We start from the raw sequence: 113053 nt of genomic DNA, 5'->3' as shown, positions 1-113053 counted from the left end.
CAGATGCTCGCTATCGCCCGCGCGATGATGGCGGAACCGAAGATGATCCTGCTCGACGAGCCGTCCGAGGGCATCATGCCGATCCTGGTCGAAGAAATGTACGAGCAGTTCGGCAACATGAAGAAAGCCGGCATGACGATCCTGCTGGTCGAGCAGAACGTCGAGTTGGCGCTCGCGTTCTCCGACCGCGCCTATGTCATGGATCAGGGCGTGATCGTGCATCAGGACACGGCGGCGGCGTTGCAGGCGAACCCGGAAATTCAGGAACGCTACTGCGCGGTGTGAAACTGCCCGATTCAGGGCAGATCGTCGTCGCCGAGCATCCGCGTCGCCGCGCCTTCGAGATCCTCATATTGCCCGGAGCGGATCGACCAGAAAAACGCGCCAAGACCCATCAGGCCGAGGCCGAGCGCGATCGGCAGAAGGAAGACGATGACATTCATGCCGCGACCTCCGCTGGCGCGCCGGATGCTTCCATTGCGTTTTCGCCTTCGCGCTTTCCGCTACGTTTTGCACGCAGCGAGTTCAGCGTAACGAGAACGGACGAGCCGGACATAGCCGCCGCGGCAATCAGCGGCGTGACGAAACCCGCTACCGCGAGCGGAACGGCGACTACATTATATATCACTGCCAGCCAGAGATTCTGGTGCATGATCCGCCGTGCGCGCCGTGCGATTTCGACCGCGTCCAGTACTGGCCGAAGCCGCTCGCCGAGGAACATTCCGTCCGCATGGGCCTGCGTGATCTGCGCGGCCGTGATCGGCGATAATGAAACATGCGCGGCGGCAAGCGCAGGCGCATCGTTCACGCCGTCGCCAACCATCAGCACCTTGCGCCCTGCCTGCTTCATTTCCTCAAGCAGACGGTATTTCTCCTGCGGCTTGCATGCAAAGCGGAATGTCTCGATACCGAGTTGCGTCGCGATTTCGGCAACCGCCTCCTCGCGGTCACCGGATGCAATCGTGACTTCCAGTCCGCGTTCGCGCAATGCGCGCACAATCTCAACAGCATCCTTGCGAAGCTGTTGGCCGACCCAGAATGCAGCGGTACGATCGCTATAACGGAAGTAGATCGCGGACTTCCCATGGTTACGTTCGTCCGTTTCCTGCGGCTCCATATTACAAAAAATAGCACTGCCGAGCCGCGCTTCACGGCCATTCACCATCGCCGCGACGCCCTCGCCTGCTTTCTCCTTCGCATCGGGATAGGAAAGCTGCGCGGTACTATGCTTTGCGAGCGCACGCGCAAGCGGATGGCTGCTAGCCAGTGCAAGCCGTGCTGCGATGTCTGCCAGTTCCGGATCGGCGTGCGAAAAATCGCCTACAGCCGCATCCGGAAGCGTGAGCGTACCGGTCTTGTCGAACACGACCGCATCGGCTTCCGAGAGACGCTCCAGCAATTCGGGACTGTTCACGATGATGTTCGAGCGGAACAACTCGCCCATCGCCACGACCTGAACGGTCGGGACCGCAAGCGCCAGCGCGCAGGGGCAAGTGATGATCAGCACCGCAATGGCAATTACGATCGACTGGTGAATGCCTGCACCCGCGACCAGCCAGCCCGCCAGCGTCAGCGCCGCTGTGACATGAACCACCGGCGCATAGAGCCGCGCTGCACTGTCGGCGAGGCGCACATACTTCGTCTTGTTCTCACCTGCGGCGGCAATCAGCCGTTCAATGTCCGCAAGTAACGATTTGTCAGAGGCCGCTGTCACCTCGACATACAGCACGCTGTCGAGGTTGAGACTGCCGCCGTATACAATGTCGCCCTTCGCTACCGAACGGCCTGCCGTTTCGCCGGTGACGAGGCTTTCGTCGATCAGGCCCGCGCCGCTCGTTACCAAGCCGTCGGCCGGAACCCGCTCGCCTACGCGCACCATTACGAGATCGCCGGTTTTCAGCCGTTCCACGGGAACGACCGCTGCCTTTCCGTTCTCGATGCGACACGCAACATCGCCGCGCAGTGCGGAAATGTTTCCCGCCGCCGTGCGCATCTTCATTTGCGCCGCCTGCTCCAGATAGCGGCCGGTGAGCAGGAAGAACATCAGCATGATCGCGGAATCGAAGTAAGCGTGATGCCCGTGCGTCGCGGTTTCATAGAGCGAAAGACCGATCGCCAGCAGCACGCCCAGCGAAATCGGGACGTCCATGTTTACGCCGCCACCGCGCAACGCACGAAAAGCGCTGTCGAAGAAAGGCCGCCCGCAATAAGCAATCGCCGGAAGCACGATCAGCGCCGAAAGCCAGTGGAAGAAATCCCGCGTCTCCGGGGTGATGTCGGTCACGTTGCCAGACCATACCGACACCGAAAGCAGCATAACGTTCATCGCCGCGAAGCCCGCAACCGCGAGACAACGCAGCAGCCAGCTTGCATATTGCGCTTCCGCGCCATCGGCCTGCAGCCGGAACGGATAGGCGCGATAACCGATCTTCGTGAGGCGCGAGAGCAATTCGTTTGGATTCAACTTTCCGCCGTGCCAGCGCACCACGACGCGCCGATTGGTGTAGTTGACGCGCGCGCCGATCACCCCCGGCACCTGACGCAACTCGTTCTCAATTTTACCAATGCAGACGGCGCAGTGAATTCCTTCGACCGCAAGCGTCACGGTCTTCTCGTCGTTTTCCTCTTCGACGACGAAGGCGGAAAGATCCGCTGGAAGTGCGGCCTGTCCGTTCACGGGGCTCCCCCTACTTCACGACAACGAGATTGCGCGAGCGGAACACACGCTCGCCACCGCGGTGAATGTCGGTCAGCAAATTCCATTTGCCAGGACCCACCGGCGCTATACCGCGATACATACCGACACCTGCGTGTTCCAGCTTCACGGAAGCATCGTAGCGGCGGAACGTGGGATGCTGGAAAACGACAGTCACTTCGGCCGCGGGAACAATATTCCCGTCACGGTCGCGAATGGTGACCTCGATCGGAAGACCCCGCGCCACCAACGGTGAAACAGTCACGTCCACCTTCCAACCAAGCGCGTTCTGCACCTCGGCTGCGCGCAGTTCGCGGGCAAACGTAATTCCTTCACGATACGCGTTCTCCGCATCCACGCCGCCGAAAGTGCGGATCGCGAGAGTCGCCATCAGCGCATTGACCGCGGCAATCACAACGAAGAACAGCACAGTAATAGCCAACACAAGCCGGCCGGTAATTCTGAATCCGCCCGTCGGATTTGCAGACGTCATAATTCGTTTCTCCTCATGGCCCGCGGAAATGCGCGGAGGCCGTCGCACTCTTGGAATTGGCAAGATCGGAAATGCGGATGCGCAGCGGCACGGAAGCATCCGGCGGCAGCACCGCCTTGGTCGTGACCAGCATGCGAAATTCCTGAGTCTGATCCGGCTCGACCTGCACGATCCAGCGGCCATACAGATCCCGCAAAGTAACGCCGACAATCTCGAAATCCGCACCGGCAAGCCCGTCAACGGAAATCAGGAAGGAGCGTTTCTCATGCTCCTTATTGATCAGCCGGATAGTGTAGGCGTTGCGGATGGCCCCGCTGGAAAGCTTGACATAGACCGGGTTGCGGTCGTGGATCACGGCGACACCGAGATCGGTGCGCAACGCGAGCGATGCGATCATCACCACACTGACAGCGATAATCAGTGCTGCGTAGAGCACCGTACGCGCGCGGAAGAAGCGGAAAACGTTGGGCAGCCCCTGTTCGCGGCGGCGGACGTTGATGTCGTTGTCATACGCGATCAACCCGGTCGGCCGGTCGATCTTGCGCATGATGGTGTCGCAGGCATCGATGCAAAGTCCGCACTGGATGCAATCCAGTTGCGAACCGAGGCGGATATCCACGCCGGTGGGACACGCCCACACACACTGGTTACAGTCGATGCAGTCGCCCGCTGGCTGGCCTTCCGCACGCAACCGTTCGGCTGCCTTTAGCGTGTTTCTCGGTTCGCCGCGATCGTAGCGATATGTGACGTTCAGCGCGTGCTCGTCGGTAAGCGCCGCCTGAATTCGCGGCCACGGACACATATAAATGCAGACCTGTTCGCGCATCAGGCCGGCGAGCGTGTAGGTCGTGAAGGTTAGGATTCCGATCGTGATCCATGCGATTGCGGGCGCCTGGAAGGTCGCGAGTTGTTTCACGATGGTCGGGGCGTCGGCGAAGTAGAGAATCCATGCGCCGCCCGTCCACCAAGCGATCGCGAGCCAGATAAAGTGTTTCGCGGTCTTTCGTGCGACCTTGTCGAAGGTCCAGGGACCATTATCCCGCCGTATCCGTTCGACGCGGTCGCCCTCGATCTTGCGTTCGACAAACAGGAACAGGTCCGTCCACACCGTTTGCGGACAGAGATAACCGCACCAGATGCGGCCCGCGAGCGCGTTCATCAGGAACAGCGCCAGTGACGCAAGGATCAGAAGACCCGTGAGGTAGTAAACTTCCTGCGGCCAGATTTCGATGAAGAAGAAGTAGAAGCGGCTGGAAGAAAAGTCGATCAAGACCGCCTGATCAGGAGCGTTGATGCCCCGCTCCCACCGCACGAACGGCAAACCGTAATAAATGCCGAGCGTGATGACGAGTAGCGCAGTCTTGATCGTGCGGAATCGTCCCGCTACCGCTTTCGGATAAATCTTCCGGTGCGAGACGTAGAGCGGCTCATCGTCCTCGGACGCGACCAGCGGTTCACTTGCGCCGACCTTCACCATGGGTTGACCCACCCTGCCGTCTTCGCAGGACTACTTGCCGCCGCCCAGCGAATGGATGTAAGCGGCGAGCGACTTGATCGTCACTTCATCGAGGCGTCCGTACCAGGCCGGCATCACGCCAGCACGGCCGTAATAAATTCCCTCGACGATGGTCTTGCGGTCGGAGCCGTAGAGCCAGATTGCGTCCGTGAGATCGGGCGTACCGAACTCGCGCTTGCCTTTGCCTTTGTCGCCGTGACAGACCGCGCACTTCTCCGCGAATACCTTTGCGCCAAGTGCGAGATCCGTACCCTCCGGCGTCTTCAGGTTCGCAAGTGTTCTGACAAATTCAGCGACCGCATCGATTTCAGGATTCTTCAGCAACCCGTCGCGGCCGAAAGCAGGCATCGTTCCGCTAGGCGCCTTCGGGTGGTTCGAGCGCACACCGAAGAGAATCGTGTTCATAATCTCTTCTGGCTTGCCGCCCCACAGCCAGTCGTCGTCGTTCAGGTTCGGATAACCGCGTGCGCCGGTTGCGCCGATGCCGTGACAGCCCGCACAGTTATCCTGAAACGCAACGCGGCCGTTGGCGCGCGCCAGTGTCAGCAATTCCGGCGTCACCAGAATCTTTTCCAGCGGTGCTTCACGCAACTTCGCGATCAGCGGCTCGCGCAGCCGCTCCAGCGATTGCAGTTCCTCTTTCACAGCAGCGCGCGACTGCCAGCTCCATACGCCGGAAGTATAAGAGCTGATCAGCGGCCATGACGGATAGACGACCCAATAGCCAATGGACCACACGATGGTCGCGTAGAACATCCACACCCACCATTTGGGCAGCGGATTGTTCAACTCCTCGATACCGTCCCATTCGTGGCCGGTCGTCGAGCGCTTGACGTTGTCGTCTTTCGGTTTGTTATCGGCCACGATTAGTCCTCGCGAAGCGGTGTTTTTGCGGCTTCCTCGTATTTCGCCTTGCGCGACGGACTCATCACGAAAACGACCACGGCGAGGAAAACGGCGACGAAGTAGATCAGGCCCCAAGTCTGCGCGAAGCGGGCCAGCATGAGATAAGTTTCAGTCATTGACGCCTCACCGCAGGTTTGCCTTGTCCTGATAGGCCTTGAAGTCCACCTGCGTACCGAGCATTTGCAGGTACGCGACGATGGCGTCGGCCTCGGAGACGAAGGCTTTATTGTTGTCGAACTTGCGGACGATTACGTTCTGGTAGCGCTTGCGAAGATCTTCGGCTTCAGGCGCATCGTTCGAAGCCTGCGCGCGAAGATCGGACAACGCGTTCGCAATCATTTCTTTCGAATACGGCACGCCCAGCGCGGCCTGCGCCTTCATGTGATCCTGAATGTCGTCGGTCTTCAACGGCGTCGTCGAAAGAAACGGGTAGCCCGGCATGATCGAGGTCGGCACTACCGAACGCGGATCGTTCAGGTGATCTACATGCCAGAGATCGGAATACTTGCCGCCAACGCGCGCGAGGTCGGGGCCGGTACGCTTCGATCCCCACTGGAACGGCCGGTCGTAGATCGACTCCGCCGCCAGCGAATAATGGCCGTAACGCTCCACCTCGTCGCGCAGCGCGCGCACCATTTGCGAATGGCAGACATAACAGCCTTCCCGCACATAGATGTTGCGGCCCGCAAGTTCGAGCGGCGTGTACGGACGAATGCCATCAACCTTCTCGATCGTGCTCTTCAGGTAGAACAGCGGTGCGATTTCAACGAGGCCGCCAATCGCAATCACGATCAGGATGCCGAAGATCAGCAGAATCGAATTGCGTTCGAGGATTTGGTGTTTTGCCCAGATCGACATTTTCGGTTCCGTTTTTTAGTTGGCCGGGCTGAGCTGCATCGGCATTTGCTCCCGCGCAGGTTCGGCACTCGCGATGGTCTTCCAGACGTTCCAGACCATGAGCAACGCTCCGGTCAGGAACAGCACGCCGCCGAGCATGCGGATCACATAGAAGGGATGCATCGCCTCGACCGACTCGATGAACGAGTATTCGAGGAAGCCGAGCGGCGTGTAGGCGCGCCACATCAGGCCCTGCAGGATTCCGGAGACCCACATCGCGGTGATGTAGAGCACGATGCCAAGCGTGGAGATCCAGAAGTGCCAGTTCACAAGGCGGTTCGACCACAGGCCTTCGCGGTTCCACAGCCAGGGGACCAGGCAATAGATCGCGCCGAAGGAAATGTAGGCGACCCAACCGAGCGCTCCGGAGTGAACGTGACCGATGGTCCAGTCCGTGTAGTGGCTGAGCGAGTTCACGGCCTTGATCGACATGACCGGCCCTTCGAACGTCGACATGCCGTAGAACGCGACCGCGACCACCATCATGCGCAGCACCGGATCGGTGCGCAGCTTGTCCCACGCGCCGGACAGCGTCATGAGGCCGTTGATCATGCCGCCCCATGACGGCATCCACAGCATGATGGAGAACGTCATGCCGAGCGTCTGCGCCCAGTCGGGCAACGCGGTGTAATGCAGATGGTGCGGACCCGCCCAGATATAGAGGAAGATCAGCGCCCAGAAATGGATGATCGACAGCCGATACGAATAGACCGGCTTCTCCGCGCGTTTCGGCACGAAGTAATACATGATCGCGAGGAACCCCGCGGTGAGGAAGAAGCCGACCGCGTTATGGCCGTACCACCACTGCACCATCGCATCCTGCACACCGGCCCAGACGATGTACGATTTCGCGGAGAAGATCGAAACCGGAATCGAAGCGTTGTTGCCGATGTGCAGCACCGCAATCGTCACGATGAACGCGAGGTAGAACCAGTTCGCGACGAAGATATGCGGCTCTTTCCGCTTCAGGATGGTGCCAACGAATACAAGGAAGTAGACGACCCATACGATGGTCAACAGCAAGTCGGCGTACCATTCCGGCTCGGCATATTCCTTCGACTGGGTGATGCCGAGCAGATAACCGGTACCGGCAATGACAATGAACAGGTTGTAACCGAGCACCACGAACCACGGCGAAAGATCGCCCGCGAGGCGCGCGCGGCAAGTGCGTTGCACGACATAGAAAGATGTGCCGATCAGCACGTTGCCGCCGAAGGCAAAGATCACCGCCGACGTGTGGAGCGGCCGCAAACGGCCGAAACTGGTCCATGGCAAATCTAGATTGAGCAGCGGAAACGCCAGCTGCGCCGCGATGATAACACCGATCAGAAATCCGGCGATGCCCCAGAACAGCGAAGCGATGGTCGTGAACTTGACCGGACCCATGTTGTAATTGGGCTTGCCGCCGATCTCCTGCGGAATCTCCGCGGGGCGGTCCATGTAGCGGTTGCCGATTGCGAAGACCGCGGCGATCGAGGCAGCCGCCATGACCAGCGCATGGAAGGAATATTCGGTGGTTGTCGCCAGCGCGGCGATACAGATCAGCCCGAACGCGGTGAGCGACGCCAAGATGATCCCGGCAAACTCTCCCATCGACATGGATTTGCCGGACTGGCTGATTTCAAGCTGCACGATTCATCCCCGCTTTCGCTCTTTGGAAGCAACCCAAGCTGCAACCTAAAGACGGACGCGAAAACGAGGTTGATCTGAATCAATCGCCGGGCAGTCCCCCGGCACTTTCAACTACGGCCTGATGCCGCAGAGAATTGCGATTTCGCGCGTGGAAAACGCGATACCCGCGATACCCACCGCTATCACCGCGAGTCCGAATACGAGCCGCATTGCAGGCGCGGCAGCCCTGTTCCCTAGAAACGGAATGCCGAGGCTGACCGCCATGAGCGGCAACGCCGTGCCGAGACCGAACCCGAGCATGGTCAGTCCGCCACGCAACGGCGCTCCGGTAAGCATCGCGTAGAACAGTGCGCTATACACCATGCCGCACGGCATGAAGCCCCAGACGATTCCCGCCGCAACAAACCCGCCACGGCGAAGAAACGAGGCCGAACCGATTCGGGAAGAGAACCATGCAGCCGCAGCGCGCGCCTTTTCCGGCGCAAGTATGGACGGTGCAAATCCCGCGATTACAGCGCCGGTCCACCCGAGGAACGCGGCGGCAATCCAGCGCAGGACTGCATTCGCAACGGCGGGATTGTTTCCAGCAAACGCCGCGAACGAACCTGCGCCAGCGACCGCCACGCCGGCCGCCGTATAGGTCATGATTCGCCCCGCGTGCACGGATAGCGTGCGCGCAACCAGCGGCTGGCGAACGGCGACAGCGCCCTGCCCTGCGAGGCTGAAACTCGCGGCCACGCCGGAGCACATCGCGAGGCAATGCACGCTCGAGGACAGACCAAGCAAAAGCCCGGCGAGAAAAACGGATTGCTCGAAATACGGCATGGATAGCCGCGCATTTCACATGGAAATGCCGCGCACCATATTGACGTGGATCAATCGCGCAGCGGACGTATGCCTACGTGTGGAGCAGGCTTGTCGCCTGCAATGCCGCATCGAGGGTTTCCTCCGGAAGGCCGGAACTGTCGACTCGAATCCATTCTTTCGCCTCTGCGCCACGCGCTTCCTGCGCCAGCACGACCGAACGATCCGCATCAGAGGCGTCAGCGGTGCGGCGCTCGACGCGTTCAATCCTCTTATCGAGATCGGCGTGAAGGAAGATGCCCTGAAAGGGAACGCCCGCTTTCTCCGCAACCCTTGCGGCGGCTTCGCGTTCTTCCGGTGCGCCGAACACGGCGTCGAGGACCACAGAATGACCTGCGCCGATCGCTTTCGCCGCGTCGGCCAGAACAGCCTCGTAAACCTTTGCGCTCATCTCCGGGCTGTAGGCGCTGGCATCGAGACGGGCCATTTCCGCGACACTGAGAAGCTGCTTTCGCTTGACGTCGGAACGCAGAACGACGGCGCCCGGCGCGGGCAATACGAACGGCGCCAACGAGCGCGCAAGCACTGATTTTCCGCTTCCCGAAAGCCCGCCGACCGCAAGCAGGCGTGGCGCGGAAGGCGCGATCAGGTTGCAAGCGCAGTGAAAATAATGCTGCGCGGTTGCCACATCTTCCGGTTTCCTTTTCTGCTCGAAACGCGCAACCGCGACCACGGCGCGGATGGCGCTGCGCGTGGAGAGGAAAAGCGGAAGCAGCCGCAACCCCTCCAGATTTTCGCTTCTTGCCGAAACGGCGAGATAACGGTTCAGGGCTGCATTCGCGGCCAAGCGGTGCCTGCCTACGAACAGATCCATTAAAAAGAACGCGAGATCGTAGAGAATGTCGCCGCCCGCAATCAGCGGATCGAATTCCACTGCATCGAAAATGACGGACGCGCCCTTGATCAGCGCAATATTGCCGAGGTGAAGGTCGCCGTGGCCGCGCACGAGTAGCCCGGCGTCGGCACGGCGACGGATCAATTCTCCCGTGCTCGCGAGCGTTTCAGTCACGCCTTGCAGCAGGATGTCCGCTTGCCGCTGGTCGAACAGATCGGGGTGCTTCCGGAACGTCTCGCGATGCTGGCGGAAGAACCCTGCGAGCGCAGCAATCCACGCGCCTGCATCCTGCCTTTCGGCATCGCGATGGACTTCCGCGAGCCGCGCAGCGACCGCCTCCGCCATCGTGGCCGGGACTTCGTTGTTTTCAGCAAAGCGGTCGAGCGTCAGCCCATCGTCGAAACGGCGCATCTCGACAGCCCATTCCACCGCCTCTCCCTGCCCGCCAATCCGCAACGAGCCGTCGCTTTCGCGCGTCACCCTCGCCAGCCCGATATAAAGTTCGGGAGCAAAGCGCCGGTTGATCTCGATCTCCGCGAGGCATGCGGCCTTGCGCAGCGTGAGCGTCGAATAATCGAGATAAGGGAACCTGACCGCGCGCTTCACCTTCAGCGCACGGGTTCCCGACAGGAAAATACTGGCCGCGTGGGTGTCGATCCGCTTTACCGGAAGACCGCCGCTCGAAGCCGGAGATTCCAGATAGTCGAGAATTTCTTTCTGCGTGTGATTTGAATTCATCTGCTTAACCGGCGCCGGAAACAAATATTCGGTAACACCGTGGAAGACAAATTCACGAACCCGCTGCGTTGCGCGTTTGATGCACGTCAAATGTATGTGCGCGGGAATACTCTACTATTGCACCTATTCGGCAGGACAAAACGTCATGGGTTTCATTCCGGAAACGGCCGTCGAACCTTCTGCGGTATTCGGCAGCCTGCGTGTAATGATGGAAAATAATCTCCAGAAAGGCGAGCGGCTGACCGACGTCCTGCTCGACACGATGAGCGACCTCACCCATCAGTCGGCGGTTTTCGCAGATGCCGGTCTGGTTTCCGCCGCGAGACTGCAACAATCCCTCGCTGCATCCCGCAACTATCAGGACGCATGGTCCGCGCTGGCGGACTACGGTGCACGGCTTCGCGACTCGTATTTCACATTCATGAATGAATGCCTCGCCTGCCGCAGCCGTGCTTTTGAACGCCTCAATCTCGGCAACCGGATTCCCAATGCCTGAGCAGGATAGAACATCCATTCGTGCGGTTGCGGTTGCGCTGGCTCCGCATCGCAATTCGCAGGCGACGAACGAATATGCACTGTCGTTCGCGGAAATATTCGATGCCTCGATCAAAGGTTTTTCGCTGCTTTCCGATCCGGCGTTACCGCTGGCCGGTCCGCTGGATGCAATTCCTCCCAGCGTGATCGAAGACCTGCTGGCACGCAGCGAAACAGAAGCGCGCGACACCGCTGCGGCCTTCGAACGGCAGGCGCAGACATTCAAACCGAACGCCTCGGCGGAGATATGTCGCATCGGGCGCATCGATCCGGCCGAGCAATTCGCCACATATGCGCGGCTGTTCGATATCGCCATCGTTCCGCAAGCGGCTGCGGATGAATCGGAATTGCCGGATTTCGTGCAAGGCACGTTACTCGGCTCAGGTCATCCGGTTCTTGTCGTGCCCTACATCCATAAGGCTCGCGCTTCGTTCGAGCGCATCCTCGTGTGCTGGGACGGCAGCCGCCCGGCGGCAAGAGCGCTCTCGGACGCATTGCCGATGCTTCGCCGCGCCAAGGTGGTCGATGTCATCACCGCGGGGAGCGACGAAGAGGTCGCCGCTATCCAACACGGCCTCGAAGGATATCTGGCGCAACACGGGGTACAGGCCCGGCTGCAATCGCTCAACGCAAAGGGCATCGACATCGGAAATGCGATCCTGTCCTATGCGGCGGACGCAGGAACGACCTTGCTGGTCATGGGCGGATACGGTCATTCGCGTGCGCGGGAATGGATACTCGGCGGCGTCACCCGCACCATTCTCGCTACGATGACGGTACCCGTCCTGCTCTCGCATTGATCCGGCGCTGGTAGTCGCGCAGCGGCGTTTTTAATTCAGCTTCAGGCGCACGACCCGCATATCGGGTTCGTCTTCGCTGACGGAAACGTCGAAGCCGAGCTTCGTGCACATCGCGAGCATGGTCGTGTTCTCCGCGAGAACTTGCCCCTCGATGAATTTTATTCCCTCTGCCTTCGCATAGCGGATGATCAGTTCCATCAGCTTCCAGCCCAGCCCCCTACCCTTAAGATCGGAGCGCAGCAGGATCGCGTATTCGCCGGTTTCCAGATTCGCGTCGGCATGCAGCCTGACGACACCCAGCAATTCCTCACTGTCGAACGCGCCGAACGCCATCGCCCGCGCATAATCGAGCTGCGTAAGGCGCGCGAGAAAAGCGTGGCCGGGATTGCGCACCACGTTGAAGAAGCGCAGCCGCAGGTCGCGGTCCGTCACATGCTTGAAGAACTCCACCAGAAAAGGCTCGTCCTCCGGACGCAACGGACGGACCGTCGCAGTCTCGGAGCTGCCGTATTCGACGGTCTGCTCCCATTCGTTCGGATAAGGACGAATGGCGAGATGCATCGCGCCTTTCTGCCGCGGCGTCTGTTGCACCATGACACGCGAGTCCAGCGCGACCACGCGCTCGGCACCCGCAAGCACCGGGTTGAGATCGAGCTGTACGATTTCCGGCAGATCGGAAACGAGCTGACTCACCTTCACGAGCATCGTTTCCAGTTCGTTCCGGTTGGCCGCGGGCACATTGCGATAAGCCTTCAGCAATTTTGCCACGCGAGTCTGGTCGATGAGCGATTTCGCAAGATTGATATCTAGCGGCGGCAGGCCAATCGCTTTGTCTCCGACGACCTCGACCGAAACACCGCCCTGTCCGAACGCCACCACGCGACCGAATGCAGGATCGTCCGCGACGCCGATGATCAGTTCGCGTGCATTCGGCAGTTCGATCATTTCCTGCACGAGAATGCCGGTGAGCACCGCATCGGGCCGCAGCTTGCCGGCACGCGCGAGAATATCCGCTGCTGCCTTTTCCGCATCGGCAGGCGTTCTGATATTCAACCGCACACCGCCAATGTCCGACTTGTGAACAATATCGGGCGACTGGATTTTTAAAGCGACTGCTTCGCAGGTTTGCAGCATGCGTTCCGCGAGTTTGCGCACGCCCGCCGGATCCGGCGCGATGTGCGAAACCACGACCGGAATCCGGTACGCCTCCAGCAGCACCGTCATCTGTTCCGGCGTCAGCCATTGCTGCCCCACGGCGATGGCCCCGGAAATCACGCGCGCCGCCGCCTCGCGATCCGGCGAAAAATCTCCCACGAACTTCGGCGGGGTCGCGCGCAACGCTTCCTGCGCCTCGCCGTAACGGACAAGCTGCGAGAACGCCTGCACGGCGGCATTTTCGGTGAGGAACAGCGGAATCTTTGCCTGCGCAAATATCTCGCGCTCCGGCGGATTCTCCGCGACCCAAACCGCAAGCACCGGCTTTCCGGGATAAGACTGCTTGCGATGATTCTGCACAACTTCCGCGACGCGGGTCGCGATCCCACTTGGGGACGCCAGCGAGGTCGCGACATTCATGACGATGATGCCGTCGTTCTCCGGATCAGCAAGCAATTGTTCGAGCGCGAGCGCATAGCGCGTGGCGTCTGCGTCGCCGATTACGTCGACGGGGTTCGCCTTCGACCAGTTTGCGGGAAGACCTGCGTTCAGCGCCTGCATGGTTGCATGCGAAAGGGTCGCCATCTTGCCGCCGAGTTCGGTATATTTATCGACCGCAAGCACGCCAAGGCCGCCGCCATTGGTGAGAATGGCAAGACGCCCGCCTTTGAATGGATGGATCGCGCTCAGGATTTCCGCGGCGTCGAAGAGTTGCGCCAGGTCGAAAACGCGCAGCAAGCCCGCGCGCCGGAACGCAGCGTCATAGACCGCATCGGAACCGGCAATCGCGCCGGTATGTGTCGCGGCCGCCTTCGCGCCCTGTTCGAAGCGCCCTGCCTTCAACACCACGACCGGCTTTGCCCTCGCCGCGACTCGCGCAGCCGACATGAACTTCCGGGCATCCTTGATCGACTCGACATACAAAAGAATGGCGCGGGTTTTGTGATCGTTGGCGAAGTAATCGAGCAGGTCGCCGAAATCGACGTCCATCTGGTCGCCGACCGAAACGATGGACGAGAACCCGATGCCGCGCGCGGCAGCCCATTCGATGATGCCCGACACGATCGCGCCGGACTGCGAGATGAGCGCCAGATCGCCGGACTTAGGCATGTGCGCGGCGAAGCTGGCGTTCAACCCGGAGACCGGCGACAATACGCCGATGCAATTCGGGCCGACGACACGCATGCCGTATTTTCTCGCGGCGAGACGCGCATTCTCGAAAGGTGACCCCTCGCCCCGCCCAAGCCCGGAACTGATCACGACCGCCGCCTTGCAGCCGCGCGCACCCAGCTCGTCCACCAGCGCTGGAATGCTCTCCGCCGGCGTGGTGATCACCGCCAGTTCCGGGACCGCGGCAAGCTCCGCGACGCTGCGTTGCGCGGTGATACCCAGCAACTCGCGATATTTCGCATTGACGAGATGAACCGGACCCTTGAAACCACTCTGCGTGAGATTCTTCAGCACGGCGCGGCCAACCGAACTTTCACGCTCGCTTCCACCGATCACTGCGACGGATTGCGGGTTGAGAAGCTCGGCAATTCGGTACGTTGACATCCGGCGTTCTTGCTCTCTGATTGTTCTGAATTGTAACAGAAATCGAGTGACCTTTGGTTGACGAGCAGCAACTTTCTCCCTTGCCGCAAGCGAAACGCGGTCTCGCCCTACGGTACTTCCTGCCGCTGCGCGAAGCCATCGTCCGGCCAATCGCCGCGTTGCGGCTGCGTTACGCGCCACTGCTGCTGGTCTATTTCAGCTACGGTGCGCTCGGCCTGATCGATGTCAGCCGCGATCTCTGGGTGAAAGAACGCCTCAGTCTCTCGCCCGCCGAACTCGCGGGCATCGGCGTCTGGCTCGCGTTGCCTTGGACCATCAAGATGGTGTTCGGCCAGATGGTCGACAGCATTCCACTCTTCGGATCTCAGCGCCGCGTCTACCTTGTTGCCGGTGCGCTGTTCACCGCAGCGGGTTTACTAACGCTGGCGGGCGCGGCTGGCGGCTGGCTCACGTTCATGCCGACTGCCAGCCTTTATGTGCTCGGCTCGATTCTGGTCGTGCTCGGCACTGTGATTCAGGACGTGGTAGCCGATGCGATCTCCACCGAGGTCGTAAACCGCACCGATGCGCAGGGCGCGCCGCGTGACGAAACGGAAGTCCGCGCCGAACTCGGCATGGTGCAGGTTCTCGGCCGTCTCGCGCTATCCGCCGGAATCGTCGCGGTTGCGGGATTGTCGGGATGGATTGCGTCGGTGCTTTCGCGCGAGCATGTCTTCCTTGTTGCGCTGGTAGTGCCTGCACTCTCGCTGATTGCCGCATTCACGGCTTCGGAACGCGAAGCCGAACGCCGCCCGCTCGATTTGAGAATCCTGATCGGCGGGATCGCTTTCGGCAGCGCCGTGGTCGCGATCGGCTTGTTAGGCGTTCCGTTCGGCCAGGAGATCATCTTTATTGTCTCCATGGTCGTGGTCTGCGTCATGCTCGCCATCGTGACGCAGGATGTGCCGTCCGCGACGAGGCGCGCGATCTTCTTCACCGCCATTATCATATTCGCCTTCCGGGCGACGCCCGCGGTCGGCGATGGTTATTTCTGGTGGACCATCGACGTTCTGAAGTTCGACGAATCCTTCTACGGCGTTCTGCGGCAGACGGCCGCCGTGATTTCGGTGATGGTGCTCTGGCTATTCTCGAAACAGCTGACCGAATATTCCGTAACCGCCGTACTGTTCTGGCTGACCGTTTTGGGCGCCGTACTGTCGCTGCCCAACGTCGGCCTCTATTACGGGATGCATCACTGGACGGAAGCGCATCTCGGCTTCGGCGCGCGCTCCATCGCATTGGTCGATGCCGCGACCAGTTCGCCTTTCGCGCAACTCAGCATGGTGCCGCTGCTCGCACTGATCGCGTTTTATGCACCGGAAGGCAGGCGCGCGACGTGGTTCGCGCTGATGGCTTCCCTCATGAACCTCGCGCTGGTCGCAGGACAGCTTTTCACGAAATACCTCAACCACTATTTCGTGGTCGGCCGCGGGGAATATTCAGAACTCGGCGCACTGCTGATTTGCGTCGTGGCGGCGGGGTTCGTCATCCCGATTGCTGCGATTGCGCTGCTGGGGCGCAAGATCGTCCGCTAACTCCGCGGCGTCGATTCCGCCAGCGCCTTCATCACGTCTTCGCGCGAGATGACTCCGACCAGCCTGCCCTCGCTCACGACCGGCAGGCTGCGGGTCCTGCGTTCCACCATTTTCTGCAGCACACGGGTCAACGGCATGTTGGGGTCTGTCGTGAACATCTCCTCGCGCATGAAATCGCGGACGGCTCCTGCCATGATGGTCCTGTAATCCGGAAGCGGATGCTCTTCGGTGAAGGCAAACGCGCGCATGAAGTCGAATTTGGAGAAGACCCCGATCAGCTTTCCATTCTCCATGACCGGAAACGAATTGAAATCATGGCGCGCAAACAACGCCTCCGCTTCGCGCAGCGTCGTGCGCGCGTCGCAATAGACGATCTGTCTAGTCATATACTCGGAAACCTTGCGCTCGTAGAAATAGCGCATCGGCTGCCCGGCATTCCGGTTCGTCATGGTTCGCACCGTGCAGGTTTCGGCGTACCGCCGTAGTCTTTCCCTGCAAACGCGATACGTGCCTTGATGCAGGTCAACCTACTTTTCGTGCTGCCTGATGAAGCGCTCAACAATCGGATTGAAGGCATCCGGCGCCTCGACATAGGCGGCATGGCCGACGCCTGGAATGCTGGCGCTCGCAGCACTCTGCAGATATTCTTTCATCGCTTCGGAGCGTTGCGGCGTCACCACGGTATCGCTGTCGCCGGTGACGATCAGCACGGGCAGTTTCAGCGAGGACAACAACGGACGATTATCCGCCTTCTCGACCATCTGCCCGGCGTTCAACAGCCCTGCCCGCTTCGCTTCGGCCGCGATGCCCGCGACACGATCGAAGACTTCGCGCGAAGACGAAGGCGGCAGCATTTTCTGCGCGCGCGCTTCTCCATACTCGCGCGGCGAGAGGCTTTCGAGTTCTTCCAGCCTGCGCGTGTATTTCGCTGCAAGCGGTGCATCCGGCGGCGCAGCGTTGCCCCAGTGCGTACCGGACAGCACAAGGCATTTCGCCCGTTCTGGGTAACGCGCGCAGAAGCGTTCCGCGACTACGCCGCCCATCGAGTGCCCAACGACGTGCGCGCGCTCGACCTTGAGATAATCGAGGAGCGCCGCGACCTGCGCTGCATAAGCATCCGCGTCGGGCGCCACCGTATCGGAGCGGCCATAACCCGGCGCATCCCATGCGATGGTGCGGAAAGAGCGGGCGAACGGTTCGAACTGGTAGCACCAGCTTTTCGAACTGCCGTTCATGCCGTGCAACAGGATAAGCGCCGGGCCACTCCCCGCTTCGCGGAAGCTGACGGCACCCTGCGGCGTCTGGGCAATGTGCAGATCGGGGATCGTCGGACCGGCCGATACCATCGTCATCTGACTCATACTTCTTCGAAATCCTCTAGCGGGCCGCGGCCGGAGCCGCAGTGTTGTTCGGCGCCGTCCGTTCGGCGGCGGTGAATTTCATGGTCTGCACGGAGCGCAGCAAGTTTTGTGTATAGGAATCCCGCGGCGATGACAGGACCGTATCTTTGTCGCCGATCTCGACAATCCGCCCACGATACATCACCGCAACCCGCATCGCGATGGATTTCACCACGGCAAGATCGTGGGTGATGAGCAGATAAGACAGCCCCAGTTCGTCGCGAAGGTCTAGCAGCAGGTTCAGGATTTGCGCCTGCACCGACACGTCGAGCGCCGAAGTCGGCTCGTCGCAAACCAGAATCTTCGGCTTGAGGATGATCGCGCGCGCGATCGCCACGCGCTGCCGCTGACCGCCCGAAAGCTGTGGCGGATAGTTCTGCAACAAGCGCTTCGGCAGGCCGACCAGTTCGATGATGCGTTCTGCTTCCTTCTGGCGCTCCTGTGCATTGCCGACGCCGTGCAGCTCCAGCGGGCGCATGATGATCTGGCCGATGGTCTTGCGCGGGTTCAACGACGAATACGGGTCCTGAAATACCGGCTGCACCAGCTTGGCGCGTTCGAATGGCGTGATCGCGTGTAGCGGCTGCCCGGCGATGAACACTTCGCCTTCATCGCATTCCTGCAAGCCAAGGAGGATGCGCGCGAGCGTACTCTTGCCGCTGCCGGATTCTCCGACCAGCGCCACGATCTCGCCCTGCGCAACATCGAGCGATACATCATCGACTGCCTTGAGCGCCTTGCCCTTACCAAACAGGCCTGAGCGCACGATGAAGGTGCGGCTTACGCCCTCTGCGGAGAGCAGGCTTTTTGCAACACGGTCCTTTCGCAGCGGCAGGACTTGCGCCGGCACGCTCACGCTGCTGCCTGCATGGCCGGGCGGCAGCACGCAACGATAGAGATGACCGCTGCCCGCCTCCCGCATCGGTGGCGGCGCCGAACGGCATATATCTTCGGCAAACGCGCAACGCCCGGCGAAGGTGCAGCCCGGCGGCAAGGCGAACAGCGGCGGCACGGAACCCGGAATACTTTGCAGCCGCTCGCCCTCGCGGCGCGCGGCGGGAATCGAAGCGAGCAAGCCGCGCGTATAGGGATGCTGTGGCGTGCGCAGCACATTCTCTACCGTGCCGGTTTCGATCAGTTCGCCGGCATACATCACCGCGATCTTGTCCACGCTCTGCGAAACGACGCCGAGGTCGTGGCTGACGAGAATGAGCGCCATGCCGAGTTCCTTGCGAAGCTCGGCGAGCAGATGAAGGATGCTGGCCTGCACGGTCACGTCGAGCGCCGTGGTCGGCTCGTCCGCGATCAGGAGATCGGGCGCGTTCATCAGCATCATCGCAATCATTACGCGCTGGCGGAGGCCGCCCGAAAGTTCGTGCGGATATTGTGCAAGCCGGTTGGCCGCATCCGGCACGCCGATCCGGTCGAGCAGATAGACCGCGCGTTCGCGAGCTTCTTTCGGCCCGGCAGTGCCGTGCATCGTCATGGTTTCGATCAGTTGCCGCCCGATGGTGTAGACCGGGTTCAGCGAAGTCATCGGCTCCTGAAAGATCATCGCCATGCGGCGCGCGGCGACGGATTTCGCGAACTCGATCCGGTCCATCGCGAGCAGATCATGCTCGCCGAGGCGCAGCACCGAAGCCTTGCGGACTGCATTCTTCGGCAGGAGGTTCATCAGCGCCAGCGAAGTCATCGACTTGCCGCTGCCGGATTCGCCGACGATGCCGAGCGCCTCGCCCCGCTCCAGCGAGAAGCTCACGCCGCGCACGGCGTGCAAATTACTCTCGCGCACCGGCAAGGTGACGGCGAGATCGCGGACATCGAGAAGCGGAGATTGCGTTGCGCTCATCGCATCATCTTCCGCTTTTTGCGCTGAGCATGTCGCGCAAGCCGTCGCCGATCAGGTTGGCCGCGAGCACGAGCAGGAAAATGAACATGCCGGGCAGAATGACGAGCCACGGCCTGAGAAATACCGAGGTCTTGCCTTCCGCGATCATCAGCCCCCACGAGGGGATCGGCGGCTGGATGCCGACGCCGAGGAAAGACAACGCGGCTTCCGCGAGCACCGCGACGCCCACCTCCAGCGAAAAGATCACAATGATTTCACTGAGCAGGTTCGGAAGAATCTCGACGGTCATGATCTGCCAGCGGTTTGAGCCGATGGCGTGCGCGGCGGTGACATATTCGAGATCGCGGATTTTCTGCGTCGCGGCGCGCGTCACGACCAGATAGTAACTCCAGTGCAACAAGCCGATGACGCAGATCACCACGATCACGGAAGGCCCGATCAGGAATACGAGCGCCATCGCCAGCAACAATCCCGGCAGCGCAAGCTGGCAGGTGAGGAAAAAACTGATGACGCGGTCCGTCAGGCCGCCGAAATAGCCCGCGCAGACGCCGAGCGTGACACCGAGCAGGCAGCCGATGGTCGCCGCACCGAATCCGATCAAAAGCGAAATCCGCGCGCCGTACAGCAAGCGGCTGAGGTAATCGCGGCCGAGATGATCCGTGCCGAGCAGATGCTGCATGTTGCCGCCTTCCACCCAGAATGGCGGCAGCAGGCGACGCGGCAAATGCTGATCGAACGGATCGTATGGAGAGACCAGCGGTGCAAGCAACGCGAGCAGCACCAGCGTAACCAGAATTACGAGGCCCACCATGAAACCAGGGTGATGCAACGCGGTTCGCCATGCGCTGGATTTGCGCGCAGGTTCGGCGGGGCGCTGGTCCCCGCCCGCTTCCGTCGCCGCTTTCAAGGTGAGATCGGTGTTGCTCATGGCCGCCTCACGTCAGCCGCAGGCGCGGATCGAGCCATGCGTTGAGCAGGTCCGCGAGCAGGGTCAGGCCGATGAAGGTCATTGCGAAAAGCACCACGAGCATCTGCACGGTCGGTATGTCGCCGCCGATGATCGAATGGAGCGCGAAACGCCCCAGCCCGTTCATGGCGAACACGGTTTCGGTGATGACCGAGCCGCCGAGCTTGTGGCCGAGTTGCACCGCCAGCACGCTGACGACCGGCAGCAGCGCATTGCGCATCACCTGCCGCGACAGCAAGCGATAGCCGTAGAAGCCCTTGGCGCGCGCGGTCCGGATGTAATCGGAGGCCATGACGTCGAGCACGCCGACCCGGGTCAGCCGCATCAGCGCCGGAACCGAGTGCGCGCCCAGCACGATCGCGGGCAGCACGAAGCTCAGCGCCGTCGTATCGCCGGAGATCGGGAATATCGGCAGCATCACGCCGAACACAATGATGAGGATCAGCGCGAGCCAGAAGGTCGGCGTTGCCTGCGCCGACACCGCTACCGCAAGCGCAACCCGGTCGATCAGCGAGTTCGGATAGAGCGCCGCTATAGTGCCGAGCGGAATGGCGACGATCAGCGTCACGAAAGTCGCCGAGAGCGCGAGCGCCAGCGTGACCGGCAGATGTTCGAGGATCAGCGCCCCGACCGGCTGCCGCCAGTAGTAACTGGTGCCGAGATCGCCGTGAAAAATCGCCGAGAGCCAGCTCCAGTATTGCACCAGTAGCGGACGGTTCAGCCCAAGTTGTTCGCGGATGTGGTCGATCACTTCCGGTTCGGCACCCTCGCCCGCAATCGCCGCCGCCGGGTCGGTGGCGATGCTCAGGAGAAAGAACGCCGCAAAGGAAACCGCCAGCGCGACGATCACCGCGAGGATTATGCGCTTGCCGGCGTAACGGAGCATCGTCCTCTCTCCTTTCCTACCGCGAGGCTTTGGTGTCTGCGCGCCAGCGCGCACGGAACAGCCGCGGCAGCCCGTCCTTCGCAACCGGATAGGCGAGCTTGTTGGAAACGAGATAGTTCTGCGAATAGGTGTAGAGCGGAATCCAGTAGGCCTGTTCCGCGATCCGTTTCAGCGCGGCGCTATAGAGGCGCTTGCGTTCTTCCGGGTCGATGGTCCTGGCGGCGGCTTCCATCTGTTTCGCAACGATTTCGTCCTTCGACATGTTGCGATCCGACTTGAGCGACCAGTGCGCTTCCGCAATCGTTGCAGTGTCGGCCGTGCTCCCGGATTCCCAACTGGCGAAGAAAGCCGGTACGCGCCGGTTCTTCCGCGCCTGATTCAGCGTGGTCAGCGTCACGAAGCGCAGGCGTACGCGAACGCCGACCTTTGCGAGATCGGCGGCGATTGCCTCGGCTGCCTGCCGTTCGCGATAGACCCAAAGCTCGACCTCGAAACCTTGCGGATAACCGGCCGCGGCCAGCAGACGGCGCGCTTCGGCAGGATCGTATGGATATTTATGGACATCCTGCTCGCATCCGAATTGCAGCGGATGACAGGCGGCGTCGATGACTTCCGCGTCGCCCTGCACCAGATACTTCACTATGTCCTGCCGGTTGATCGCGTGAATCAACGCGCGCCGCACGTCGAGTTTGGTCAGCGGATTTCCCGCGCCGGTATATCCAGCGGCATCGAGCGGAATGAAGTTCACGCGCAGCGTGGGACCGCTCAAATGCGTGGCGTATTTTGTCGCGCCGATGTTGCTCGCGACATCCGCCGGCACATTATACATCCAGTCGACGTTGCCGCTGATGAGTTCGGCTTGCTGCGTGCTGAGGTCGGGAATGGTGCGGAACAGAACGTTCCGGATCGCAGGCCGCCCCTTCGGGCTTTCGGCGTAATAGCCATCGAAGCGTTCCAGCACGACACGCTTGCCGGGATGAAACTCCACCACCCGGTATGGTCCGATGCCGTTCAGCTTCAACGCCTGCGCGTTCGGGTCGGCGCTGCCGCTTGCATGGTAAGCGCCCGCCTTCCGTAGCTGCACGCTGAACGCCATGTCGCGGATCGCGAGCGGATACGGATGCTTCAGGTGAAAGCGCACGGTCATCGGACCGGTGCGTTCGACCCGGTCCAGCCACGCCGCGATCACGCGGCCGCGGTTGGTCTTGGAGTCCGGGTGCAGCACCCAACTATAAGTGTAGACCACATCGTCGGCGGTCAGCGGCGAACCGTCGTGAAAGCGGACGCCCGGCCGGATCGTCACGTCGATGGTGGTGTCGTTGACTTGCACATAAGATTGCGCGGCAGCCGGTACATAACCCAGCGTGTCGGGATCGGCATAGAACAGGCCATCGTCGGTCAGTTCGGCAAGCACGATGGTGTCGCGCGCCGTCGTGTAGAGATGATCGAGCGTCGGAATCTCACCTTCGATGGCAACAACCAGCGTGTCGTTCGCCGGTCCCGCGTAAGCGGGACGCCAGCAGAACACGACAAGGCAAACGGCGGCGAGCGCCGTCAACGCATTCTTCCGGGCCGTACCTCCCAGCATTTTCTTGTTCGCTCTTGTTGTCGGCTTGGCTGCATGTTAGCGACCCCGAACGGAAACAAAATGTGAAATAACGAATGAATGCTTCCGTTAATGTGATGGCTCTATAAATCTTCTATATTTTACAACCGCTTGCCATTCGGGGGCAGGATGAATGTAAAGGCGCTCAAGGCATTCCGGCTGGTGGTCGTGAACGGTTCGCTCGCGGCCGCTGCGAAGTCTCTGCACCTTAGCCAGCCGGCGGTGAGCCGCCTCATTTCCCTGCTCGAACACGAGACCAAGTTGCAGTTGTTTTACCGCACGCGGCGGCGGCTGACGCTGACGCCCGAAGGCGAAGCGTTCTACCGGCAGGCCGAACACCTGCTCGCTGGCTTCGACGAAATCCCGCGCATCATCAGCGACATCAAGGCGAAGACCGGCGGCCACTTCCGTCTCGTTACCGCGCCGCGTATCGGCCAGGGCCTTGTTTCACCCGCGCTGGCGTTGATGCAGCGGGAGTCGCCGGGCGTGCATTGCATCGTGGACGTTCAATCGCGCTTCGACCTGGAAAACCGCATCGGCACGCGGCGATACGATCTCGGCATCGTCTCCCTGCCGGTGTCGCATTCGCTGATCGAGATCGACAACAAGCCGCTGGTGCGCGTTCGCGCCGAGGCGTTGCTGCCGGACGATCACCCGCTGGCTAAGAAGAAGCAGCTTACCGCCGCCGACCTCGCGCCATATCCAATGCTCGGACTATGGCCGAGCCAGATCTGGCGGCAGCAGATCGACGATTTCTTCCGCTCCGGCGGCGCGGTGCCGTCCTATTCCGTCGAAACGCGCTCCTCGCTCATGGCGTGCCAGATGGTGCGCGACGGCGCGGGCATCGCGATTCTCGATCGCGTCTGCGCACAGGCAATAGACCTTAATGGCCTCACCTTGCGTCCCATCGATCCGGAGCGGTGGATTTCGTTCGGCTATATCCAGCACCGCGGCAGTACGCTTTCCGCGCATGCCGAGCACTTCCTCGATTGCCTGAAGCGCGTCATCGAAAACCTGAGGATGCGCGACGCGCACTACAAGAGCGCCATCGTCCCCCTAACCTGATACGGCCAGCGGGCCTCGACACGCATTTGGTAAGGTAGTGTTAACCTTCGGCAATACGCTGAAATATAATCGCTTTTCTGCGACCCTTCTGGTTTTCGCAGTAAATGTTGCCCTATTTCAATTTTTCTTCTGAAAACCCGTCGCGGACAATAGCGCCCAATAAGAGAGCAAAGCTCCGAAAAGAAAAAATGTCGCTTCGCCGGCATGACGTGGGGGGAATACAGGGTGCGCCAGGTTCATCAATCCATTGGCCTTGACCGGCGGCGTTTGCGTGCCGTTACGGCGGGCGGCCTGTTCGCGCTGTTCGGCACGATCGCGTCCGCGTTTCCCGCAAGCGCACAGGATCGAGACAATCGTTCCGCAGGTCTGTTCGAGCTTCCGCCTTTACTGGATTTGCTCACGCTCAGCCCGCGTCCCGTGCGCCGCGCGGATGTAGACGACGCGCCGTTCGCGACCAACCTGACCCTCGAGTGGCTGAACCTCTATCGCAAGAGTCCTAACGCGATCCCGCTGACGGGACCGTTCGGCGCAACGCCGTATGTGCCCCTCACCTCGACGGACTTGCTGAACGACAAGACGCTGGCTCCCGCCCTGAGAGCCAGACTCGAAACCGAAATTCTCCAGCAGCCTGTCGAGTTCTCCGCGTTCTTCGGCTTCCCGCAGGTAACGCAGAGCCTGTTCACCGGTCTCAGCACCGGCACCGCCGGCGGGGCATCGTTGCGGACGAACGCCATCTACGGGAACGATCCGGGCGGTGACATCTCGAACTACATCAACTCGAACGCGATCTCGCAGCTTTACGTCAGCCACAGCAGCCACCTGTTCGGCGGCGAAGCCAGCGTGAAGGAAGCCTTCGGCATTCCCGGCGTGACGTTCGGCATTCGCGGACTTTATTACGGGGAAGATCTCTCGACCGTCACGCAACGTTTCGGTTCGACTACGGCCATCGACGCCGTCACGGTCCAGACCCGCAACTACATGCTGGGGCCGCAGATCGGTTTCGACCGCATGTTCGATATCGGCAGCGGCATCCGCATCGGCGGCAACGCCAAGATCGGCTTCCTCGGGAATTTCGTCGAGCGCGAACGCTCGTTCCTTTCGCGCAACCAGACCCAGGCACGCGCGCAGCAGAACTTCACCGACGGCTTCAAGTTCTCGCAGGTGGTCGAGGTCAATCCTCGTGTCGAGATTCCGCTGGGGCGCGGCGTTACCTTCAATGTCGGCGGCACGTTCATGTGGCTGAACAACGTCAGCACCGCCTTCCCGCATTTCGGCACCGTCACCGACCTGCAGGATCTCGATCTTCGCGCAAATAACCGCGTTTTCTATTACGGCATTCAGGCTGGCGTTACGATTCAACTCGACACCGCAGCCGCGTTCTCGCCGCCACCGATGGCAAAGCGTTTCCTCGAAGGCCGCATCCAGGAATTCAACGGACCTACTCCGATCCCGGTCACCCTGTATGGTGAAGTCAACCGGATGATGCTGTCGTGGAACGATGGCGTGCAACGCGCGACCCGCCTCGTCGACAACACCTCGGCCCCATCGATCTTCGGCGTCAAGCTGGCAGCCGAACTGGATCGCGGCTGGACCATCGGCGCGAATATCGAAGGCGGTGTGAACCAGTACCGCTCCATTGCTGTAAACCAGTTCCTCCCCGGAGGTGAAAGCAACTTCAGCCCCGAGCTTCGCTATCTCGACATGTGGATTCGGAGCAACCGCTACGGCAAGATTACCTTCGGCCAGACCTCGACCGCGACGGATGGCGTCGTACTGACCGACCTGAGCGGCACCAACGGCGCGGCCTCCGCCAACATCGCTCTGATCGGCGGCGACCTGATGCTGCGAGCCACCGACGATCTGGACTTAGGAAACGGGAGCATCATCGATCGCACTACGATCGGCGACTTCCTCGGCAGCGCCACCATCGACACGTTGCGCCGCCGTGTCATCCGTTACGAAACGCCAACGATTAGCGGCTTCGAGCTTTCCTTCTCCGGCCGCGATCAATTCTGGGACACTGCGCTGCGCTATCGCGCCGACCTTGTGAACTGGCAATTCCGCGCGAGCATCGGCTACCTGCACGACACCGATGCAGGCGAGCGCGCTGCCCTCGGCAACACGCGCGACCGCACCGAATGGAAAGGCGGCGCGAGCTTGCTGCATACGCCGACCGGGCTATTCGTCACGACCGCTTTCGTGAAGCGTCAGTTCCGCGGCAACGACACCTCCAACCAGGCGGTGTTCGGCGAAAATCAGGTGAACCTCGCCGGCGTAGCAATTCCGGGCACGCATCGTCCGGACCTCGTCTACACCTACCTGAAGACCGGCCTGCGCAGGCAGTTCGTTTCCTTCGGTGAAACCAAGCTCTTTGCCGAGGTCGCGAACGCCAGCGACGGCATCACCGGGCTGCGCGAAGCCGGCCCGATCGTTGTCACGTCGAGCAGGCTCAATATGCTCGGCGCCGGTTTCATGCAGGACCTCGACGCCTACAACGCGCAGCTTTATTTCGGCTTCCGCTGTTACTCGTTCAATGTGGAAGGCCTGCGCGACGTCACCGGACCACCCGCGGGCAGCATCGCCTCGCCTGCGCCCATCAACGACATCAACCTCGTTTATTCCGGCGTGCGGATAAAATTCTAACGGGATACGCTCTGACAGGGCGAAGTTCGGAACAGGCCAATGAAGAGATTCAACAGAGTGCTCACCGCCACCTGCGTCATGCTGCTGGCGGCCTTGTGCCTGCAAACCTTCGTGCCAAACGTGCTCACAACGGGCGCGGCAGCGCAGCAGCAACAGGCCATTCCGCCCGGCGAAGGCAAGTTCACGATTTACGTTGCGCGCGGGCCGATGAACGTCTTCACCTATCGCCCGAAATCATTCACGGCGAATAGTCCGGTCTGGGTCGTCATCCACGGCGCGCGCCGCGATGTGGCGGAGCATAGTGCATTCGATTACTACGATGTCTGGCTCAAACTCGCGGAGGATGCGGGCGCGCTCTTGCTCGTTCCGGAATTCGTCGAGCATCAGTGGCCGACTTCGTGGCAGTTCCAGTTCGGAAACGTCAGGACAAGAACACTGGAGCCGATCCGCTGGCAGGATTCCGGCTTCGGCGCCGTCGAACAGGGCTTCCGTCAGGCCGTCGCGATGGCCGGCAGCAACCGCCGCCAGTTTTCGATTTACGGTCACGGTGCTGGCGCGCAATTCGTGCAGCGCTATGTGCTGCATAGTGGCGGTCGCTACATCGAGCGCGCAGTCGCGGCAAATCCGGGCTGGTATCTCCTGCCCGACGACGAGTTCGCCTATCCCTATGGCCTGAAGAATGCCCCGATCCCGCAGGACACGCTGCGCGGCGCCTTCGGTACAAGGTTCACGCTCCTGCTCGGACAGGACGACCGGCGCACCACCGGCATCATCCGCGACAACAGACAGACGCGCGCACAGGGCGCGAACCGCTACGAGCGCGGCCATTTCTATTTCAAGCGCGCTGCTTCCGTTGCCCGGCGCATCGGCGCTCCATTTGCCTGGCAGCTCAGGGAAGTACCCGGCGCGGGCCATGAGAACGAAGACATGGCGCCTGCAGCAGCGGAAATCCTCAAGGGACGCTGATCGCGTTATTCAGGATAGGTTGGAAGCCAGTTTGTAAATTGAAAGATTGGCGACCCCGGCAGGAATCGAACCTGCGACCAACAGCTTAGAAGGCTGCTGCTCTAATCCGCTGAGCTACGGGGCCGTAACCAGGATTTTAGGGACAGCGACGCGAAAAAAGTAGCTCAGTGCGTCCACTGGCCCATGCGTCTGAACGAAAAATTGTCGGCGTAGGCGATCTTCTTCTCGGCCTTCGTATGCGGCTCGGAAACCTGATAGGCGATATTGTTCTTCTCGCAATACGCGACCGCGTCTTCCTTGCTGGCGAAACGCAACCGCACCTGCTGGCGCATGTCTGTGGAAGAGGTCCAGCCCATCAGCGGCTCGACGCGGCGCGGCGCTTCCGGCTCGTAATCGAGCACCCAGTTTTTCGTGCGGGCCTCGCCGGACTGCATCGCCGTCTTGGCCGGTTTGTAGATGCGCGCAATCATCGTCGTCTCTCGTCTTCCCGTGTTGGTCGGGGCGGTGTGATTCGAACACACGACCCTCTGCTCCCAAAGCAGATGCGCTACCAGGCTGCGCTACGCCCCGTTTCGCCGAGGGCTTACAGGAGCAGCCCGGCCCCGGCAAGGCAGCCATTCTACCCGCTATTTCTTATCGAAAATCCGGTGCGAGACCTTGTCCCCCGGCGCGATACCGAGGCGGAGCGCAGTCCCCGCTACCACCTCCAGCACGCCCTTCACCGGCCCGTCGGAAAGGATGGTCGCCTCGGACAACGGTGTCGTGAACTGGGCGATATTCGCGATGGTGCCGTCAGCGCGGATGAAGATCATATCGAGCGACACGTAGGTATTCTGCATCCACATCGCGACGCCGCGCTCGCGGTCGAAGTCGAACAGCATGCCCTGCCCCTGCGGCAGCTCTTTGCGGAACATCAGGCCGACGCGGCGCTTGTAGTCCGTATCCGCGAACTCGATGTCGAAAACATGCACGCCGGACTTGGTTGCGATTTCCAGCTTCTCAAAGGTTTCCGGCTTCGGCTGCGCTTGTTGCGCGCGACCGCTTTGCGTCGGCAGGAAGACAAAGACTGCAAAAAGCAAAAGGGCGGCAACGCGGGCCGCCCCTGACGAACGCAGAATACGCATCGGATGTCCCGTCAGTGGGAGTTGAGGCCGCTTCCCATATCGGGCCGGACTTCGGCGGCCATAAGGCCCTTTGGTCCGTCGCCAAAGCGCACCAGCACGACCTGGCCGGGACGCAACTCGGTCATGCCGAAGCGGCGCAGCGTTTCCATGTGGACAAAGATGTCTGGCGTGTCGTCGCCGCGCGTCAGGAAGCCAAAGCCCCGCAGACGGTTGAACCACTTCACCCAAGCGCGTTCCAGTCCGCTGGTCGGCGTGACCGAAACATGCGTGCGCGGTGGCGGCATCTGCGAAGGGTGCAGCGCTGTGGAGTCATCCATCGAGACGACTCGGAAGCACTGGTAGCCCTTCGGCCGCTCCAGCACTTCGCACACCACCCGCGCGCCTTCATGCGCGGTCTGGAAACCGTCGCGGCGCAGGCAGGTAACGTGCAGCAGCACGTCTGGCATACCGTTGTCTGGAATGATGAAGCCAAAACCCTTCGCGACATCGAACCACTTGATATGGCCCGTTATCTCGATCAGTCCCACCGGAGCTTCTTCGGTGAGATCCTCGATCCGCGTCCCCTGCTCGCCTTCGGCGAACTTAGACCCCAGCCGGTCCGACCCCATGACGCTTCAACTCAGCCGCTTGTTCTGACAACCGGCAAAACGCCGATTCGTCGCAATACAACGATAACATCGCTTCACGTATTGGAAATATCAAAAAGCGTATTTGTTTCGTTTGCAACGCGACTTTCGAGAAATGCACTGGATCATGCACAGCATGATTGCATCAGGCGTCGAGGAACACTTCCAGTACATCGCCGATGTCGTCCCGAATCACCAGATCGGCGATGTCATCGAGGTCCGTCTCCTCACGGTTGAGGATTACCAGTGCCGCGCCGTTACGCTTGGCCATGACCGGAAAGCCCGCTGCAGGCCAAACCACCAGCGATGAGCCGACCGCGAGGAACAAATCGGCGGCTTTTGTTTCAATTTCCGCCAAACGCATCGGTTCTTCCGGCATGCTCTGGCCGAAAGAGATGGTCGCGGACTTCACCGGCCCTCCGCAATCGGCGCAATCGGGCGCGGATTCGTTGCCTGCGACAAAGCGTTCCTTCACCCAGTCGAGTTCGTAGCGGATTCCACAGTCCAGACAGGTGGCATAACTGCCGTTGCCGTGCAGTTCGATCACCTTGTCCGCCGGAACGCCGGACTGCTGATGCAGGTTGTCGATATTCTGCGTGATGATCGACGAGAACTTTCCGCTCCCTACCAGTTTTGCGAGCGCGCGATGCCCGCGTCCGGGTTTTGCGGCGCGGAAGGAATCCTCCATTGCAAATTTGCGGCGCCATGCCTCGTCGCGCATGTCTTTGCTTGCGAGAAACTGGTCGAACGGAATCGGCTGGTTCTTGGTCCAGAGGCCGCCTGGCGAGCGGAAATCCGGAATACCGCTCTCGGTTGAAATCCCGGCCCCGGTGAAGGCGACGCCGCGGCGCGCGTTGCGTACAAGTTCCGACAGGCGGGCTTTTGCAGTTTTGCGGTCGGGCGCGATCATTCTACTTTCCGGTCCGGCATCCAATCCGCGTTTCAGGAGTTAGGCAACCCATGCGCTACCTTCACACCATGCTTCGCGTCCGCGACCTCGACCGCGCGCTCGATTTCTACGTCAACAAGCTCGGCCTGAAGGAGTCGTTCCGTATCGAGAACGAGGCGGGCAAGTTCACGCTGGTTTTCCTTGCCGCCCCGGAGGACGAGACGCTGGTCGCAGACAGCCGGAGCGCCGGCCGCCCCGCACCGCTGGTCGAACTTACATATAACTGGGAGGGCGACGAGGACATGAGCGAGGCGCGCTATTTTGGCCACCTCGCCTACGAGGTCGACGACATCTACGCCGCCTGCGACAGGTTGATGAAGGCAGGCGTCACCATCAACCGCCCGCCCCGCGACGGCCAGATGGCCTTCATCCGCTCCCCGGACCGGCACTCGATCGAGTTGCTCCAGAAGGGAAAAGCCCTGCCCAAACAGGAACCCTGGGCCTCCATGCCCAATACAGGCCATTGGTAAAGCGGCATTTTTGCGCGCTTGTGCCGGCCGGGATGCTTTCCTATAAGGACCGCGGTTCGGCCTTAGGCCAGCCCAGCGCTCCCTTCGTCTATCGGTTAGGACGCCAGATTTTCATTCTGGAAAGAAGGGTTCGACTCCCTTAGGGAGCGCCAGTTTCTCTTTATCTCATTATTTTACGCCGCATCCGGAACGCGTTGTCCTAAATCAAGGAACGCGGACGGAAAGCGCATTTAAAAAAATGCGCTGCGCCCGGCAGCGTCATTTCCTCTGCCTGCCCGCAAAAGTTTCCATGCACATTCTCGTCACCGATTTCGACGGCCGCGAACATAAACTCGAGGCGCTCGAAGGCTGGCGGGTAATGGAGATTATCCGAGACTGGAGCCTGCCTATCAAGGCGGAGTGCGGCGGGGCCGCCGCCTGCGCGACCTGTCATGTCTATGTCGACCCTGTATGGCTTGCGCGTCTTGCGCCGCCGACGCCCGAAGAGACCGGCCGGCTGGACGATGCGATGGCCGTACGCCCCAACTCCCGCCTCTCCTGCCAGATCTTGATGAGAGCGGAACTCGACGGGTTGCGCGTTCAACTTGCGCCGGGGTCGGAGGCCAATTCGAAAGTTTTGCAAAACGCCGGGTAGACGAGCAAGAACCACCCGCGGTCTTTTGCATAAGATTTATTTTATACGATCGTGCATCAATGAAGAAACGCCGGAGACTTCCGTCTCCGGCTTTTTCTTTTTTTCAAATGCAGCCGAAGCTCAGCTCGCCGCCTTGCGGTTTACACCGCGCGACTCAGCGACGGTCGTAAGCTTTTTGTCTGCGGATTTCTCCTCGTTCAGGTTCGTCGTAAGGAGACGCACGACATTGTCCCGTCCGAGCTCATTGGCCCATGCGATCAACGTGCCGTAGCGCGTTATTTCGTAGTGTTCGACCGCCTGCGCCGCCGCGATAATCGCCGCGTCGAGCACCTGCTTGTCCGCCACTTCTCCGGTAAGCTCCTTGGCCTCCTTCAGGATACCGTCAATCGCGGGGCAGTTGACGCCCTTCGGTTCCTTGCCGAGCGCCTTGAATACTTCTTCGAGCCGGCCGATCTGTTTTTCCGTCTCGTCCTTGTGTGCGCGCAACCCGGCCGACAGGTCGCGGTTCGTCGCAAGCTCGATCATATCGGGCAGTGATTTGAGAATTTGCTGCTCCGCATAATAAACGTCCTGCACGACATGCAGGAACAGATCGTCCATCGTTTTGATATCTTTCGAGAAAAGACCCATATCATTCTCCCACGGGTTCGGAACCGGCGCAGTGCGCGCCCTGCTTTCCGAAACTTGCATCGCCCCGGACAGTTCCGACGCGAGAGAGCCACCCAAATAAAAATCGTCCGCGAAAGTCGGATCAGCGACTCTGTCTGGATGATTTCCCTTCGATCCTGCGAAGGATTTCGCGGAGAAGAACCGGAACATAAAAAACAACGCCGGAGACTTTCGTCTCCGGCGTCTTCAATTCAAAACCTGAAAGCGATCAGTTCGCGCTGTGCTTGCATTTGTTGCGGAACGAACGGCGCTTCTTGCCTTTCAGTCCTTGCTGGTCGGCGAGCAGCGAACATTCCTTCGACTTCGCGGCCTTCTGTTCCTTCGTGTAGGTCTTCCACGGCGAAGTCTTGGTGGTCTGCGCATCGGCGGCGGGCGCGACGGCGACAACGGCAAACGCAAGCAATGCGGCGTACAGGTATTTCATGGAGCATCTCCCAGGCGCGAATGGCGCCGATGCGCGCGTCATAGGCGCGTCATCCTGAGCGGCAGATGAACGGATTGTGGCTAAATGACGAGATTGAATACGGCGCCGTAATGGGAACCGGCGGCCGCTACTACAAACCCGTGCCAGATCGCGTTCTGGTACGGCAGGCGCTCCCAATGATGGAAGCCGACGCCGATGGTATACAGCGCGCCGCCGACGCCGAGCAGGATCAGCGCGACGAAAGCATCGCTCGCGAGCAATGGCTCCAGCGCGACAATGCCTATCCAGCCGAGACCTACATAAAGCAGCGTCGAAACGCGCTCGAGCTTCAGCGGCCAGAACAGCTTGATGACGATGCCCGCCACGGCCAGCGTCCATACGATCGCGAGCAGCGTGATGCCCAACGCGCCGGGCAGCATGATGAGCGTAAACGGCGTGTAAGTTCCTGCGATCATCACGAAGATGCCGGCATGATCGAGCCGCCGGAACAAGTCGCGCCGCCGATGCTTGCGCGCCATGTTGTAAAGGAAAGAACAGGAAAACATCAGCAATAGCCCGGCGCTGTAGATCGCCACCGCCACGATGACGACCGCCGAGCCATTCATCGCGGCCAGTACGATCAGAGCGCCGCCGCCGATCAGGCCCGCGAGGATGGCGAGCGCATGGATGATGCCGTCGGCCGCAATCTCGCCCCGGCTCGGCAGCCGGGCCGCGATATGCTCGAAAGTCCTGCCGATTGAATCGCCGGTCACGCTACGCAAACCCTCCGCGGAATGGCGGATACACGCCGGTTGTTACGCCGGCGTGAAATCCTGACTCCGCTTCCTGAACAAATCCTGACCTTCAGGCGCGGCGATAGCGTGCAGCGGCATGGACAATCGCCACCGCCATGGCGGTTTTTGCAGCAGTCGCCATCCAGAACGGGGTCAACCCGGCTGCAATCGCGTTCTGCGTTCCGATCAGGCTCGCGAGCCAGGCGACGCCCGCAATAAAGATGAGAACGTGGCCAAGCGTCATGGCCGCGACGGTTTTCCAGAAAGAAGCGGTCCAGCCGCGTTCCGCCAGCCAGCCCACCACGAGGGCCGCGATCAGAAACCCGTAGAGATAACCCGCGGTCGGTCCCTGCATGTAGGCGAGGCCAACGCCGCGCTCCGGGCTGCCCGCGAACACCGGCGCGCCGAGGCCGCCTTCGAACAGGTAGAGCGCAACGGCAGCCGCCGCCCCTTTCGCGCCGAGGAACGCACCGAGCAACAACACGACCATAGTCTGCATGGTCATCGGCACGGGCCAGAACGGGATCTGGATTTTGGCGGAGAGGATCAGCAGCAGATTGCCGATCACGATGGTCAGCGCCCGCTGGGCCGGGGTCATTTCGAACAGCAGGTTTTCGCGCGCGGAAACGGTATTCATGGATTCGAGTCCTGTTGATTGCCCCTACTACAGGCGCGCGGGACAGCGAATGCAACCCGCAATTCGACGCGGGGTTTTGCCTTCGAATGTGGCTAATTAGCGGGCAGCGAGCGGATCCGATGGCGCGGCATCGAGCATGCGCATCTCCACCGTCTCGCGACCCTGCCAGCGGTTGATGGAGAGCGTGCCCGCGACGTGCATCACACGATTGCGGCTGGCGAGCAGCGCCTGTCCGAGCGGGCGATCCGCCGCGCGAAACGCAATCGCGGAAATCGTGCCGCCATCGTTCGAGCGCAGCCGGGCGCGGACATGCCCCTGCCCAACCGGATCGGCGAACGCGACGGTATGCGCGGGCAACGCAAACACTGGTTCCGGATTGCCGGAACCGTACGGCCCGGCGCGCTCGATCATCGAATAGAGTTCACCGTTCGCGCCGCGTGCGGTGATCGCCGCGTCGATCTCCAGGCAGTCTTCATGGCGCGCCTTCTCGACAGGACCGCGCAGTTGCGCGTCGAGATAGGCGCGCAGGTCGCCGAGCTTGTCGCGCGTAACCGTGAGGCCGGCCGCCATCGCGTGACCACCGCCCTTCACGAGCAAGCCTTCCTCAACCGCGCCACGTACGACGCGGCCGATGTCCACGCCGGGAATGGAGCGGCCCGAACCCGTGCCTTGCTGGCCAAGCATCGCAATCGCGAACGCGGGCCGCGAAAACTTTTCCTTCAGCCGCGCGGCGACGAGGCCGACCACGCCCGGATGCCAGCCCTCGCCGCTCGCAATCACGATTGCGCCCTGCTCGTCGTGGCCGAGCGCTGCGAGCGCTTCGGCTTCCGCAGCGTCGAGCGTTTCCTTCTCGATCGATTGCCGCTCGCGATTGAGCGCGTCGAGTTTCAGCGCGATTGCGTTCGCTTCCGCAGGATCGTTGGTGGTGAGGAGTTTCGTCCCGAGCGTCGCGTCGCCGATGCGTCCGCCCGCGTTGATGCGGGGACCGAGCAGAAAGCCGAGATGCCACGCTTCCGGCGGGCCTTCGAGCTTCGCCGCATCCATCAACGCGCGCAGCCCGTGGTTCTCGCGGTTGCGGAGCGAGATCAGGCCCTTGGTCACGAAGGCGCGGTTCAACCCTTTCAACGGCACCACATCCGCGACGGTGCCGAGTGCTACGAGATCGAGGAGTTGCAGCAGGTCGGGTTCGACGCGCGTGCCGGTCCAGTGTCCGCGCTTGCGCAGTTCGCGCACCAGCGCGACGCAGGTCATGAACGTCACCCCAGCCGCACAGAGAAACCCAAGGCCGGAGAGATCGTCCTCGCGGTTCGGATTCACCAGCGCACTGGCGAGAGGCAACGTCTCGCCCGCCTGATGATGATCGATCACCACGACATCGAGACCGAGCTTGCCCGCCTCGCCGAGCGCTTCCGCACTGGTCGTGCCGCAATCGAGCGTGACGAGCAGGCTCGCGCCGCGCGCGTCGATGTTGCGGATCGCCTCCACGTTCGGGCCGTAGCCTTCGAAGATGCGGTCGGGAATGTGGAAGAACGGATCGCTGCCCGCCGCGCGCAGCGTGCGCACCAGCAAAGCCGTCGAGGTGGCGCCATCCACGTCATAGTCGCCGATAATCGCGATCTGTTCCGAGTGCTGTACGGCATCGGCGAGACGCGACGCCGCGCGCTCCATGTCGGTCAGCACGTTCGGATCGGGCATCAGGCGGCGAATGGTGGGATCGAGGAAGTTCTCGACCTCGTCCGGCGTAACACCGCGCCCCGCGACCACGCGCGCCAGCAATTCCGGAATGCCGTGGCGCTGGCTGATCGCGGTTGCGGCTTGCGTACCCCGCAGGTCCAGCCGGTCGCGCCATACGCGGCCTTGCACGGAACGCTCGACACCGAGGAAGACGCGGGATTCGGTCATGGAAACATAATACTGAATTTAGCGCGCCTCATCCTGAGGAGGCTGCGAAGCAGTCGCCTTGAAGGATGAGGTGCCTCATGGTTCGGGACGCGCCTTAGGCGCTACTCGCCATGAGGCTGTTGTTGCACGGCTAGAAAATCTTCCGGTACTGGATAAAGCCGGAACGACTGGCGATGTTGTCGTAGAGCTGCCGCGCTGTCGCGTTTCCTTCCTGCGTCAGCCAGTGGACGCGGCTCGCGCCCTGCTCTTTCGCCTTCGCATACACCGCCTCGATCAGCGCGCGGCCAAGGCCAAGCCCGCGCGTATCCTTCGCGACGAACAGGTCCTGCAAATAGCAGTAGTCGCCAGTGGTCCAGAACGAGCGGTGAAACAGATACTGCACGATGCCGAGCAGCTTGCCGTCCACATACGCGCCGAGCGCGAACATCGGCTCGCGCGCGTCATGGATGCGCCGCCACGTCTCGTCCATCGCGTCTTGCGATTGCGAGGCTTCGTAGAACTCCAGATAGCCGCGCCAGAGCGGCTCCCACGCCGCGCGTTCGTCCGCGCCGACCTCGCGAATGACGACGGCGGGCTTTGCCATCAGTCGAGGTGAAACTTCTCGAACTGCCGATGCTCGGCTTCGATCCAGCGGGTAGTGCCGGTAGCGGAGCGCATGACGACCGTGTGCGTGAGGATACGATGGCCGCGGAATTCAACGCCGCGCAGCATCGAGCCGGTGGTAACGCCGGTCGCCGCGATCAGGCAGTCACCGCGCACCATGTCCTTCATGTCGTATTTCTTGTTCGGGTCTTTCACGCCCATCTTCGCGGCGCGCGCGCGCTTCTCATCCGTATCGAGGATGAGGCGGCCCTGCATCTGGCCGCCGATGCAGCGCAGCGCAGCGGCAGCCAGCACGCCTTCCGGCGCGCCGCCGATGCCGAGATAGATGTCGATGCCGGTTTCTTCCGGATCGGTGGTGTGGATCACGCCGGCGACGTCGCCGTCGGTGATCAGCGCAACCGACGCGCCGGTCGCGCGCACCGCCGCGATCAGCTCGGAGTGGCGCGGGCGATCCATGATCAGCGCAGTGATTTCATGCGGCTTCACGCCCTTGGCTTTCGCGATGGCGTTGATGTTATCCGCGGGCTTCGCATCGAGATCAACCACGGCGGCGGGATAGCCGGGGCCGACCGCGATCTTGTCCATGTAGACGTCGGGCGCGTTCAGCAGCGTGCCGCCTTCCGCCATCGCCATCACGGCGATGGAGCCGGGCATGTTCTTCGCGCAAAGCGTGGTGCCTTCCAGCGGATCGACCGCGATGTCGACCTTCGGACCTTTCTTGGTGCCGACTTCCTCGCCGATGAACAGCATCGGCGCTTCGTCGCGCTCGCCCTCGCCGATCCGCACCGTGCCGTGAATGGGGAGCTTGTTCAGCTCGCGGCGCATGGCATCGACCGCGGCCTGATCGGCGGCCTTCTCCTCCCCGCGCCCGCGCAACCGCGCGGCGGAAACGGCGGCGCGTTCGGTAACGCGCGCGATCTCCATGGAGAGAATACGTTCGATGAAAAGTTCCGGCCGAACTTCGACCGAGCTGCCAGCGTTCTTGCTCATTTCCCCTCAGCTCTTTTCTATGCGGATGACCTGCGGCGTTTCCGCCAGCACGCCATCCTTCTTGATCGCATCAAGCGCCCGGCGCATCGCATCTTCGCTGGTCGCGTATGTAATGAGAATGACCGGCGCCGGACTTTCCGGCGACTTCGTCTTGTCGCGGCGGTGCTGCACGATGGATTCGAGCGAGATGCCCTGCTCCGCCATGCGGCCCGCGATCGTCGCCGCCGTGCCGGGCTTATCGACCGCGGCGAGACGAATGTAGTAGCCGCCCTCGTGGCGCTGCATCGGCGCACGCACGGCCTTGGTGAGTTGCGACGAGCCACGCCCGAAGGGCGCAACGCGCCTTCCGCTCGCGAGATCGACCAGGTCGGCAACGACCGCGGATGCAGTCGCCGCGCCGCCCGCGCCCGGACCGACCAGTGTCAGGTCGAGCGCGTCGGAGTTGATCGCGACGGCGTTGGTTACGCCGTCGATCTCGCCGATCACGCTGCCCTTCGGCACCATGGTCGGATGCACGCGCTGCTCGATGCCGGTTTCGGTTTTCACCGCAACGCCGAGCAGCTTCACGCGGTAGCCGAGATCGTCGGCGGCGCGCAGGTCGTCGAGCGTGATCGTCTGGATGCCTTCGACATAAACCGCATCGGCATCGACTTCCGCGCCGAAGGCGAGGCTCGCAAGAATTGCGATCTTGTGCGCGGTGTCGAAGCCGCCGATGTCGAAGGTCGGGTCCGCTTCGGCGTAGCCGAGTTTCTGCGCTTCCTTCAGGCAATCCTCGAAGGAGCGGCCTTCCTTCTGCATCTGCGTGAGAATGTAGTTGCAGGTGCCGTTCAGGATTCCGAATACGCGGGAGATTTCCGCGCCGCCCAGACCCTCGCGCAACGTCTTGATGACGGGGATGCCGCCGCCCACCGCCGCCTCGAAGTTGAAGGCGGCGTTGTGCTTTTCCGCGAGCTTGATCAGCGACGTGCCGTGCTTCGCGATCAGCGCCTTGTTGGCGGTGACGACCGGACGGCCGCTGCCGAGCGCAGCTTCGACCGCCGACTTCGCCGGATCGCCGGAGCCGCCCATCAGTTCGACGAAGACGTCGATGCCGCCGTCCTTCGCGAGCGCGACCGGATCGTTTACCCCCCGCAGCTTCGAGAGATCGAGGCTCTGGTCGCGCGGCGGGTCCTTCGACGCGATGGCGACCAGATCAATCGGGCGTCCCGCGCGCACGGCGAGCTTGTCGCGCGTGCGCAACAACATCCCGGCCACGGCCGAACCGACCGTGCCGAGACCGGCGAGACCTACGCGAAGCGGAGCTTGCATAGGAGTCAGCCCCGCGCCGCGAGCGGCACGACGTTATGCAAAATCGTGTCGGCGGACTCGAGGAACTTGCGGACGTTGCGCGCGGCCTGACGGATGCGCTGTTCGTTCTCGACCAGCGCAAGGCGAACGTAGTCGTCGCCGTGCTCGCCGAAACCGATGCCGGGCGCAACCGCGACACTCGCCTTCTCGACGAGCAATTCCGCGAACTTCACGCTGCCGAGCGGACGGAAACGCTCCGGGATCGGCGCCCATGCGAACATCGAAGCCTTGGGCGACGGGATTTCCCATCCAGCGCGCGTGAAGGATTCCACCATGGCATCGCGCCGCGTCTTGTAGGTTGCGCGCATTTCCGTGATGCAGTCTTCCGGGCCGTTCAGCGCGGCGGTGGCCGCGACCTGCACCGGCGTGAACGCGCCGTAATCGAGATACGACTTCACGCGCGAGAGCGCGGCGATCACGCGCTCGTTGCCAACTGCGAAGCCCATGCGCCACCCGGCCATCGAGAACGTCTTCGACATCGAGGTGAACTCGACCGTGACATCCATCGCGCCCGGCACCTGCAATACCGACGGCGGCGGGTTGTCGTCGAAATAGACTTCGGCATAGGCGAGATCGGACAGCACGAGAATTTCGTGCTTCTTCGCGAAGGCGACCACGTCGCGATAGAAATCGAGATCGGCGACCATCGCGGTCGGGTTCGACGGATAGCAGATCACGACCGCGATCGGCTTCGGGATCGAGTGCACCACCGCGCGTTCCAGCGCGTGGAAGAAGTCCGCTCCCGGCTCGCTCGGCACCGAGCGGATCGAGCCGCCCGCCATCAGGAAACCGAAGGCGTGGATCGGATAGCTTGGGTTCGGCACCAGCACGACATCGCCCGGCGCTGTGATCGCCTGCGCGACGTTGGCGAAGCCTTCTTTCGAGCCGAGGGTCGCGACGATTTGCGTATCCGGATTGAGCTTCACGCCGAAACGGCGCTCGTAATAGGCAGCCTGCGCCCGGCGGAGTCCGGGGATGCCTTTCGAGGCCGAGTAGCGGTCGGTGCGCGGCTTGCCGAGGGTCTCTTTCATCTTCTCGATGACGTGGGCGGGCGCCGGAAGGTCCGGGTTGCCCATGCCGAGGTCGATGATGTCGGCGCCGGCGTTGCGCGCGGCGGCCTTTACCCGGTTCACGCTCTCGAAAACATAGGGAGGCAGGCGCTTGATGCGGTGGAAATCGGACATTGTGGTTCTCTGAAAACTGGCCCCTTTAGGGTTCACGCGGGCCACGATTCATGCGGGGCTAATAGCACCGAAAGGGCGGAAAATGCACGGCTTTTACGCGCGCCGGCGGCGCTAGTTAGCTCGTTCGATCCGCTGCTTGACCTTGGCCTCGCGCTCGTTGCGAAGCTGCTCGAGCTGCTGCTCCAGCTTGACCCGTTCCACGTCGTTCATGACCGGTTGGTCGTCCTCGCGCTCCACGGGCGGCACGATGGCAGGGAATGCCTGCTGGGCCGCGGCGGGCTGGTTCGAGGGGTGGCTGGCCGGGATCACCGGCGGGACCGGGATCGAGAGGTCCATGAAGGGTACGGGAACGTCGCTCGCGCAGCCGCCAGCCAGCAGCGCAACCGCCAATGCTGCGGCGCGTCCAAAATTACCGGCTGAACTGGAAGTCTGCCGCGGCAAGCGGTCCCCCAAAATTACCCAATCGACCGTGATTCTCTGGCAGCGGCTTCTGTCGCTGCCTATTATGGCGGAAGCGGGGTCGGTATTAACCGGCCCTTCCTGAAGCGGTCATAAAGTACCGCCATGAACCGCGGGTAAAGGGAGTTACCGCCAATGGACGACAAGCCCAGAATCGGCGGCAGCACGCCGCGGGCGGTCGATCCGGAAGCCTTCGCGCGCAACCTCGCCCGCCTGATGGAGCAAGGCGGCAAGGCGCTTGCCGCTTACCTCCGCCCCCGCGAAGACAGTGACCTCGGCGAGGCCAAGGCCGAGGAAATGGTGGACGTCTTCAAGACGCTCAACCAGGTCGCGGAATACTGGCTCTCCGATCCACAACGCACGCTGGAGGCGCAAAACCGCCTCGCGAAAAGCTACATGGAGCTATGGGCGGCCACCATCCGCCGCATGGCCGGAGAGGAAGTCAGTCCGGTCAAGGCCGCCGATCCGCGCGACCGGCGCTTCACCGATCCCGACTGGAGCAACAACGCCTTCTTCGACGTGCTGAAGCAGGCCTATCTCCTCACCTCGGACTGGGCGGAGAAGATGGTCGCGGATGCGCAGGGCATCGACGACCACACGCGGCGCAAGGCGGAGTTCTACGTCAAGCAGATCTCCAACGCGGTCTCGCCGTCGAACTTCGTACTGACCAACCCCGAACTGTTCCGCGAGACGCTCGGCACCAGCGGCGACAATCTCGTGCGCGGCATGCAGATGCTGACCGAGGACCTCGAAGCCGGCAAAGGCGAGCTGCGCATCCGCCAGTCGGACTCCACCATGTTCGAGGTCGGCCGCAATCTCGCGACCACGCCCGGCAAGGTCGTGTTCGAGAACGATCTCATTCAGGTGCTGCAATACACGCCCGTCACCGAGAACGTGCTCGCGGTGCCGCTGGTGATCGTGCCGCCGTGGATCAACAAGTTCTACGTGCTCGACCTCACCGGCGAGAAGTCCATGATCAAGTGGGCGGTCGAGCAAGGCATCACCGTATTCGTGATCTCGTGGGTGAATCCGGACGCGCGCCTCGCCATGAAATCCTTCGAGGACTACATGAACGAAGGCGTGTTCGCGGCGCTCGATGCCGCCGAGAAGATCACCGGCGAAAAGCAGGCGCACATTTGCGGCTATTGCGTCGGCGGCACCATGACCGCCGTGTCGCTCGCCTATCTCGCCGCGACCGGACAGGATCGCATCGCAAGCGCGACCTTCCTCGCGACGCAGGTCGATTTCACGCATGCCGGCGACCTGAAAGTATTCGTGGACGAGGAACAACTGGAAGCGCTGGAACGGCGCATGAAGCAGGTCGGCTTCCTCGACTCCACCAAGATGGCGATGGCCTTCAACCTGCTGCGCTCGAACGATCTGGTTTGGCCGTACATCGTCAACAACTACATGCGCGGCAAGGCGCCCTTCCCGTTCGATCTCCTGTTCTGGAATTCGGACTCGACGCGGCTGCCGGCCGCGAACCACTCCTTCTATCTGCGCAACTGCTACCTTGAGAACAAGCTATCGGCCGGCAAGATGACCGTCGGCAACGTGCGGCTCGATCTCGGCAAGGTGAAGGTTCCAGTCTACAATCTCGCCACGCGCGAAGACCACATCGCGCCGCCGAAATCGGTGTTTCTCGGATCGAGTTTCTTCGGCGGACCGGTGCGCTTCGTGCTCGGCGGCTCCGGCCACATCGCGGGCGTGGTCAATCCGCCGGAGAAAAAGAAATACTCGTTCTGGACCGGCGGCCCCGCCGACGGCGAACTCGACAAGTGGGTCGAGAACGCAATCGAGCACAAGGGTTCGTGGTGGACCGACTGGCTGGCGTGGCTGAAAGACATCGACCGCCGCGAAGTGCCTGCGCGCGTTCCCGGTGCCGGGGCGCTGCCCGCCATCGAAGATGCGCCGGGCCGCTATGTGAAAGTGAAGGCCTGAGCTTCAGTCGAGCGAAGCCGGTCCGTAACGGCGGATGTTGTCGTAGAATTCAAATCCAAGACGGCGGTAGACCGGCTCGCCGGATTTGCTCGCCTGCAAGGTGACGACCCTGGCGCCGCGCGAGAAGGCGGCGTTTGCCGTCAGCGTCGTCAATAGCGTGGCAAGGCCCATGCGCTCGGCGGAAGGCCGCGTACCTACCCAGTAGATGCCTGCACCATCGCCGCTCATCATCACGAGCGCACCCGCCAGCGCTTCTTCGCCGCGATACACGATGAAGCCCGTGATGTTGTCCGCGAGCATTGCTACCGGCTTCGAAAATAAAGCGCGCGTATGGCGCTCGGGTAACCGCATTTGCGTGTAGGCCTCGACGCTAAGCTCCACGAAGTCGCGCGTGTGCTTCGGCTCCGTTATCGTCACGACGCGCAACCCGTCAGGCACCTCACGCGAAGGCAGAGGCTGCGTCAGCGAGAGGCAAGGCATCTCGAAGCGCAGCTCATAGCCGTGCGTGCGCAGATAATCTTCCAGATCGCCATCCTGATTTCCGATCACGGAAAGCGAATACATGCGCCGCCTCGGCGCAAAGAAAGCATGCGCGGCTTTCACCAGCGCGCCGGGCTTCACCTGTAGCGTCGTGCGCGCGGCGGCGTTCCAGTAGCTTCCGGGAAAATCGCTGGCGCCCGCGACCAACAGGATGCCGTCGCGGTCCTTCACTTCGCACGGCTCCTGAAAGCGCGCATGGACGCGAAAGGATTCGAGATAGTTCTCGTTCGAGAGCCGTTCGATTTCGTTCATTGCGCTGTGCGGAACCGGATTTCTGGAAGGCCGCCGTAGATAGCCGAAATCGCATACCCGGAATAGCGCCGCCGCGATTGCAGCGGGCAAATTTTCGCTGCTAGACTTCTTCGATAAGACGAACGCATGCAAGCGTTCCGCAGGGAGGAACCGATTCGTACGATCTTACGAACAACGATATGCCTGCTCTGCGTTTTCGTTCTGGCAGATAAAGCGCACGCGCAATTCCGAACTGAAATCCATCCCATCGAAACGATCACGCTCACAACGCCGCAATTCCTGCGCGGCGAGAAGAATGCGCCGCGCGCAGTCATTGCCGGCGAATTGCGCATACCGACCTTCGGAACCGACAAGCTCCCCGCCGTCGTGCTGGTGCATGGGTCGGGCGGCATCAGCAGCCAGCTCACCGACTGGGCGATCGAACTGAACAAGCAAGGCTACGCCGTATTCATTCTCGACAGCTTCACGGGACGCGGCATCGTCAGTACGGTCGAGGACCAGACGCTGCTTTCCAATGCTGCGATGCTCTACGACTCGTGGCGCGCGCTGGAAATTCTTGCGAAGCATCCGCGCATCGACCCGCACCGTATCGTCATCATGGGCTTCTCGAAAGGCGCGGTCGCCGCGCTCTATTCCGCACTCACGCGCTTCCAGAAGCTATACGCGCCGGAGGGGCTGCGCTTCGCGGGTCACATTGTGTTCTATGCGCCGTGCAACACCAGTTTTGTCGAAGACCTCATCACCGATAAAACGCCGATCCGTTTCTTTCACGGTCTTGCCGACAACTACACGCTCGCCGAACATTGTCGCGAATACGCCGACAAGCTGAAACAAACCGGCGGCGACGCCGTGTTCTACGGCTACAAGGACGCGCATCATGCCTTCGATGCCGCGCGCCTGCCGTTTCCGATCCCGCTCCCGAAAGCGATCACCGCTCGCAAGTGCCGCTTCACGGAACGCCCGCTCGGCTCCGTCATCAACGAAGAGACCGGCAAACCCGTGACGGCAAAAGACCTTTGTATTGAACACGGCACGACCATCGCCCATAGTGCGCCCGCGCTGGAAGCGGCACGCAAGGAAGTGGCCGCGTTCCTCAAGACACTATTCAGAAAATAGGGAAATCGCGCATGTCCGCGAAGGAAACGTTCACTGCCGACCAGATCAAGGGTAAGGTCGGACAGAACATCGGCACGTCAAAGTGGTTCACGGTCGACCAGAAACGGATCGACGGCTTCGCGGACGTGACAGAAGACCACCAGTTCATCCACATCGACGAAGCGCGCGCGAAAGCCGAAACGCCGTTCGGCGGCACCATCGCGCACGGCTTCCTCACGCTCTCGCTGCTCGCGCCGATGGGCTACGACGCCCTGCCCGCGATTGCGAACCGCGCCATGGGCATCAACTACGGCCTCGACAAAGTGCGCTTCCTGATGCCGGTACGCGCCGGCTCGCGCGTGCGCGGCCATTACAAACTAGTGAATGTAACGGAGCGCTCGCCGAAAGAACTGCTGTTCAAATATGAAGTGACGGTCGAAATCGAGGGACAGGACAAGCCCGCGCTGATCGCGGAATCCCTCGGCATGGCCGTGCTGCAATGAGCGATCCGCTGATGGACCTGATTTCAGGAAGCGGTGCTGCCAGCCCCGACCCGCTGCTTTCCATCGCCGGCCGCGTCGAGAACAAATACGCCAACAACGAAGGCGTGAAGATTCATTACGCCGCGCTGGGCGAAGGCCCGTTGGTCGTACTGATGCATGGCTTCCCCGACTACTGGCTGACGTGGCGGCACCAAATCGACGCGCTATCCAAACAGTTCCGCGTCTGCGCAATCTCGATGCGCGGTTATAACCTGAGCGACAAGCCGAAAGGCGTTGAAAACTATTCGATGCGCAAGCTAGTGAGTGATTGCGCGGCCGTGATCGCGGCCGAAGGCGCGCCGAAGGCCACCGTCATCGGCCATGACTGGGGCGGCGCGACCGCTTGGAATGTCGCGATGCGCAGGCCCGACATCACCGAGCGCCTCGTCGTCCTCAACATGCCGCATCCATGGACGCTCGCAAAATTGCTCGCGGAAAATCCGGAGCAGCAGAAGAACTCGCAATACGCCCGCAACTTTCAGGACCCTGAGTTCTACAAGAAGATTTCGCTGGAGCGCCTCGGCGCTTGGGTCACGGACCCGGAAGCGCGCAAATCCCATCTCGCGGCGATGGAGCGCTCCGACCCGCAGGCGATGCTGCATTACTATCAGGCGAACTATCCCGCCCCACCCTATGTCGTTCCCACCGCGCCGCCGCCATCGGTGAAGATGCCGGTACTGCTCATCCACGGCATGGAAGACAAGGCGCTGCTGTCGGAAGGCCTGAACGGCGTGTGGAATTTCTGCGAGCAGGATTTCACGCTCGCAACCGTTCCCGGCGCGGGACATTTCGTGCAGCAGGATGCGGCCGAATTCGTCAGCCGCACCATCCTTGCGTGGCTGAACCGCTAGCGCGCGGTTACGGGAACAGCGCGATCTGATCGAGGCCCGTGGTTTCGGGATAGCCGAACATGACGTTCATGTTCTGCACCGCCTGCCCGGACGCGCCCTTCACCAGATTGTCGAGCGTCGAGATCACGATGGCCTTGTTCGTACCGCGGTCGGCGACCACGCCGATCCGCGTCATGTTCGAACCGCGCACATGCCGCGATTGCGGCACCGCGCCGAACTCCATCACCTGCACGAATGGCTGGCCGTTGTAGAAGTCGGCGAGGATGCGGTGCAGTTGCTCCGGCGTAGTGGAGCCGAGCGTCTTCACGTAATGCGTCGCGTAGATGCCTCGGTTCATCGGGATCAGGTGCGGCGTGAAGCTCGCGACCACCGGGCGCGATGCCGCGGCGGAAAACTCCTGGTCCAGCTCCGCCATGTGCCGGTGCTTGCCGACGCCATAGGCGTGCATGCCTTCCGAGACTTCGGAGAAGATCATTTCCTCTTTCGCGGAACGGCCCGCGCCGGTCATGCCCGACTTCGAGTCGATCACGATGTGGTCGGTGTCGATCGCGCCCGCTTCGATCAACGGCACCAGCGCGAGGATGGAGGTCGAGGTATAGCAGCCGGGGTTCGCCACCAGCCGCGCACCCTTGATGTCGTCGCGATAGATTTCGACGAGGCCGTACACCGCCTCGTTCTGCAAGTCGGTCGCCTGATGCGCGTGGCCGTACCACTTCTCATAAGCGAGCGGATCGCGAATCCGGAAATCCGCCGAGAGGTCGATGACCTTCAGCTTCGGCGCTTTCTCGAACAGGTCCTTGATCACCTTCTGCGTGGTCGCATGCGGCAATGCGCAGAACGCGAGATCGAACGTCGAGGTGTCGAGTTCGTCGACGGTGACCAGCTTCGGGAGGTCGATGCCCCAGAAATGCGGGAACACGCTCGCCATCGTATTGCCGGCCTTGCGGTCGGCGGTCAGCGCGACGATCTCCGCGTTCGGGTGGCGGAGCAGCAGGCGCACGAGTTCGGAGCCGGTGTAACCGGAGGCACCGAGGACTGCGATCCGCGTCTTGCTCATGACATCACCCTGATTTGCGAGGGGCGAGGCTTACCCGAATTAGGCGCGCCGCGAAAGAGTTTCGGACAAACGCCGCCCAGCGCTGTTAACGCACGGGACGCGGTTTGGCTCCCCGGCGCATCGCGACAAGACAAATAAAATGCATGGCGATATGCGCCGCCGCCAAAGCTGTTATGTCGGCGTGGTCGTAGGGCGGCGCGACTTCCATCACGTCGAAGCCGACGAAGTTCGCGGGCGCCAGCGCGCGCAGAACGAGCAACGCCTCGCGGCTGCTCATGCCGCCCGCGACCGGCGTGCCCGTACCCGGCGCGAAGGCCGGATCGAGCGCGTCGATGTCGAACGAGAGATACGCCTTGCGCTTGCCGATGCGCTTCAGGATGCGCTTCGCGATACCCGCCGCGCCCAACGTCTCAACCGAATTGCCGTCGATGATCTCGATGCCGTGCGTCGCCGGCGCGTGGGTACGAATGCCGACCTGAATGGAATATTTCGGGTCGATCAGTCCTTCGAGCACGGCGCGCGCAACGAAGGAGCCGTGGTCGATCCGCCCCTCCTCCGGATGCCATGTGTCCTGATGCGCATCGAACTGCACGAGCGCGAGCGGCCCGTGCTTCGCTACGTGCGCCTTCAACAACGGATAGGTGACAGAATGATCGCCGCCGAGCGTGACAAGCGTCGCGCCGGTGTCGAGGATTTCCTTCGCCTGCCGCTCGATCTCGCGCGGCGCATTGCCGACCAGCCCGTAATCCAGCGCGCAGTCGCCCACATCGACCGCGGTGAGCGATGCGAACGGATCGAAGCCGAACGAATATTGCGGATCGCCTTCCAGAATGGCGCTCGCACGCCGGATCGCCTGCGGGCCGAAACGGCTGCCGGGCCGGTTCGAGGTCGCGGCGTCGAACGGCACGCCCCAGATCGCAAGGTCCGCGCCCTTCGCGTCGCGGGCATAGAACCGCCGCATGAAGGAAAGCGCGCCGCCATAGGTCGGCTCGTTCACCCCACCCCGTATTTTCTCGCCCTTGAAGGCATTATCCGCAGGCCGTGGACGTCGCGGCAGGCTGGATTTTCGTTCTGTCATCGTCGCTTTCGTTGATCGGGGGACTGGGCCGCGCTAGTCTTAGCGCAACAACTTCGCTCCCAAAACAAGGAAACGAATCCCATGGCCGTGGACGGTAGCTGGAATATTTCGATCGATACGCCGATGGGCACGCGACAGGCTTCGCTCGACCTGAAAGCCGAAGGCGCGACGCTGACCGGCACGCAGTCCGCGGACGGCCAGAGCGGCCCGATTCAGGACGGCTCGGTCGATGGCAACAAGGTGTCGTGGAAAGTCGACATCACCAACCCGATGCCACTGACGCTGACCTTCACCGGCACCGTCGACGGCGACAAGATCAGCGGCGATGCCGACACCGGCACCTTCGGAAGCTTCCCCTTCAGCGGAAGCCGCGCGTAATCCTCTGACCGCGCCCCTCATCAAGCCCGCAGGCGCCTTCGAGCGCCTGCTCCGGCGCGTCCGTTACCGGATGATGCGCCTGCTCGGCCGCGAGAAATTCACGGTGCGCGCGCAGGGGCTGAACTTCGTCGTCGGCACGAAAGACCTGATCGACTATCACCTCGCCCTCGACGGCATATGGGAAGCGGAGCAGCTCAACCGCTTCGGCCGCGCGGCTGCGAAAACACCGTTCGAAGTATTCCTCGACATCGGCGCGAACGCGGGCGTCTATTCCGTCGTCGTCGCCGCGAACAAACTCGCGAAGGAAGTCATCGCCTTCGAGCCGGACCCCGGCAACTTCGCGCGCCTGAAAGCGAACCTCGAAGCGAACGGGCTGGAAGAAGAAGTCTGGGCGCTGCAAATGGCGCTCGGCGACAAGCCGGCGGAAGTGACCCTGACACAGGCCGCCGACTACAACCGCGGCGAGTCCTACATCACGCAGCCCGACATGCCGGAAGGTGCGATCACCCACCGCGTGAAGCAGGTGCGCTTCGACGACGAGTACCAGATCAAGGGCAAGCACATCCTCGTCAAGATGGACATCGAGGGCTACGAGTTCCATGCCCTCGCCGGGATGGAGCGCACGCTCCGCGATAACCTCTGCTACCTGCAAGTGGAGCTGTATTCGGAGCGGATCGAGGAACTGAAGGCGCTATTCCAGCGCATGAACTACCGGTTCCTTGGCACCTTCGAGATCGATCACTATTTCACCAATATCCGGGGCGTTGAGTAGCTCATCCTCATCCTGAGGAGCCTGCCGCCGCCCTTCGAGACGCAAGCCTTCGGCTTGCTCCTCAGGACGAGGCGGCAGGCGTCTCGAAGGATGAGGCCACGACTCCTCCGTGGCATATTGAACGAAACCGATTCGCGAGACGGAAAACGAGATGGCAAAGGCAGCCAAGAAGGCCAAGGCGAAGCCCGCCGCGCGCGGCAAGGCGCGCGAGGAAGCCGACCTGTTCGCGGGCGCTTCCACCAACGGCGGACGCGGCAAGGCGGGGCGCGAATCCGCCCGCGGCGGCGGCAAGAGCTACGACGCGCATTCGATCGAGGTGCTGGAAGGGCTGGAGCCGGTACGCCGCCGTCCCGGCATGTATATCGGCGGCACCGACGAGCGCGCGCTGCACCACATCTTCGCGGAAGTGATCGACAACGCGATGGACGAAGCGGTCGCGGGGCACGCGAGCTTCATCGAAGTCCAAATGACGGAAGACGGATTCATCCGCGTCACGGACAACGGCCGCGGCATCCCGGTCGGGATGCATCCGAAATTCAAGAACAAGTCGGCGCTGGAAGTGATCCTCACCACGCTGCACGCGGGCGGCAAATTCTCCGGCGAGTCCTACGAGACGTCCGGCGGCCTACACGGCGTCGGCGTGTCGGTGACGAACGCGCTGTCCGAAACGCTGGAAGCCGAAGTCGCCCTCGGCGGCGTGCTCTATCGCCAGCTTTACAAGCGCGGCGTGCCGCAAGGCCCGCTGAAAGCCGTCCAGAAAGGCATCAAGAAGCGCGGCACCTCGATCCGCTTCACGCCCGACCCGCTGATCTTCGGCAAGGATGCGAAGTTCGACGCGGCGCGCGTGTTCCGCATGACCAAGGCGAAGGCCTATCTCTTCGGCGGCGTGGAAATCCGCTGGTCCTGCGACAAGTCGCTGATCAAGGGCACCGAGACGCCGGAGAAGGAGACGTTCCACTTCGTGAACGGGCTTCGCGACTACCTTGCGAACAACCTCGAAAAGCGCACCTACATTCACAAGGACATCTTCGCGGGCAAGAGCGAGAAGAAGTCCGGTCACGGTGCAGTCGAGTGGGCGGTGGCGTGGATCGCGGACGAAGACGGCTTCGTCAATTCGTATTGCAACACCATCCCTACTCCCGACGGCGGCACCCACGAAGCGGGCATGCGCGCGGCGCTCTACAAGAGCCTCAAGGACTACGCCGAGCGCACCTCGAACAAGCGCGCATCCGCCATCACCGCGGACGACGTGATGATGGGCGCCTGCGCCATCGTCTCGGTGTTCATCCGCGACCCGGAATTCCAGGGCCAGACCAAGGACCGCCTCGCCAATCCGGAAGCGTCGAAGCTGGTCGAAAACACCATGCGCGACGCCTTCGACAACTTCCTCGCAGGCAACACGCTGGAAGCGAACAAGCTCCTGGAGTGGTCAATCGAGCGCGCGGAAGAACGCCTGCGCCGCCGCGCAGAGAAGGAAATCTCGCGCAAGACCGCGGTGCGCAAGCTGCGCCTGCCCGGCAAGCTCGCGGACTGCTCGAACGCTTCCGCCGCCGACTCCGAAATCTTCATCGTCGAAGGCGACAGCGCCGGCGGCTCCGCCAAGCAGGCGCGCGACCGCCGCACGCAGGCCGTGCTGCCGCTGCGTGGCAAGATTTTGAACGTGGTCAGTGCGGGACGCGGCAAGATGGCTGCGAACCAGCAGATTGCCGATCTGATTCAGGCGCTCGGCTGCGGCGCGGGTACAAACTATCGCGACGAAAGCCTGCGCTACGACCGCGTGATCATCATGACCGACGCCGACGTGGACGGCGCGCATATCGCTTCGCTGCTGATCACCTTCTTCTATCAGGAAATGCCGAAGCTGATCGAGAACAAGCACCTGTTCCTTGCGGTGCCGCCGCTCTATCGCCTCACCTACGGCGGGCAGACGGTCTACGCACGCGACGACAAGCATAAAGACGTGCTGATGAACACCGTGTTCAAGGGCAAGAAGAACGTCGAGGTTGGCCGCTTTAAAGGTCTCGGCGAGATGCTGCCCTCGCAGCTCAAGGACTCGATGCATCCCTCCTCGCGCTCGCTGCTACGCGTGACGATTGCCGACGCCAAGAAGGCCGCGACGAAGAAGACGATCCAGCGGCTGATGGGCAACAAGCCGGAAGAACGCTTCACGTTCATTTCCGAGAACGCGAAGTTCGCAGCGGAAGCGCTGGATATTTAGAGCTTTAAATACTGATCCAGCACCGCCTGCGGATCGTCGGCGATCTTCTTGCACCGCTCGCCGTAGGATGCCGTCAGCTTGGGCATGTTCTCGCAATTTCCTTCGAGGAGCTTGCCCTGCTGCTCCAGCGCGATCTTGAGGCGTGAGAGCATGGCATCGGCATCCATGTTGATGGTCTGGCCGGCCTGAAAGGCGTACTTGCGGAGCTTGTCCACGGTCTCGGTGCTCTGGCTTGCGAGGTTGATCTCGGAGCGCTCGATCGCGCAACCCCGGACGAACGTATAATAGGCCATGCAGACCGAAAGCTCGGCCTGCACCAGGCCTACGGCCAGCCGCTTCGAGTCGAGTTTAGGGTCGGCTTTCTGGTCTTGCGCGCCCGCCACCGACCCCATCATGAGTAACGCCAACGCTACGCGAACCAGCATCCGTCCGTTCCCTTGCTTTTCACGACTATAGCAGGGAACCGGAATGTCACAGGGCACGAAAAGTTCTGGATATTGCGGGGGGACGTGCTGGAAATTCACAGGCTACCGGATTAGTTGATCGGCAATGCCAAAGCATCCGTTCCGCATCGGCCGTTCGGTCACCGGCCTCGGCCTGTTCGCCACCGAAACCATCAAGAAGGGCCAGCGCGTCGTCGAATATACCGGACGGCGGCTGACCACGAAGCAGGCCGAGTGGATCGAGGACAATACCGAGAACCGCTACGTCTTCGAACTGAACGACAAGGTGTCGATCGACGGCTCGTCGCGTTCCAACTACGCGCGCTACGTCAATCACTCCTGCCGCCCGAACTGCGAGTCCTATCAGTACGCGATGAAGATCTTCTATCGCGCCAAATGGACCATCCATCCGGGACAGGAACTCACCGTCAGCTACGGGCAGGACTATTTCGACAGCTTCATCAAGCCGATCGGCTGCAAGTGCCCGACCTGTATCGCGCGCCGGAAGCGGGAGCGCATGGAAGCCCGCGCCAAGGCGGCCCGCAAGAAGAAGCGCGCCCTGAACGGCAAGCACAAGAACGGCAAATCCAGGAACGGCAAGGCCCGCTAGCAGCCTTAGGGGTTCCGGCCCTTTTTCCGTTCCAATTTCCGGGCCTGATACCGCGTGATAGGATGACGTCTCCGCTCGCTGCCGGACGAACCCGGCATGGAGGTTTTCATGAAACGCCTGATTTTTGCCGCCGCTGCGATCAGCGCATCGTTCGCCGCCCTGCCCGCGGACGCGCAAACCTATAATCGTTATCCGCCCTACGTCCGCTATTGCGTGGATACGTCCTTCGATGACGTCGGTCCGCTCATGATCTGCCAGTGGGAAACGCTGGCGCAATGCCAGGCCGCGCGCACCGGGCCGCACGAACGCTGCTTTCTGAACCCCGCCTTCGCAAACGAAAATCCTCGCCCCACCCATCGCCGTTAGGAGTCTGGAATGAACGGTTTCTCTTTCGGCGTCGTCCTGTTCGGATTGTTCGCCGGTACTGCACCCGGCGGAGAGGTAGCCCCTCCGGGCTACACGGCGCCGTATCAGGAGAGACCGGCGTATGCGCGCTTCTGCATGGACTCGACCTTTGGACCCTCCGGTCCGGCTACGGTGTGCATGTACGAAACGATGGCGCAGTGCCGCGCTTCACGCGCGAGCAACGGCGACCGCTGCTATCTGAACCCGGCGTTCGCGAGCGAAAGCCCGCGCCGCACTTACAGACGATAGAGGTTATCGTGAATATCCGGTGCGCAACCGTTGCCACGGTCGCATTCGCTGCGCTGGTAGTTAATGTCTCCACGGAAACGATGGCGCAAAGTTATCAGCGGTACCCGAGTTACGCGCGCTATTGCATGGATTCCTATTACGACAATACAGGTCCGGTGATGACCTGCATGTTCGAAACCATGCAGCAATGTCTTGCTTCGCGCGCGAACCGGGTCGATCGCTGTTATCTGAATCCGGCCTTTGCGACCGAGCGCCCGCGCGGCATCCGCAGTGGAGGATAAGCGTGCGTCACCGTCTCATCGCATCTTCGTTGTTGCTGCCGTTATTGCTCACGGGTGCCCCCGTGCAGGCGCAATATCCGGCCCCTTCACAGTACTGCATGGACACTTCGTTCCGGAACACCGGGACAATTCCGGTTTGCCGCTATGCCTCGCTGGCACAATGCGAGGCCGCGCGCGTCCGGCAAACGGAACGCTGTTTTCCAAATCCCTTCGCCAGCAAAGAGCCGCGCCGCGGACAACGCTAGGCGCCGTTCACACTTCGCGCAGTACCAACCGAAACGCACCGCCCTCCCGCACGATACGTCCCGCGGGGAAATGCCCGCCGATGACGACCGTTCCGGTATCCGCTATCTCGCCGAAAACATCGCGCCGGGTGCGCGCCGATTGCATCGGGTCGCTGTCGAAGGTCGAGGACCATTCGGGGTGCGCCATCTGGCAAGGATGATGCGCGACGTCGCCGAGTAGCAACGCCTCCTCTCCTTCCGAACGGATGCGGATGCTCATGTGGCCTGGACTGTGCCCCGGTGTCGGCACGGTCGAAATGCTTTCGCTCACCTGAACTGTACCGGGAATGATGTCGGCCAGTCCGGCATCGACGATTGGTCTGACCGAGTCCGCGAACACCGCGCGCTGTTCCGGGTTGTCCTCGAAGTCTTTCCAATATTCGTATTCGGTTCTGCCAAACAGATAACGCGCATTCGGAAATGTCGGCACCCAGTCGTTGCCCGCGAGCTTCGTGTTCCACCCGACATGATCGACATGCAGGTGCGTGCAGATAACTAGGTCGATGGTCTCCGGCGCAAAGCCGGCCTCGTTCAACTTGAACAAGAACGGCGTATCGAGATCGTTCCACACGGGCACGATGCGGTTCTTCTTGTTGTTACCAATGCAGGTATCGACGACGATACGCTTGCCGTCTGCCTCGACGACGAGCGCATGCACCGACATCTTCAGCTTGCCGTCCGCGGTGGCGTAATCCGGGACGAGCCAACCGATTTCCTTTACTGCTTCTGGAGAGGCCTGCGGCAGGATAAACTTAGTCCCGCCCGCGCCTTCCAGTTCGACAATCCGAGTAATTTTTGCGGCACCGATACGCCACTGCATAAAATTCTACCTGTTTGCACGGCCGGATTGTGAAGCGCGGCCTGAAGCCGTCGCAAGCGCGGTGGACATACTCGCCGCGCTATGCTCCGCTTTACCTTACCAGTTTGTATATGGAGGCCGTCATGGGCTTGCTCGATGCCGTACTCGGCGAAGTTCTCAAGAATGCGATCGGCGGAAACGCCAGCCCGCAGCAGCAAACCCAGTTGCCGGACATCTTTAGCTCGATCCTGAAGGATGGCGGCTTCGGCGGTGTCGGCGGGATTTTGAAGCAGCTTGCCGAGAACGGTCTGAAGCAGCAGGTCGACTCCTGGCTCGGTAACGGCCAGAACCTTCCGGTCAATCCCTCGCAAATCAACGACGCGCTCGGCAACGATCAGATTCGTCAGATCGCAAAACAGTTCGGGATTCCGGTCGACGCCCTGCTGCCCATGCTCGCCAAGTATTTCCCCGGCGTGGTCGACAAGATGAGTCCGGACGGCGTGCTGGTCGAGTCCATGGGCAAAGGCGGCGGCTAAACGCCGGAAATGGCACGGCATTCCCGCGCATATTCCTTTTCCCCCGGCAGGATTTGACTAGGCTCCGGTCAATAAAAAGACTGGGGGAAACATGCGTACCCAAGTAGGGATTATAGGGGCTGGTCCCGCAGGGCTGACGCTCGCGTTGCTGCTCGAGCGCGCCGGAATCTCTTCCATCATCATCGAGAACCGTTCACGCGCCTATGTCGAAGCGCGCATCCGCGCCGGCGTAATCGAGCATTGGGCAGCGGAACTATTCGACAAACTCGGTGTCGGCGCGCGCATGCGCCGCGAGGGCCTCGTCCACGAAGGCATCGAAATCGGAATCAACGGAGAGCGCAGGCGGATAGATTTCAAGTCGCTCGTGAACAAGGCGATCGTCGTTTACGGGCAACATGAAGTCGTTAAAGACTTGATTCAAGCGCGGCTAAACCGTGGTGGCGGAATCGAATTCGAGGTTTCGGACACGCAGGTCGACAAGCTCGATAGCGACAAGCCGGTAATTCGATTCAAGAAGAACGGCGAGTCCCATGAAATTACTTGCGATTTCATCGCCGGATGCGACGGCTTCCACGGCATCTGCCGTCCTAGCGTACCGGAGGGCGTACTAACCGAGTACGAGCGGGTTTATCCGTTCGGCTGGCTCGGAATCCTTGCGGAGTCCACTCCCCCTTCGCATGAACTCATCTACTCGCATACCGATCGCGGTTTTGGTCTCTATTCGATGCGCGCGCCGAACATCACGCGGCTTTACTTGCAATGCGATCCCGCCGAGGATGCAAGGGCGTGGAGCGACGAGGCGATCTGGAAAGAATTGCAATTACGTCTCAGCCCGGATGGAACGACGCAACTGAAAACCGGCAGAGTCATCGAGAAAGGCGTCACTGCGATGCGCAGTTTCGTGGTCGAGCCGATGCAGTTCGGCCGGTTGTTCCTCGCAGGCGACTCCGCGCACATCGTACCGCCAACCGGCGCGAAGGGTATGAACCTCGCGATTGCGGACGTGCTGTTCTTCTCGCGCGCAGTGGAGGCTTTCTACAAATCGAAAAGCACTACTCTGCTCGACGGCTATTCGAAGCAATGCCTATCGCGCATCTGGAAAGCGCAGCGCTTCTCTTACTTCATGACGACGATGCTGCACCTCAATCCGCAGGACGGCGCGTTCGACCGCAAACGGCAGATCGCCGAACTCGACTACGTCACCTCATCGAAGGCGGCGTCCACCGCGCTCGCCGAGAACTACGTCGGCCTGCCGATCGATTGAACGTTCAGAAAATCCAGAAGTAACGCGGCACACGCGCCTTGTATCCTGTGTAAGCCGCGCCGAAGCGTTGCTGCAGATATTGCTCTTCGGGAAGCACGACGCCGAAGTGCATCACCAGCGCGAATGGGATGAGCAGATTCAGCAGCCATCCCGACGCGAACAACAGCGACAATCCGATCAGAACCCAGATAAATGCGACGTAGATCGGGTTGCGCGTGCGCGCATAAATGCCGTCAGTGACCAGCGCGAGCGCCGGCTCCCATGTCGGGATGTTCGTGCCCTCTTCGCGAAAGCGGCTCGCCGCAGAGCCAAGCATGACAAGACCCGCCGCAAGCGCGATGCCGCCGGAGACGTAACGGAACAGCGGCGCCATCGTTGCGAAATAGTTTCTCGGCAACAGGTAGTCGAGTAACAGCGCGGCCAGTACCGTGACCAGCACGATCAGCGGCGGACGGGCGATAACATTCGGAACGGCATTGTCTTCGGGAGTCATTCTGCAATCATCTCCGTGCGCAGATCGGCAAGCAGCTTCTCGAGGTCGGCTTTCGTCTGCGGAAAGAAATAGTTTGTGACGACGGTGCCTCGCACGAAGCTCCGTGTTTTTGCGCGCCACTGCCGTTTGTTTTCGTCCAGTTCGAAGGTAAACGAAACCGTGCGATCACCCGGATCGTCGTAATCCCATGTCTTCTCGATATCGACGATCTCTGGCATCGAACGCTCCTTTCACAGCGATGTGCGGCTGAAATTCTATTCGGCAAGCCACTCGACGAGCAGCTTGGTGACGCGGTCGGGGCGCTCCAGCGTAGACATGTGCCCGCAATTCGGGATCACGTCGAGACGCGAGCCTTCGACCAGGTCGGCCATTTCCTTTGCGGCATGGGGTGGCGTGAGCTGGTCGCTGTCCCCGACCACGATCAGCGTCTCCATTTTCAGACCATGCAGCGTGGGCCGCGAATCCGGCCGGGTCATGATCGCGGTCTGCTGGTTGATATAGGCTTCCGTGCCGGTCTCACGATGCATCTCCCTCACGATGTTCCGGAGGTCTTCGTCTTTCAGACGGGACTCGTGCACCAGCAGCGGCCAGAGCGCGTCTTCGCGTTCCGCAGCCTTGCCCTCCCGTGTAAGCGCGATGTTGGCGTGACGCTTTTCCGTTTGTTCGGGACGATCCGCACCGGCCGCGGTGTCGATCAACGCGAGCCTGAGCACTCGCTCTTTCGCTTGCCGCAAGATCTCCAGCGCGATGTAGCCGCCCATCGAAAAACCAGCGAGCGCGAAACGCGGCGGCGCATTAGCCAGTATCTCCTTGGCAATGGCTGCGACCGAATTGCCGCGACGGTGGTCGGCGACCTGTACGGGACCAAACTGCCAGAGCGCCGGTACTTGCGGGGCGTAGACGCGCGCGGAGCAATTCAGTCCCGGCACCAGCACCACGGGTATCGCATCCGCCATCTTACGCCCCCTTCACCCTGTTTCTTCGGCCTACGCGATTAGCAGTATTTTTCATTGACTTCCGCCGTTTTCTACCTATGTTGCAGTGCATCGACGGGCGCCCACTGGATTCGCGTCCCATGCCCCCGCCGAACCGGCCCTCCTCACATGATGTCCGCATGGCCCATTGCCCGGACGGATGAGCGAGTAGCCCAAGACGCGACGGAACTTCGAACTGCATGTCTTTTTCTGAACTTGGCCTGAGCGAAAAGGTGCTCTCGGCCGTTACCGCGGCGGGTTACACCAACCCGACCCCGATCCAGGCGCAAGCTATCCCCCACGTTCTTCAGCGCCGCGACGTCCTCGGCATTGCACAGACCGGAACCGGCAAAACTGCCGCCTTCACGCTCCCGATGATCACCATGCTGGAGCAAGGCCGCGCGCGTGCGCGGATGCCCCGCACGCTCATCCTCGAACCCACGCGCGAACTCGCGGCGCAGGTCGAGGAGAGCTTCAACAAGTACGGCAAGAACCACAAGCTCTCGATCGCGCTCCTGATCGGCGGTGTCTCGTTCGACGATCAGGACGCCAAGCTGATGCGCGGCGTAGACGTGCTGATCGCAACGCCGGGCCGCCTGCTCGATCACTTCGAGCGCGGGCGGCTGCTTCTCACCGGCGTCGAACTGCTGGTGATCGACGAAGCCGACCGGATGCTGGATATGGGTTTCATTCCCGACATCGAGCGCATCTGCAAACTCGTTCCCTTCACGCGCCAGACCCTGTTCTTCTCCGCGACCATGCCGCCGGAAATCCAGCGGCTCACCGAAACTTTCCTCTCCAACCCGGTCCAGATCGAAGTCGCGCGGCCTTCTTCCACCGCCGCCAACGTCACGCAGACGCTCGTCGCCACCGGCTCCAAGGACTACGAGAAGCGCGACGCGCTGCGCATGCTGATCCGTGAAGCCGGAGCGATCCGGAACGGCATCATCTTCTGCAACCGCAAGCGCGACGTCGCGCAACTGCACAAATCGCTGGTGAAGCACGGCTTCAACGCAGCGGCGTTGCACGGCGACATGGACCAGCGCGCACGCATGGCGGCGCTCGATGCCTTCCGCAAGGGCGAAACCACGCTGCTGGTAGCGAGCGACGTCGCTGCCCGTGGCCTCGATATTCCGGAAGTGAGCCACGTCTTCAATTTCGACGTGCCCTACCACGCCGAGGACTACGTTCACCGCATCGGCCGCACCGGCCGCGCAGGCCGCTCCGGCGAAGCCTTCACACTGGTCTCGCCGATGGACCGCAAGTCGCTCGGAGCTATCGAAAAGCTGATCGGCCAGAGCATCACGTGGCGCGAAGGCGCCACCCCCGCTCCGGCAGCCCCGGCTACGGAAGAACCCGCGGCCGAAGTATCCGGCGAACAGCGGGGACCGAAGCGCTCCCGGCGTGGCGGACGCAACCGCCGCCGTGGCGGCGGCAAACCGGAAAACGCCGAGCGCGGCAACGAGCGTCCTGCCGAGCGCCCGGCACCGGCTGCCCCGGTTCGCATGGGGGAACCGGCCGCGCCACGGCAGCAGCGGCAGAAGCCGCAGGACGAGCCAGCCGACACCAGCCACCTGCCCGCTTTCCTGCTGCGCCCCACCAAGCGCTACGAATCCGCAGGCTAAGGCCCTCGTTTTGCCGGCCGTTTCGGCCGGCAAATTGTTCTTCTTTATAACTAGTTCCCGATTTACGGCCTGTTCAGAAACGCCCCCTATCTTCCAGCGGTAACCGAAAACGGCGCGGATTCTCCGTGCCGTCTACGCCGCTGGATGCGGCGAGGGATTTCGTATGAACCCGCAGGACGCGGACTTCGAGCGCACCATCGGCCTCGCGGAAATCGCGCTCGGCCAGATGAAGGAGCTTGGCGTCGCCGCCAATCCGCGAAATTTCGAGATCTGGTACACCTATGCGGGCGGCTCGAACGCCGCGCTGAACGTCGAGATCAACGCCACGCTTTCGCGCGCCGGCAGCATCTCCCCGGCGGAGCTTGAAGAGCTTTACCTCAAGCATTTCTCGGCGGCGCGGATCGGCGAAAAGCTCGACAAGGTCGGCGAACAGATGGCCGGCGAAATCGAGCAGGTCATGTCGATGATCAATGCCGCGATCGGCTCGGCCAATTCCTATTCGGCATCGCTGGCGGGCGCTTCGGAAACCATCGGCGGCGAACCCGACCGCGAACAGATCCGCGTCATCGTCGAAACGCTGGTGCATGCGACCCGCGAAGTCGAAAACGCGAACCACATCCTCCAGCAGCGGCTTACGGATTCGCGGCAGGAAATCCGCGAGTTGCAGGAAAACCTCGAGGTCGTGCGTACCGAGTCGCTGACCGATCCGCTGACCACGCTCGCGAACCGCAAATATTTCGACGAGTCCGCCTCGCGGCTGCTGAAAGAAGCGGAAGCGAAAGACCAGCCGCTCTCGGTGATCCTCACCGACATCGACCACTTCAAGAAGTTCAACGATACCTACGGCCACCTGACCGGCGACCAGGTGCTGCGCCTCGTCGCGGTCGCGCTCAAGCACAACGTGAAGGGTCAGGACGTGGCAGCGCGCTACGGCGGTGAGGAATTCGCCGTGATCCTGCCGAAAACCACGCTGGATTCCGCGCTGACTGCCGCCGAGCACATCCGCAAGGCGGTGCAGGCCAAGGAACTGGTGCGCCGCTCGACCGGCGAAACGCTTGGCCGCGTCACCATCTCGCTCGGCGTCGCGCTGTGGCGCAAGGGCGATACGCTGGCGTCCCTGATCGAGCGCGCTGATACGTGCCTTTACGCGGCAAAAGCCGCGGGCCGTAATTGCGTGATTCCGGAAACGGTTCTGGAAAAACTGCCGGCGAAGGTCGCCTAACTCCGCTTCGTTTTCCGCTTTGCAGTTTGTTTTTTCGCGGCCCGGACCCGGACGGGCCGTTTGCTTTTCGGCGCAGCCGGCTTGCGGGGCTTCGCTTTCTTCGCGGCAATCCGCTTCGCCGCGTTCAAGGCCGCGCGTGCGAAGGGAACGAGTTCTTCCGGCTCGTCGTAACAACGCTCCGACACCGACCAGTAATTGACCACGATCTCGCGGCCCTTGGCCGTATAGGTGAAAGGCTTCGAGCCTTCCGCCTGGAACATCGGAACGATCTCCTCGTCGGCCCGCAGATAAACCGTGCCGCCGATCGACAGCGCGAAATGCACGCCGTCCGAATAAACGCCCTTGCCGCTGAACATGCGGCGGACGGCTATGGGTCCGAATGCGGAGAAAAGTTCGCGAAGCGAGTCTTCGTCGTCGAAGGCCATGGCCCGCGCGGTCAGTTCGCGGCGGACGCCTTCGCAGGCGTGATGGAAACGGATTCGCCGCAGCCGCAGGCCGAGGTTTCGTTCGGGTTCCTGAACACGAACCGCGCGGACATCTTGTCGACCGAGAAATCCATCGTGGTGCCGAGCAGGAACAACACCGCCTTCGGATCGATCAGCACCTTCACGCCCTGCGTCTCGACGACCTCGTCGCCGCGCTCGACCGTGTCGGCCAGATCCATGGTGTAGGACATGCCGGCACAGCCGCCCTTTTCCACGCCGACGCGGACGCCCGCGACCGGCTTGCCCGCGCGTGCAATCAACTCGCGGACGCGCGCGGCGGCGGCGTCTGTCACGGTCATTACGGCGGGTCTCGGACGGGGTGCGTTCATGAGATCGACTCTAGCAGTCCCATTCTATCGAAGGATTAAGTGGGGTCACCACAGGTTCAGCGCAACCCTGGCATCCTCGGACATGCGGCTCTGGTCCCACGGCGGGTCGAACACGACCTTCACCTTGACCGGGCCGACGCCCTGCACCGAGGACACGGCATTTTCCACCATGCCGGGCAGTTCCACCGCCGCCGGGCAGTTCGGCGAGGTCAGGGTCATATCGACCGCGACCTGCCGGTCGTCCGCGATATCGACCTTGTAGATCAGGCCCAGCTCGTAAATATCGACCGGGATTTCCGGATCGTAGACCGTCTTCAGCGCGCTGACGATGTCGTCGGTCAGGCGCGAGAGTTCTTCCGCCGGGATCGCCGACGGGGTCGCGGGGGTAATGGGGGCCGCCGCGGCGGGTTTCACTTCTTCGTTCATGGTCCCGTTTCTACACCAAAAGGCGGCGGTTATGCGAACCGCCCCTCACGCGAACATTTCCTGCGCTTTTAGAAGTGCTTCAGCCAGCGCATCGACCTCTTCCTTCGTGTTGTAGAGCGCGAAGGATGCGCGGCAGGTCGCGGTGCAGCCGTAGCGCTTGAGCAGCGGCAGCGCGCAATGGGTACCGGCACGGACGGCCACGCCCTGCCGGTCGATGACCGTCGCTACATCATGCGGATGCGCGCCTTTCATCTCGAACGAGAGGATTGCGCCCTTCTCCTTCGCGCGGCCATAGAACTTCAGGCTGTTGATGCGCGCGAGTTTCTCGGTCGCGTAGTCGAGCAGCATCTTTTCGTGCGCGGCGATATTGGCGTGGCCGAGGGATTGGACGTAATCGATCGCGGCACCGAGGCCGACCGCAGGCACGATAGCGGGAGTTCCCGCCTCGAACTTGTGCGGCGGGTCCCCGTAAGTGACGTTCTCCTCCGTCACTTCGCGGATCATTTCGCCGCCGCCGAGGAATGGCGGCAGGCGCTCCAGCCACTCGCGCTTCGCGTAAAGCACGCCGATGCCCGAAGGCCCGTAGAGCTTGTGGCCTGTGAAGACATAGAAGTCGGCGTCGATGTCCTGCACGTCCGGCGTAAGATGCACCGCGCCCTGGCTGCCATCGACCAGCACGGGGATGCCGCGCGCGTGCGCGAGCTTCACGACTTCCTTCACCGGGACGATGGTGCCGAGCGCATTCGACATCTGCGTGATGGCGACGATCTTCGTGCGCCTGGTGAGCAGCTTCTCGAATTCGTCGAGCAGGAAGTTGCCGTCCTCGTCCACCGGCGCCCACTTGATGACCGCGCCCTTGCGCTCGCGGTGATAGTGCCATGGCACGATGTTGGAGTGGTGCTCCATGATCGAGAGCACGATCTCGTCGCCCTCGCCGATTTCCGCAAGGCCGAACGAGGCCGCGGCCAGATTGATCGCTTCGGTGGCGTTCTTTACGAAGATGATCTCGGACGCCGATTTCGCGTTCAGGAAGCCGCGCACCTTCTCGCGCGCGCCTTCATAGGCCTCAGTCGCGGCGTTCGCGAGATAATGCAGGCCGCGATGCACGTTGGCGTATTCGTGCTCGTAGCAATAACGCATGCGGTCGAGCACGGCCTTCGGCTTTTGCGCCGACGCGGCGTTGTCGAGATAGACCAGCTTCTTGCCGTAGACTTCCTTCGACAGGATCGGGAAGTCGGCGCGCACCTTCGCAATGTCGAAGGCGGGCTTTGCGGGCGCGTTCACGGCACGCTTCTTTCGGCAAGCCAGGCGGCCGCACGAGCCATGACGGCGCTCTGGATTTTCCCGTTCTCGATGGTCTCGATTGCCTCGCCGAAGAACGACTGGATCAGAAGGCTTTCGGCTTCCTTCTTCGGGATGCCACGCGCGCGAAGATAGAACATGAGATCGTCGTCGAGCGCGCCGGTGGTCGCGCCATGCGCGCATTGCACGTCGTCGGCGAAGATTTCGAGTTCCGGCTTGTTGTCCATTTCGGCTGCGTCGCCGAGCAGGAGCGCGGCCGACATCATGCGGCCATCGGTTTTTTGCGCATCAGGGCGAACGATAATCAATCCCTGAAACACGCCGCGACTCTCGTCGTCGAGCACGGTCTTGAACAGTTCGCGGCTCTCGCCGCCCGGCAGCGCATGATCGACTTCGAGCGTGACGTCGCTGTGCTGCTTACCGCGCAGCAGTGTCGCGCCCGCGAGCAGCGCGCGCGCGTTCCTGCCTGCATAGGCGAACGGCACGGTGTGGCGCGACACCGCCGCCCCGGTCGTCAGCGCGAACGAGCGGAAGCGGCTTTCGTTGCCGATGGCGCCGACCGTCATGGAAAGATGGATCGCCTTGTCGCCTTCCGCCTGCACGCGCACGACATCGAGTTCGGCGTCGTCGGCTACCGAAAGCTGCAAGATGGTGTTGGTCTGGTAGGCTACCGCATCGGGACCGGCATGCGACTGCACGATCGTCGCCTGCGATTTTTTACCCGCCTTGACGAACACGCGGCCGAATACGCTGACCGGCGACGTGCCGGTGACGATATGGCGGACATGGATGGGTTTCGCGATCTGCGTGCCGTTCGCAACGTCGATCACGATGCCTTCGTTCAGCGCCGCCGTATTGAGCGCGAACACCGCGTCGTACTTGCCGGGATTGAGCTTCGCGAGCAGCGCGGGCATTGCCGCGTCCTTCGCCAGCGCATCGGCCAGCGTGGAAATGCGCAGGCCCTTTTCCAGATTCTTCAGGTTGGAGAGCGAGGCGACGAAAGCACCGTTGACGAAAACGATCTCGCGCGCACCGATATTGGGAAGCACGTTCGTTTTCTTCGCTTCCGCGATGGCGGCCGCATCCGCACCCTTCGCCAGCGGCGGCATTTCGCGGATCAGCGCGCGCAGATCGGTGTATTTCCATTCCTCGACGCGGCGGTGCGGCAGGCCTTTTTCGGCAAAGAGACGCAGCGCCTTTTCGCGGAGCGCGCGAACCGGCTCCGCGCCCGGCAACGCGGCGAGCGCATCCGTGTAAGCCGTCTCGGCGGCCGTGCGCATCATTTTGACTTCAGCGTTCACGATGCTTTCCTTAAGCCGCGTTTTCGTAGGCCGCGTAGCCCTTGGCTTCGAGTTCGTGCGCAAGCTCCGGCCCGCCGGTGCGGACGATCCTGCCCTTCGCCATGACATGCACGACGTCCGGCACGATGTGATCGAGCAGCCGCTGGTAATGCGTGATGACGAGGAAGCCGCGGTTCTTCGCGCGCAGGCGGTTCACGCCGTCGGCGACGATTTTCAGCGCGTCGATGTCGAGGCCGGAGTCGGTTTCATCGAGCACGCACATCTTCGGCTCCAGCAGCGACATCTGGAGGATTTCGTTGCGCTTCTTCTCGCCGCCCGAAAAGCCGACATTCACCGGACGCTTCAGCATGTCCTGATTGATGTTCAGTTCTTTCGCTTTCTCGCGCACGAGGCGCAGGAAGTCCGGCGTGGAGAGTTCTTCCTCGCCGCGCTTCTTGCGCACCGCGTTCACCGCCGTCCGCAGGAACGTCATCGACGCGACGCCCGGAATTTCGATGGGATACTGGAAAGCGAGGAACAGGCCCTTGGCCGCGCGCTCGTCCGGCTCCAGCTCAAGCAGGTCTTCGCCGTCGAGTTTCGCCGAACCGCCGGTGACTTCGTAATCGTCCTTGCCGGCCAGCACATAGGACAGCGTGGACTTGCCGGACCCGTTCGGCCCCATGATCGCGTGGACCTCGCCCGGATTGATGGAGAGGTTCAGGCCGCGGAGGATTTCCTTTTCCTCGACCCGCGCATGGAGATTTTTTACTTCGAGCAACGCCATAACTTTTTTTCCTGAATCCTAATCGTAGCGTTCAAGCCATTCGAGTACGCGATCGGCGATGATCGCCGAAATTGTGCTTTCGTTATCTGCCGGCCTGCCGAGCGAACGCCACCGGCCGCCTAAACCCGTGTCCGTCTTGCTGCCATACGTCCAGACAAGCTGCACCTGTCCATCCGTATCGAACCGGATTGCGATGCTGCCTGTATGTGCGTCCGTCTCCGCACGCCACCCGAAATCATATTCGTTACGAAACAGCATATATTCGTAACGCTTCAGGTGTTGCGAGGTCAGGACATGGCACTCGTAGAAGCGATCAACGAAGCCAGCCGCCGCTTTTACATCTTCTACGTCCGCGCTCCGCGAAGCAGTGGCGGCAACCGTGGCATCAAAAACAGAAATCTCCATGAGCGAGGTCACCCCACGCTTCCTTCGAGAGAGATTGCAATCAGCTTCTGTGCTTCCACCGCGAATTCCATCGGCAGGTGTTGCAGCACGTCCTTGACGAAACCGTTTACGACCAGCGCCACCGCCTCCTCCGCCGACAATCCGCGCTGGCGGCAGTAGAACAGCATGTCGTCGGAAATCTTCGAGGTGGTAGCCTCGTGTTCGAACACGGCCGAAGAATTCTTCGCCTCGATATAAGGCGTCGTATGCGCGCCGCACCTGTCGCCGATGAGCAGCGAGTCGCAGTTCGTGAAGTTGCGCGCATTGCTCGCCTTGCGATGCGCCGACACCTGTCCGCGATAGGTGTTCTGCGAAACACCGGCGGCGATGCCCTTCGAGATGATGCGGCTCGACGTATTCTTGCCGAGATGGATCATCTTGGTGCCGCTATCGACCTGCTGGTGGCCGTTGGAAATCGCAATCGAATAGAATTCGCCCTGCGAGTTGTCGCCGCGCAGGATGCACGACGGATACTTCCACGTAATCGCCGAGCCGGTCTCGACCTGCGTCCATGAAATCTTCGAGCCGTTGCCGCGGCAGTCGCCACGCTTGGTCACGAAGTTATAGACGCCGCCCTTGCCCTGCGCGTCGCCCGGATACCAGTTCTGCACGGTCGAATACTTGATCTCGGCATTGTCGAGCGCGACCAGTTCGACGACAGCCGCATGCAACTGGTTCTCGTCGCGCGACGGCGCGGTGCAGCCTTCGAGGTAGCTCACATACGCGCCCTCATCCGCGATGATGAGCGTGCGCTCGAACTGGCCGGTGTTCTTCTCGTTGATGCGGAAGTACGTGGACAATTCCATCGGGCAGCGCACGCCCTTCGGCACGTAGACGAACGAGCCGTCGGAGAACACCGCCGAGTTCAGCGTCGCGAAGAAATTGTCGGTGATCGGCACGACCGAACCGAGATACTTGCGCACCAGATCGGGGTGCTCGCGGATCGCCTCCGAGATCGACATGAAGAGGACGCCGGCCTTCTTCAGTTCTTCCTTGAAGGTGGTGACGACCGAAACGGAATCGAACACAGCATCGACCGCGACCTTGCGGCCGGACTCCTGCACGCCCGCCAGAATTTCCTGCTCTCGCAGCGGAATGCCGAGCTTCTCGTAAGTGCGCAGCAATTCCGGATCAACCTCGTCGAGCGACTTCGGTCCCGGCGTCTTCTTCGGCGCGGCGTAATAATAAAGGTCCTGATAGTCGATCTTCTGGTAGTGGACGCGCGCCCACTCCGGCTCCTGCATGGTCTTCCAGCGGCGGAACGCTTCCATGCGCCATTCGAGCATCCACTCCGGCTCATTCTTTTTGGCCGAGATGAAGCGAACGGTGCTCTCATCAAGCCCCTTCGGCGCTTTCTCGACCTCGATCTTGGTTTCGAAGCCGTACTTGTATTGATCGACGTCGATGGATTTGACGCGCTCGATGGTTTCCTTGACTGCCGGCATTCTCAACTCCGCGCGGCATCAGCCGCGAAACATTCCAATTCCAAACTCACGCGGCGCGAACGCCGCCCTTTTTCAGAGACGTATAGACCTTCGACCAGACGGACAGGAACTGCGTCACGTCCGCATCACTCGTATTCCAACCCGTACTCACGCGCATGGCTCCGCGGCCGATCTCGGAAGTCACGCCCATCGCCTGCAACGTGGGTGAAGCAGCCGACTTTCCGGAGGAACAAGCCGAGCCTGCGCTCAGCGCAACGCCGTCCAGATCGAACAACATGAGCGCGGTCTGCGCGTCGATGCCGGGTGCGGAGAAGAACGTGGTGTTGGGCAGCCGTGCGGCGCGCTCGCCGAAAATCACGGCGTCGGGAGCGACCTTGCGAATTCCCTCTTCGAGCTTCGCGCGCAGCGTGGCGAGACGCGATCCTTCCGGGGTAAGCGTCTGCGCGGCTTCGGTCGCCGCCGCGGCAAAGCCCGCGATGCCCGCGACCGTTTCGGTGCCCTGCCTGCGTCCGCGCTCCTGCCCGCCGCCGCGCATGATCGCAGGCACGCGCGTATCGGGATGACGCGCAACCAGCGCGCCGACGCCCTGCGGACCGCCGAGCTTGTGCGACGTGATGGAGACGAGGTCGGCGCCGCTCTCTTTAATGTCGAACGGAATCTTGCCGAACACCTGCACCGCGTCGGAGTGAAACACGCCCTTCGCCGCGCGCACGCGATCGGCCACCGCGCGCAAGGGCTGCAGCACGCCGGTTTCGTTGTTCGCCGCCATGACGGAGACGAAAGCGCGGCGTCCCGCGTTGGAATGTTTCTCCAGCGCCTCTTCCAGCGCATGCAATTCGATTACGCCGGAACCATCCACTGGCACATATTCGATCTGGTCTTCGCGGAAGCGTCCGCCTGCACGCACCGCCGGATGTTCCACAGCGGAAAGGATCAGCACGTCGCAGCGGACCGGCTTGCCTTCGAGTTCCAGTTCCGGCGCAAGCGCGGTCGCGTTCGACTCGGTCGCGCCGCTGGTGAAGAAAATCGCCGCCGGGTCCGCACCAAGTTGCGCCGCGAGCTGCGCGCGCGCGTCCTCGACAAGCGCGCGGGCCGCCCGCCCCTCGGTATGGACCGAAGAGGCATTGGCGGGGGCCATCATTGCCGCCGCAACCGCTTCCTTGGCCGCGTTCCGCGGCAGACAGGTGGCGTTGTAGTCGAGAAAGGCACGGGCCATCGTTTCAAGCCTTTGCGGAGCCGAAAAATCTTGCTTTTCGAACCCCGTATTGTTTAAGAGAGAAAGCTCGAAGCGAAGGAGCGCGTGGCAAACGATGGCTAGCGCCGCCGAGCGGAATCTCTATTTAGAATTATTCTAAAGTAGTCCGGTGGTACTCATGAGTCAACCGGGCCGGAACCCTGCGCTTTCCAGATAAGCGCGCGAAAGACGGAAAACACCCCGATGCCTGAAGTGATTTTCACCGGCGAAGAAGGCCGCCTCGAAGGCCGGTTCCATCCCGGCCGGACCCGCACCAGCCCCATCGCGATCATCCTGCATCCCCACCCGCAGTTCGGGGGCACGATGAACAATCCGGTCGTCTATCACCTCTATTACGCCTTCGCGAACCGCGGCTTCTCGGTGCTGCGCTTCAACTTCCGCGGCGTGGGCCGCAGCCAGGGTTCGTTCGACCACGGCCAGGGTGAGCTTTCCGACGCCGCTGCCGCGCTCGACTGGGTGCAGAGCGCAAACCCGGAAGCGCGCGCATGCTGGATCGCGGGCTTCTCGTTCGGCGCGTGGATCGGCATGCAGTTGCTGATGCGCCGTCCGGAGGTCGAAGGTTTCCTTTCGATTGCCGCGCCGGCCAGCCTCTACGACTTCTCGTTCCTCGCGCCCTGCCCTTCGTCGGGCCTGTTCGTGCACGGCGACAAAGACGCGGTGGTGCCGGTCGCTTCGGTCGGCACACTGGTCGAGAAGCTGAAGACGCAAAAAGGCATCGTCATCGAGCAGCAAATCCTGAAGGGCGCGAACCACTTCTTCGACGGCAAGGTCGATGCGCTGATGGAGACTGTGAACACCTATCTCGACAAGCGCCTGCCGAACGAACGCGCGAGCACGGCGGCGTAACTACGGTTTCACTAGCACCCCGCCGGTCATTGGCGCGGGCACGCCTGTCGTCGAGGGAAACGACAACGGCAATCCTCTCATCGAGCGTACTGCGAGGAAGGCGAAAGCCTGCGCCTCGACGGCTGCCGACTGCCAGCCGATTTCCTCGGCGGTCTGCACTTTCGCGGGCGAAAGTTTTTCACGCAGCAGCTTGAGCAGCGTCGGATTACGCGCGCCGCCGCCAGCCACGATCCAACGCCGCGGCGCTTTCGGGAAATGCGCGCGCGACAACGCAATCGACGAGGCAATGATCTCGGCGGCGGTCGCGAGCGCATCGGGCAGCGAGAGGCCCGCGAAATCGAAACGCGCGAAGTCAGCGCGGTCGAGAGACTTCGGCGGAGCCTTTCCAAAAAATTCATGCGCAAGCGCCTGCGCCGCCAGCTTGCCATCCGCCTTGCCGGACGCCGCAACCAGCCCGCCGGTATCCATCGGCTTGCCGCTTCGCGTCATCATCAGTTCGTCCATTGGCGCATTGCCGGGACCGGTATCGAAGGCAACCGGATCGGCTGCGCCATCGAGCCAGGTGACGTTGGCGACACCACCGATGTTCACGACGACAATCGGCCCGTCGTCGAATGCGCGAAGAAGCGCGCGGTGAAAGATCGGCACGAACGGCGCGCCTTGCCCGCCGGCCGCGACATCGGCCGCGCGGAAATCGTACACCACCGGGATTCCAAGCCGCTTCGCGAGCAATGCACCATCGCCGATCTGCACGGTCAGCCTGCGTTCGGGCCGGTGCAGGATGGTCTGCCCGTGAAAGCCCACGACATCGATGCTCGCGTGACGAACGCCTTCCTGCTGGATCAACGCATCGATCGCCTTCAGGTGCATGCTGGTGACGAGCTTTTCGCCTTCCGCGATGGGACCGGGACGCGCGGTGCGATCCGTCATGTCCTGCGCGGCATTCACCGCGCCGCGCAAAATATGGCGCTCGGTTGGACTGTATTCGCGCGACAGGTAGGCGCCGAAGCGGGATACAACTTCTCCGTCGCTTTCGATCAGCGCGACATCCACCCCGTCCATCGAGGTGCCGCTCATCGTACCGATAGCCAGCGCCAAGAGAATCGCTCCGGTTGAATCCGCCTTGGGACCTGATACACCACCCGGCCATGGCAACCTATAAATCCGACTTCCTGCACGTCCTCGAATCCCGCGGCTTCATCCATCAGGTCTCGGAGCCGGAGGTGCTCGACCAGCTCGCCGGCAAAGAGCAGGTCACGGCCTATATTGGCTATGACTGCACGGCGGCGTCGCTCCATGTCGGCCACCTGCTGCCGACCATGATGCTGCGCTGGATGCAGAAGACCGGACACCGGCCGATTGCGCTGATGGGCGGCGGCACCACCCGCGTCGGCGATCCTTCCGGCAAGGACGAGTCGCGCCGCCTGCTGACCGAACCGCAGATCGAGGAAAACCTCAAAGGCATCCGCCAGATTTTCACGCGCTTCCTGCAATTCGGAGACGGCGGCAACAGCGCCATCATGGCGAATAACGCCGACTGGCTGAACAAGCTGAACTACATTGACTTCCTGCGCGACGTCGGCCGCCACTTCTCGATCAACCGCATGCTCACCTTCGACTCGGTGAAGCTGCGTCTCGAGCGCCAGCACGAACTGTCGTTCCTCGAATTCAACTACATGATCCTGCAGGCCTACGACTTCCTGGAGCTGAACAAGCGCTACGGCTGCCGCCTGCAAATGGGCGGCTCGGATCAGTGGGGCAACATCATCAACGGCATCGACCTCGGCCGCCGCATCGCCGGCGCGCAGCTCTTTGCCCTAACCTCGCCGCTGATCACCACCGCATCGGGCGCGAAGATGGGCAAGACCGCCGCGGGCGCAGTGTGGCTCGACCCTAACCTCGTCAGCCCCTACGAATATTGGCAGTTCTGGCGCAACACCGAAGACGGCGATGTTGCGCGCTTCCTCAAGCTGTTCACCGAAATGCCGCTGGAAGAAATCGGCAGGCTTGCGGCGTTGCAGGGCGCGGAAATCAACGAAGCGAAGAAGATTCTCGCGACCGAAGCGACCGCGATGGTGCATGGCCGCGAGGCAGCCCAAAAAGCGGAGGCGACCGCGCGCACGACCTTCGAGGAAGGCGCACTGGCCGCGAATCTCCCGAGCTTCGACGCGAAGAAGAGCGAGCTGGAAGCCGGCATCGGAATCCTGAACGCAGCCGTGCAGGCCGGTTTCGTTTCCTCGACGAGTGAAGCTCGCCGCCAGATCAAGGCGGGCGGCATCAAGGTCAACGACGCCACCGTTACCGACGAAAAGATGATGCTGACTGCGCGCGATCTCACCAGCGACGGCGTGATCAAACTCTCGCTCGGCAAGAAGAAGCACGTTCTCCTGCGCGCGGTTTAGCCGCGCGGCGCGCGTCCACCGCTACTGCAGCGGCGTGGTCGGCGGCGCGTCCTGCATGCCGCGGAATTCAAATATCTTGCGGAAGAATCCGGGCGCGGCCATCGACATCGGATTGACGCGCAGGATCGGGCGGCTCGCAGGCCCTGCGATCTCGAAGGTCAGCGCGAGCAGCCCTTCTTTCGGGCCACCGAGGAACAGACCGACCACCGGCAATTGCCCGAAGAAATTGTTGAGGCCGTAAGCAGGAACATACGTGCCGCGCAACTGCACGGCGTTATTCGCGTAATCGAGCACGCCGTCCACCGTCGCGCCGATGGCGGGACCGAAGATCAATCCTTCGCGGATCGCAAAACGGCCGGGCGTGCGCGTAAAGTCGACGCGCATACGAATGAACTGCACCGCGCCGCCCGTGGGCTGGTTGCGCTGCCCTTGCGGACCGCGGTCGCCGAGGTCTTGCGGCGTGGATGAAATCAGACGGTCGAGGTTCGGTTCGCCGACAATCTGGAAATTGCGCACGCTGACGATGCCATCCTGCGGCGCGCCGTCCTGCGTGGGCGTATCGAGCACGATCCAGATTTCGCCACCGCGGATTTTTCCGTAGTAGTCGCCGAAGCGGAACAGCGCACCGGCATCACCTGCCGTAATATAAATTACGGGGCGCCCGCCCTCGCGCGCGCGCAATTCACCGACGATGGAAGAGTCCCGGCCGATCTTGCCGAGCAGCGCGAAGCTGCGGATTTCGCCGTTCCGGCGCACAACGCTCAACACCAGATTGCGAATGGTTTCGCCGTTATTGCCCGATGCTGAGGCCAGCCGCAGATCGATGTCGAGGTCGCGCGGCTTCCGGTTCTTTTTATTATCGTGCTGACCGCCGGTCGCCTCCGAAAGCGACTTCAGCAATCCACGCGCGTCGAGCGAAGTGCCACGCACGACCACTTTCAGCGCGCCATCCGCGGTACGTTCGGCGCGCATCGTCGCGCGGTCGCTACCGGAAAGCTGGAACGTGGTGAAGTTCGCGCCCGACATATTGCCGTCGGCGTCGAGATCGAGCGTGCCGCGCAGGTTAACGCCGGCCTGCGAGGTGATGACGATGTCCTCGAATTTCAGCGCGCCGTCGCGCTCGGTGAGGCGGTATTGCGCGCGCGCGGGTTGGCCCGCTGGCTTGTTCCAGCCGGGCACCAGTTCGACGACCTGCGCCGCCGTCATGTCGGCATCGACTGTCATTTTGGTTTCGCGCTCGCCGGAAATGCCGTGTACGCGCAGCGTAACGGGGCCGAACAGCCATTGTCCCAGCTCGATACCGAAGCGGGTGCGCGCGGCATCGTCCAGCGTGGCTGCGACCTTGAACTCCGGGTCCTTGCCGTCTTTCGGCTTGACGTATTCGAAGCTCGAGGGCGCGCCGGCGATCCTGCCCTCGCCCTTGATGACAATTTGCGCGGCGTTGATCGTCACTCGTGCGTTCGCGGCTTCCATCTTCTGGCCGCGAATGAGATTTTCAGCCGCGAAATTAGTGACGTTCGCTTCCGCCGCATAGGCGATCTCGCGCATGGTCACGTCGCGCTTGAACGGAAGCTGGAAGCGCAGGTTCGCCGACACAGTGCCGCGCGTCGTATCCGGGTCGAGCGCAACTCCGGCCTCGCCTTTCAGAATATCCTTCGCCAGCAGTTCGGCGATCGCATCCGCACCGCCGTCAAGGCGCATGGTAATCGTGCCGACCGGATTCTTCGGCGTGTGATCCTTGAATTCGAGCAAGCCGTCCGGAATCGTGAGCTTGCGCTTCTTGCTCAATTCCACCGTGCCCTGATTGACACGGATGCGCGCGGTGCGTCCGGTCAGCAGCACCGATCCTTTCGCGTCAACAATCGGCGGCAATCCCTGCACCGGCGTGAACTTCGCGCCGGTGACATCAATCTCCAGATTGACCGCATCGTCGTTCAGCGGGACATCATGCTGGCCGAGGGTTTCAAGCGGGATGTTCAGCGCGAGCGCGAGCCGCTCGATGGTCCCGCTCTCGATATTGTCGAGCACCCAGTTGCGTGTACCGGGCGCGACCGGCGCGGGCCACAGCCGCTTCAGCGCCGAAAGCGGCATGCGATTGCCCACGATACCGAGTTTCAGGATCGGATCGTCGGGAGCGAAGTCGATGCCGCCGGTAAGCGCGACCGTCGCGGTCGTACTCTGCAACAGCCCCTCGTTGATGCTCAGCACCTTGGTTTCGGTATCGAAGCCGCCGCGCAACATGATGCGGTCGAGGGTCAGCGGCGCTTCGCGGACGCGGCCGGTGGTGAGTTGCACCAGTCCCTGCGGCACCGTCACGGTCCAGTTCGTGCCGCCGTCTGCCGGAGCATTCACCAGAATACCGAGCAGGATGCGGTTCTGGCCCCCGACGATCTGGATCGGATCGACGACGAACGCGCCGCGGTCAGGCGCAAAGCGGACCTGGAAGCGCACTTCGTCGAGATCGAAACGGCCCCGCTCGTCGGCGGCGGTGCCGATCTGACCCTTGGATGCAACAACCACCATCGAACCGGAAACCAGCCGGCCGTCGGTCGCAATGCGCGCGCGGAATAATCCGGTGACAGGCGTGCTCGCAAAAATATCGCTGTCGCCGTAACCGGCAGCGTAGAGAAGATCGTTCGGCACCACGCGGTCGGCGTTCACGTCCACAACGCGCTCGCCATTCACTGCAGCGCCGATCGTTGCCGTCAATTCCCACGGCTGCGCGCCATCGCCGGAGGAAAGCGTGAACGTCAGGCCGCCGTCGCCGGGGCGGCGAAGCGCGGTACGGATATTGTTGAACTGCCAGCTTCGGCCCGGCGTTTCGCTCACCACAACCAGCGTGCCGCGCTCCAGCGCGACTTCGGAGAGCGCGATCCCGTCAAGACCTGTCTTCTCGAAACTGTCGAGCCATGCAGCTAACCGTTGAAAGCGGAAGGGTTCGTTCTTTTGCGCCGGAACTGCCTGTTGCCGCTGTTGCGAACGCGGCGTTACCGGCGCCGCCAGTTGCGCGGTCTGCGGCGCGATCATCCGGATGTTGCCGTTTTCATCGAGACGCACGGTCAGCTTCGCGCCGATCAGCGTAATGCGCCGCGCGCGATAGTTGCCGCGGATGAGGCTGCCCGGTTCAAGACCGACTTCCGCCATCGGCGCGCGGACAACTTCCTCGCCCTTTTCGTTCTTGATGACGATGGCTTCGACCGCCAGCACCGGTGCGCCGGTGGAGTCGTAGTCGAGCTTGGTCTTGCCGATCTCGACGCGATAACCGGGCGGCAGTTTTTCCTCGAGCGCGCTCGCGATCCATGGCGTCGCGATATCGGCAGAAACCAGACCACTCAGCAGCGCGATGTAGAGACCGACGACGCAGAGCACTACCGCAGCAACGCCGACCGCCAGCCAGCGCACCACGCGGCCGAGCCGGCCGCGGAACATCCGGTTCGCGGGAGCAATCGCGCGCGCGAGGAAATTCCTTTCCTCCGGCCACGAATGATCGTGCCAGCCGCGCTCGCGCCGTCTCATGCGCGCGCCTCGTTCATGCGTACGTCTGCCTCAACAAGCGTCCCCTCCGCCTGCCCGCCGGATCGAAGGCGGGGACGGTTTCCCGATTTTCGTTTTTTGCCACCCCGCCCCACGGGATCGCTGTAGAATCCAGTAAAATCAAGCCTCTAAACCCGCCGAAAGGAAGGCGCATGACGGTCCCTCCCACAGAAGGAATGCCCGCCCCGGACTTCACCCTGCCTACCGACGGCGGCGGCACCATATCGCTGGCCGGTCTGCACGGCCGGAAGGTAGTGGTCTTCTTCTATCCGAGGGCGGACACCCCCGGTTGTACCCGGGAATCCATGGATTTCAGCCGCCTGAAGCCCGCCTTCGAGGAGGCAAAAACCGTTGTGCTCGGAATCTCGGCAGATGCAGCCGCCGTGCAGGAGAAGTTCAAGACAAAGCACAACCTGACCGTGCCGCTCGGTGCCGACACAGAGCACAAGGCAGCGGTCGCCTATGGCGTCTGGGGCGAGAAATCCATGTACGGGAAAACCTTCATGGGCATCGAGCGCGCGACTTTCCTGATCGGCACGGACGGCAACATCGCGCGGGTCTGGCGCAAGGTGAAAGTCGAGGGCCATGCCGAGGAAGTCCTGGCTGCGGCGAAGTCGATCTGATCCCAGCCATAACGGGGGGCGATTGACCGTCCGTTAACCATGCCCGGGCTTATCTTGCCTCGTGTGCCGGCGTTCGACCCGGCCAGAGGCCGGGTATGGCGTACTACTCCACGCAGCCATCGAGATACGACCAATCGCGCGAATTCGGCCGCCGCTTTCCGGAGCCGGTGACCCTTCGCAACGGCGTTTCCCGCGGCCTGTTCGGGACCGTTTGTGCAATCGCGGTCGCGTTCGCGGCCTTCTCCGGCATCCTCTGCGGCTACATCCTGTTTCGCGACGAAGCCTTGCAGGCGCTCGCGTCCCATCAGGTCTCGACTGCGCGCGCCTACGACGCACAGATCGCGGCGCTGGATGCCGAAGTCGCGCGGCTGCGCTCGATGAAGTTCGTCGAACAGGAGCGCGTCGAGCGCCAGCTCGCGGACGTGACGCGGCTCCAGCAAACCTTGCAGGCGCGCCAGAATGCGTTGGCCGGGCTCGCGCAATTCCTGCCGAGCTTGAACGACATCACCGGCTCGGTCCCTGCCGTGCAGCCGCAGCGCAATCAGCCCGCTCCGCCGCCCGCGGAGCCGCGCAATCTGGACGCAAAACCCCGGCCGATCTCCGATGTCATTCGCATCGATCCGATGACGCCGGGTGATAACGCGCTGCGTTCGCGCCTCACGCCGCCGCCCTTCGCGGTCCCGGCGATGGACGAGAATACCCCGCCCGAACTGCTCCCCGTTTTGCGCACGCTGACGCGCATGGGCGACGAGCAGGCTACGGCACTGAACGCTATCGAAACGGAACTCGACGATCGCCTCGCCCGTGCGCGGCGTGTGTTCGCGGATTTGCGCGCAGAGGTTCCGGTTGCGAGCGCTACGCCAAAAGCCCGCGACAAGAGCAACGCCGCAATGGGCGGGCCGTTCGTGCCGCTCACCGGCGCTTATAGCGATCCGTTTGCGCGGCAACTGTTCCGCATCCGCACCGCGGCGACGAACTACAAGCTGTTACAAACGGAACTCCTGAAACTTCCGGTCTCGCTACCCATTCTCGGCGATCTCGAAGTCACCAGCAGTTTCGGACCGCGTTCCGATCCATTCTTCCGCAAGCTCGCGATGCATACCGGCGTCGATCTTCGCGGCGATACCGGCGAGCCGGTGCTGGCCGCCGCGTCCGGCGTCGTCACCTATGCCGGGCGCCATACCGGCTACGGCAATCTCGTTGAGATCGACCATGGCAACGGCTACGTCACGCGATACGCGCACCTTTCCGCAATTCTGGTGAAGGAAGGCGCGATCATCGCCGCGGGAACTCCGCTGGGCCGGATCGGCTCCACCGGTCGCTCCACGGCCCCGCACCTTCATTTCGAGGTCCGGATCAACGGCGAGCCGGTCAATCCGCAGCGCTACCTCCGCGCGGGAATGCGCCTCAACGGCAGCCGATAACTGCCATTCCGGCGGCGCGGCCGCCGCATCTTTATAAAATTTTAGCCAAATCGGCGCGATTCTAGAGCGTTCTTCGTCGCCGGCGGAACGCGTTCGGCATATGCGCATTGGCTATACGTATCGTGTTTGTGAGTACCGCCATGACGAGGGGAAACACTATTAATAGCCACGGGGAACCCATGCCCGATGCACGGGTTAATGAGCCGGAACTACCATCAGGCCCCGCAGGGCTAGAGACCCTCAAAGCGCAACGTGCCGTGACTGCAATGGACCAAGAAGACTTGCAAAATCAAAGGCTTATGCAATTTCAGGCGCAAGCCGACAGCGAGCCGAAGGGCCGTCCGGAACCTTCGGGCGAGACGGGCCAGCCGCTGCGCCGTCCCTTCGAGGATGCTTCCGATCTGAACTCTATCCCCGGTGTCCGGCCCGAAGACCCGCCCTACCGCCACTGGTGGGTGAACGAGGACGAGGACGACAAGTCCAAAAACTGAGCCAAAGCTAGCGGGGCGGCTATTCCGCCGCCACCGCGGTCGCTGCGTAACGCGGCACGCGCCGCGCGTCGTCTTCCTCGACCCAGGCATCACCGGCGAACCATTCGTGGTCGCGGTCGCAATGCGGGCAATAGCTCCGAGAGAAGAACACCGTCGAGCGTTCGAATGTCTTGCGCTCCGCCCGGATGCCGGTCGGAATCGCGCGGCCCGTTTCCGGACATTCGATCATTACGTTTCCCATGATTCCCTCCGCTATTTCACTTCGATTTGCGCGGGCTTCGTAGCGGCGGCGGGTGAAGGCAGTGCGACGGCTTCCGCACCATTGCGGGGCAAGTTTGCGGCGATAACGAGTCGGGTGAGCAACAGTTTGTAACAATGAAAAAGCGCCACTGGAATTTTCCAGCGGTTTTCAGAAAAATTTCGCGATCATCCGTATTCCCGCCGTAGCGAGGAGCACACCCAGCAGGATACGCAACACGGCTGGTTTGATGAAGCGGATGCTCAGCCAGGATCCCGCTATGCCACCAAGGCCGACTGCTGCGAGCCAAAGCGGTAACGACGGAGGCAAGGACACCATGGTCGCCCACACGCCGGTCAAGGCCGACGCAGAATTAAAAAGATTGAAGGTTGCCGCAATCGCCGCAGTTTGCCGTGACGCGGCCCAAACCATGGTCAATACGAGCGGCGCGAGAAATATTCCGCCGCCTACTCCCGTTACACCCGAAATAAAACCAAGCGCTCCACCGGCGAGCAGCCCCGCCAGAAAAGGCGGATGCACGGGTGCGCGACGATCGTCCTGCTCCGCTGTGCGTGCTGAGCGCGCCATCTGCAGGGCTGCAAGCAAAAGCAGCAAACCAACGACGGGCTGGTAGACGGCCTCCGGAAGATTGATCGTGCCGCCGAGAATGGAAAACGGAATACCGAGAATTGCGAAGGGATAACAGCTCCGCCAGGTAAGAAGACCCGCGCGGTAGAAATTCACGCAGCCGATGGCCGCGACCAGAATGTTCAGGATTAGCGCGACCGGTTTGATCGTTACCGCCGAAAAGCCTGCAAGGCCCATCACAGCGATATAGCCGGTGCCGCCAGCCTGGCCGGCAATCGAATAAAGAAAAGCGACGCAGGCGAACGCCGCCGCAAGAAGAGCCTCTCCGATTCCGCTCTGCAACGAAACGCCCTCGCTTCGCTCACCGCCCGAAACCGCGGCTTATATCAAGACCAAAAGAAAGCCGCCGGAAACTGCTCTCCGGCGGCCTTCCGTTGTTCGCAATCTGTAATGCGGATTACGCGGCCTTGTTGGAAGTCGACGTATCGAGGTCGCGCAATTCGCGTCGCAGAATCTTGCCGACGTTGGTCTTCGGCAGGTCCGCGCGGAATTCGATGTATTTCGGCTTCTTGTAACCGGTGAGATTTTCGGCCGCGAACTTCATCAGTTCCTGCTCGGTGACGTTCGGGTCTTTCTTCACCACGAACAGCTTCACCGCTTCGCCCGAATTCGCGTCCGGCACGCCGATCACGGCGCATTCCAGTACGCCCGGATGCATCGCCATCACGCCCTCGACCTCGTTCGGATACACGTTGAAGCCGGAGACGTTCACCATGTCCTTCTTGCGGTCGACGATATAGACGTAGCCGTCTTCATCCATGCGGCCGATGTCGCCGGTGCGGAAGAAGCCGTCTTTCGTCATCACCTTCGCGGTTTCTTCCGGACGCTGCCAGTAGCCCGGCATCACCTGTGGACCCTTCGCGGTGATCTCGCCGACTTCGCCGATGGCGAGTTCTTTGCCCTCGTCGTCGCGGATCGAGATGATCGTCGAAGGCACGGGCAAACCAATCGAGCCGTTGAATGCGGTGTTGTCGCCCGGATTGCAGGTGAGCACCGGCGCGGTTTCCGAAAGGCCGTAGCCTTCCAGGATGGGCACGCCGGTTTTCGCGAGCCACTTGTCGGCGACCGCCTTCTGCACCGCCATGCCGCCGCCGTTCGCGACTTTCAGCATCGACCAGTCGATCTTGTCGAAGTCGGGATGGTTGAGCAGCGCGTTATAGAGCGTGTTCACCGCGGGGAACGTGGTCACCTTGTACTTCTGCAATTCCTTGATGAGCGCCGGCAAATCGCGCGGGTTGGCGATCAGCAGGCAACACGCGCCGGCGCGCGTGCCGAGGAAGAAGCACGCGGTCAGCGCGAAGATGTGATAGAGCGGCAGCGCCGTGAGAATGAGCAGCTGCTCGACCTTCGGCTCCTTCTCCAGCACCGGCTGCAACCACGCGTCGTTCTGCAACACGTTCGCGATGACGTTACGATGCGTCAGGATCGCGCCCTTGGAGACGCCGGTGGTGCCGCCGGTATATTGCAGGAACGCGATGTCCTGCGGACCGAGCTGCGGCTTGGAAAGCGTCTTCTTCTTGCCTTCCGATATTGCTGCGAGGAACTGCACGGCATTCGGAATGCTGTATGCCGGCACCATCTTCTTCACCTTGCGAACCACGAAGTTCACGATGGCGCCCTTGAAGCCGAGCATGTCGCCGAGGTTGGCGAGGATGACATGCTTCAGGCCCGATACGTTCGGCAGCACCTTCTGCAAGGTGCTCGCGAAGTTTTCGAGAATGATGATCGCGCTCGCACCGGAGTCTTTCAGCTGGTGCTCGAGCTCGCGCGGCGTATAGAGCGGATTGACGTTGACCACGGTCAGGCCCGCGCGCAGCACGCCGGAAATCGCAATCGGGTACTGCATCACGTTCGGCATCATGATGGCGACGCGGTCGCCCTTCTTCAGGCCGAGCGATTGCAGATAGGCGCCGAGCGCGTTGGAGTGCGCATCGAGGTCGCCGTAGGTGATCGACTTGTCCATCGAGATGAAAGCTTTGCGGTCGCGGTATTTCGCGAAGCTCTCTTCGAGAACCTGCACCAGCGACGTGTAGCTGTCGGGATTGACCTCTTCGCCGACGCCTTTCGGATACTTCTTGAGCCAAATCTTATTCACGGGTCGTCTCCTCCCACCTGAACTTTTGATTTTTGTTGCTTGCCCAAGGACATAGCAAAGCCGGGCATTAAATAGAAGAGTCCGTTACGGCAGCTTTACGCGCAAGCGCACATCTACGTTCGCGAATACCGTAGCGGCATCAAGGATTTGGCAGATGATACAGACGGCAGCCTAGCCCGCAGGCTCGCCGAAACCGCGTCCGGGCGGCAGCGGCTTGCAGCGGATCAGGCGGCTGTCCTCCACCGCCGCCTGCCGATGCTTTACCGCCTCGCGATACACCGGATCGCGGATCATTTCGACGAAGCCGGCGACGGAAGGATATTCCGCGATGAACACGCGGTCCCAACGTTCGCTCTGCGGGCCGATCAGCATGAGTTCGAATGCGCCCTGCCAGTGAATTTTCCCGCCGAGGCGCGTGAACACAGGCGCACTTTCCCGCCCGTAGGCGGCATAGGCTTCCGCACCCGTCGCCGTGCGGCCATCCGCATACTTCGCACGCTCGCGCAGCCGCACGAGGTTCAGCATGTGGATCGGCCCTTCGCGATTGTTGTCGCGAAAGGCTGCGAAGATTTCCTTGGTCGGGTCGATGTGACTGGTCATCGCTTGGCTTTCTTCTTCGCGGAACGCGCCGCCGTTCGTTTCACCTTGTAATTCGGGTCGAAGCCCGCGCGGAAGTTGCGCACGAATTGCCGCGCCACTTCCTCGACCGGGAGGCCGCGTCCCTGCCGGTGCCATACCGGCAGCCAATTCAGCGCGCCGAGCAGTTGCAGACGAAAGAGCTTCGCATCGATTCCGCTAGGCAATTGCAAATCGGCGACGAGCACGGCGATCAACCGCTCGTAGGCATCGCGTTGCGGCACCATGATCTTGCGGAAGGACGCGAGACTTCCTTCGTAATATTGCGCGGCAATCGCAGCACCGGCGTGCTCCGGCGACGCGAAGTTGCGCGAATGCGCTGCAGCCGCCGCTTCGAGCCGTTCCCACGGGTCTTTCAGGTCGGCGATCGCCGCCATCACCTCGCGCTGTACCGTTTCCAGGCTGCGCCCGTGTACGGCGACGAAAATCTCGTCTTTGCTGGGAAAGTGATAGTAGAGCGAGGCCGTGGTCATGCCGACAGCCTGCGCGATATCGCGGATCGAAATGCCCTCGAACCCGCGCCGCGCAAACAGCTTCTGCGCCGCGTTCATGATCTTCTCGCGGCTCGCTTCGGCCTTCGACTCCTTACTGTCATGCAGCGGGGTCAGCGCGTTTCTGGGCTTGGTGGCGGCTGGCATCTATGGGAACTCCGGGGCCATTTGACTCTTACCGATCGATCGTTAGAAAATCTTCCCCGTGGCGGGAGGATCGGCATTGCAAATCCTACAGTCTTCGAAAAGAGAGACCAATCAGGCCGTGGCGGAAGCGTCCAGCGACCCCCTCGCCGATTTTGCCGAAGACCTGGAACGTCTCAACGCTGAAATTCTCGCGCTTTACAGGGAGGCACTCCCCCCCGCGATTATCCACCAGATCGCCGGCGGTGCGCGCGAACAGGCCGGGATCGGCCACTTGATGCTCGATGATTGCATCATGCGGGCCGAGAGCGGTTGCCTCAACGCGACCCATATCGCGAACGGACGGAAATGGGTTGCAAGCGTGCGCGCTTGGATCGAGGGGCGTAAGACCAAGTACGCCAGCAATGTCCGTCGCAAACTCTACGTGGTGAAGGCGCGTTGACGCTTCGCCGCGCCTATTTCAACCGCGCCGGATCGAAACGAAAAGCCAGCGGGTAAAAACCCTTCCACTTGCTCCAGCGCTGCGAACCCGCTTCCGACAGTGTCCACAGCATCCCCTCCGGTTCGAAGCTGATGCCTTCGGCACCCGCCGGCATGGCATAACGCGCGAGCACCGATCCGTTCTTGCGGTCCAGCTTCACGAGTTCGCCGGACTTCGATCCGCTGCGCATCACCCAGAGCGCGCCCTCGGAATCCACCGCCGCGCCTTGCGAGAAAACCGGCGCGACAACCACCTCAATCGCGTCGGCTCGCACCAGCCTGCGCTTCTGCAAGGCTGACCAGGGAAAGCGGTAGATTCTTCCCGCTTCGTTTCGCTCGTAGGCGCCGATCCAGAAACCATCAGGAGCGGATGCAGCGAACGAACCTTTCACGCCGCCGGCCAGCGCAATCGTGTGCACCACGCGGCCGACGCCGCTCCCCGTTTTCTCATTCAGTTCGATTTCGAACAGCACATGGGCATCGGTGAGAAGTAGCCGCCCGCTCCTGCCCGGCGCGAGACCACCGGCATGACCGCAGCCTTGCGGCAGATCGAGATGACCGAGAACCGCTCCAGTTTCCGCATTCATCGCGTAGAGCCGGCATGGTCCGCGGTTCTGTTTGCCGTCGGTGCTGCGATAGGCGGAGACGAACAGCTTGCCGTCGAGAAAGACGATGCCCTGCGGCACATAGCCTTCGTTCAGGCCGGGCAGCCAGAGACGGCGCGTTAGTGCGCTCGCATTCGGGATGCCGGTGAGCGCGCGCGCCGTATAAAGCGGCTTCATGCCGAGCGGTTCTTCCGCACGGGCAACCGGCCCGCAAAGGAGAACGGCGGCTGCAATCGCCAGCGCGGCTTGCCGGTGCATGTTTCCTAGAAAGACCGATGCAAGCGACCCTGCGCTCAGAAGCACCGTACCTCGTCGGCATCGAGAATAATGAAGGTCGGATGCGGCCGGATTGTTCCCTTCGCTTCCATCGTCGCGCCCTTCACGCAGCTCTCCGGGGTTTTACCCTTCCCGGTAATCTCGCCGACCGTGCACGGCGATCCGCCGAGCGCGACATACCGCCAGAGGTCATCCCGGTACTGGACGGCGGAGTTCATTTTTACGGTAACCGTGACCTTCTCGCCGTCGCGGCATTGGCGCTGCGCGAAGGCAGGATCGGATGCAAACAACAAGGCAAGAACAACAACGAGGCGCTTCATAGAGACTCTCCTGTCGAGATTCCATGCGGCGCATTGCAACGCCGGAGATGGACGCGCGGAATTTCATGAGGCTAATGCACCGGCCTGAAACAACGAAAACCACGGAAGCGAACGGCGCAAAAGCTGCAATTCATATTTTCATCATCAACGCCCAACAACGAGGAGGGATGATACGCAACAGACGCACGACTGGCTAGCCGTGCGTCTGTTCATGCTTATTTCCGGCCGCGCGCCCGTCCGCCGTTTATCAAGTTCAATGAGGCGCGCCGCGCCACATCTGGTAAAACGTAATGCCGATCTCGAACATGATCAGCAGCACGATCATCAGTTCGAGGCGTAGCGAGCGCTGGGTGTCGATCATGTCGGTCAAGGCCTGCGCGGTCTCAGCGACCACTTTCAGTTTGCGGTTCAGGCCGTCCACCCGCTCCGCCAGTTCATATTCCTCTTTCAGCCGCGCATAGAGGCGGCTCAGGTTCGGCTTGTCCCACAGCACATCCGGGTCTTCCGCGACCGCGACGCGGCCCGACACGCGATGCTGCACCAGCAGCGCACTGCCGATGTGCTTCAGGATTGCGCGGCGTCCGCCGGGCGTGCGGCCCTTCTCCGCCAGCACGCGCGCGAACGGCTCGGTCTTTTCCAGCACCGCGGCGACATCGCGTTCGTCGTGCGCGAGCACGACCGAATCCGCGAGCGCGTAAGCGACCAGTAAAAGACGCTCCAGCGTGATCTGCTTCACATAAATCGGCCCACCGGGCGGAACCTGATCTTCCCGCTCGGCGCTGACTTCGACGATGGCGGATTCTTCCTCCCTGACGTCGAATGCGCCGACGATGCGGCCGCGCAAGTTGCGCAGCACGTCGTCCTCCTCCAGCGCAGAAAGGCCGATCATCACCACCACGCCGTAGCGGAACAGCACGGCGATGCCGTTTGCGCCCGCACGGAATGCAAGTGGCGTGGTCGAGAGCGTATCCGAGCGCTCCAGCCCCGCGGTTTCAATGCGGTCGCCGACCAGAATGGCGCGCACGGTGACGCGCTGTGGGAATGACGGAAACTGCGGCACGTCTGCCGCGTGACGCTCGATGAGAATGGGATCGTTCAAGGTGTCCAACATGATTTCGTACTCGTCAAAAGACTCGCGGCGAGCGGGCGCGAAAAGTTTTCCGCGCGCTCGTTTCGTCAGGAATCCGGGATGACGTGATTATAGCGGACGACTTTGTCGAACCGATGAATATTACAAGCGATTGATTTGTAATGATAATTTGAAAGAGAAACGGCGCCGTGATTGCGGCGCCGTTGCAGGAAACCGAACCTATATGCGCTTCAGCCGCGCTTCGCCTTGTCCTTCTCGTTCTGCGCCACGATCGCGTCGCGCGCGGCCTTCCACTCGGCGTCGCCCCATTCGCGCAACTCGTAGAAATTACCGCCGGTGGCAAGCGCCTGCGCGCCGTCCATCGCGATCATTTCACCGGACAGCCAGTCGCAGCCCGGCGACATCAGGAAGGTCGCGAGGTTCTGCAACTCCTCCATCGTGCCGGGGCGGCCCATCGGATTGCGCGCGGCGGTACGTGCGCCGGGCTTCTCGCCGGGATTGAGGCGCTTGCTCATGCCCTCGGTCGGGATTTCGCCGGGCGCAATCGCGTTCAGGCGAATGCCGTAACGCCCCCACTCGCTTGCCAGCGACGTGGTCATCGCGGCGACCGCCGCCTTGCTCATGGTGGACGGCACCACGAACGGGCCGCCGTTGCGCACCCACGTCACGCTGATCGAAACCACGTTGCCTTTGTGCCCACCCGCGATCCAGCGCTTGCCGACGGCGTGCGTCACGTAAAACGTGCCATGCATCACGATGTTCGCGACCGCATCGAAGCCGCGCGGCGAAAGATCCTCCGTGCGCGAGATGAAATTGCCCGCGGCGTTGTTGACGAGGCCGGTCAACGGACCCGCGTCGAAGATTCCCTGCACCATCGCATCGACCGCCGCCGCGTCGCGAATATCGACGCCATAAGCGGAGACTTTTCCGCCATGTGCCTTCATTAGTTCGGCAGCGGTGTCCTCGCAGACCTGCTTGCGCCGTCCGCAGATCGCGATTTCCGCGCCAAGCGAGAGAAATTTCTCGCTCATGGCGCGGCCAAGGCCCGTGCCGCCGCCGGTCACGAGAATCTTCTGGCCGTTCATCAAACCCGGTTGAAACATGCAAAGCCTCCCCTCGTTCTGTTCTGCCGCGCAAAATCCGATGCCCGCGCTGCGTGGTCAACAGCGCGGGCGGCGACGTAGCGGAATCAGAAACTTGGCGTCAGGCGACCTTCTTCGTCACCACGCCCGCGCCTTCGGTCAACATGACCTTGTTCAGGAGCTTCACCAGCGCGTAGACGGATTCGATCGACGGCGCCGAAGTGCCGGTGATCTTCGCCATTTCGAGGATCGAGCCGATCAGCGCTTCGGTCTCCAGCGAACGGCCCGCCTCCACGTCCTGCAACATCGAGGTCTTGTGCGCGCCGACAGACTCCGCGCCAGCGATGCGCTTGTCGATGGTGACGCGGAAGGTGACGCCGAGCTTCTCCGCGATGTCCTGCGCTTCCTTCATCATGCTCGCCGCCAACGCGCGGGTTTCCGCGAACTGGCAGATATCTACCAGCGTTGCGTGGGTCAACGCAGAGATCGGATTGAAGGAGAGATTGCCCCACGCCTTCAGCCAGATTTCGGAGCGGATATCCTTCAGCACGCGCGACTTCAGGCCCGCCTTGACGAACAGATCGTGCAACGACTTCGTGCGCTCACGTGTCTTGCCGTCGAGTTCGCCGATAGGAAAGCGGTCGCCCTCGACGTGGTGGATCACCCCCGGCGCGGTAACCGCTGCAGCCGGATAGACTACGCAGCCGATCAGGCGTTCGGCATCGATTTTCTTGGTCAGTATACCTGTAGGATCGAGCGATTGCAGACGCTGATTGTCGTACTCGCCGCCGAGCTTCTGGAAATACCACCACGGCAAACCGTTCTGCACGGTGAGTACGACGGTATCCTTGTCGAGCAGCGTATCGATATCGCGCACGACCTGCTCGAGATAATGCGCCTTCACCGCGAGCACGACGAGATCCTGTTTACCCGCATCCGCGGCCTTGTTCACCGCCTTCATTCTTGCGGTCTGTACCTTGCCGTCATGCCATTCCAGCTTTAGGCCGTTCTTCTGGATCGCGGCGAGATGCGCGCCCTGATCGATGACCGTGACGTCCTCCCCCGCCAGCGCGAACTTCGCGGCCAGCAGGCCGCCGATCGCGCCCGCGCCGACCACGCAGATGCGGCGGGCTTTCGGCGCTTCGCCGAGCAGGAACGGCGACGGCAAGACCTGATCGAACTGGTTGACCAGCGTGCCAACACCTTCGATCACGATCTCGATCTTGTTGCTGGCCTGATCCATCACGCCCGCGCCAAGGGAAGTGCCGCAGGCGATGATGTCGCCCGGCATCAGCGTCATGTCCTTCGAGATTGCCGCGACCAGCTTGTGCGGCGGGAAGAACATGTCGCTGACGGGATAGTTCTGGCGCTCCTTGCCGTTCAGCACGGTCCTGATGCGCAGCTTCATCGGATCGACGCCGGTCGTGATGACCGGGCCGAACACGCCGAACGTGTCGAAGCTTTTCACGCGCGTCCACTGATCGAAGGTGGGAAACTTCTTCATCAGATCGACGGCGGTGACGTCGTTCACCGGCGTATAGCCGAAGATGTATTCGCCGGCTTCCGCTTCCGTGACGTTCGAGCACTTCTTGCCGATGACGACGCCAAGCTCGCCCTCGTAAAGAATACGGCCGTCATAGCTTTCGGGCCGCACGATGGGCCGGCCATGCGGATGAAACGAGTTCGGCGCTTTCAGGAAGTAAAGGGGGTCGGTGGGGTGCTGGAAGTCGTTCTTGGCCGCGAGTTCGTGGAAGTTGTTCCAGAGGCCGATCATCTTCGACGGATCGCAGGGAGTAAGCACCTGCACATCGCCGAGTTTCACGCTCTCCCCGGTCGGCGAAGGATTATCGAACATATCGCCGGAATGAACCTTGATCGTTTCGCCTTCCAGCGTGCCGAAGGAAGTCTTGCCGCCGCGTTCGAAGCGGATCCATTGCGTCATGTTTCTCTCCCGGATTTTTTGCAGCGCGGCATCGCGCGCGCATTTTTATTGGGAGCGATCTTGCCGTTACGGCAACCGAAAGCAAGCGCGCCTGCGCAAGGCGTCTATGCGTCTAACGTTTCAACGTCACGGCCGCGGCGAGCGCACCAAGCGCGGCCATGATTGCAGCAGCAACCATTCCGAGCGTGTAACTCGCGGCAAACGTCGCAAGTCCCGCGGCCAATGCCACGCCGAGCAGCGATGCGATGCGGCTCGCGGCGTTGTTCACGCCGGAAGCAAGCCCCTCGTCCGCGTCCTTCACGCTCGACATTACCGCTGACGTCAGCGGTGCGACGAGTATCGACATCGAGAGGCCCATCAAACAAACCGGTGCGAAGATACCGAGCCAGACCGGAAGTTGCTGTCCGGCGGCCAGCCAGACATACGCCGCGGCGCAACCCAGCGGCCCGATAATGAGAGGAAGCCGCGCGCCATAAGCATCCGCGAGCCTGCCGAAGTAGCGGGACAATAAACCAATCGCGAGCGTGAACGGCACGAAGATCAGGCCGACATCGGTCGCGCTCAAGTTCCGCCGGTCGATCATATCGAACGGCAGCAGAAAAAATCCGACCGACAACGCGCCATAGATGCCGAGCGTCGCCAGGTTCAATCCGAGAAATGGCTTGTTCCGGAGCAAGCGCGGCGGCGTGAGCGGATGATCGGTCGTGCGCTGCCACCATGCATAGATGCCGAGCAGTACGAGACCGGCAACAGCTGCCGAGACGATGACGGAGAGCGGCGCGCGCGGCGCCTCGATTTCCTTCGTTCCCTCTCCCGGCCCGATCTGGCCAAGTGCGTAGGCGATTGCGGCAAGCGCCAATGCAAGCAGAAACGCGCCCGGAAGATCGAAGCGGCGCTTATCCAGTTTGCTGGCGGGAGCAAACGTCAGCAGCAGGATCGCCGCGATTCCGAACGGCGGGTTGATCCAGAAAATCCAGCGCCATCCCAGATTCTCCGTGAGCCACCCGCCGATCACCGGCGCGATGCCCGCGGCCAGTGCGGACGCCGCGGCCCACACCCCGATCGCAGCACTGCGTTCGCTGCGCGGAAAGGCCGAGCCAATCAACGCAAGACTCGACGGCGCCACCAGAGCCGCGGCAATGCCTTGCAGAACGCGCGTCGCAATCAGCCAGCCGATATCCGGCGCGAGCGCGCATCCGGCGGAGGCGAGCGCGAACAGCAGGCATCCGGCCGCCAGCACTTTCGCGTGACCGTAACGGTCGGACAACGCACCGCCGATCAGCGTCAATGCCGCGAGCGCGAGCACGTAGCCGTTCATCACCCATTGCAGGAGCGCGTAATCTGCCGCGAGGTCCTTGCGTAAGGCCGGCAGCGCAACGGTCAGCACCGTGCCGTCGATGAAGACGACGGAAGAAGCGAGAATGCAGGCGGCGAGCGTAAGCCGGAGATGTGCACGCGGCGGGGTTTTTGTTTGCGGGGCTTCCGGTTCCGGCTTGCGCCGCGCCTTTGCCATGCCGCGTCCTACTCCACGTCCTCGACGCTGTCCGGACCGCCGCCGAAGACTTTTTGCGCCAATGTCGCGTGCATGAAGTTGTCGAGGTCGCCGTCGAGCACGTCCTGCGGACTGGTCGATGTCTCGCCGGTGCGCAGGTCTTTCACGAGCTGATAGGGCTGCAGGACATAGGACCTGATCTGGTGGCCCCAGCCGATGTCGGTCTTCGCGGCCTGCTCGGCGGCGGCCTTCTCTTCGCGGCGCTTCAGTTCTTCCTGATAGAGTTTTGCGCGCAGCATGTTCCACGCCTGCGCACGGTTCTTGTGCTGCGAGCGGTCGCCCTGCGAGACGACCGCGATGCCGGTCGGAATGTGCGTCAGGCGCACCGCGGACTCGGTCTTGTTGACGTGCTGTCCGCCCGCGCCGCCGGAGCGCATCGTATCCACGCGCACGTCCGACTCAGGGATTTCGATTTTGATGTCGTCGTCCACCACCGGATAAACCGTGATCGACGAGAACGAGGTATGGCGGCGCGCATTCGCGTCATACGGAGAGATGCGCACCAGACGATGTACGCCGTTCTCGGTCTTGAGCCAGCCGTAGGCGTTCTTGCCCTTCACTTCGATGGTGGCCGACTTGATGCCCGCGGTTTCGCCGTCGCTCTGCTCGACCAGCGCGATCTTGAACTTATGCTGCTCAGCCCAGCGCGTGTACATGCGCAGCAGCATCGAAGCCCAGTCCTGGCTTTCGGTACCGCCCGCGCCGGCGTGGACTTCGAGATAAGCGTCGTTCGCGTCCGCTTCGCCGGAGAGCAGCGCCTCCATCTGGCGGCGGCCGGTCTCGGCTTTCAGTTCGGCGAGCCTGGCTTCGGCGTCGCTGATGGTGGCTTCGTCTTTTTCCGCTTCGCCGAGCGCGATCAGTTCGACCTGATCGCTCAGTTCGGTGCCGATGCGTTTGAGGCTGCCGAGCGCGTCCTCCAGCGAGGTGCGCTCCTGCATCAGCTTCGAGGCTTTCTGCGGATCGTCCCAGAGCTTGGGGTCTTCGGCGAGCGCGTTCAGCTCGGCGAGGCGTTTTTCCGATTTTTCGAAGTCAAAGCGACCTCCTCAGCAGTTCCAGCGACTGCTTGATCTCTTCAACGAGTTTTTCGGTTTCGGCGCGCATGATTCTTCGCTCTCGGCGGCGTCTCTATAAATAGCGGAATGTGAAGCGGCAAGCCGCTTCACACGCTCACCACAACCCGCGGCCGCGCGTGAAGAAGCCCTGCTGGTCCGGCGACGTCGAGCGATTGCGGTCGCCGCCGATGGGATTGCCGTGCTCGTCGTTGAAGCCGACGATTGACATGGAATCCGGGGGCGACGTGCCGGGGCGGAATGCTTCCAGAATTACGCGCTCGTCGCCTGATTGCGCGCGCAGGCCGGTCGCAAGATTGACGCGCACCAGCTTGAGGCCGGGCGGCACGCGGAACGGCTGCGCAGGCCGGTCGACAAGCGCGAGCTTCAGGAAATCGCGCACGATCGGCGCCGCGTACTGGCCGCCGGTTACGCCGCGGCCGAGCGGACGCGGGCGGTCGTAGCCGAGGTAAACGCCGACCACGAGGTCCGGCGTGAAGCCCATGAACCAGACGTCCTTTTCGTCGTTCGTCGTGCCGGTCTTGCCGGCGACGGGACGGTTCAGCGCGCGCAGCACGGTGCCGGTGCCGCGCAGCACCACGCCTTCCATCATCGACGTGATCTGGTAGGCGCTCATCGGATCGATGACGATTTCGCGGCGGTCGATCAGCGTCGGCTCGTCCTGGTTCTGCCAGGCCTGCACCTTGCACGTCGCGCACTGGCGGTCGTCATGCTGATAGATGGTCTTGCCGTAGCGGTCCTGAATGCGGTCGATCAGCGTCGCCTTCACCTTGCGGCCGCCGTTGGCGAACATCGAGTAGCCGGTCGCCATGCGCAGCAGCGTCGTCTCGCCCGCGCCGAGCGCGTAGGAGAGATACGGCGGCATGTTGTCGTAGACGCCGAAGCGGCGCGAATATTCCTGCACCAGCGGCATGCCGATGTCCTGCGCAAGGCGCACGGTCATGACGTTACGCGAATGTTCGATGCCGAAGCGCAGCGTTTGCGGTCCGTAGAAACGGCCGGAATAGTTTTCCGGTTTCCATGCCGCCTGCCCCGGTCCCTGCTCCACTTCGAGCGGCGCATCCATCACGATGGTGGACGGCGTGTAGCCGTTATCCAGCGCCGCCGCGTAGACGAACGGCTTGAACGACGAGCCGGGCTGGCGATAGGCCTGCGTCACGCGGTTGAACTGGCTTTCCTCGAACGAAAAGCCGCCGACCAGCGCGAGCACGCGCCCGGTCCATGGATCCATCACGATCAGGCCACCGGAAACTTCCGGCACCTGCTGCAGGCGAAACTGGTTCTGCTGGTTCTCGATGGCCGAGACATAAATCACGTCGCCGGGATTGAGCGCGCCGTTGACCGTCTTCTTGGTCCACTTCACGCCTTCCGCGCCGATGATGCCGGTCGCGCGTTCCTGCGAAAGTGCGCCGCCGCGGTCGCGCTGCGGCTGGAAGCCGATGCGCGCCGAATTGCCGGCCACTTCCAGCACGACCGCGATGCGCCAGCCGACATCGTTGAGTTGACGGACTTCCGCAAGCTTCACGCCCCAGTCGCCGCCGAGTTCGATCTTCTGCTGCGCGCCACGCCAGCCGCGCGCCTCGTCGAATCGCACCAGCCCTTCGTGAAATACTTTCTTGGCGATCAGTTGCAGCTTCGGGTTCAGCGTGGTGCGAACCGATAGGCCGCCTTCATAGAGCTTCTGTTCGCCGTAACGCTCGAAGATGTCGCGGCGGACTTCCTCCGCGAAGTATTCCGCATGGAACTGGTTCGGACCCTGCGGACGCATCGCGATGGTGAGCGGCTTCTTCTTCGCGTCGGCGGCTTCCTGCGGCTTGATCGCGCCGGTGATCACCATCTGGTCGATCACCCAGTTACGGCGCGCAATCGCCGTGTCGCGGAAGCGGAACGGATGATAGTTGTTCGGGCCTTTCGGCAGCGCCGCGAGATAAGCGACTTCCTCGATGCTCAACTGATGCACCGACTTGTCGAAATAGAGCAGCGACGCGGCGGCGATGCCGTATGCACCGAGGCCGAGATAGATGTCGTTCAGGTAGAGTTCGAGGATCTTCTCTTTCGAGTAGGCGCGCTCGATGCGCAGCGCGAGCAGCGCTTCCTTGATCTTGCGGGTGATCGAGGTCTCGTTACCCGTCAGGAAGTTCTTCGCGACCTGCTGCGTAATGGTGGACGCGCCCTGCGGGCGGCGGCCGGTGCCGTACTGCTCGATGTTGTTGATGACCGCGCGGAGAATGCCGAGCAGGTCGATGCCGCCGTGCTCCCAGAAGTTCTTGTCCTCGGCCGCGGTAAAGGCGTCGAACACCCGCTTCGGGATGGCCTGCACCGGCAGGTAGAGGCGGCGCTGGCGGGCATATTCGGCTACCAGCGAACCGTCCGACGCGTGTACGCGCGTCATCACCGGCGGCTCATAGTCCTTCAGCTGGGCAAGGTCCGGCAGGTCCTTGGAGTAGTGGTAGACGCCCCAGGTAAAGACGACCGCGCCAACGACGAACAAAATCGCCCCGGCCGCGAACAAGAAACCAAAAAACCTGACGAGAAAACGCATCTAAGCCCGATTCCGCTGCCGCGATTCAGCTGCCAGCCCGTCTCATAACCCCAATCGGCCCTAATTCGGCAACCACGTCCAGACAAAAAGACGCGAAATTCCGTTATCCGGGGCCATGCGTTCTAGCGGCCACGGGTGGCAGAACTTGGGCCTGCCAAGTCCTTCAATCTGCAAGCGTTTACAAAGTTCCGGCGGGGTGCTCAGCGGGCGGTCTGCGGGGCTGCGATCATGGCGTTGCCGCGCCACTCGAAACCCCTCGCCCGCCATCCTTCTATCCAGAGGATCGGGATCAAGCCATCCCGCACGATGGCGATGAAGGGCGAACGCCAGTTCACATGCCAGCCCGCGGCACGGGCGAGCCAGAGTTCCGCGCCATACCACGCGACCGGCAGCACGGCGGCCGTGGCCAGCGGCAATCCCGCCAGCCAGATGCCATAGGCCGCGAGCAGCGACGGCCATACCCCGCCGGAGAAAATCTCCAGCGCGAAGCAGAGCGTGAAACTCGCCCGCCGCAACCGCGCCCAGCGTACCTGCCGTTTCCACACTTCCCGCCAGCCCCGCCGGCCGAGCGGCTGGATGAACGGCGCGTCGGCGAGTTTCACCGAAAGCCCCGCTTCGCGGACGATCTTGGTGGACGCGGCATCCTCCGCCGTTTCCGCACCGAGCGCGGCAATGCCGCCGCGCGCTTCGAGAAGGTCGCGGCGCCAGAGCATGGTCTTGCCCTGCGCGAAACCCGCGCCGAGCGTATCGGCGAAATATTGCCAGCGGGCCTGATACTCGTTCAGGAACACGCATTCGAACTCGGCGGGAATGCTTTGCGGATAACCACCCGCCGGCGGCACGCAGACCAGTCCGGTTTCATCGTCCCACCGCGCCAGCAGGCGCTCGATATAATCGCGCGGCAGGATGACATTGGAGTCGGAGAGCACGATCCATTCGTGCTTGGCCTCTCGCCAACCCTTCACGCAGTTGTTCAGTTTCGGATTGTCGCTGACGGCATCGTCGCCGACGAGGAGGCGCGCTTTCGCGTGCGGATATTGCGCAAGCAGGGATTTCAGCAACGGAATGGCGGCGTCGTTCGGCTGCGCCACGCAGAAGATGATTTCGTAATCCGGGTAATCAATCTCGAAAGTGGAGCGCAGCGTGATTTCCGCGCCCGCGTCCAACCCGCAAACCGGGCGCACCAGACTGACCGGCGGATACGCCACCGGCTTCGGCTGCTCCGTCCGCTCGCGGCAGCGGTAGATCGCAACCGCGACGGACGCAAAATGAATTGCCGCGGCGACCGCGCAGATTCCGAAAATCAGCCAGACCAGCGAGTGCATCGCGGATGGATGCACGCAAATCCGTGTCAGGCGTGTGACACGCTTTAGCGGTTCAGCGGCGCGTCGTGCAGCTCAGCGGCTTCGGCTGGCAGGCGATGCCGATGTTGCTGGCCGGATCGAACTTGCCATCGGCGGCGCGCTTATAATCGCGACAGCCATCGGTCGCGGCGATGCAGTCCGCGCCGAGCTTGTCGAAATCCGTTTCTTCTTTCATCAGCGCGGGCGGCGGCACGCGCGCAGGCGGTTGCGTCTTCGGCTGTGCTTTCGGTTGCACCTTGGGCGTGGGTTGCGGTTTCGCTTTCGGCGGCAGCGGAAGATCCGCAGCCCCGGCCGCGCCGGAAAGCACCAGAAGAAGTGCTATCGAAAGAACGGCAGCCACATGCTTTTTCATCAGGCAAGGCTACCGCCATTCGGGCCGGCGTTCCAGTTACCGCGATGCCGTTTGCATCGTCTTACGGCCCGCCGCAGAGTCCGCCGCATTCCCTCTCCCGACCCGAGGAAAACATGCCCGAAGTCCTGCTCACCGAACGCCGCAACCGCGTTGCGGTCTTTACCGTCAACCGCCCTGAGCGGCGCAATGCGTTCAATCTCGAAGTCGCGGAAAAAATCTACGCCGCCTTCAAGCAGTTCGACGCCGACGATACGCTGGACGTCGCCGTCCTTACCGGAGCCGGTGGAAATTTTTGCGCGGGCGCCGACCTTCATGCACTCGCGCAGGGCGAAGAACGTCCGTTCCTCACCGAAGGCGACTTCGCGCCGATGGGCTGCACGCGGCTCAAGCTCTCGAAGCCGGTGATCGCCGCGGTCGAAGGCTATGCGGTCGCGGGCGGAATCGAGGTCGCAAGCTGGTGCGACATGCGCGTCGCCGGAAAGTCGGCAACCTTCGGCGTGTTCTGCCGCCGCTTCGGCGTGCCGCTGGTGGACCTCGGCACCATCCGCCTGCCCCGCCTGATCGGCCACAGCCGCGCGATGGACCTGATCCTCACCGGACGTCCGGTGAAAGCCGACGAAGCGCTGGCGATGGGCCTTGCCAACCGCGTGGTCGAAGACGGCAAGGCGCTCTCGGCTGCGCTGGAAATCGCAGAGCAGCTTTCCGCGTTCCCGCAAACCTGCATGCGCGCCGACCGCCTTTCCGCGATCTCGCAATGGGACCTCGACTGGGACGAAGCCACGCGCAGGGAAATGGAAGGCGGGATGCGCGCAATCAAGGAAGAAGCGATTGCCGGCGCAACCCGCTTCTCAAGCGGACAGGGCCGCCACGGCAAGTTCTAGGAAGCGGCTCTAGGACGATCCCGCAGCCCGGATTGTTTCGAGCGCTTCGGTGAGTGCTTTCGTATCGTCGTTTGCTGGCCTTGCCGGTTTGCGCACGCCAAGCCGCGCCAGCAGTGGCGCGCGGCTTTCTTCCTTCTCGGCCATCTGGGTCCAGATGTCAGCGAGCTTCAGGAAGTTCTTCCTGTGATAGTCGTCCTGCGCTTCATTCGCTCTTTTCGCGCAGTCTTCGGCACGCCTCCGATAATCCGCCGCGTGGATCATGACGCAGTACCCCACAATTACATTCCGCCGCCGGAAACGCGGAAATGTTGTGGGAAGTTTCGGCTGAATGCAAAATTTTTATGACAAGTTTTCCACAGCGCACATGCACAATGCCTGCGCCATGGCGCGCTATCGAAGAAAACGAAGCTGCTGGAACTTTCTACCGCAGCGCCGTTGCTCGTTGCTGCGCAATATCCCGAAGCTACAACCCTAGTTCACGCCAAGATTGCGAAGGTTCTCGCGCGCCTGCGTCAGGTTCGGATCGAATTCGAGTGCGCGGCGATAACTCGCAATCGCATTCTCGCGCTGGCCGAGTTTTTCGTAAACGAGTCCGATGTTGTTGTGGGCGCGTGCATGACGCGGATCGAGACGGACCGCTTCATTATAGTCCTGCAACGCGCGCTGGTACTCGCCGCGATTGTAATAAACGATGCCGCGGTTGTTGAACGCAGCCACATATTGCGGGTTCATGCGGATCGCCTGCGAATAGGCGTCGATCGCGCGGTCGTATTGTTTCGTCGCCTCGAAGGAAATGCCGCGATTGTAATAGGCGTCGGCCGCCGGCTTGATTTCGATGGTTTTCTGGAAATCCTCGAGCGCCTGATCGTGGTTGCCGATCTTCTGTTGCGTCACGCCGCGATTGAACAACGCGTCGCCGAGGCGCGGATTGATGGAAAGCGCGATGTCATAATCCGCAAGCGCGCGCTCGTATTGCCCCTTGTCGTGCCACTTGTAACCGCGCGCATGATAGAGGTCGCCAAGCTGAACGCCGGAGTAACGGCCCGACGAAATCGCGTCGGAACAGATCGCAATGCCGTTATCGCCGAACACCTTGAAGCAGTCGTCGAAATCCTTGTTGCCCTGTGCCTGCGCCGGCAGCGCGAGCAGCATCAGACCCATGAAGAGTGTTGCGATCCGTAGCCTGGCCGTCATAGCTATAACCCATCCCTTTAGCCCGGCAGCAGTTTTGAGCCGCCGTTACCGGATTGCAAGTCACAGGACTGCGAGAATTACTTGATGCCGTAGCGGGCGAATTCGTCGGCGATCTGCGGCACCGCCGCCTGGGCGCTGGCGATGTCGGCCTGCCCGCGCTTGTCGCCCTTCTTTACCTTGGCAAGGCCCCGGCCGTAGAGCGCGCTTGGGGTATTGGGCTGAAGTTTGAGCACGGCGTCATAATCGGCGATGGCCTGATCGTACTGCTTCAATTTCAGATAGACGAGCGCGCGGCTGTCGAGGGCATTCGGCTCGTTCGGGAGCAGGCGCAGCGACTCGTTGCAATCGGAAAGCGCGGCTTCGAGGTTACCCATGATGGCATGGATGAAGCAGCGGTTATTCCACACGCCGGCATGGTCGGCCTTGATACGGATCGCCTCGTCATAATCGGCGAGCGCGAGCGCGAAGTCGCGCTTGCGGCGATAGGCTACGCCGCGGCCGACATAGACATAGAAATCGCGGCTACCGAGACGGATCGCTTCCGAGAAATCCTCGATGGCGCGGTCGACGTCTCCGCTTTGCAGATAGGCGTGGCCGCGCAGCATGAACCCCGACGGATCGGCCGGCGCGGTCACGATGGCTTCGGTCAATGACTGGATTGCGCTTTGCGCGTCTCCGCCCTGCAACTGCTTGGACGCCTGTTCGAGCAACTGCTGCGATTTCTGGGTGGCCTGCCCCGGTTGCGGCTGTTGCGTCTGCTGCTGCGGCGCAGGTTCTTCTTTCTTCGGCGGCGCGGCGGTGCGCGTCAGGCCGAACTTCGGCACGCCGAAGAAATAGATGTAGCTGCCGCCGCCGAACAGAAGGAAGACCGCCAGCATCGCGGCGATGACGAGGATGATCTTGCCGCGCCCGCTGCCGCCCGCAGTTTTCGCGGGACGGCGGCCACCGCCCTGTCGCCCGGCGCGGCGTTGCTCGGCGGCCATGCGGCGCAGTTCGCGCTCGCGCATCTGGGAGTGCCGGGGATCGGCCTGTTCGTGCTCGTATTCGCGGCCGTATCCGTGCGCGCGGTCGGCGGAACGGCGCGGCTGTACCTGCGGCTCGTCATGCTCGCGCGGCGCGACATCTTCATAGCCATATTCCGACGCGCCGTATTCCGGTTCGTGCGTCGGTTCGTATTCGCGGTGGTCTTCGTGCACGTCGCGATAGTCTTCGCGCGGGAGCGCGCGCGGCGTCTGCACGCGCGGGCGTTCTTGCGGTTGCAGCTGTTGCACTTGCGGACGCGGACGCATCGGCTCGCCACGGGAGACAACCGGCTCGTCGGGCGGATACGGGCGAAATACGCGTGTCGCCGAAGCCTGCGGCATGCGCGGCGGCGGCGCCTGCGGGCGCTCCGGCTCCCTCGGCTGCGCCATCGCCGCCTCGATGCGCTGGATCGCCTGTTCGAGTGCGCGCTGCTCGGAAATCAATTCGCTGACGCCCATCGGCGGATGGCCGTTATGCGCCTCGTCGAGCAGCAACGCGCGCGCCTGATCGTAGATCGCACGGCGCGCGTCCGCCGTATTCGGGCGGAGCCGCGAGACGGCGTTGTTGATCGGCGTGAAAAAATCGGTCGGCATGAATCGCGCGCGTCTTTCCTGAGGCTGCGGCCAATATATCGCGAAGCGAGCCTAGCGGACTACGGTGACGGACTGGCGCTGCGCGAAGAACTTGTCGATTGCCTCCGTCATCGCGCCCGCCACCTTTTCCCGCCATGTTTCGGACGTGAGCTGCTTCAGGTCGGCGGGGCTGGACAGGTAGCCGAGTTCGAGCAGCACCGAGGGAACATCGGGCGCCTTCAGCACGATGAAGGCCGCCGATTTCTGCGGCGTCTTGTGCAGCCTTGTCGCACCCTTGAGTTGGCCGACCAGCGTGCGCGCGAACAATACGGAATGGTTCTTGGTCTCGCGGTGCGCGAGGTCGAACAGGATATTCGCGACGTCGTCGGGCTGGTTCTGCAAATAGTGACCGACACGCTGGTCGGCGCGGTTTTCGTCGTCCGCCAGCCGCTGCGCCTCAAGGTCGGATGCGCGCTCTGAGACGGTGTAGACGGTCGCGCCGAGTGCTGCGCCTGCCTGACGCTGGAGCGAGTCCGCGTGAATCGAAATAAAGAGATTTGCGTTGTTGGTGCGCGCGACCAGCACGCGGTCTTCGAGCGGCACGAAGCGGTCGTCGTCGCGGGTCATGATCACGCGATACTGGCCGCTCTTCATCAGCCTGTCGCGCAACTTCTTCGCGACTTCGAGCACGATGTCCTTTTCCTCGTCGCCGGTGTTGGCGCGCGCGCCCGGATCGATGCCACCGTGGCCCGGATCAATGACGATGAGCGGACGGTTGTCCGATTGCTGCGCGGCCTTTTGCGGATTGGCCTTCGGGGGCTGGGTGCGCTCCGGCACGACCGCGAGCTTCTGGAAGTTCGCGGCGTCGGTGCGCAACATATCGATCACGAGACGCGCGGGCTGGTCGTCCTGCGCGGGGATAATATAAGCCTTGTCGATGAGTGCCGGTTCGCGAAGGTCGATCACGATGCGCGCCTTACCTGGCGCATAGAGGCCGTAGCGATAGGCGGTCACCAGTCCGCGGCCGTGGCGTCCCGCGATCACCGGCAGGTCGAAGGTCACCTCCGGCAGATCGACGATCACGCGGTACGGGTTCGCGATCAGGTAGGCCTTGAAATCGACGCCCTTGTTGAGATCGACCACAAGGCGTGTGCGGCGCTGGTCACCCGCAAGGCGTGCATCGAGCGCGATGGTGCGGGCACCCGCGGGCGCGGTCTGCGCACAGGCTTGCGGTGCCCCTGCCAGAACCATCCCGACCGCCAGCAATATGAGCGCCGTCCGCATGCCGCGCCTTCCGCCCGCTAAATCCTTTGAAATCAATAGCGTGGCAGGGTTAACCGGACGTTTTCAGGCATTTCGCAGGGCGGAAGGAAGCAAAAATCAAGGGAAATACAGGCTTCCGGCAACCGTGATCGGCCAAATCCTTGCCAAGGGGCCGCCTTGGGGCCTACATAAAACCATCACGGTTCGCGCGCGGGATTCGACAGGCGAACGGAAGGCGCGGGTCCGCGACCGGCAACAGAGTATGCCGCGACGCGCAGCGCGCACCAGACGCCCGCAACCACACGCAAAAAGCCGTGACGGCGCGCCGTTTCGCGTTCCCGCGATCCGGTTGCCGCCAAGAACAGGAAGCGAAGCGATGGCCGCACGAACCGCAGCCCGGGATCTCGAAAAGACCCCGAACGGCCGCGTGCGCGTTTCGCGCTCCACCACACCCACATTCGTTCCCTTCGTGACGCGCGCGCGTTTCGCGCGCGCAGTGAGATTCTCATGGCCAACAAAATGCTTATCGACGCCACCCACCCGGAAGAGACCCGGGTCGTGGTCGTTCGCGGCAATCGTGTCGAGGAATTCGACTTCGAAGCCGCCAATCGCCGTCCGCTTCGCGGCAACATCTATCTAGCCAAGGTCACGCGGGTAGAGCCTTCGCTCCAGGCCGCCTTCGTCGACTACGGCGGCAACCGGCACGGCTTCCTCGCTTTCGGCGAAATCCATCCGGATTACTATCAAATCCCGGTCGCCGACCGGCTGCGCCTCATCGAAGAAGAGGAGCGCGCCGCGCAGGCTGCCGCCGAATACGAAAGCCGCCGCCGGCAGAAGCGGCAGGCACGGAACGCCGACACCGGCGAGCAGGTCAGCGAGGAAGCGCCGGAAGGTGATCACGCCGAACCGCAAGACGGCGAGCATCAGGACCACGAGGCGGAATCTTTCGCGCAAGAAAGCGTAGAGGTTGCTTCCGAGACGGTCGTCGAAATCGCCGAAGCCGAACAGCCGGCCCCGCCTTCCCTTGAGGAAGCGCAGCAGATCGCGGAAGCCCACGACGAGGCGCATGTCGAAGCCGCCGAAGGCGAAGGCAATGTCGAGGAAGCGCATGCGGAAGACGCGCCTCCGCCGGAAGTCGTCGAGTCCACCGGCGGCGACGCGATGGAAGAAGTGCCGGAGCGCGCGCCGCGCCGTCACCGCACCTACAAGATTCAAGAGGTCATCAAGCGCCGCCAGATCATTCTGGTGCAGGTCGTGAAGGAAGAACGCGGCACCAAGGGCGCGGCACTCACCACCTATCTCTCGCTTGCAGGCCGCTACTCGGTGCTGATGCCGAACACCGCGCGCGGCGGCGGCGTTTCCCGCAAGATCACCGATGCGGCCGACCGGCGCCGCCTGAAGGAACTCGTGCAGGACCTCGAAGTGCCGGAAGGCATGGGCATCATCCTGCGTACCGCGGGTGCAGCGCGCACCAAGACCGAGATCAAACGCGACTTCGAATACCTGCTGCGGCTTTGGGAACAGGTGCGCGAGCGCACGCTGAACTCCACTGCCCCCGCCCTCGTCTACGAGGAAGGCTCGCTGGTGAAGCGCGCGATCCGCGACCTCTATAATAAAGACATCGACGAGGTGCTGGTCGCTGGCGACGAACCGTACCGCGAAGCCAAAGAATTCATGCGGATGCTCTCGCCGAGCCACGCGAAGAACGTCAAATCCTATCGCGACACGCTGCCCGTGTTCTCGCGCTACGGCGTCGAGCACCAGTTGGATGCGATGTTCTCGCCGACCGTGCAGCTCAAGTCCGGCGGCTACATCGTCATCAATCCGACCGAAGCGCTGGTCTCGATCGACGTGAACTCCGGCCGCTCGACGCGCGAGCACAACATCGAGGACACTGCGCTCCGCACGAACCTCGAAGCGTCGGAAGAAATCGCGCGCCAGCTTCGCCTGCGCGACCTTGCGGGCCTCATCGTGATCGACTTCATCGACATGGAGGAGAACCGCAACAACCGTGCAGTCGAACGCAAGCTCAAAGACTGCCTGAAGCACGACCGCGCGCGCATCCAGGTCGGACGCATCTCGCATTTCGGCCTGATGGAAATGTCGCGCCAGCGCATCCGTACCGGCGTGCTGGAAAGCTCGACCGAAATCTGCCCGACCTGCGGCGGCACCGGCCACATGCGCTCGGTGTCTTCGGTCGCGCTGCATCTGCTGCGCGCGCTCGAAGAACAACTGATGAAGTCGGCGGCGAACGACCTGATCGTGCGCACGCGGCCCGATACTGCGCTCTATCTCCTGAACCACAAGCGCGCTCACCTGCGCGACCTCGAAGGCCGCTTCGGCGTGCAGATCATGGTGCAGTCGGACGGCACGCTCGCCGGCCAGCAATATTTCGTGGTCGAGAAAGGCGGCGCGTCGCGCGGCGTTCCCGATCCGGCTTATGCACGCCGCATCGCGGAGTCCGTCGTCACCGAAGAGGACGAGGCCGACGATCTCGCGGCAGCCGAGGAAGAAGAATTCGCGGAAGAAGCGGAAGCGGACACCGAGGCCGGCGAGAACGCACCGGTTGCGGAAGGCGCTTCCGAGAATGGCGATGACCGCAACGGACGCAGGCGGCGGCGCCGCGGACGCCGTGGCGGACGCGGGCGCAACCGCGACGACCGCCCGCGCGAACATTCGGAGCGCGACCACCACGTTGCCGCGCCGATGCACGACGGCGAGAACGCAGAAATGTCCGGCGAAGCCGAAGGCGACGAACAGCCCGGCGATTTCTCCGGTACGCATGAAGGTGCGCACGCGAACGAAGGCGGCGAAGGCAACGGCGAACGCCGTCCGCGCCGCCGCCGTGGACGGCGTGGCGGACGACGCAACCGCCGCGATCGCGCTCCGAACGGCGACCAGCCGCATAACGCCGAAGACAACGGCGGCAACTTCGGCTTCGACGCCGCGCAAGACGAACCCGACACCACGCCGCAGCCGGAAGCGCGTCCCGCCTATCCGGAAAATCCGGGCACCGCGCCGCAGTTCAACGTCGAGCAGCCGCAGCCGGTGACGGCGGAAACCGCTCCGCAGCCCGTTGCGCAACCTGCCGAACAGCCGAAGCGCCGTTCGACGGTGCGCGAGGCCGCGCCGGTTTCGCGGTTCGACGACACGCCCGCCCCCGCCCAGGTTTACGAGCGGGCCGATGCACCGCTCGCACCGGAAAATGGCGGCACGGACGGCGGCAGCGAAACGCCCCCGCCAAGCCAACCGCGACGGACCGGCTGGTGGCGCCGCTAATCGCGGTCTAGGCTTGCATCCGGCCTGAGTTTGCGCGGGTCTTCGCGTCTGCCTTGGCTCCGCCACAGAGCGGAGAAATCGTATCCGCGCAGCCCGGCCGGAAAGCTTCGGCCGACGATGCGGCTGAACGGGAGAATACGATGAAGTTTTATGTAAAGAGTGCGCTCGCCGCAGCGGCGTTCCTGCTCGCGGCAGGTGCCGCCGCGGAAGCGCGGCCTGTGCTGGTCACGGCCGACCTGAACGTGCGCGTCGGCCCCGGCACGCAGCATCCTTCGGTCGGCGTCATTCCGGGCGGTTCAACCGCGGAAGTCGGGCGCTGCTTCGAGGGTTGGTGCGAGATTTTCTGGCGCGGCCTGCGCGGCTATTCGAGCCACGCCTATCTGGAAGGCGGCGGCCCGACCTATGTCGCCCCGCCACCGCCGGTCGTGTACGGGCCGCGTCCCTACTATGGCCCCGGTCCCTATTACGGACCCAGTCCTTATTATTACGGCCCGCGCCGTTACTGGCGCCGCTGGTAATCAGCCCGTCACGTTCGAGTGAAAACGCCGTGCTCTCGTCAGCGCGGCGTTTTTCTTTTCGATAGCCGGTGTTAGCCTTGGCTGATCGAGTAAAGCACGCGGTCAGTCATGGCATTGTTCTTCCGGCTCTTCGCCGTTGTGGCGATTTCCTTCAACCTTATCGGTTCTGGGTTCGCACAGCAGCAAGATCGCGACCCACAGCTTGCGAAAGCATACGAAGTTTGCCGAGAAAGCGACTCCAGTGAAGCGCTCGATGCCTGCGCAGTAGTCATCGCCAGCAAACACGCGACCAAAACCGAGCGCAGTGCTGCCTTCGCTTCTCGGGCGTTCTACTACACCAACAAACGCGAGTTCGACCGCGCGTTCGCAGAGTTGCAAGAGGGGCTACGGGTTTTGCCGGATGACGCTGGTATTTATTTTAACCTGTGTCAGACGCGCATGATTTCCGATGGCAACCTTCAACAGGCGCTTGTCGAATGTACGCAGGCAATCAAGTTGAGCACCGACGTTCGAGAAACGGAAATTTTTCTGACCGCGCGCGGTTTTCTGCTTGTTAGAATCAAAAGATTTCGGGAAGCCCTGGCGGACTTCGAAGCGGCACTGAAGATCAAGCCTGACGGTTACAATCAGCTTTATGGCCGCGGACTGGCATATTCAAACTTGGGCGACGAGCTGCGCGGGTTCGCCGACATCGCTCTGGCCCAGCGCATTAGCCCGCTACCTGATCTCAGAGAATTTCTGATCAAGTTGGGTTACGTGCGATAGCGCTCATTTTTGTGACTCGCCTATCGCAACGACGGTGATACTCTTTCCTGCGAACGGGAGGACTTCGATGGCAGCAATGGAATGTGCCAGTCCACGCCGGTTTCGCGCGCTCCTTATTGCGGTAGCGCTCGGTGTTAGCGCTTTTCTCGCAACGCCTGCGATGGCGCAAGGCAACGACTTCGACGATTGCGCCCGCCTCTCCGGGGATGCCGCCACCAATGCCTGCACACGCGCGATCGACTCCGGCCGCTATCGGGATCATCAATTGGCGCAGCTCTATTACAATCGCGGTGTCGAGTTCAACGACCGCGATCAACTGGAGCGCGCGATTCAGGACTACAGTCAAGCCATCGGCATCGATCCGCGCTACGCATCCGCCTATTACAATCGCGGCCTCGCCTACCGCAAACTCGGCAAGGTCGATCAGGCGATCGCGGACTACACGGTAGCGATCGAGATCAGGCCGAGCGCGGAGTTCTACAACAATCGCGGCGTCGCCTTTGAGAAGAAAGGCGACAACCAGCGCGCGCTGTCCGACTACAGCGAGGCGATCCGCCTGCGTCCGGATTACGCCATCGCGTTCTACAACCGCGCGAACATTCGTTCGGACCAGAACCAAACGCAGGAAGCGCTGACCGATTACAACGAGGCGATCCGGCTCAATCCGAAATACACCAACGCGCATTTCAACCGTGGCCTGCTCTACAAACGGCAAGGCAACCGCGAACGCGCCATCGCAGACTTCCGCCGCGTACTCGAACTCAGTCCGAACGACAGCGGCGCGCGCAAGAACTTGCAGGATCTCGGAGCGAATTGATGCCTATACCGCGCGCGGCCCAACTCTTTCTCGCCATTTCACTCACGGCGGCATCTGTCTTTGCAGTCGCGTCTACGGCCCGCGCACAACAACCTGCCGAGGTCTGGCGCCTGTGCGTCGGTGGCGCAGGCATTTCGCCCGATCAACGCATAACAAATTGCACGACAATCCTGTCTTCCAGCCGCGAGACGAATGAGAATCTCGCCGCCGCCCGCAATAATCGCGGCGGCGCTTATCACGCACAGCGCCGCTACGATCTAGCGCTGGCCGACTTCGACGAAGCGCTGCGCCTGAATCCGAAACTTGCGAATGCATGGACCGGCCGTGGCGCGGTCCATGCCGCACAACGCAACTTCGCCCGCGCAATCTCCGATCACACCCGCGCCATCGAACTCAACCCGCAGCACAACGACGCCTATTACAATCGCGCCCTCGCCCATCAGGGTGCGGGCGACATCGGCAGCGCGATTGCGGATTTCAGGAAGTCGCTCGAAGTGAATCCGGCCGACGACGATGCAAGGCGGCAACTGCGCGAGCTTGGCGTGACGCCGTAACCGCGATCAGCGGTTCAGCCAGCCGCCGATGCGCTCCACCGCTTCGTGCATTTCCGCAGGCGAAGCGGCATAGCAAAAACGGAGATAGTGGTTGCCGCGCGCGGTGTCGAAATCTACGCCCGCCGTCGCCGCGACGCCGGCCTCGTCCAGCATCCGCTTCGCGAAATCAAGCGAGTCGTTCGTGAAGCGCGCGACGTTCGCATAGAGAAAGAAACCGCCATCGGCGGGAAGAAAATCGTCGAGGCCCGCCTTCGGAAATCCTTCGATCAGGATACGGCGGTTTTCCTCGTAGTCGCGTTTGATGGCTTCCATTTCCGCCTGCCCGTCGAACGCGGCTTCGGCCGCAACTTGCGAGAGCGTCGGCACGGAGATGGCGAGGTTTTGCTGTAAGCGCTCGACGGTCCGCACCAATGGTTCGGGCACCACCATCCAACCGATGCGCCAGCCGGTCATGCAGAAATATTTCGAGAACGAATTGATGACGAGCGCATTGTCGGAGAATTTCGCGGCCGTCTCGCCGAAGAATGCGTAATCGAGGCCGTGATAGATTTCGTCCGAGATGAAACGGATGCCTTCCGCTTCACAGGCCGCGATCAGCTCTTTCAGTTGTTCCGGCGGGATCATGGTGCCGGTCGGATTGGCGGGCGACGCGACGATGGCCCCGGCCAGCGGTTTCTTGCGGTGTTCCGCGAGCAGCGCTTCCTTCGTGATCGCCCAACGGTCGTTTCCGGAAATTTCGATCTCAACCGGCTCGCAGCCCAGCGCGCGCAGGATGTTCCGGTACGGCGGATAACCGGGGGACGCCATCGCCACGCGGTCGCCCGGCTCGAACAACGACAGGAACGCAAGGATGAAGCCGCCGGAAGAACCCGTGGTCACGACGATACGGGCGGGATCGGTTTCGATGCCGTGGCGCTCGCGGTAGTAGCGGGCAATTCTCGCGCGCAGCGAAGGGATGCCGAGGGTGGTGGTGTAGCCGAGCCTGTTCCCCTTAAGCGCAGCTTCCGCAGCTTTCAGCGCCGTTTGCGGCGCGCTGGCCGCGGGCTGCCCGACTTCCATGTGAATCACGCGCCCGCCCGCGGCCTCGATCCGGGCAGCATGCTCCATCACATCCATAACCATGAACGGGGGCACGTCGCTCCGCTGCGAGGGGGCGAACAGTGCCCGCGCCGCCTGGCCGCGCAAAAGTCCCTCGTCCAGTGGATGCTTCGGTTTCATAACGCCCCGTTGTAGCCGCAATCCCGCGTTCCGGTGCGAGACAGGCGGCCGGTGTCGCGGGTTCGTGATGCCGGTCCACGTTGACCAGCCGCTCTGGCCTGACGTAAGCCATTGTCAGGCCTCACGAATGGAACATTCCGGCCCCATGCCCCAAGGCGAGATTGCTAGCAGGACCAGCCGTGCTGTGCCAGCACGGCAAACCAATTGCCGTTTCTCGCCTCTCACGCGAGCGTTCGCGGTTGTGCTCGCGGTCGTGGTGTTCGCCGCCCAGCAACATGCCGCCTTTGCGCAGCAACGCCGCGGCCTGCCCGTCCTGCGCGACGCCGAGACTGAAGAACTGCTGCGCGACTACACGCGTCCGATCCTGAAAGCAGCGGGCCTAGCCCAGCAGAACATCGAAGTCGTCATCATCAACAGCCGCGACTTCAATGCGTTCGTCGCCGACGGCCGCCGCATTTTCGTGAACTACGGTGCGCTCTACGATTCCACGACGCCGAACCAGATCATTGGCGTACTGGCGCACGAAACCGGCCATATCGCGGGCGGTCACCTTTCGCGGCTGCGTGAGCAACTCGCCAACGCGCAAACCGCCGCGATCCTGATGATGCTGCTCGGCGCGGCTGCGCTTGCGGGCGGCGCTGTTGCCGGTGCGCGCGGCAGCGATATCGGTCAGGCGGCGCCCGGCGTCATCCTCGGACCCAGCGAAGTAATCCGCCGCACACTGCTGTCTTATCAGCGCAGTCAGGAAGAAGCGGCCGACCGGGCCGCCGTCACGTTCCTGAACGCGACCGGACAGTCCTCGATCGGCATGATCCAGACCTTCTCGCGTTTCGCGCAGCAGCAGTTGTTCGTGACGCAGCAGATCGATCCTTATCTGCTGTCGCATCCCACCGCGCAGAACCGCATCGCGCAGCTTGAATCGCTGGCGCAGTCGAGTCCGTACTACAACAAGAAAGATCCGCCGGAGCTTCAGTTCCGCCACGACATGATGCGCGCGAAAATCTCCGGCTTCTTCGACAAGCCGGACGTGGTGATGCGGCGCTATCCGCCCTCGAACGCTTCGCTGCCTGCGCAATATGCGCGCGCGATCTCGGCCTATCGCTGGGGCAATCTAAAGCACGCACAGGAACTCATCGACCGCCTGATCCAGCAGATGCCGCGCAACCCTTATTTCTACGAATTGAAGGGACAGGCGTTGCTGGAAGCGGGCCGCGCAAGGGAAGCGATTGCCCCGCTTCGTCAGGCCGTCGAACTCTCGCGCGGCGCGCCGCTGATCCGCATGATGCTTGGTCAGGCGCTGGTGCAGTCCAACGACAATTCGTTCGCGGATGAAGCGATCCGTGAGTTGCGCTTTGCGCTGCAACGCGAGCCGAACGCGCCAATCGGGCACCGCCAGCTCGCCATCGCCTATGCCCGCACCGGCGACCGCGCCAATGCCGACCTCGCCTCCGCGACCGCTTCCTTCAACGAAGGCGATTTCAAAACCGCGAAACTGCTCGCCACGCGCGCGCAAACCCAGTTCAAGTACGGCACGCCGGGCTGGCTCCGCGCCGACGACATCGTTAAATTCCAACCGCCGAAGCTCACCAAGAACTGAGCGGCACCGAACCGGAGATTCCCATGACCCTCGCCTTTCGTCCCCGCCTCTGGCTCGGAGCGCTCTGCGCCGCCGCCGTCATGACGGTCAGCGCGAGCGCGCAAACCTCGCCCGCACAGAAGGAGGAGTTCGAGAAAATCATTCGCGAATATCTCCTCAAGAATCCTGAAGTGATTCAGGAAGCGATTGTCGAATTGCGCAAGCGGCAGGAACAGGCCGAGATCAAAGCGCGTAGCGAAGCGCTGAAGACGCAGCGCGAAACGCTGTTCAATTCGCCGCGCGGCATCGTGATCGGCAACCCGAAGGGCAACGTCACGTTGGTCGAATTCTTCGATTACAATTGCGGCTACTGCAAAAAGGCGCTCGGCGACGTCAACGAACTGCTCAAGAACGATCCGAACATCAAGATCGTGCTGAAGGAATTGCCGATCCTGAGCGAAGGCTCGGAAGAAGCCGCGCGCGTCGCGGTCGCGGTACGCTTGCAAGACCCGTCGAAGTATCTCGCTTTCCACCGCGCGCTGCTCGGCGGCCGCGGCGAAGCCAACCTGCAACGGGCGCTGGCCGCCGCGCAGCAGGCCGGTCTCGATGTCGAGCGCATCAAGAAGGACCTGACCAATCCGGAGGTCGAAGCGACCCTGAAAGAAAACGCCGCGCTCGCGCAGGCGCTCGCCATTAGCGGCACCCCGACCTACGTACTGGGCGACCAGCTGATTCCGGGCGCGCTTCCCTATAACCGCCTGGTCGTGGCGATTGCGGCCGTGCGCAAGTGCGGGAAGGTGGAATGCTAAGTATTTTCACATACTTAGCCCAGCCTTCCCCTCTCCGGCCGCGCTCTCTATAAGAAACCGCCGCCCGCGAACAGCGGGCGGCGAGCCGCATCTGGCGGCTTCGCCTCAACCACGCGCATGAACCGATGGCCGCTCTAGTCTACGTCCTGAACGGGCCGAACCTGAACCTGCTCGGCAGCCGGGAAACCGCCATCTATGGCGGGGCCACGCTCGACGACATTCAGAAGCTCTGTGCGGATACCGCGAAGAAGCACGGTTTCTCGACCGACTTCCGCCAGACCAATCACGAAGGCGTGCTGGTGGACTGGATTCAGGAAGCGCGTACCAAGGCGGCGGGCATCGTCATCAATCCGGGCGCCTATACGCATACTTCGGTCGCATTACAGGATGCGATCCGCGCAGCGGGCGTGCCGGTAGTGGAAGTACATCTGTCCAATATCTTTGCGCGCGAGGAATTCCGGCATCACTCGTTCGTGTCGCCGGTCGCGCGCGGCGTGATTTGCGGGCTTGGCCCCGCCGGTTATGGTCTTGCGATCGACGGCCTCGCGGCCGTGATCCGCGGCTGAAAAACGGAAAACGGAAAGAAGAATGTTCAACCGCAATCTGAAAGTAGATCCCGCAATGGTGCGGCAGCTCGCGGAGCTGCTGAACGAAACGGGTCTGACCGAAATCGAAGTGGAGTCCGGCGGCCAGCGCATCCGCGTATCGCGCGGCGCAGTAGGCGTTGCTGCGGCCGCGCCGGCAGCCCTCGCCCCGACCGCGGCGCCATCGCGCGCGTCCGCTGCGCCGATGGCGGCGACCGAAATCGATTTCAGCAATCATTCGGGCGCGGTGACGTCGCCGATGGTCGGCACCGCCTACCGCTCGCCTGAGCCGGGCGCGCGTCCCTTCGTCGATGTCGGCGACACCGTGAAGGCCGGCCAGACGCTCCTCATCGTCGAGGCGATGAAGACCATGAACGCGATTCCCGCGACGAAGGCGGGCAAGGTCACGCAAATCCTGTTCGACGACGCGCAGCCGGTCGAATTCGGCCAGCCGCTCGTGATCGTCGAGTAGGCGCGCCCGCATGTTCGACAAGGTTCTGATCGCGAACCGGGGCGAGATCGCGCTGCGCGTGCTGCGCGCTTGCAAGGAACTCGGCATTGCGACCGTCGCGGTCCACTCGACCGCCGACTCCGATGCGATGCACGTCAAGCTCGCGGACGAGAGCGTGTGCATCGGCCCGCCACCCGCGCGCGAAAGCTATCTCAACATTCCTTCGCTGCTGGCCGCTTGCGAAATCACCGGCGCGGATGCGGTGCATCCCGGCTACGGCTTCCTGTCGGAGAATGCGCGCTTCGCGGAAATTCTGGCCGATCACAACATCGGCTTCATCGGTCCGAAGGCCGAACACATCCGCATCATGGGCGACAAGATCGAGGCGAAGCGCACCGCGAAGCGCCTCGGCATCCCGGTCGTGCCCGGTTCAGAAGGCGGCATCACGTCCGACGAAGAAGCAATGCGCGTCGGCAAGGAAATCGGTTTTCCGCTGCTGGTGAAAGCAGCGGCAGGCGGCGGCGGGCGCGGCATGAAGGTCGCGCGCGACGCGGAATCGCTCTCCGCTGCGCTGTCGTCGGCGCGTGCGGAAGCGAAAGCCGCGTTCGGCGACGACGCGGTCTATCTCGAACGCTATCTGGAGAAGCCGCGCCACATCGAAATCCAGGTGCTCGGCGACGGCAAGGGCAACGCCGTGCATCTCGGCGAGCGCGACTGTTCGCTGCAACGCCGCCACCAAAAAGTGCTGGAAGAAACGCCCTCACCCGCGCTGAACGGCGAAATGCGCGCGCAGATCGGCGAGATCTGCGCCAAGGCGATGCGCGAACTCCAATATTCCGGCGCGGGCACGGTCGAGTTTCTCTACGAGAACGGCGAGTTCTTCTTTATCGAGATGAACACGCGCATCCAGGTCGAACATCCGGTGACGGAAATGATCACCGGCATCGACCTCGTGATCGAGCAGCTTCGTATCGCCGCGGGCGGCACGCTTTCGTTCAAGCAGGAAGACATCAAGTTCGCCGGCCACGCCATCGAATGCCGCGTGAACGCCGAAGACCCGCTGACGTTCGCGCCCTCGCCCGGCACCATCAAGCACTATCACGCGCCCGGCGGCCTCGGTGTTCGCGTCGACAGCGCCGTCTACGGCGGCTACCGCATTCCGCCATACTACGACTCGCTGATCGGCAAGCTCATCGTCTACGGCAAGACGCGCAACGAATGCATGATGCGCCTGAAGCGCGCGCTCGACGAGTTCGTGGTCGATGGCGTGAAGACCACGCTGCCGCTGTTCCGCAACCTGCTGCGCGAAGCCGACATCGTGAACGGCGACTACGACATTCACTGGCTTGAGCGGTATCTGGCGGAAAAGACCTAGAACAGCCGGTTCAGCTTGAACGCGTAAAGAAACACGGCAAGCGCAAGCGCCAGAAGGAAATTGACGGCCGCCTGCGTTGCTATCAGCCAGCCCGGCACGCGCAGGCCGAACACCGCAAGCGCGGCCGCCACGAGCACGCTTACCTCGAAGGCGAACGGCACCAGCGTTGACGTTTCGCGATATGTGAATGCGGCGTGCAGATGCCGCGCCATCAATAGCACCGCACCGAGTGCGACAGCCGCGTTAATGCCAGCTACCGGCATCCATTGGCGGCGATGCCAGCCGAACCAGACCAAGCCGATCAGCAGCGCCAACACGCTTGCAACGCTGCCGAGCCTTACAACCATATCCGACATAAGATTTTACACGACGCTGGAAACCGGAGCGCTAAACTACCGGTCATGAGCCGCCATGACGAGTCGCGCGTCGAGATCACGCCGGAAGTGCTGCTGAAGGCGTATTCCTGCGGCATCTTCCCGATGGCCGAAAGCGCCGACGACCCTTCCCTGTTCTGGGTCGAGCCGGAAATGCGCGGCATCATTCCGCTTGAGGGCTTCCATGTTTCGCGCCGCCTCGCGCGCACGGTGCGCTCCAACCGTTTTGAGGTGCATGTCGACCGCGACTTCGACGCGGTGATCGACGCCTGCGCCGCGCCGGCTGCGGGGCGCAATTCAACCTGGATCAACGCACGCATCCGCAAACTTTATCGCGCGCTGTTCGACCGCGGGAAATGCCACACGGTCGAGGCGTGGCGCGACGGAAAGCTGGTCGGCGGGCTGTACGGCGTGCGCATCGGCGCCGCGTTTTTCGGCGAAAGCATGTTCCACTTCGAACGCGACGCCTCGAAGGTCGCGCTCGTGCATCTCGTGGCGCGGCTCAGGAAAGGCGGCTTCCGGCTGCTCGACGCGCAGTTCGTCACCGATCATCTGGAGAGCTTCGGCGCGTTCGAGATGCCGCGCGCGGAGTATCAAAAGGCGCTAAGCGACGCGATTGCGAAGCCGGCGCAGTTCTACTGCTGGCCTTCCGACGGCATTATCGACGGCGGCGTCATCTTGCAGTCGATCAGCCAGACGTCATAGATCGGGTGCTCGACCGCGTTCAGGCCCGGTGACGACGCGAACATCCAGCCGGTGAAGATGCGGCGGATTTCAGCTTTCAGCGTGATCTCTTCTACTTCCACGAAAGCCGTGGTGTTCTGCGTTTCGGTCGCGGGCCGCGTGTAGCAGGCGCGCGGCGTCACCTGCAGCGCACCGAACTGCACCGTCTCATTCAGCGCCACGTCGAACGTGATGATGCGCCCCGAAATCTTGTCGAGGCCGGAGAACACGGCAGTCGGATTGGCAATGCGCTCGCCTTCCGGCGTCTGGTTGATCGTCTCAGGCGTCGTCGCGGGCGGCGGAAGCTCCTTGCCCTTCGTTTTTGTCTTCGTGGATTTCTTCTTCTCGCCCGGCTGCGCCGGATCGTCGGGCTGTTGCTGCCTTTTCTTCGTGGTCTTCTTTTCCGGCGCGATGATATCCGGCTGCGCGGGCGGCGGAAGCGGCTGCTGCGAAGGCGGCGGAAGTGGCGCCTGCTGCAAGTCGCCCGGCGGGCGCGGCGGGGTAAACTGGCCGAGCGCGGAACCACCGGCGAGCGCCACGGTCAGCGTCGCCGCTGCGATCAACCGGGAAGAAATTCGAACCATTCTGGGTAGTGCCGCCGCCGCTTGCGGCGAGGAACCCTCGCCGCGACCAATCCGGCTGCCGGGTTAACATGGAGATTGAGCCAGTAAAAGGGCCGTGCAGAATAGGCGCGCTGGCAATTCGTCAATCGCTCCAGACATAAAGGGCAGGAAACAATGAAATTCGTTCTGGCTTTCGCGGCGTTCGTAGTGGCTCTTGGGCTGTCGGCCGTGGCCGTCCCCCA

116 protein-coding genes and 3 tRNA genes (2 of these 119 cut by a window edge) are annotated in these 113053 nt (G+C 62.3%); 45 read left to right on the top strand and 74 right to left on the bottom strand.

The window, feature by feature from the left end:
- Positions 1 to 285, top strand: the final stretch of a protein-coding gene (locus KF794_05620) for an ABC transporter ATP-binding protein (protein ID QYK46166.1). 420 nt of this gene lie to the left of the window's left edge; the window shows 285 of its 705 coding nt (coding positions 421–705); its start codon lies off the left edge, out of view; its stop codon occupies positions 283 to 285.
- Between the two features lie 11 nt (positions 286 to 296).
- On the opposite strand, the gene ccoS is transcribed toward KF794_05620, so the two are convergent.
- From ccoS to KF794_05570, 10 genes are all read right to left on the bottom strand, one after another.
- Positions 297 to 443, bottom strand: a complete 147-nt coding sequence (gene ccoS, locus KF794_05615) for a cbb3-type cytochrome oxidase assembly protein CcoS (protein ID QYK46165.1) — start codon at positions 441 to 443, stop codon at positions 297 to 299.
- Positions 440 to 2677: a cadmium-translocating P-type ATPase gene (gene cadA, locus KF794_05610; GenBank protein ID QYK46164.1), complete on the bottom strand. Its 2238-nt coding sequence runs from the start codon at positions 2675 to 2677 to the stop codon at positions 440 to 442. The genes ccoS and cadA overlap by 4 nt, the downstream gene beginning before the upstream one ends.
- 10 nt (positions 2678 to 2687) lie before the next feature.
- Positions 2688 to 3188, bottom strand: coding sequence for a FixH family protein (locus tag KF794_05605; protein ID QYK46163.1), 501 nt, complete (start codon positions 3186 to 3188; stop codon positions 2688 to 2690).
- Between the two features lie 13 nt (positions 3189 to 3201).
- Positions 3202 to 4665, bottom strand: a complete 1464-nt coding sequence (gene ccoG, locus KF794_05600; GenBank protein QYK46603.1) for a cytochrome c oxidase accessory protein CcoG — start codon at positions 4663 to 4665, stop codon at positions 3202 to 3204.
- A 30-nt stretch (positions 4666 to 4695) separates the two neighbouring features.
- Entirely contained in the window at positions 4696 to 5568 is an 873-nt protein-coding gene (ccoP, locus tag KF794_05595; GenBank protein ID QYK46162.1) for a cytochrome-c oxidase, cbb3-type subunit III, read from the bottom strand.
- Positions 5569 to 5570: 2 nt separating this feature from the next.
- The gene (locus KF794_05590; protein QYK46161.1) at positions 5571 to 5726 is read right to left on the bottom strand and encodes a cbb3-type cytochrome c oxidase subunit 3; all 156 of its coding nucleotides are present in this window, start codon (positions 5724 to 5726) and stop codon (positions 5571 to 5573) included.
- Between the two features lie 7 nt (positions 5727 to 5733).
- Positions 5734 to 6468, bottom strand: a complete 735-nt coding sequence (ccoO, locus tag KF794_05585; protein QYK46160.1) for a cytochrome-c oxidase, cbb3-type subunit II — start codon at positions 6466 to 6468, stop codon at positions 5734 to 5736.
- Between the two features lie 15 nt (positions 6469 to 6483).
- Positions 6484 to 8106: a cytochrome-c oxidase, cbb3-type subunit I gene (gene ccoN / locus KF794_05580; protein QYK46602.1), complete on the bottom strand. Its 1623-nt coding sequence runs from the start codon at positions 8104 to 8106 to the stop codon at positions 6484 to 6486.
- A 144-nt stretch (positions 8107 to 8250) separates the two neighbouring features.
- On the bottom strand, positions 8251 to 8964 hold the full coding sequence (locus tag KF794_05575; protein QYK46159.1) for a sulfite exporter TauE/SafE family protein: 714 nt from the start codon (positions 8962 to 8964) through the stop codon (positions 8251 to 8253).
- Between the two features lie 73 nt (positions 8965 to 9037).
- Entirely contained in the window at positions 9038 to 10576 is a 1539-nt protein-coding gene (locus KF794_05570; GenBank protein QYK46158.1) for an AAA family ATPase, read from the bottom strand.
- 145 nt (positions 10577 to 10721) lie between these two features.
- Between KF794_05570 and KF794_05565 the strand changes: the two genes are divergently transcribed.
- Positions 10722 to 11072 carry a hypothetical protein gene (locus tag KF794_05565; GenBank protein QYK46157.1) on the top strand — a complete coding sequence of 117 codons (351 nt, stop codon included), beginning with the start codon at positions 10722 to 10724 and terminating at the stop codon, positions 11070 to 11072.
- Entirely contained in the window at positions 11065 to 11910 is an 846-nt protein-coding gene (locus tag KF794_05560) for a universal stress protein (protein QYK46156.1), read from the top strand. Before KF794_05565 ends, KF794_05560 begins: the two co-directional genes overlap by 8 nt.
- Positions 11911 to 11940: 30 nt before the next feature.
- On the opposite strand, the gene KF794_05555 is transcribed toward KF794_05560, so the two are convergent.
- Positions 11941 to 14619 carry a bifunctional acetate--CoA ligase family protein/GNAT family N-acetyltransferase gene (locus KF794_05555; GenBank protein ID QYK46155.1) on the bottom strand — a complete coding sequence of 893 codons (2679 nt, stop codon included), beginning with the start codon at positions 14617 to 14619 and terminating at the stop codon, positions 11941 to 11943.
- An 80-nt stretch (positions 14620 to 14699) separates the two neighbouring features.
- Between KF794_05555 and KF794_05550 the strand changes: the two genes are divergently transcribed.
- Positions 14700 to 16193 (top strand): hypothetical protein, encoded by a 1494-nt coding sequence (locus tag KF794_05550; GenBank protein ID QYK46154.1) that lies wholly within the window; start codon positions 14700 to 14702, stop codon positions 16191 to 16193.
- Here KF794_05550 and KF794_05545 read toward each other — a convergent pair.
- From KF794_05545 to KF794_05520, 6 genes are all read right to left on the bottom strand, one after another.
- Positions 16190 to 16642, bottom strand: a complete 453-nt coding sequence (locus tag KF794_05545) for a CBS domain-containing protein (GenBank protein QYK46153.1) — start codon at positions 16640 to 16642, stop codon at positions 16190 to 16192. The genes KF794_05550 and KF794_05545 overlap by 4 nt on opposite strands.
- Before the next feature lie 78 nt (positions 16643 to 16720).
- A complete protein-coding gene (locus tag KF794_05540; GenBank protein QYK46152.1) occupies positions 16721 to 17554 on the bottom strand; it encodes an alpha/beta hydrolase in 834 nt (277 codons plus the stop codon).
- A gap of 16 nt (positions 17555 to 17570) precedes the next feature.
- Positions 17571 to 19442, bottom strand: a complete 1872-nt coding sequence (locus tag KF794_05535; protein ID QYK46151.1) for an ABC transporter ATP-binding protein — start codon at positions 19440 to 19442, stop codon at positions 17571 to 17573.
- 4 nt (positions 19443 to 19446) lie between these two features.
- Positions 19447 to 20370 carry an ABC transporter permease gene (locus KF794_05530; GenBank protein QYK46150.1) on the bottom strand — a complete coding sequence of 308 codons (924 nt, stop codon included), beginning with the start codon at positions 20368 to 20370 and terminating at the stop codon, positions 19447 to 19449.
- 7 nt (positions 20371 to 20377) lie between these two features.
- The gene (locus KF794_05525; protein QYK46149.1) at positions 20378 to 21295 is read right to left on the bottom strand and encodes an ABC transporter permease; all 918 of its coding nucleotides are present in this window, start codon (positions 21293 to 21295) and stop codon (positions 20378 to 20380) included.
- Positions 21296 to 21311: 16 nt separating this feature from the next.
- Positions 21312 to 22883: an ABC transporter substrate-binding protein gene (locus KF794_05520; GenBank protein ID QYK46148.1), complete on the bottom strand. Its 1572-nt coding sequence runs from the start codon at positions 22881 to 22883 to the stop codon at positions 21312 to 21314.
- A 147-nt stretch (positions 22884 to 23030) separates the two neighbouring features.
- Here KF794_05520 and KF794_05515 point away from each other — a divergent pair, with 147 nt between their 5' ends.
- From KF794_05515 to KF794_05505, 3 genes are all read left to right on the top strand, one after another.
- Positions 23031 to 23966 carry a LysR family transcriptional regulator gene (locus KF794_05515; protein QYK46147.1) on the top strand — a complete coding sequence of 312 codons (936 nt, stop codon included), beginning with the start codon at positions 23031 to 23033 and terminating at the stop codon, positions 23964 to 23966.
- A 225-nt stretch (positions 23967 to 24191) separates the two neighbouring features.
- Entirely contained in the window at positions 24192 to 26609 is a 2418-nt protein-coding gene (locus KF794_05510; GenBank protein ID QYK46146.1) for a hypothetical protein, read from the top strand.
- A 39-nt stretch (positions 26610 to 26648) separates the two neighbouring features.
- Positions 26649 to 27575, top strand: a complete 927-nt coding sequence (locus tag KF794_05505) for a hydrolase (protein ID QYK46145.1) — start codon at positions 26649 to 26651, stop codon at positions 27573 to 27575.
- A gap of 47 nt (positions 27576 to 27622) precedes the next feature.
- Here the strand turns inward: KF794_05505 and KF794_05500 are convergent.
- From KF794_05500 to KF794_05475, 6 genes are all read right to left on the bottom strand, one after another.
- A tRNA-Arg gene (locus KF794_05500) sits at positions 27623 to 27699 on the bottom strand.
- A 40-nt stretch (positions 27700 to 27739) separates the two neighbouring features.
- Entirely contained in the window at positions 27740 to 28045 is a 306-nt protein-coding gene (locus tag KF794_05495; GenBank protein QYK46144.1) for an ETC complex I subunit, read from the bottom strand.
- Between the two features lie 23 nt (positions 28046 to 28068).
- Positions 28069 to 28145 (bottom strand) — tRNA-Pro (locus tag KF794_05490).
- A gap of 56 nt (positions 28146 to 28201) precedes the next feature.
- The gene (locus KF794_05485) at positions 28202 to 28699 is read right to left on the bottom strand and encodes a DUF192 domain-containing protein (protein QYK46143.1); all 498 of its coding nucleotides are present in this window, start codon (positions 28697 to 28699) and stop codon (positions 28202 to 28204) included.
- 11 nt (positions 28700 to 28710) lie between these two features.
- Positions 28711 to 29307, bottom strand: coding sequence for a CspA family cold shock protein (locus KF794_05480; protein ID QYK46142.1), 597 nt, complete (start codon positions 29305 to 29307; stop codon positions 28711 to 28713).
- 163 nt (positions 29308 to 29470) lie between these two features.
- Positions 29471 to 30235: a Sir2 family NAD-dependent protein deacetylase gene (locus KF794_05475; GenBank protein ID QYK46141.1), complete on the bottom strand. Its 765-nt coding sequence runs from the start codon at positions 30233 to 30235 to the stop codon at positions 29471 to 29473.
- A 50-nt stretch (positions 30236 to 30285) separates the two neighbouring features.
- Between KF794_05475 and KF794_05470 the strand changes: the two genes are divergently transcribed.
- The 3 genes from KF794_05470 (at position 30286) to KF794_05460 (ending at position 31378) form a co-directional block, all read left to right on the top strand.
- Complete coding sequence (locus KF794_05470) at positions 30286 to 30744, top strand: lactoylglutathione lyase (GenBank protein ID QYK46140.1); 459 nt, start codon at positions 30286 to 30288, stop codon at positions 30742 to 30744.
- Between the two features lie 77 nt (positions 30745 to 30821).
- A tRNA-Glu gene (locus KF794_05465) sits at positions 30822 to 30896 on the top strand.
- Between the two features lie 137 nt (positions 30897 to 31033).
- The gene (locus KF794_05460) at positions 31034 to 31378 is read left to right on the top strand and encodes a 2Fe-2S iron-sulfur cluster binding domain-containing protein (protein QYK46139.1); all 345 of its coding nucleotides are present in this window, start codon (positions 31034 to 31036) and stop codon (positions 31376 to 31378) included.
- A 120-nt stretch (positions 31379 to 31498) separates the two neighbouring features.
- Here the strand turns inward: KF794_05460 and KF794_05455 are convergent, their stop codons facing one another.
- The 10 genes from KF794_05455 to KF794_05410 all read right to left on the bottom strand — a co-directional run bounded on the left by KF794_05455 (position 31499) and on the right by KF794_05410 (position 40360).
- Positions 31499 to 32008: a ferritin-like domain-containing protein gene (locus KF794_05455; GenBank protein ID QYK46138.1), complete on the bottom strand. Its 510-nt coding sequence runs from the start codon at positions 32006 to 32008 to the stop codon at positions 31499 to 31501.
- A gap of 247 nt (positions 32009 to 32255) precedes the next feature.
- Positions 32256 to 32471, bottom strand: coding sequence for a phosphate starvation-inducible protein PsiF (locus tag KF794_05450; GenBank protein ID QYK46137.1), 216 nt, complete (start codon positions 32469 to 32471; stop codon positions 32256 to 32258).
- 80 nt (positions 32472 to 32551) lie between these two features.
- Positions 32552 to 33223 carry a hemolysin III family protein gene (locus KF794_05445; protein QYK46136.1) on the bottom strand — a complete coding sequence of 224 codons (672 nt, stop codon included), beginning with the start codon at positions 33221 to 33223 and terminating at the stop codon, positions 32552 to 32554.
- 91 nt (positions 33224 to 33314) lie between these two features.
- The gene (locus KF794_05440; protein ID QYK46601.1) at positions 33315 to 33842 is read right to left on the bottom strand and encodes a biotin transporter BioY; all 528 of its coding nucleotides are present in this window, start codon (positions 33840 to 33842) and stop codon (positions 33315 to 33317) included.
- Positions 33843 to 33977: 135 nt separating this feature from the next.
- A complete protein-coding gene (gene recJ, locus KF794_05435) occupies positions 33978 to 35783 on the bottom strand; it encodes a single-stranded-DNA-specific exonuclease RecJ (protein QYK46135.1) in 1806 nt (601 codons plus the stop codon).
- Between the two features lie 130 nt (positions 35784 to 35913).
- Positions 35914 to 36366: a GNAT family N-acetyltransferase gene (locus KF794_05430; GenBank protein ID QYK46134.1), complete on the bottom strand. Its 453-nt coding sequence runs from the start codon at positions 36364 to 36366 to the stop codon at positions 35914 to 35916.
- Positions 36366 to 37376, bottom strand: coding sequence for a class II fructose-bisphosphatase (gene glpX, locus KF794_05425; GenBank protein QYK46133.1), 1011 nt, complete (start codon positions 37374 to 37376; stop codon positions 36366 to 36368). Before glpX ends, KF794_05430 begins: the two co-directional genes overlap by 1 nt.
- A gap of 6 nt (positions 37377 to 37382) precedes the next feature.
- Complete coding sequence (locus tag KF794_05420) at positions 37383 to 38684, bottom strand: homoserine dehydrogenase (protein ID QYK46132.1); 1302 nt, start codon at positions 38682 to 38684, stop codon at positions 37383 to 37385.
- A 5-nt stretch (positions 38685 to 38689) separates the two neighbouring features.
- Entirely contained in the window at positions 38690 to 39907 is a 1218-nt protein-coding gene (locus KF794_05415) for an LL-diaminopimelate aminotransferase (GenBank protein QYK46131.1), read from the bottom strand.
- 111 nt (positions 39908 to 40018) lie between these two features.
- On the bottom strand, positions 40019 to 40360 hold the full coding sequence (locus KF794_05410) for a hypothetical protein (protein ID QYK46130.1): 342 nt from the start codon (positions 40358 to 40360) through the stop codon (positions 40019 to 40021).
- Between the two features lie 141 nt (positions 40361 to 40501).
- Between KF794_05410 and phaC the strand changes: the two genes are divergently transcribed.
- Positions 40502 to 42307: a class I poly(R)-hydroxyalkanoic acid synthase gene (phaC, locus tag KF794_05405; GenBank protein ID QYK46129.1), complete on the top strand. Its 1806-nt coding sequence runs from the start codon at positions 40502 to 40504 to the stop codon at positions 42305 to 42307.
- Positions 42308 to 42310: 3 nt separating this feature from the next.
- Here the strand turns inward: phaC and KF794_05400 are convergent, their stop codons facing one another.
- Positions 42311 to 43099 (bottom strand): GNAT family N-acetyltransferase, encoded by a 789-nt coding sequence (locus KF794_05400; GenBank protein ID QYK46128.1) that lies wholly within the window; start codon positions 43097 to 43099, stop codon positions 42311 to 42313.
- Between the two features lie 126 nt (positions 43100 to 43225).
- Between KF794_05400 and KF794_05395 the strand changes: the two genes are divergently transcribed.
- From KF794_05395 to KF794_05385, 3 genes are read left to right on the top strand one after another with little or no spacing between them, the layout of a single operon-like run.
- Positions 43226 to 44215: a dienelactone hydrolase family protein gene (locus KF794_05395; protein QYK46127.1), complete on the top strand. Its 990-nt coding sequence runs from the start codon at positions 43226 to 43228 to the stop codon at positions 44213 to 44215.
- A gap of 11 nt (positions 44216 to 44226) precedes the next feature.
- Positions 44227 to 44697, top strand: coding sequence for a MaoC family dehydratase (locus KF794_05390; protein ID QYK46126.1), 471 nt, complete (start codon positions 44227 to 44229; stop codon positions 44695 to 44697).
- Positions 44694 to 45587 (top strand): alpha/beta hydrolase, encoded by an 894-nt coding sequence (locus tag KF794_05385; GenBank protein QYK46125.1) that lies wholly within the window; start codon positions 44694 to 44696, stop codon positions 45585 to 45587. The genes KF794_05390 and KF794_05385 overlap by 4 nt, the downstream gene beginning before the upstream one ends.
- Before the next feature lie 7 nt (positions 45588 to 45594).
- On the opposite strand, the gene argC is transcribed toward KF794_05385, so the two are convergent.
- Complete coding sequence (gene argC / locus KF794_05380) at positions 45595 to 46644, bottom strand: N-acetyl-gamma-glutamyl-phosphate reductase (protein QYK46124.1); 1050 nt, start codon at positions 46642 to 46644, stop codon at positions 45595 to 45597.
- Positions 46645 to 46729: 85 nt separating this feature from the next.
- Positions 46730 to 47722, bottom strand: coding sequence for an agmatinase (gene speB / locus KF794_05375; protein ID QYK46123.1), 993 nt, complete (start codon positions 47720 to 47722; stop codon positions 46730 to 46732).
- 81 nt (positions 47723 to 47803) lie between these two features.
- Between speB and KF794_05370 the strand changes: the two genes are divergently transcribed.
- From KF794_05370 to parE, 3 genes are all read left to right on the top strand, one after another.
- Positions 47804 to 48100 carry a hypothetical protein gene (locus KF794_05370; GenBank protein QYK46122.1) on the top strand — a complete coding sequence of 99 codons (297 nt, stop codon included), beginning with the start codon at positions 47804 to 47806 and terminating at the stop codon, positions 48098 to 48100.
- Positions 48048 to 48872 (top strand): FkbM family methyltransferase, encoded by an 825-nt coding sequence (locus tag KF794_05365; GenBank protein ID QYK46121.1) that lies wholly within the window; start codon positions 48048 to 48050, stop codon positions 48870 to 48872. The genes KF794_05370 and KF794_05365 overlap by 53 nt, the downstream gene beginning before the upstream one ends.
- A 151-nt stretch (positions 48873 to 49023) precedes the next feature.
- Positions 49024 to 51090 carry a DNA topoisomerase IV subunit B gene (parE, locus tag KF794_05360; GenBank protein QYK46120.1) on the top strand — a complete coding sequence of 689 codons (2067 nt, stop codon included), beginning with the start codon at positions 49024 to 49026 and terminating at the stop codon, positions 51088 to 51090.
- Here parE and KF794_05355 read toward each other — a convergent pair.
- Positions 51087 to 51515, bottom strand: coding sequence for a hypothetical protein (locus KF794_05355; protein ID QYK46119.1), 429 nt, complete (start codon positions 51513 to 51515; stop codon positions 51087 to 51089). The two genes, parE and KF794_05355, sit on opposite strands and share 4 nt — an antisense overlap.
- A gap of 124 nt (positions 51516 to 51639) precedes the next feature.
- On the opposite strand from KF794_05355, the gene KF794_05350 reads away from it, so the two are divergent.
- The 5 genes from KF794_05350 (at position 51640) to KF794_05330 (ending at position 53323) form a co-directional block, all read left to right on the top strand.
- A complete protein-coding gene (locus KF794_05350) occupies positions 51640 to 52143 on the top strand; it encodes an SET domain-containing protein (GenBank protein QYK46118.1) in 504 nt (167 codons plus the stop codon).
- A 108-nt stretch (positions 52144 to 52251) separates the two neighbouring features.
- Positions 52252 to 52509 carry a DUF3551 domain-containing protein gene (locus tag KF794_05345; protein QYK46117.1) on the top strand — a complete coding sequence of 86 codons (258 nt, stop codon included), beginning with the start codon at positions 52252 to 52254 and terminating at the stop codon, positions 52507 to 52509.
- Between the two features lie 9 nt (positions 52510 to 52518).
- The gene (locus tag KF794_05340) at positions 52519 to 52797 is read left to right on the top strand and encodes a DUF3551 domain-containing protein (protein ID QYK46116.1); all 279 of its coding nucleotides are present in this window, start codon (positions 52519 to 52521) and stop codon (positions 52795 to 52797) included.
- Positions 52798 to 52805: 8 nt separating this feature from the next.
- Entirely contained in the window at positions 52806 to 53078 is a 273-nt protein-coding gene (locus KF794_05335; GenBank protein QYK46115.1) for a DUF3551 domain-containing protein, read from the top strand.
- A 2-nt stretch (positions 53079 to 53080) separates the two neighbouring features.
- Positions 53081 to 53323: a DUF3551 domain-containing protein gene (locus tag KF794_05330; GenBank protein ID QYK46114.1), complete on the top strand. Its 243-nt coding sequence runs from the start codon at positions 53081 to 53083 to the stop codon at positions 53321 to 53323.
- Between the two features lie 7 nt (positions 53324 to 53330).
- Here the strand turns inward: KF794_05330 and KF794_05325 are convergent, their stop codons facing one another.
- Positions 53331 to 54182: an MBL fold metallo-hydrolase gene (locus tag KF794_05325; protein ID QYK46113.1), complete on the bottom strand. Its 852-nt coding sequence runs from the start codon at positions 54180 to 54182 to the stop codon at positions 53331 to 53333.
- Between the two features lie 122 nt (positions 54183 to 54304).
- Between KF794_05325 and KF794_05320 the strand changes: the two genes are divergently transcribed.
- Entirely contained in the window at positions 54305 to 54697 is a 393-nt protein-coding gene (locus tag KF794_05320) for a DUF937 domain-containing protein (protein QYK46112.1), read from the top strand.
- Positions 54698 to 54788: 91 nt separating this feature from the next.
- Entirely contained in the window at positions 54789 to 55961 is a 1173-nt protein-coding gene (locus KF794_05315) for a 4-hydroxybenzoate 3-monooxygenase (GenBank protein QYK46111.1), read from the top strand.
- Positions 55962 to 55965: 4 nt separating this feature from the next.
- On the opposite strand, the gene KF794_05310 is transcribed toward KF794_05315, so the two are convergent.
- From KF794_05310 to KF794_05300, 3 genes are read right to left on the bottom strand one after another with little or no spacing between them, the layout of a single operon-like run.
- A complete protein-coding gene (locus tag KF794_05310) occupies positions 55966 to 56454 on the bottom strand; it encodes an isoprenylcysteine carboxylmethyltransferase family protein (GenBank protein QYK46110.1) in 489 nt (162 codons plus the stop codon).
- Positions 56451 to 56672, bottom strand: coding sequence for a hypothetical protein (locus KF794_05305; protein ID QYK46109.1), 222 nt, complete (start codon positions 56670 to 56672; stop codon positions 56451 to 56453). The genes KF794_05310 and KF794_05305 overlap by 4 nt, the downstream gene beginning before the upstream one ends.
- A gap of 36 nt (positions 56673 to 56708) precedes the next feature.
- Complete coding sequence (locus KF794_05300) at positions 56709 to 57410, bottom strand: alpha/beta fold hydrolase (protein ID QYK46108.1); 702 nt, start codon at positions 57408 to 57410, stop codon at positions 56709 to 56711.
- Between the two features lie 218 nt (positions 57411 to 57628).
- Here KF794_05300 and KF794_05295 point away from each other — a divergent pair, with 218 nt between their 5' ends.
- Both KF794_05295 and KF794_05290 read left to right on the top strand, forming a co-directional pair.
- Positions 57629 to 59053, top strand: coding sequence for a DEAD/DEAH box helicase (locus KF794_05295; protein ID QYK46107.1), 1425 nt, complete (start codon positions 57629 to 57631; stop codon positions 59051 to 59053).
- Positions 59054 to 59216: 163 nt separating this feature from the next.
- On the top strand, positions 59217 to 60275 hold the full coding sequence (locus tag KF794_05290) for a GGDEF domain-containing protein (GenBank protein ID QYK46106.1): 1059 nt from the start codon (positions 59217 to 59219) through the stop codon (positions 60273 to 60275).
- Here the strand turns inward: KF794_05290 and KF794_05285 are convergent.
- The 9 genes from KF794_05285 to KF794_05245 all read right to left on the bottom strand — a co-directional run bounded on the left by KF794_05285 (position 60272) and on the right by KF794_05245 (position 67986).
- Positions 60272 to 60700 (bottom strand): TfoX/Sxy family protein, encoded by a 429-nt coding sequence (locus KF794_05285; GenBank protein QYK46105.1) that lies wholly within the window; start codon positions 60698 to 60700, stop codon positions 60272 to 60274. The two genes, KF794_05290 and KF794_05285, sit on opposite strands and share 4 nt — an antisense overlap.
- An 11-nt stretch (positions 60701 to 60711) precedes the next feature.
- The gene (locus tag KF794_05280) at positions 60712 to 61059 is read right to left on the bottom strand and encodes an iron-sulfur cluster assembly accessory protein (protein ID QYK46104.1); all 348 of its coding nucleotides are present in this window, start codon (positions 61057 to 61059) and stop codon (positions 60712 to 60714) included.
- A gap of 75 nt (positions 61060 to 61134) precedes the next feature.
- Positions 61135 to 61515, bottom strand: a complete 381-nt coding sequence (locus KF794_05275) for an SUF system Fe-S cluster assembly protein (GenBank protein QYK46103.1) — start codon at positions 61513 to 61515, stop codon at positions 61135 to 61137.
- A gap of 45 nt (positions 61516 to 61560) precedes the next feature.
- The gene (locus tag KF794_05270) at positions 61561 to 62799 is read right to left on the bottom strand and encodes a cysteine desulfurase (protein ID QYK46102.1); all 1239 of its coding nucleotides are present in this window, start codon (positions 62797 to 62799) and stop codon (positions 61561 to 61563) included.
- Entirely contained in the window at positions 62796 to 64118 is a 1323-nt protein-coding gene (gene sufD, locus KF794_05265) for a Fe-S cluster assembly protein SufD (GenBank protein QYK46101.1), read from the bottom strand. Before sufD ends, KF794_05270 begins: the two co-directional genes overlap by 4 nt.
- A 10-nt stretch (positions 64119 to 64128) precedes the next feature.
- Positions 64129 to 64881, bottom strand: a complete 753-nt coding sequence (sufC, locus tag KF794_05260; GenBank protein ID QYK46100.1) for a Fe-S cluster assembly ATPase SufC — start codon at positions 64879 to 64881, stop codon at positions 64129 to 64131.
- Positions 64882 to 64899: 18 nt separating this feature from the next.
- Positions 64900 to 65298, bottom strand: coding sequence for a hypothetical protein (locus KF794_05255; protein QYK46099.1), 399 nt, complete (start codon positions 65296 to 65298; stop codon positions 64900 to 64902).
- Positions 65295 to 66770, bottom strand: coding sequence for a Fe-S cluster assembly protein SufB (gene sufB, locus KF794_05250; protein QYK46098.1), 1476 nt, complete (start codon positions 66768 to 66770; stop codon positions 65295 to 65297). Before sufB ends, KF794_05255 begins: the two co-directional genes overlap by 4 nt.
- A gap of 46 nt (positions 66771 to 66816) precedes the next feature.
- A complete protein-coding gene (locus tag KF794_05245) occupies positions 66817 to 67986 on the bottom strand; it encodes a cysteine desulfurase (protein ID QYK46097.1) in 1170 nt (389 codons plus the stop codon).
- Positions 67987 to 68208: 222 nt separating this feature from the next.
- On the opposite strand from KF794_05245, the gene KF794_05240 reads away from it, so the two are divergent.
- Complete coding sequence (locus KF794_05240) at positions 68209 to 68871, top strand: alpha/beta hydrolase (protein ID QYK46096.1); 663 nt, start codon at positions 68209 to 68211, stop codon at positions 68869 to 68871.
- On the opposite strand, the gene KF794_05235 is transcribed toward KF794_05240, so the two are convergent.
- On the bottom strand, positions 68872 to 69948 hold the full coding sequence (locus tag KF794_05235; GenBank protein ID QYK46600.1) for an anhydro-N-acetylmuramic acid kinase: 1077 nt from the start codon (positions 69946 to 69948) through the stop codon (positions 68872 to 68874).
- Between the two features lie 71 nt (positions 69949 to 70019).
- Here KF794_05235 and KF794_05230 point away from each other — a divergent pair, with 71 nt between their 5' ends.
- Complete coding sequence (locus tag KF794_05230) at positions 70020 to 71273, top strand: tyrosine--tRNA ligase (GenBank protein ID QYK46095.1); 1254 nt, start codon at positions 70020 to 70022, stop codon at positions 71271 to 71273.
- A gap of 21 nt (positions 71274 to 71294) precedes the next feature.
- Here KF794_05230 and KF794_05225 read toward each other — a convergent pair whose 3' ends face one another.
- A complete protein-coding gene (locus KF794_05225) occupies positions 71295 to 74789 on the bottom strand; it encodes a hypothetical protein (protein ID QYK46094.1) in 3495 nt (1164 codons plus the stop codon).
- Between the two features lie 170 nt (positions 74790 to 74959).
- Between KF794_05225 and KF794_05220 the strand changes: the two genes are divergently transcribed.
- From KF794_05220 to KF794_05210, 3 genes are all read left to right on the top strand, one after another.
- Complete coding sequence (locus tag KF794_05220; GenBank protein ID QYK46093.1) at positions 74960 to 75430, top strand: peroxiredoxin; 471 nt, start codon at positions 74960 to 74962, stop codon at positions 75428 to 75430.
- A 95-nt stretch (positions 75431 to 75525) separates the two neighbouring features.
- Positions 75526 to 76854: a M23 family metallopeptidase gene (locus KF794_05215; GenBank protein QYK46092.1), complete on the top strand. Its 1329-nt coding sequence runs from the start codon at positions 75526 to 75528 to the stop codon at positions 76852 to 76854.
- A gap of 299 nt (positions 76855 to 77153) precedes the next feature.
- Entirely contained in the window at positions 77154 to 77345 is a 192-nt protein-coding gene (locus KF794_05210; GenBank protein ID QYK46091.1) for a hypothetical protein, read from the top strand.
- A 19-nt stretch (positions 77346 to 77364) separates the two neighbouring features.
- Here KF794_05210 and KF794_05205 read toward each other — a convergent pair whose 3' ends face one another.
- From KF794_05205 to KF794_05185, 5 genes are all read right to left on the bottom strand, one after another.
- Complete coding sequence (locus KF794_05205) at positions 77365 to 77586, bottom strand: hypothetical protein (protein QYK46090.1); 222 nt, start codon at positions 77584 to 77586, stop codon at positions 77365 to 77367.
- 168 nt (positions 77587 to 77754) lie between these two features.
- Positions 77755 to 78501: a sulfite exporter TauE/SafE family protein gene (locus KF794_05200; protein ID QYK46599.1), complete on the bottom strand. Its 747-nt coding sequence runs from the start codon at positions 78499 to 78501 to the stop codon at positions 77755 to 77757.
- Positions 78502 to 78628: 127 nt separating this feature from the next.
- Positions 78629 to 80326, bottom strand: a complete 1698-nt coding sequence (locus KF794_05195; protein QYK46089.1) for a long-chain-fatty-acid--CoA ligase — start codon at positions 80324 to 80326, stop codon at positions 78629 to 78631.
- 171 nt (positions 80327 to 80497) lie between these two features.
- Complete coding sequence (locus KF794_05190; protein QYK46088.1) at positions 80498 to 80926, bottom strand: DUF1330 domain-containing protein; 429 nt, start codon at positions 80924 to 80926, stop codon at positions 80498 to 80500.
- Positions 80923 to 81600, bottom strand: a complete 678-nt coding sequence (locus tag KF794_05185; GenBank protein ID QYK46087.1) for a TetR/AcrR family transcriptional regulator — start codon at positions 81598 to 81600, stop codon at positions 80923 to 80925. The genes KF794_05190 and KF794_05185 overlap by 4 nt, the downstream gene beginning before the upstream one ends.
- A 118-nt stretch (positions 81601 to 81718) precedes the next feature.
- Between KF794_05185 and KF794_05180 the strand changes: the two genes are divergently transcribed.
- Positions 81719 to 82039 (top strand): hypothetical protein, encoded by a 321-nt coding sequence (locus tag KF794_05180; protein QYK46086.1) that lies wholly within the window; start codon positions 81719 to 81721, stop codon positions 82037 to 82039.
- Between the two features lie 13 nt (positions 82040 to 82052).
- On the opposite strand, the gene KF794_05175 is transcribed toward KF794_05180, so the two are convergent.
- From KF794_05175 to KF794_05130, 10 genes are all read right to left on the bottom strand, one after another.
- Positions 82053 to 82940, bottom strand: a complete 888-nt coding sequence (locus tag KF794_05175) for a hypothetical protein (protein QYK46085.1) — start codon at positions 82938 to 82940, stop codon at positions 82053 to 82055.
- Between the two features lie 35 nt (positions 82941 to 82975).
- On the bottom strand, positions 82976 to 83278 hold the full coding sequence (locus tag KF794_05170) for a hypothetical protein (protein ID QYK46084.1): 303 nt from the start codon (positions 83276 to 83278) through the stop codon (positions 82976 to 82978).
- Positions 83279 to 83531: 253 nt separating this feature from the next.
- Positions 83532 to 84389, bottom strand: a complete 858-nt coding sequence (locus tag KF794_05165; protein ID QYK46083.1) for an RMD1 family protein — start codon at positions 84387 to 84389, stop codon at positions 83532 to 83534.
- A 209-nt stretch (positions 84390 to 84598) separates the two neighbouring features.
- A complete protein-coding gene (locus tag KF794_05160) occupies positions 84599 to 85471 on the bottom strand; it encodes an SDR family oxidoreductase (GenBank protein QYK46082.1) in 873 nt (290 codons plus the stop codon).
- Between the two features lie 100 nt (positions 85472 to 85571).
- Positions 85572 to 86693: a 2-dehydropantoate 2-reductase gene (locus tag KF794_05155; protein QYK46598.1), complete on the bottom strand. Its 1122-nt coding sequence runs from the start codon at positions 86691 to 86693 to the stop codon at positions 85572 to 85574.
- Positions 86694 to 87504: 811 nt separating this feature from the next.
- The gene (locus KF794_05150; protein ID QYK46081.1) at positions 87505 to 88905 is read right to left on the bottom strand and encodes an MFS transporter; all 1401 of its coding nucleotides are present in this window, start codon (positions 88903 to 88905) and stop codon (positions 87505 to 87507) included.
- Positions 88906 to 88913: 8 nt separating this feature from the next.
- A protein-coding gene (gene prfB, locus KF794_05145) for a peptide chain release factor 2 (protein ID QYK46080.1) occupies positions 88914 to 90045 on the bottom strand; the annotation gives its coding sequence in 2 pieces (ribosomal slippage) (positions 88914 to 89975 and positions 89977 to 90045; 1131 coding nt in all).
- 66 nt (positions 90046 to 90111) lie between these two features.
- Entirely contained in the window at positions 90112 to 92556 is a 2445-nt protein-coding gene (locus KF794_05140; protein QYK46079.1) for a penicillin-binding protein 1A, read from the bottom strand.
- Positions 92557 to 92756: 200 nt separating this feature from the next.
- On the bottom strand, positions 92757 to 93881 hold the full coding sequence (locus KF794_05135; GenBank protein QYK46597.1) for a glycosyltransferase: 1125 nt from the start codon (positions 93879 to 93881) through the stop codon (positions 92757 to 92759).
- Between the two features lie 52 nt (positions 93882 to 93933).
- Complete coding sequence (locus KF794_05130) at positions 93934 to 94260, bottom strand: hypothetical protein (protein QYK46078.1); 327 nt, start codon at positions 94258 to 94260, stop codon at positions 93934 to 93936.
- Between the two features lie 125 nt (positions 94261 to 94385).
- Between KF794_05130 and KF794_05125 the strand changes: the two genes are divergently transcribed.
- A complete protein-coding gene (locus KF794_05125) occupies positions 94386 to 95153 on the top strand; it encodes a crotonase/enoyl-CoA hydratase family protein (protein ID QYK46077.1) in 768 nt (255 codons plus the stop codon).
- 9 nt (positions 95154 to 95162) lie between these two features.
- On the opposite strand, the gene KF794_05120 is transcribed toward KF794_05125, so the two are convergent.
- From KF794_05120 to KF794_05105, 4 genes are all read right to left on the bottom strand, one after another.
- Positions 95163 to 95414, bottom strand: a complete 252-nt coding sequence (locus KF794_05120) for a hypothetical protein (GenBank protein QYK46076.1) — start codon at positions 95412 to 95414, stop codon at positions 95163 to 95165.
- A gap of 210 nt (positions 95415 to 95624) precedes the next feature.
- Positions 95625 to 96347, bottom strand: a complete 723-nt coding sequence (locus KF794_05115; GenBank protein ID QYK46075.1) for a tetratricopeptide repeat protein — start codon at positions 96345 to 96347, stop codon at positions 95625 to 95627.
- A 77-nt stretch (positions 96348 to 96424) separates the two neighbouring features.
- The gene (locus tag KF794_05110) at positions 96425 to 97963 is read right to left on the bottom strand and encodes a tetratricopeptide repeat protein (protein ID QYK46074.1); all 1539 of its coding nucleotides are present in this window, start codon (positions 97961 to 97963) and stop codon (positions 96425 to 96427) included.
- A gap of 51 nt (positions 97964 to 98014) precedes the next feature.
- The gene (locus KF794_05105) at positions 98015 to 99226 is read right to left on the bottom strand and encodes an N-acetylmuramoyl-L-alanine amidase (GenBank protein ID QYK46073.1); all 1212 of its coding nucleotides are present in this window, start codon (positions 99224 to 99226) and stop codon (positions 98015 to 98017) included.
- Positions 99227 to 99712: 486 nt separating this feature from the next.
- On the opposite strand from KF794_05105, the gene KF794_05100 reads away from it, so the two are divergent.
- The 5 genes from KF794_05100 (at position 99713) to KF794_05080 (ending at position 105138) form a co-directional block, all read left to right on the top strand.
- Positions 99713 to 102484, top strand: coding sequence for an Rne/Rng family ribonuclease (locus tag KF794_05100; GenBank protein ID QYK46072.1), 2772 nt, complete (start codon positions 99713 to 99715; stop codon positions 102482 to 102484).
- Between the two features lie 140 nt (positions 102485 to 102624).
- Positions 102625 to 103002 carry an SH3 domain-containing protein gene (locus tag KF794_05095; protein ID QYK46071.1) on the top strand — a complete coding sequence of 126 codons (378 nt, stop codon included), beginning with the start codon at positions 102625 to 102627 and terminating at the stop codon, positions 103000 to 103002.
- A 108-nt stretch (positions 103003 to 103110) separates the two neighbouring features.
- A complete protein-coding gene (locus tag KF794_05090) occupies positions 103111 to 103767 on the top strand; it encodes a hypothetical protein (GenBank protein QYK46070.1) in 657 nt (218 codons plus the stop codon).
- A gap of 67 nt (positions 103768 to 103834) precedes the next feature.
- Complete coding sequence (locus tag KF794_05085) at positions 103835 to 104584, top strand: tetratricopeptide repeat protein (protein QYK46069.1); 750 nt, start codon at positions 103835 to 103837, stop codon at positions 104582 to 104584.
- Positions 104584 to 105138 (top strand): tetratricopeptide repeat protein, encoded by a 555-nt coding sequence (locus KF794_05080; GenBank protein QYK46068.1) that lies wholly within the window; start codon positions 104584 to 104586, stop codon positions 105136 to 105138. The genes KF794_05085 and KF794_05080 overlap by 1 nt, the downstream gene beginning before the upstream one ends.
- A gap of 6 nt (positions 105139 to 105144) precedes the next feature.
- Here the strand turns inward: KF794_05080 and KF794_05075 are convergent, their stop codons facing one another.
- Positions 105145 to 106356 carry an aminotransferase class I/II-fold pyridoxal phosphate-dependent enzyme gene (locus KF794_05075; protein QYK46067.1) on the bottom strand — a complete coding sequence of 404 codons (1212 nt, stop codon included), beginning with the start codon at positions 106354 to 106356 and terminating at the stop codon, positions 105145 to 105147.
- 145 nt (positions 106357 to 106501) lie between these two features.
- Between KF794_05075 and KF794_05070 the strand changes: the two genes are divergently transcribed.
- From KF794_05070 to accC, 5 genes are all read left to right on the top strand, one after another.
- Positions 106502 to 107953 carry a M48 family metallopeptidase gene (locus KF794_05070; GenBank protein ID QYK46066.1) on the top strand — a complete coding sequence of 484 codons (1452 nt, stop codon included), beginning with the start codon at positions 106502 to 106504 and terminating at the stop codon, positions 107951 to 107953.
- 23 nt (positions 107954 to 107976) lie between these two features.
- Positions 107977 to 108741, top strand: a complete 765-nt coding sequence (locus tag KF794_05065) for a DsbA family protein (protein QYK46065.1) — start codon at positions 107977 to 107979, stop codon at positions 108739 to 108741.
- 125 nt (positions 108742 to 108866) lie between these two features.
- Entirely contained in the window at positions 108867 to 109307 is a 441-nt protein-coding gene (gene aroQ, locus KF794_05060; GenBank protein ID QYK46064.1) for a type II 3-dehydroquinate dehydratase, read from the top strand.
- A gap of 22 nt (positions 109308 to 109329) precedes the next feature.
- Positions 109330 to 109797: an acetyl-CoA carboxylase biotin carboxyl carrier protein gene (accB, locus tag KF794_05055; protein ID QYK46063.1), complete on the top strand. Its 468-nt coding sequence runs from the start codon at positions 109330 to 109332 to the stop codon at positions 109795 to 109797.
- A 10-nt stretch (positions 109798 to 109807) separates the two neighbouring features.
- The gene (accC, locus tag KF794_05050) at positions 109808 to 111151 is read left to right on the top strand and encodes an acetyl-CoA carboxylase biotin carboxylase subunit (GenBank protein QYK46062.1); all 1344 of its coding nucleotides are present in this window, start codon (positions 109808 to 109810) and stop codon (positions 111149 to 111151) included.
- Here accC and KF794_05045 read toward each other — a convergent pair.
- Complete coding sequence (locus KF794_05045) at positions 111148 to 111507, bottom strand: hypothetical protein (GenBank protein QYK46061.1); 360 nt, start codon at positions 111505 to 111507, stop codon at positions 111148 to 111150. The two genes, accC and KF794_05045, sit on opposite strands and share 4 nt — an antisense overlap.
- A gap of 45 nt (positions 111508 to 111552) precedes the next feature.
- Between KF794_05045 and aat the strand changes: the two genes are divergently transcribed.
- Positions 111553 to 112230: a leucyl/phenylalanyl-tRNA--protein transferase gene (gene aat, locus KF794_05040; GenBank protein ID QYK46060.1), complete on the top strand. Its 678-nt coding sequence runs from the start codon at positions 111553 to 111555 to the stop codon at positions 112228 to 112230.
- Here the strand turns inward: aat and KF794_05035 are convergent.
- Positions 112161 to 112832 carry a DUF2155 domain-containing protein gene (locus KF794_05035; GenBank protein QYK46059.1) on the bottom strand — a complete coding sequence of 224 codons (672 nt, stop codon included), beginning with the start codon at positions 112830 to 112832 and terminating at the stop codon, positions 112161 to 112163. The two genes, aat and KF794_05035, sit on opposite strands and share 70 nt — an antisense overlap.
- A 153-nt stretch (positions 112833 to 112985) precedes the next feature.
- On the opposite strand from KF794_05035, the gene KF794_05030 reads away from it, so the two are divergent.
- A protein-coding gene (locus tag KF794_05030; GenBank protein ID QYK46058.1) for a hypothetical protein crosses the window boundary here: on the top strand, positions 112986 to 113053 show its beginning. 133 nt of this gene lie beyond the right edge of the window; only the first 68 of its 201 coding nucleotides appear in the window; it begins with the start codon at positions 112986 to 112988; its stop codon lies beyond the right edge, outside the window.

This window comes from Xanthobacteraceae bacterium, from assembly GCA_019454205.1.
In the GTDB taxonomy this organism is placed as follows: domain Bacteria; phylum Pseudomonadota; class Alphaproteobacteria; order Rhizobiales; family Xanthobacteraceae.
The sequence above is the reverse complement of the archived record's forward strand: the minus strand, read 5'-3'. Positions and strand labels throughout refer to the sequence as shown.

Bases quoted from the DNA above. Each gene is read 5' to 3' on its own strand.
- ccoS (QYK46165.1), bottom strand. From the start codon at position 443: ATGAATGTCATCGTCTTCCTTCTGCCGATCGCGCTCGGCCTCGGCCTG.
- KF794_05605 (QYK46163.1), bottom strand. From the start codon at position 3,188: ATGACGTCTGCAAATCCGACGGGCGGATTCAGAATTACCGGCCGGCTT.
- ccoG (QYK46603.1), bottom strand. From the start codon at position 4,665: ATGGTGAAGGTCGGCGCAAGTGAACCGCTGGTCGCGTCCGAGGACGAT.
- KF794_05590 (QYK46161.1), bottom strand. From the start codon at position 5,726: ATGACTGAAACTTATCTCATGCTGGCCCGCTTCGCGCAGACTTGGGGC.
- ccoO (QYK46160.1), bottom strand. From the start codon at position 6,468: ATGTCGATCTGGGCAAAACACCAAATCCTCGAACGCAATTCGATTCTG.
- ccoN (QYK46602.1), bottom strand. From the start codon at position 8,106: ATGTCGATGGGAGAGTTTGCCGGGATCATCTTGGCGTCGCTCACCGCG.
- KF794_05575 (QYK46159.1), bottom strand. From the start codon at position 8,964: ATGCCGTATTTCGAGCAATCCGTTTTTCTCGCCGGGCTTTTGCTTGGT.
- KF794_05570 (QYK46158.1), bottom strand. From the start codon at position 10,576: ATGAATTCAAATCACACGCAGAAAGAAATTCTCGACTATCTGGAATCT.
- KF794_05565 (QYK46157.1), top strand. From the start codon at position 10,722: ATGGGTTTCATTCCGGAAACGGCCGTCGAACCTTCTGCGGTATTCGGC.
- KF794_05560 (QYK46156.1), top strand. From the start codon at position 11,065: ATGCCTGAGCAGGATAGAACATCCATTCGTGCGGTTGCGGTTGCGCTG.
- KF794_05555 (QYK46155.1), bottom strand. From the start codon at position 14,619: ATGTCAACGTACCGAATTGCCGAGCTTCTCAACCCGCAATCCGTCGCA.
- KF794_05545 (QYK46153.1), bottom strand. From the start codon at position 16,642: ATGACGAACCGGAATGCCGGGCAGCCGATGCGCTATTTCTACGAGCGC.
- KF794_05540 (QYK46152.1), bottom strand. From the start codon at position 17,554: ATGAGTCAGATGACGATGGTATCGGCCGGTCCGACGATCCCCGATCTG.
- KF794_05535 (QYK46151.1), bottom strand. From the start codon at position 19,442: ATGAGCGCAACGCAATCTCCGCTTCTCGATGTCCGCGATCTCGCCGTC.
- KF794_05530 (QYK46150.1), bottom strand. From the start codon at position 20,370: ATGAGCAACACCGATCTCACCTTGAAAGCGGCGACGGAAGCGGGCGGG.
- KF794_05525 (QYK46149.1), bottom strand. From the start codon at position 21,295: ATGCTCCGTTACGCCGGCAAGCGCATAATCCTCGCGGTGATCGTCGCG.
- KF794_05520 (QYK46148.1), bottom strand. From the start codon at position 22,883: ATGCTGGGAGGTACGGCCCGGAAGAATGCGTTGACGGCGCTCGCCGCC.
- KF794_05515 (QYK46147.1), top strand. From the start codon at position 23,031: ATGAATGTAAAGGCGCTCAAGGCATTCCGGCTGGTGGTCGTGAACGGT.
- KF794_05505 (QYK46145.1), top strand. From the start codon at position 26,649: ATGAAGAGATTCAACAGAGTGCTCACCGCCACCTGCGTCATGCTGCTG.
- KF794_05495 (QYK46144.1), bottom strand. From the start codon at position 28,045: ATGATTGCGCGCATCTACAAACCGGCCAAGACGGCGATGCAGTCCGGC.
- KF794_05485 (QYK46143.1), bottom strand. From the start codon at position 28,699: ATGCGTATTCTGCGTTCGTCAGGGGCGGCCCGCGTTGCCGCCCTTTTG.
- KF794_05480 (QYK46142.1), bottom strand. From the start codon at position 29,307: ATGGGGTCGGACCGGCTGGGGTCTAAGTTCGCCGAAGGCGAGCAGGGG.
- KF794_05475 (QYK46141.1), bottom strand. From the start codon at position 30,235: ATGATCGCGCCCGACCGCAAAACTGCAAAAGCCCGCCTGTCGGAACTT.
- KF794_05470 (QYK46140.1), top strand. From the start codon at position 30,286: ATGCGCTACCTTCACACCATGCTTCGCGTCCGCGACCTCGACCGCGCG.
- KF794_05460 (QYK46139.1), top strand. From the start codon at position 31,034: ATGCACATTCTCGTCACCGATTTCGACGGCCGCGAACATAAACTCGAG.
- KF794_05455 (QYK46138.1), bottom strand. From the start codon at position 32,008: ATGGGTCTTTTCTCGAAAGATATCAAAACGATGGACGATCTGTTCCTG.
- KF794_05450 (QYK46137.1), bottom strand. From the start codon at position 32,471: ATGAAATACCTGTACGCCGCATTGCTTGCGTTTGCCGTTGTCGCCGTC.
- KF794_05440 (QYK46601.1), bottom strand. From the start codon at position 33,842: ATGACCCCGGCCCAGCGGGCGCTGACCATCGTGATCGGCAATCTGCTG.
- recJ (QYK46135.1), bottom strand. From the start codon at position 35,783: ATGACCGAATCCCGCGTCTTCCTCGGTGTCGAGCGTTCCGTGCAAGGC.
- KF794_05430 (QYK46134.1), bottom strand. From the start codon at position 36,366: ATGGCAAAGCCCGCCGTCGTCATTCGCGAGGTCGGCGCGGACGAACGC.
- glpX (QYK46133.1), bottom strand. From the start codon at position 37,376: ATGAGCAAGAACGCTGGCAGCTCGGTCGAAGTTCGGCCGGAACTTTTC.
- KF794_05420 (QYK46132.1), bottom strand. From the start codon at position 38,684: ATGCAAGCTCCGCTTCGCGTAGGTCTCGCCGGTCTCGGCACGGTCGGT.
- KF794_05415 (QYK46131.1), bottom strand. From the start codon at position 39,907: ATGTCCGATTTCCACCGCATCAAGCGCCTGCCTCCCTATGTTTTCGAG.
- phaC (QYK46129.1), top strand. From the start codon at position 40,502: ATGGACGACAAGCCCAGAATCGGCGGCAGCACGCCGCGGGCGGTCGAT.
- KF794_05400 (QYK46128.1), bottom strand. From the start codon at position 43,099: ATGAACGAAATCGAACGGCTCTCGAACGAGAACTATCTCGAATCCTTT.
- KF794_05395 (QYK46127.1), top strand. From the start codon at position 43,226: ATGCAAGCGTTCCGCAGGGAGGAACCGATTCGTACGATCTTACGAACA.
- KF794_05390 (QYK46126.1), top strand. From the start codon at position 44,227: ATGTCCGCGAAGGAAACGTTCACTGCCGACCAGATCAAGGGTAAGGTC.
- KF794_05385 (QYK46125.1), top strand. From the start codon at position 44,694: ATGAGCGATCCGCTGATGGACCTGATTTCAGGAAGCGGTGCTGCCAGC.
- argC (QYK46124.1), bottom strand. From the start codon at position 46,644: ATGAGCAAGACGCGGATCGCAGTCCTCGGTGCCTCCGGTTACACCGGC.
- speB (QYK46123.1), bottom strand. From the start codon at position 47,722: ATGACAGAACGAAAATCCAGCCTGCCGCGACGTCCACGGCCTGCGGAT.
- KF794_05370 (QYK46122.1), top strand. From the start codon at position 47,804: ATGGCCGTGGACGGTAGCTGGAATATTTCGATCGATACGCCGATGGGC.
- KF794_05365 (QYK46121.1), top strand. From the start codon at position 48,048: ATGCCGACACCGGCACCTTCGGAAGCTTCCCCTTCAGCGGAAGCCGCG.
- parE (QYK46120.1), top strand. From the start codon at position 49,024: ATGGCAAAGGCAGCCAAGAAGGCCAAGGCGAAGCCCGCCGCGCGCGGC.
- KF794_05355 (QYK46119.1), bottom strand. From the start codon at position 51,515: ATGCTGGTTCGCGTAGCGTTGGCGTTACTCATGATGGGGTCGGTGGCG.
- KF794_05350 (QYK46118.1), top strand. From the start codon at position 51,640: ATGCCAAAGCATCCGTTCCGCATCGGCCGTTCGGTCACCGGCCTCGGC.
- KF794_05345 (QYK46117.1), top strand. From the start codon at position 52,252: ATGAAACGCCTGATTTTTGCCGCCGCTGCGATCAGCGCATCGTTCGCC.
- KF794_05340 (QYK46116.1), top strand. From the start codon at position 52,519: ATGAACGGTTTCTCTTTCGGCGTCGTCCTGTTCGGATTGTTCGCCGGT.
- KF794_05325 (QYK46113.1), bottom strand. From the start codon at position 54,182: ATGCAGTGGCGTATCGGTGCCGCAAAAATTACTCGGATTGTCGAACTG.
- KF794_05320 (QYK46112.1), top strand. From the start codon at position 54,305: ATGGGCTTGCTCGATGCCGTACTCGGCGAAGTTCTCAAGAATGCGATC.
- KF794_05315 (QYK46111.1), top strand. From the start codon at position 54,789: ATGCGTACCCAAGTAGGGATTATAGGGGCTGGTCCCGCAGGGCTGACG.
- KF794_05310 (QYK46110.1), bottom strand. From the start codon at position 56,454: ATGACTCCCGAAGACAATGCCGTTCCGAATGTTATCGCCCGTCCGCCG.
- KF794_05305 (QYK46109.1), bottom strand. From the start codon at position 56,672: ATGCCAGAGATCGTCGATATCGAGAAGACATGGGATTACGACGATCCG.
- KF794_05300 (QYK46108.1), bottom strand. From the start codon at position 57,410: ATGGCGGATGCGATACCCGTGGTGCTGGTGCCGGGACTGAATTGCTCC.
- KF794_05295 (QYK46107.1), top strand. From the start codon at position 57,629: ATGTCTTTTTCTGAACTTGGCCTGAGCGAAAAGGTGCTCTCGGCCGTT.
- KF794_05290 (QYK46106.1), top strand. From the start codon at position 59,217: ATGAACCCGCAGGACGCGGACTTCGAGCGCACCATCGGCCTCGCGGAA.
- KF794_05285 (QYK46105.1), bottom strand. From the start codon at position 60,700: ATGGCCTTCGACGACGAAGACTCGCTTCGCGAACTTTTCTCCGCATTC.
- KF794_05280 (QYK46104.1), bottom strand. From the start codon at position 61,059: ATGACCGTGACAGACGCCGCCGCCGCGCGCGTCCGCGAGTTGATTGCA.
- KF794_05275 (QYK46103.1), bottom strand. From the start codon at position 61,515: ATGAACGAAGAAGTGAAACCCGCCGCGGCGGCCCCCATTACCCCCGCG.
- sufC (QYK46100.1), bottom strand. From the start codon at position 64,881: ATGGCGTTGCTCGAAGTAAAAAATCTCCATGCGCGGGTCGAGGAAAAG.
- sufB (QYK46098.1), bottom strand. From the start codon at position 66,770: ATGCCGGCAGTCAAGGAAACCATCGAGCGCGTCAAATCCATCGACGTC.
- KF794_05245 (QYK46097.1), bottom strand. From the start codon at position 67,986: ATGGCCCGTGCCTTTCTCGACTACAACGCCACCTGTCTGCCGCGGAAC.
- KF794_05240 (QYK46096.1), top strand. From the start codon at position 68,209: ATGCCTGAAGTGATTTTCACCGGCGAAGAAGGCCGCCTCGAAGGCCGG.
- KF794_05235 (QYK46600.1), bottom strand. From the start codon at position 69,948: ATGAGCGGCACCTCGATGGACGGGGTGGATGTCGCGCTGATCGAAAGC.
- KF794_05230 (QYK46095.1), top strand. From the start codon at position 70,020: ATGGCAACCTATAAATCCGACTTCCTGCACGTCCTCGAATCCCGCGGC.
- KF794_05225 (QYK46094.1), bottom strand. From the start codon at position 74,789: ATGAGACGGCGCGAGCGCGGCTGGCACGATCATTCGTGGCCGGAGGAA.
- KF794_05220 (QYK46093.1), top strand. From the start codon at position 74,960: ATGACGGTCCCTCCCACAGAAGGAATGCCCGCCCCGGACTTCACCCTG.
- KF794_05215 (QYK46092.1), top strand. From the start codon at position 75,526: ATGGCGTACTACTCCACGCAGCCATCGAGATACGACCAATCGCGCGAA.
- KF794_05210 (QYK46091.1), top strand. From the start codon at position 77,154: ATGCAATTTCAGGCGCAAGCCGACAGCGAGCCGAAGGGCCGTCCGGAA.
- KF794_05205 (QYK46090.1), bottom strand. From the start codon at position 77,586: ATGGGAAACGTAATGATCGAATGTCCGGAAACGGGCCGCGCGATTCCG.
- KF794_05190 (QYK46088.1), bottom strand. From the start codon at position 80,926: ATGACCAGTCACATCGACCCGACCAAGGAAATCTTCGCAGCCTTTCGC.
- KF794_05185 (QYK46087.1), bottom strand. From the start codon at position 81,600: ATGCCAGCCGCCACCAAGCCCAGAAACGCGCTGACCCCGCTGCATGAC.
- KF794_05175 (QYK46085.1), bottom strand. From the start codon at position 82,940: ATGCACCGGCAAGCCGCGCTGGCGATTGCAGCCGCCGTTCTCCTTTGC.
- KF794_05170 (QYK46084.1), bottom strand. From the start codon at position 83,278: ATGAAGCGCCTCGTTGTTGTTCTTGCCTTGTTGTTTGCATCCGATCCT.
- KF794_05165 (QYK46083.1), bottom strand. From the start codon at position 84,389: ATGTTGGACACCTTGAACGATCCCATTCTCATCGAGCGTCACGCGGCA.
- KF794_05160 (QYK46082.1), bottom strand. From the start codon at position 85,471: ATGTTTCAACCGGGTTTGATGAACGGCCAGAAGATTCTCGTGACCGGC.
- KF794_05155 (QYK46598.1), bottom strand. From the start codon at position 86,693: ATGGATCAGGCCAGCAACAAGATCGAGATCGTGATCGAAGGTGTTGGC.
- KF794_05150 (QYK46081.1), bottom strand. From the start codon at position 88,905: ATGGCAAAGGCGCGGCGCAAGCCGGAACCGGAAGCCCCGCAAACAAAA.
- KF794_05140 (QYK46079.1), bottom strand. From the start codon at position 92,556: ATGCGTTTTCTCGTCAGGTTTTTTGGTTTCTTGTTCGCGGCCGGGGCG.
- KF794_05135 (QYK46597.1), bottom strand. From the start codon at position 93,881: ATGCACTCGCTGGTCTGGCTGATTTTCGGAATCTGCGCGGTCGCCGCG.
- KF794_05125 (QYK46077.1), top strand. From the start codon at position 94,386: ATGCCCGAAGTCCTGCTCACCGAACGCCGCAACCGCGTTGCGGTCTTT.
- KF794_05120 (QYK46076.1), bottom strand. From the start codon at position 95,414: ATGATCCACGCGGCGGATTATCGGAGGCGTGCCGAAGACTGCGCGAAA.
- KF794_05115 (QYK46075.1), bottom strand. From the start codon at position 96,347: ATGACGGCCAGGCTACGGATCGCAACACTCTTCATGGGTCTGATGCTG.
- KF794_05110 (QYK46074.1), bottom strand. From the start codon at position 97,963: ATGCCGACCGATTTTTTCACGCCGATCAACAACGCCGTCTCGCGGCTC.
- KF794_05105 (QYK46073.1), bottom strand. From the start codon at position 99,226: ATGCGGACGGCGCTCATATTGCTGGCGGTCGGGATGGTTCTGGCAGGG.
- KF794_05100 (QYK46072.1), top strand. From the start codon at position 99,713: ATGGCCAACAAAATGCTTATCGACGCCACCCACCCGGAAGAGACCCGG.
- KF794_05095 (QYK46071.1), top strand. From the start codon at position 102,625: ATGAAGTTTTATGTAAAGAGTGCGCTCGCCGCAGCGGCGTTCCTGCTC.
- KF794_05090 (QYK46070.1), top strand. From the start codon at position 103,111: ATGGCATTGTTCTTCCGGCTCTTCGCCGTTGTGGCGATTTCCTTCAAC.
- KF794_05085 (QYK46069.1), top strand. From the start codon at position 103,835: ATGGCAGCAATGGAATGTGCCAGTCCACGCCGGTTTCGCGCGCTCCTT.
- KF794_05080 (QYK46068.1), top strand. From the start codon at position 104,584: ATGCCTATACCGCGCGCGGCCCAACTCTTTCTCGCCATTTCACTCACG.
- KF794_05075 (QYK46067.1), bottom strand. From the start codon at position 106,356: ATGAAACCGAAGCATCCACTGGACGAGGGACTTTTGCGCGGCCAGGCG.
- KF794_05070 (QYK46066.1), top strand. From the start codon at position 106,502: ATGCCCCAAGGCGAGATTGCTAGCAGGACCAGCCGTGCTGTGCCAGCA.
- KF794_05065 (QYK46065.1), top strand. From the start codon at position 107,977: ATGACCCTCGCCTTTCGTCCCCGCCTCTGGCTCGGAGCGCTCTGCGCC.
- aroQ (QYK46064.1), top strand. From the start codon at position 108,867: ATGGCCGCTCTAGTCTACGTCCTGAACGGGCCGAACCTGAACCTGCTC.
- accB (QYK46063.1), top strand. From the start codon at position 109,330: ATGTTCAACCGCAATCTGAAAGTAGATCCCGCAATGGTGCGGCAGCTC.
- accC (QYK46062.1), top strand. From the start codon at position 109,808: ATGTTCGACAAGGTTCTGATCGCGAACCGGGGCGAGATCGCGCTGCGC.
- KF794_05045 (QYK46061.1), bottom strand. From the start codon at position 111,507: ATGTCGGATATGGTTGTAAGGCTCGGCAGCGTTGCAAGCGTGTTGGCG.
- aat (QYK46060.1), top strand. From the start codon at position 111,553: ATGAGCCGCCATGACGAGTCGCGCGTCGAGATCACGCCGGAAGTGCTG.
- KF794_05035 (QYK46059.1), bottom strand. From the start codon at position 112,832: ATGGTTCGAATTTCTTCCCGGTTGATCGCAGCGGCGACGCTGACCGTG.